This window comes from Nonlabens sp., from assembly GCF_018401815.1.
Lineage (GTDB): Bacteria > Bacteroidota > Bacteroidia > Flavobacteriales > Flavobacteriaceae > Nonlabens.
The window spans coordinates 115,343-230,685 of the sequence record NZ_JAGYKG010000003.1; the positions used below are offsets into that span (position 1 = coordinate 115,343).

A 115,343-nucleotide genomic window follows, 5' to 3' on the forward strand; every position below is an offset into this window, starting at 1 on the left:
ATCCGGGCGTTCCACCAGCAACAGCAACTGCATGGAACCATTAAATTCCTGAGTTACAAGATACATTGGTTTGTGAAGCTGAGTTGCTATAAGAGCAGTTGGCTCTGTGATTGTAAAACTTTAGCGGTACAAGAATTCGCATCAGTAACAGTCACGGTATATGCACCTGCTGACAGTCCTGAAGCTGTAGCGGCAGTTCCACCAGATGGAGCCCAAGAATAAGTATATCCGGGCGTTCCACCAGCAACAGCAACTGTAGCGGAACCATTAGCTCCTGAGTTACAAGATACATTGGTTTGTGAAGCTGGAGTTGCTACAAGAGCAGTTGGCTCTGTGATTGTAAAACTTTGTGTAGCGGTACAAGAATTCGCATCAGTAACAGTCACGGTATATGCACCTGCTGACAGTCCTGAAGCTGTAGCGGCCGTTCCACCAGATGGAGCCCAAGAGTAGGTATATCCAGCCGTTCCACCAGCAACAGCAACTGTAGCGGAACCATTAGCTCCTGAGTTACAAGATACATTAGTTTGTGAAGCTGGAGTTAAGGAAATAGCATTAACAACTCCAGTTAGACTTACTGTTTGATCTGTTGCTCCAATAGATGACATTGTTAAAGATCCTGAAATAGCACCTGATGTTGCCGAATTAGTTACTCTAACATAAACGGTTGTTGCGCTTAAAGTACCGCTAGCTGTTATATTTACAGAACTTGCAAAACCAGAACCTGATGTTAAGCTCACCTCAAAATTGGTTGGGGCGGTTACGATAACATCGGCTGTTAAATCAGTTCCAGAAACAGTAAGTGTTTGTTCTGCTGAGGCTGTGCCTGAACATGCAGTAAAACTTGGAATTTGGGTAGTTACCCAATTACCAGTAGGGCCATTTAAAGAAAATGAAGATAATGTACCAGTATATCCATTTCCACTCATATCTGTCAATATTGTAGCTTGTGAAACAGAGGTATTATCTCCACCAGGAGTGATATAGATATTGTTAAAATCGTAAAAAGCTACAACCCCTGTTTCAGTACCATCAGGGCTATCTCTCATAAAATTGTTGATGTCAACATTAGTAAGAGCACTGTTCCAAATTGAGAGTTCGTCTATTGTTCCATTATTTGAACCTTGTATAGAACCATTTAATAATGCAGCTCCCATTGAAGATGTTGTGGGTGTAATAATTCTCGTTTCAGTTCCTGTATTCTCTGCTACTCCATTTACATAGAGAGTAATAGACCCTGCATTATTTGTAACGGCGATATGAACCCAACCCGAATTTTTAATAATTGTAGTTGATTCTACTACTGCACCACCAGAAGGCACATAATACCTTAATTTTCCGCTAAAATTAGTTTCAATCTTAAAGTAATTATTGGTAATAGGACTTCCCCAAGTAAATATATTTGAAAATGATCCTATAATATTTACCCATCCCATAACAGTATAACTTGATGAGTATGGAATCATTGGGTTTATATCAACCGTCTGACCAGCAGTGGCATCAAAATTTAATGATCTATTTGAAATAATCCTTGGTGTTGCTGCTATAGCAACCGTAAAATCGGTTGCACTTTGAACAGTACCGCAAGCAGTTGTTAGACTTATTTTACCATCTGTAAGAGTAGATGGTGTAATAGCTGTTATGGTGTTGTCATCAACAACAGTGAAAGAAGCAGCATTAACTCCATTAAATTTCACAGCAGTAACCCCTGTAAAAGTAGTGCCTGTAATCGTTACTGTTGAGCCAGAAGTACCAGAAATAGGTAAAAAAGAATCTAAATTAAATATTGAATTAACAACTCCCGATAAATTCACGGTCTGATCTGTTGCTCCAATAGATGACATTGTTAAAGATCCTGAAATAGCACCTGATGTTGCCGAATTAGTTACTCTAACATAAACGGTTGTTGCGCTTAAAGTACCGCTAGCTGTTATATTTACAGAACTTGCAAAACCAGAACCTGATGTTAAGCTCACCTCAAAATTGGTTGGGGCGGTTACCATAACATCGGCTGTTAAATCAGTTCCAGAAACAGTAAGTGTTTGTTCTGCTGAGGCTGTACCTGAACAGGCAGTAAAGCTTGAAATAGATGTTGAATCAACGGTAATTGTTGGTGTAGCAACCACAGTAGAACAAACTGAGGTCATGACACAGTTACCAGAACCAGGAGGTGAAACAGCCACAAACATATTGTTCCCATAGGTAACACTAGTCCAAGCATAACTTGCAGCCGCTGATTGTGCTGTCCAAGTAACACCATCAGGGCTCGTCATAACACGATTTGAACCATCGCTTGCTACTGCTACAAATAAACCATTACCATAGATAACACTCTTCCAAAAATTATCTTCCGTAGACACTTGCGCTGTCCAAGTGATACCATCAGGACTGGTCATGACTCGGTTTCCCGTTCCACTAGACGCAACAGCTACAAACAGGCCATTCCCGTAAGTGACACTCTGCCAATTATTATCCACAGCTTCAGCTCTTGTTGTCCAAGTAATCCCATCAGGGCTCGTCATTACACGGTTACCGGTACCACTGGTTGACACTGCAACAAATAAACCATTACCGTAAGTAACACTAAACCATGATTCATTTGCAGCGGCGGTTTGTGAAGTCCAAGTAATCCCGTCAGGGCTCGTCATCACACGGTTGGAACCATTAAGTGCAACAGCCACAAATTGGCTATTATCATTATCATAGGTAATACTAGTCCAAAAATTAGCCGCAGCTGCAGTTCTTGCTGTCCAGTTAATCCCATCAGGGCTAGTCATCACACGGTGTGTGCCAGTGCTTGATACTGCAACAAACAGTCCATTACCATAAGTAACACCTAGCCAAAAATTATCTTCAGCTGAGGTTTGCGAAGTCCACGTAATCCCATCAGGGCTCGTCATTACACGGTTACCTGCGCCACTAATCGAAACAGCCACAAATAGACCATTACCATAGGTAACACTTTTCCAATTATTATCTGCAGGTGTAGTTTGTGACATCCATGAGATACCTGCATTGCAGGCTGGTGTACATGTAGAATCAACAGTACCTGCTAAATTCACGGTCTGATCTGTTGCTCCAATAGATGACATTGTTAAAGATCCTGAAATAGCACCTGATGTTGCCGAATTAGTTACTCTAACATAAACGGTTGTTGCGCTTAAAGTACCGCTAGCTGTTATATTTACAGAACTTGCAAAACCAGAACCTGATGTTAAGCTCACCTCAAAATTGGTTGGGGCGGTTACGATAACATCGGCTGTTAAATCAGTTCCAGAAACAGTAAGTGTTTGTTCTGCTGAGGCTGTACCTGAACAGCTTGTAAAACTTGTAATTTGAGTAGCATCATAAGTAATGGTTGGGGTAGCAACCACGGTAGAACATATTGAGGTCATAACACGATTACCTGTACCATTGAACGATACAGCTACAAACATATTATTTTCATAGATTACACTAACCCAACCATTGCTTGCAGCCGATGCATGTGCCGTCCATGTAACACCATCAGGGCTCGTCATAACACGATTTGAACCACTGCCAGCTACTGCTACAAATAAACCATTACCATAGGTAACACTAAGCCAAACATTATCTTCCGCAGACAATTGCGCTGTCCAAGTGATACCATCAGGACTGGTCATGACCCTGTTTCCCGTTCCAGTTTGGGCCACTGCTACAAATAGTCCATTGCCATAGGTAATATCGTTCCAACTATTATCAGCCGCAGACATTCGAGATGTCCAATTAATACCATCAGGACTCGTCATTACACGATTGCTGCTTCCAGTATTAGATACCGCTACAAAAAGGCCATTTCCATACACCACGTCATTCCAAACATTAAGTGCAGCTGCATTTTGGGCCGTCCAAGTGATACCATCAGGGCTTGTCATTACGCGGTTCGCGCCAGTACCCGCAACCGCTACAAATAGTCCATTACCATAGGTAACTCTATTCCACACAATATCTGCAGCCGAAGTTCGAGATGTCCAATTAATTCCATCTGGGCTAGTCATAACTCGATTGCCTGAACCAGACCCCGCAACCGCCACAAAAAGGCCATTGCCATAAGTAACATCTCTCCATAGGTTGGCCACTACTGAATTTTGTGTTGTCCAAGTAATTGCATCTGGGCTTGTCATTACTCGGTTGCCCGCACCCGAAGAAGCAACAGCCACATACAAGCCATTACCGTAGGTTACGCCTCTCCACAGATTATCTGCTGCTGAGGTCTGAGAAGTCCATAAGGATCCTGCATTACAAGGTGTTGGTGTTGAAATATTCCCAAAAACAGTAACGCCACCTTCAGATGAGTAAGCCACACCAAGACTTGTATAAGGCGTGCCAGTGGCTAATACACTGCCAGAATTATTAAAGTTGACATCCCAACCAAAAAATAAATCGTCTGCTACCCCTAAAAGATCTGATCCATTTTGTACCCAATCATTCGTACTAGTGTTAAAATCAAAAACACGGATATATCCATTGTTCCCTGAGCCAGACATGCCACCTATAGCTAATTTATTTCCGTCACTAGTTAAACTAACAGATGAGCCATAATAATTTGATGTTGCAAGTCCTGTTAGATTACTTCCCACTTGTACCCAATCATTCGTACTGCTATCAAAATCAAATGTTCTGGTATTTCCAACATACCCATTCGCCCCAGTAGAACCAACTGCAAGCCTAGTTCCATTTGACGAAAGACTAACTGAAGTTCCAAATGAATCACCAGTAGTGACACCTATAATATTGCTACCTGTTTGTACCCAATTTGTTGAATTATAGGAAAAGGTTTGCACTAAACCTTGATATGAATTGTACGCGTAGCCACCAGCCGCTATATGGCTACCATCATAATCCATATCTAATGCATACCCTAATAAAGCTCCTGTTAGTCCTTGAATTGTTGAACCGAGTTGTATCCATGTACTTGTGTTTGCGTCATATTCATAGGCATAAACCAAACCGGACCCGAAACCATTGGGACCGTTGCCATTAACGCCAGGGGCATTATAAGAACTAACCAATAATCGGTTACCGTCTCCACTTAATTTTAAATTCCATCCAAAATAATGTGCATTACCCTCACCATAAAGATTAGTTCCAATTTGTGTCCACGTACCATTTATGTTCTTAAAAACTTGTACTTGTCCAGAAAAATTGCCACTGCTCGTGCTATGAAGCGGGGCTCCTACAGCAACTAACGTTCCGTCTTCACTTATACTTACACGGGACCCAAATTTCATGCTAGCAGTATTCCCCACAAGTGTATTGCCTAATTGTGCCCAATCAGTGCCATTAAACTCAAAAATTCTAACTTGGCCAGCATTTGTTGCACTGGAGTCATTTTCAGGAGCTCCTGACGCTAGTATGGTTCCATCAGCACTTATGCTTACCGAATTTCCAAAATAATCTCCAGGGTTTTCGCCGTTTATACGACTACCCATTGGAGGCCAACTTTGGGCAGAAGCAAAGGAATACGTAAATAAAAGTAACAAAGCCATTGCGAGCTTCAAAATTTTAGAGGTCATAATAATCGTTTTATAAGTATGTGACGAAATTATGACTAGCATTTAGCTAATACTCTATTTTAGACCCCCCGATAAACCCCCGAAGTCGTAAAAAATGCAGATTATCTACTATATTAGGGAGTCAAGTTTACGGAAGTTAAAAGATGATGTTTTTTAATCAAAAAATTGCTAAAAAAAGGAAGCGGTATAAAGCCTGCAAAGAACTGCCTATTATTTAAATGATAAAATAAATGAAGTAAGATTTATATTTTTATCAAGCTTTATTTTTTTTCTAATAATTCCACGAGTGTTTTCTATAGTTTTAATGCTTCGTTGCATTATCTCCGCTATTTCTTTAGTTGTTAAGTTTAAGCGAAGCAATGACACTATTCGAAGTTCAACCGGTGATAAATCTGGATACATCGCTATAACTTTTGAATGAAAGGTGCCATGAATTTCTTTAAAACGGAGATCAAATTCATTCCAAATATTGATGCTTTCTGATGAGGATTTAATTTTTCTAACTAATTGATTGATTTCAATATTAGAAACTTTTGATAATTTTAAAATTTCTTCAACATCTGATGCTATGAGTTTATTGTTTTCCTGAAGATGGCTAATGTTTAAAGTTTTATGGGCTAATTCATTATTTTTTATGGCTAACTCTAATTTCATTTTGTCTGCGATAACTTCGGCTATTTTTTTCTCTTGCAAAGACTGCTTTTTTCTATAAAAAAACCAAAGCGACAATAGTATTAACAAAAGGGATAGACTAAATAAATATCCAATAGTTAATTTTTGACTGATTTGCTTAACATCCATTTCTGAAATGGTTTTTTGTTTTTCAGCCGTGTCATATTTTATTTGTAATTCAACTATTTGTTTATGCTTTTCTATATTTACTAAACTATCATTTATTTGTTTAAACAAAGATTGAAAGTAAAAGGCGTTTTTATAATCGCCCATAGCTTTGTGGACCATAGTTAATGTTTCGTAGACTTTAGATTGTTCTTTTGGAATACCTAATTTTTTTGTGTAATCTAGAGCCTTATTTAAATTTACGATAGCAACTTTATAATTTTTAAGAATAAAATAAGTTTCACCTATACTAGCATAATTAAGCGCTAAGCCATAGGGTATTTTCTCTTTTTTACAAATATCTAAAGATGAATTATAAAAAGCTAAGGCCTTTTTATGATCACCTCTTTTTTCATAAATATTTGCTAAATTGGAATAGTTTTGCGCCATTACGAGATTACTTCCTACCTTTTTCGCAATCTCTAGTGATTTTTCATAATACGCAGCAGCCGTGTTTAGGGAATCCATCTCTTTATATGAAACCCCCATATTAAGAAAGTTTATAGATAAATTTGATAAGTCATTGTAAATTTTATTTATTTCTGCTGACTTTTTGAAGTATTCTATGGATTTATTATATAATTTAAAATTTGCATTTGCATTTCCTAAATTGGTGTAAACAATTGCTAGCAATTGCTTATTATTTAAATCTTGATAAATTTTAGCTGCTTTTATATAATTTTCTATTGCTAATTTATTATCACCTTTTAAGACATATACATTTGCCCGATTATTGAAAATATCAGCATGTTGAATATTTTTTTTAGTGCTATTAATTTGATTTTCAGCTTTTGTATAACTTTCTAAAGCAGAATCGTATAATCCAAGATTATAATTTATTTTACCAAGTATTAGAAGAGCACTGACTTTATCAAAAGAATTATCATTCGGGATTTCAATTAAAGCAGTTTCAATTTGGTTTTTTGCATTTTCATATTTACCTAACACATTTAATCCTTCTGCATTATTAATTAAAGAATTCCAGATTCCCTCCTCATAAGAAATTTCTTTAGAAACATCCAAGGCAATTTTTGAATATTTTACAGCAAGATTCGGATTGCTTTTAATAATTTGCTCTATGTTAATTAACATATTATCAACCCATAGTTTATCTTTTTTTTTAGATTTTGACAATAACTCTAGGGAATTTTCATTAGGTTGAGCAAAAAATAATGTTGGTGAAAATAAAAAAATAAAAAAATAAAAAAGAGTATTCATTTTTAGTGATTGTTAATTAATAACTAAACAAAAATACATCATAATATTTATTTACTTAGCTAGCACAGCTGGCGCGAGCGTCACGCTCGTGATCTAGTCCTGCTGGCGCCAGTGCTAGTTTTTAACTAGCACGGAGTATGAGTAAAAGATAAAAGGAAAGTTAGAAATAGCTTTCCTTTTTTTATGCGATAGATTTAAGCTTCACATTTTTGATATGCCCCCCGCTACCGCAAGAATCCCTTCGTGTGGTTCTGGTAAATAAAAAAAGTTTTTACTACATCTGAGATAAAGCAAAAGCATGAGTAGGAATATAAATTTTATAACCCGGAAGGACTTTATTTTGTGAGTTTTACCGTAGTTAGTTGGCTTGATGTTTTTACCAGAAATGAAAACTAAGTTTTAGTTTTAGAAAGTTTGGAATTTTGTCAAAAAAACAAAGGCAAGGAAATTCATGCATGGTGTATTATGACTAATCATGTTCATTTAATTTTTAGAAGTCTAGACACTCAAAAACCGGAGCTTTTGTTGAGAGATTTACAACGGTTTACTAGTAGAAGCGCAATTAATGCTATTCAAGAAAATCCAAATGAAAGTAGAAAAGAATTTTTATTAGATCATTTCAAAAAAGAAGCAGAAAAAAGCTCAAACAACACTAAGCATCAATTTTGGCGACATAACAACAAGCCTATTGATTTATGGAGTAATGAGGTTATTCAACAAAAGATTGATTATATTGACAACCATCCTGTTGAAGAAGGGATTGTATTTAGACCAGAAGATTATAAATATAGTAGTGCTCTAGATTATGCTGGTGAGAAAGGTTTGTTAGGTAGTGTTTGTGTTTTCCAATATTTTAGGTTGTACAGCCAAACGAAAGGATTTGTGCGGCAGCGGGGATTTATTTATTCTTCTTTTCTGGATCTTGCCAGGTGTTGAATACAGAATATACAATCACTTTATCTTTTGTGGTTTCATAAATGAGCAAGAATGGAAAACGTTTTATAAAAGCTTCTCGATAAGGTTTACGCTTTTGCGGGAAGTGTTTTGGGTTCGAGGCAATCCTGTCAAAATAAGCGTCCAGATGCTCTAAAAATTCTTCGCCCAGCCCAACACGTTTTTCTTCATAATAAAGATAAGCCTCAATGATTTCTAAATTGGCTTCATCCTTAATTTCTAAAATAAATGCCATTTATCAACCAGCTTTTCTTGCGTTTTGTTTGACTTGCTCCCAGGTAAAAGATTTGCTTTCTCCTGTTAAGTGAGCTTTTCTGCGCTTGTCAATCATTTGATATTGTTCTTCGCTTAACCTAAGTTCCTGCTCATCGTTTTGGTAACTTTCGGCCAATGCCTTTATCATTTTTAAAAGTCTTATATCTGCTGTGTTTATGTACTCTTTGACGGTGTTTCTTAAATCTATCGTTGCCATAATAATTTCTTTTTTCTTATTGTAAAGATACCATTTCTCCTCCATAAGTTTTGGTTTTTGGTGGTCGCAAATTGCGACTGCAAGTTTGGATATCACAATTTGTGATGTCAAGTTTAGCTAAACCAACATGTGATGCGAGGAATTTTTAAGTTTCATCATGCTGTGGGGATGATAACCATACAAAATACTTTGAAGAACTATTTATCACAAGAAATAAGTATATTTTACAGACTTAACTGGAAACATGACCAGAGACAATAATAAAAATATCAATTCCATAAGTTACAATCACTTGAACTTACCTACTTCAGTAACATTTGCTGATGATAAAAGTATTAGATACACCTATGATGCCACTGGAGTTAAATTAAAGAAAGAGATTTTTATAAGCTTACCAGAACTATTTAATTCAGTTGCGGACAAAACCACCTATTACGCAGGTAACTATATCTATGAGAAAGATGGTTCAGTAGAATCGTTAAAATTCTTCTCCCATCCAGAAGGATACATGGAGAAGAATGGATCTAACTATGACTATGTTTATCAATACAAAGATCATTCTTGCCTCCGACGAGTGCCACGCAGTGCAGCGAGAGGAAGGCATATACGACTGTCCTATCAAGATATGAACAACAACGGCTCTGTAGGCAGTTCTGAGATCAAAGAAGAGAATAATTATTATCCTTTTGGATTGGAACATAAGGGTTACGGGGCACCAAGATTATCCAACCGTCCCCAGTTGGCGCGAGCGTCACGCTCGTGATCTACACAAAAAGAGTTAAGAAAAAGAGGAAGGTTAGAAATAGCTTTCCTTTTTTTATTGCGCTAGAATTAAAGCGAAGCGACCTATTTATTAAAGAAGTTTTTCAACTTCTTTTTAGAAAGAAAAGAATCCATCATTTTAAAGCTCATAGAGCGCTCTTCCTCGTCCAGCTGTTGCGTGAGTTGAAGTTGTTCCATAGTGGTCTTATCTTCCATCTCTACTTCTTGTGGCAGCTCTCCATCCATATAAACAAGTTCATCAAGAGTAACATTAAAGAACCTAGCGATCTTTTCCAAAGCGTTTAAAGATTCCATCTTGCTATAGAGTATGATAGATGCCTAAAAATTAAGAGACCAGTATTTGGGGGTTATGAGGTTTATTTGGCGAATATCAAAGCGACTATCATTTAATTCAAAATCATTACATTTTATAAAATTACACTACTACAGATGAGTATTCTAAAACTGAAAATTATAGATCACTAAATTTTTGGATTAGTTAAAATAGTTGCAAGTATTTTTGAAGATGCATCACTTCCGAAAGATCTTAATTTATTGATAATCTTCGTTTTAATGACAGATTTTGTTTCATCTACTTTTCTTAGTTCATCTAATTCTTTTAATTGAGAAACGGTCAATTCGTGTTTAACAGCCGATGTTATAATATTGATATGGTCTGTTTGATTTTGATCCTGAGTATGGTTGATATTATTGTCTGATTTTTCTGCGCTATTATTTTTAGGCTCTCCAAATTTGGAAAGGTTGTTAATGCAAGCTTCAATTATAGCCTTAGCTTGTTTTTTACAAAAAGACATATTATTCCAAAAATGTGAAGTATCTCTAATCGACCAAGTAACACTATCAAACTTAATTTTATCAATTGCTTTAATACCTTGATTATTGGCGCCAAATATTTTTTCTAAAATTACATTAGTAGCAGCTTTCCAAGCGTCAAGGTCGAAATCCTTTTTTTCAAGCTTGTAAATTTGCTTACTTAAAAGTTGTATTTGTTTTTCAATCATTGTCGTTTTTTTTTGCTGTTGCACAATAGTCAAGCATAAGTGCAGTAAGGGATTAAAAGCACTTCAATTTCCGTTTATAATTATGTTTTTAATATTCATTTCGTTTAAATTTGGCACCTTAGCCCCTGTAACCCATAACTATTGTTGTAATACCACATTACCAATCATCTTTGTCATCTTCCTTTTTTTCGCTCAATAAATGATTTGATAAATCAGCGTTTAAATCGTTAAATAGCGTCTCAATAGATGAAGGTATTGTTTTAAATATTTTATGGAGTTTCCCTTTTTCGTTATAATAAACAGTACCATCAATAAAATTAATTGGAAACATACCAGCTGACGTATATGAAGTTGTTGGAAGGCTATGCTATACTCCAAGGGGGTAAATTTGTATTTAGTGTCTTTAAATTAAATTCCAATTGTGTAAAGACCAGAATGACAATAGACCATACCACGCGATTGACAGGAACACACAAGGTTATCTTTAAATCCTTTAAATCGCACTTTTTTCATTATCGATACTTTTTTTGATCACCTCATCAGGATTGTTGTAGGTTTCCTTAATCCAATTAATGGTTTTTGTAAGTAATTCATTTTGCTTAAGGCTATTCATTTCAACTACAACATACTTTGGACATAGTCCTTCTTGGTTGTAAATAAATTTGTCTTGTCCAAATGTCAGTGAACCTACCGCAAGAATTAATGATACGGTTAATGTGTTGTTTTTTGTTATTTATTAGGTTGTAAAGTGTTGCCACTCTTTGTAGCTGCTCTTACCCACGCCACTTCGCATGCCTATTCCAGTTAATAGCATTAAAGTAAGTTAATTCTTACATATTATTTTAGGCTAAAGGTAAGTAGTTCTCACTTAGTACACGTATGGAACCCTAGAAAGAAGCTACTTTATAGAGTTTTTTAAAAAACTGGCAGTTCAGTTATCATTTATTTGGAGGAAACTATCAAAAGAGGAAGGCACATTTTAAAATAAAAGGTGTTTAAGGACTCCTTAAACAACCCAGAATTCCAACGGTAGTATCGGAAATACTATCTTATTTTATGTAAAGCGGATCTTTAAGCAGTTTTTTTGATGTGTTACTCAACTCGCTAGGCCCTCACTAACCGATGATATAGGCACCACTGCACGAAACGCCAAATAGGTCGCACATCTGCTCGACATGGGATGGATCTTTAATTTCATGATTTATGTCATAGGTGCTGTTACGTCCAATACCTAGTTTTACCGATGAGTACATCTAAATAAGTAAGGTAAAAAACACATAGGGCATTCTCTCACCAGCTATTGCTACTTCAGCCAGCTGCTGCTTCCTCCCTCTGGAACATCAACTCTTTAAAATGTGGAGCATAAACGATTCAAATGGGATAAATTCACAATTGGTACAGATCTAGAAGTTAGGTGGTAGGACTTCAAATTTAAAAAGGTAACAAATGAAAACACTTAAAACATTAGGCATTTGGATGGACCATGCTAACGCAAAGTTGATGGACCTAGAGTCTGAAAAAAACAATTATTCAATAGTCTCCAATTTTACCATAGAAACAAAAGAAGAGGCCTTGAAAAGAAGTGAAAACTTGATGCATAATAAAAGACAGCAAATGCAAGAAGCCTATTATAAGGAAATTGCTGCAGTTATTTTAAAATATGATCACGTACTTCTATTTGGACCTACCAATGCTAAAAATGAATTGTTTAATCGCTTGCATGGCGATTTACGTTTTAACTCTATCAGTATAGAAACCATAGCAGCTGATAAAATGACGGACAATGAAAAGGTGGCATTTGTAAGAAGTTATTTTGAACATCGATAAGTCTTGTTATTCCTAGTGCATTATTTGGACGTTATTAGGCTTCTAAGAATGTGACAAATAAGACACAGTGGTCCATTTACCTATAACTATATCTCCAGTTTTTTCAATATGCACAAGATGTTGTCACTACTAATGATGTGATTGAGGTCATTAACATGACGATCTGCGCTTGTAAAACAAATTAAAGATAATTACACCACCTTAAGGAATTGCAGGGGTTGCTATAAAAGGCTACTACGCCAAAGCTTATATGTATAAGGTTCTTTACAGACAAGGCAATTGCACTGGTTTTAACCATAACTAGTGCCTGAGTACAATGAGGCAAAGCCGTGTTATGCAAATTGATGGCAACATGTACAGCTTAACAAATTCGCTAACACAAAAAAATACTCCAATGCGTTCATCGGTGGTTTCTTAGAAATATCAAGCATTGTGCCGAACTTGTTGCAGAAAAAGAGAGTCTCTAGGGTTTTTGGATAGCTTTTAAAAATATAAATCGATTTTTTAATGACCGCCTATACTAGTATCAAATAAAATATCAATAATATGAGAAGAACCATTATCATTTATCTAGAAAACTAATGCGACCGACCTTTAAAACGCTATCATTGTTGTATGAATTTGGAACGTTAAGTGTTTCTATTTCGCTTTCGCGAAAGCGGAATCAACAATAATACAGCGGGTTATTCTAAACTTTTATATTCTCATTCTATTTTTAAAATCTTCCACCTATCAGCTTCTTTAACAGCTATCAAATGTGGTGAAATAAAGGTAGAGTGTATCATTGGAAGGTCTTGTTGTAATTTTAATTTATAATACCATAAGTTATGCGGCCCACTTATGTGCAGTGCCATTTTGTTGGTTGTCGTGATAAGTAATTCGTGATAACTATAGCTGACTATATCCTTTCCTAGCATGTTTGTCCCTATGACCTCGGTTTTGTAGGGTTTAATAACTCTCGCATAATCATTTTCAAAGGCGGTAGCCACTATATATTCGGCGGGGATGACCAGGTCACCTTTGGTATTTATATACCCGTAGTACCATATATTTTCTCGTATTTCTTTGATAAGGCAAAGTCCATTACTATATATGGGAGAGTGCCCATGGGGTGCTGCTATATCTGTTCTAAAGTCGACCACTAGTGTTCCATTAACATCTATAAAACCCCAACTATTGTTTTTGTTGATAGCCAAAAGCCCTTCGTTAAAATTGCCTATTTCATCAATATTCTCGAGATGTTGCGCACTACCACTACCAATTAAACAGCAAAGGAATATCAGTGTTAATCTAAGCGCTCTCATAATTTTTTTTTAATGTTGTTATAAAACCATAAACAATTGTGGCGCCCGTTTTTTAGCAAGACCTATATGTCCTGATAAAAAGATGGCGTGAAAACAGGTTTCAAATATATAGTTGATCTCGGCCTTTTTTTCTTTTGCCATTTCGAGGTATTGTTCCGCTGCTCGAAGTGGGTCAATGATGTCAGCTTCGTCAGTCCTCTTCGTATAGTAAGTACTTGGTGCTAAACAATTTATGCGCATCTGTTTACCCTTTAACTTCCTTCTATTTTAATGAGGAACTACAAATGTCTTAAAAACAGGTATAAAAAACACTGACTCTGGTCAGTTTACCAACTTCATTTTTAATAGCAATGCTCTAGTGGCATGCCGATGGCCCCTTCATTAGTTTACCCCATCAAACAAGAGTTGTTTTTAGATAAAATTTTTAAGAGCAATAGGTATTCTTGGCATTGATACCTAGGCTTATGATATAAGTCATTTGATACAGCAAGCCACCTCTCTACATTTACCCTATAAAACTTCCCATAATGAACGATTTCAGAAAAAGACCTAAAGACAATTATATTCAAGAGGCTGACTGGCAAAAGCTATCTGTACTATCAGAGCAATGGAAATCAGATCTTATGTTTTACACTGATGATCTCAGATTTTTACACCATATTATCGATAAGTATTTTCTTTGGATTTCAAAGAAAGAACACATTACTAGGGTTCAAGAAATAGAAGCCAACTTAATTGTTATAGGTGAAAAATGTAATTTATTATTGGAGCGAATCAACCTGCGTCTTGCTCAATTGAAAGAGGATCCATTTAGGTATGATCCACATCAATTTAGAGAGGAACAAGAGACTTTGGAAAACGATCTCGCTCAATTTTTAATAGACTTTAGAAAGAATAGGGAAGAAGTTTTTAAGGTTACAGAGTACCTCATTGAGGGAGAAGAGTTGGTCTTGAAACTCCACAATATCTCACAATAAATGGATGCCCTATTATGGCTTATACTAGAGTGAAAATAATATGTTGACTATGAAAAATCTTCATCATTTACTATTAGAAATCAACCAACTTACAACACACATCAAAACCAATTATCCAGAGCTTTATCGATGGTTAGATGAAAACCCAGATACTCTAGCGACCTCTAGCCACCCAAACGTGGATGATCAGGCCATGCAAGATTATCTTGATAGCCTAAAGCAATTACTTCAACATTTTGTAACTTATAAGAATTGATCATGGGGGAAATAGCAAAATCACACCGTCAAATTACCCTATTCTATAACTCTATGTCTACAAGAGCAAAAAAAACTTTGGCCTATGCTAAAGCAGAAGGATTGCCTATTCAAGAGATTGATATCTTAAAAACAAAACTTACAGGAACCCAAATCGTAGAACTTGCCAGTAGGTTGCATCTAGAAGTAGCCGACCTGGTCAACCAAGAACACCCTTCATACACTTCTGTTTTTGAACATCACGAATTATCTACAGAGGATTGGATTAAAATGATACAGCACCATCCGCAGATTATGAAACAGCCTATAGCACTGCGTGGAGACATTACTATTCTTGTAGAAACTCCTGCAGATATTATTAAAATCTAGATGGGATATTATGACAAACCCACGCGCTAATAAAGCTATTTATATTGCCACTACTTCTTCTCATAGTGGCAAGTCCATCGCATCTTTAGGGCTCCTGCAGTTGCTGTTAAAGAAGGTGCTCCAAGTAGGCTATTTTAGACCAGTCATCGATGATATCCAGATAGGTGAAGTAGATAACCACATCCATACGATCACCTCCTTTTTTAAGTTGGATTTGAAAATTGAGGATGCTTATGCTTTTCAACGTAGCGATCTATTGCGTAAAATAAATGAAAATAAAGAAGATGAAATCATCAGTACCATTATTGATAAATTCAAGATGCTTGAAAAACGTTTTGATTTTATTATTGTAGAAGGCACCAGTTTTTCTGGACAAGGGGCTATGATAGAACTTGATATGAATGTAGTTATTGCAAAAAATTTAGGTATTCCAGTAATTATTTTGGCTAGTGGTGAAGGCAGCACTTTAGAAGGAGTAGTCGGTGATCTTCAATTGGCGTATGACTCTTTTAAAGATAAGGAAGTCGATGTTTTGTCATTGATAGCCAATAAAGTAGCGCTAGAGAGCCAAGAATTGATAGGTGCAGAATTAAAAAAACAATTTCCTTCTAACCTCATTATATGTGTGATACCATTCCTTTCTTTTCTGTCTCAACCTTCGATAGAGGAAATTATTCAAGAGCTCAATGCTCAAGTTCTTTTTGGAGCTGCTCATAGCAATAATCAAGTAGGGGATTTTAGTGTGGCAGCCATGCAAGTACAGCATTACCTACCGCTTTTAAAAGAAAATAGTTTGGTGATTACCTCAGGGGATCGATCAGATATACTATTGGGTGTTTTACAAGCAAATAGATCTGTTGATTACCCCAGTATATCTGGAATCCTTCTTACTAGTGGTCTTTTACCAGAAGAGGCAATAATGAAACTCATCGAGGATCTTGCCAAGACTGTTCCCGTCATTTCAGTAAAAGGGAGTGCTTTTTCTGTTGCTAATCATATCGGTACTATAAAATCACAAATCCAAGCTCAAAACACCCAAAAGATCGAAGCATCCATAAAGGTTTTTGATACTTATATGCCAGAAGAGGCATTGTTAGAGCGTCTCGTTACTTATACAACCAAAGGAATGTCCTCGAGGATGTTTCAATACCATTTGTTAAAACAGGCAAGGTCTAACAAAAAGCACATCGTCCTACCAGAGGGACTAGACGAACGCATCCTGAGAGCTACTAAAAAAATTATTGATGCAGATGCAGCATTCATTACCTTATTGGGAGATAAGAAGCAAATAGAAGATAAATTGGCAGTATTCAATATAGACTTATCTCTGGATCAAATAACTATAGTGAATCCATCAACATCTGTAGATTTGCACGCTTTCGCGAAAGCATTATGCGAACTCAGAAAACACAAAAATGTAAATCTTACCACGGCCAGGGATTTGATGCAAGACGTATCTTATTTTGGAACGATGATGGTTTATAAAGGCAAAGCAGATGGAATGGTCTCAGGAGCTATTCATACCACCCAACAGACCATGAAGCCAGCACTTCAGTTCATAAAAACAAAACCAGAGGCTACTATTGCATCTTCTGTATTTTTTATGTGTCTAGAAGATCGTGTGTCGGTATTTGGAGATTGTGCGATCAATCCCAACCCAACAGCAGAACAGCTGGCAGAAATTGCCATTTCTTCGGCAGCAACAAGCCTGGCATTTGGTATAGAGCCTAAAATTGCTATGTTGTCTTATTCATCTGGAGTTTCTGGAAAAGGCGAAGATGTGGAGCGTGTGCGCAAAGCGACAGAATTAATTAAGCAAAAACGCCCAGATCTTAAAGTAGAAGGTCCTATACAATATGATGCTGCGGTAGATATGAAAATAGGAAAGGCAAAAATGCCTGACTCTGAAGTAGCTGGACAGGCTAGTGTATTTATTTTTCCGGACCTAAATACAGGCAATAATACCTATAAAGCAGTACAACGAGAGACAAAAGCCCTAGCCATTGGACCTATCATTCAGGGATTAAATAAACCCGTGAACGATCTGAGTCGAGGGTGTACGGTAGAAGATGTTTTTAACACTGTTGTGGTTACCGCGATTCAAGCCCAAGGAGTATAATTTTTAAAAAATATGAAGATATTTGTTATCAATGCAGGAAGTTCTTCTATTAAATTTCAAGTATTTGAAATGCCCTCTGAGCAGATGATTTGTAACGGAATTCTAGAACGCATAGGCAGTATTGATGCAGTACTTACCTACAAGACACCTAGTAGTGAGATTACTGAAACAGGAACTATAACAACTCATAAAGACGGATTTCATAAAATTGTAAATCTATTATTGCATGAAGATAAAGGCGTCATAGAACGCATAGAAGATATCAATGCTGTGGGTCATCGTGTGGTACATGGCGGGAAGTTGTTTTCAAATACAACTATAATCACTGCTGAGGTGAAGAGTAAAATCAAAGAGTTTTCCTCTCTAGCCCCTTTACACAACCCAAATAATCTAGAAGGAATTCTTATAGCAGAACAGTTTTTTCCTTCTGCAAAACAAATAGCAGTATTTGACACAGCCTTTTTTCAAGGTCTACCCGAAAAGGCCAAAAAGTATGCGATACCCAATAAATTTTACAAAGAAGATGGCATACAGGTCTACGGTTTTCACGGGACAAGTCACAAATATGTTTCTGAAAAAGCAACAGAATACCTAGGCTTAAAAGAGTCTAAAATCATAAGCATTCATTTAGGTAACGGTTGCAGCATCACTGCACTTATAGACGGGAAAAGTGTGGATCATAGTTTGGGTTTTGCGCCTTCTAATGGTCTTATAATGGGGTCCAGAAGCGGTGACATCGATCACGCTATTATTTTTTACTTCATTCAACATTTGGGATATGATCTCAAAGAAATACAGCGTATTTTAAATGAGGAAAGCGGCATGTATGGGCTCACGGGTTATACCGATTTAAGAGAGGTGCAACTAGCCGCCAACAACGGGAGTAAAGATTGTATACTAGCTCTAGAAATGAATGCCTACCGAATTAAAAAGTACATAGGCGCTTATGCAGCTGCCATGAACGGTCTGGACGCTGTAGTTTTTACTGCTGGAATAGGGGAGAATTCTAGTGTGCTCAGAAAAAAAGTTTGTACCGAAATGGAGTACTTCGGAATGGACCTGGACAACACAAAAAATGAACAGCGTTCTAATGCTGTTAGGGAAATCAACAGGGCGGTGTCCAAAGTAAAGATACTTGTGATACCAACTAATGAGGAGTTGGAAATTGCCAAACAAACCTTTCAGTTATGCCTTATTGAAACGAAGCAATCTTAAGGCATTTAGAACAACGATTAAAGTTGAGCCTTCGTGGAAAACGACGGCTAAACCAATAGTTGTGAGGCTCAATATAGTTGCTGGAACCAATACTACAACTACCCCTAAACTGATCCAAACATTTTGTTTTATAACCCTTTTAGAAGCCCTGCTAAGTCCTATTACAAATGGTAAATTCTCAATTTTGTCCGACATTAAGGCAACATCAGCAGTTTCTAATGCGACATCGCTACCAGCAGCTCCCATGGCAATACTAACTGTACTTAGGGCCATCGCAGGCGCATCGTTGACACCATCTCCTACCATGGCTATTTTGCCGTCACGAAGCAAAAGGGATTTGATGGCTTCTACTTTATCTTCGGGTAATAAGTTGCCTTTAGCTTCGGTCAAACCAATTTGGCGGGCGATCGCATCTCCCACATGTTGATGATCTCCAGTAAGCATGATCATGTGTTTAATACCGATTTCTTTTAAGCGTTTCAGAGTGCTAGCGGCTGTATTTCTTGGCGTATCCATAACGCTTATTATTCCAGCGATTTTGTTTTTAAATGCTACTATCATTACGGTATGACCGTTTTTTAAAAGCTGTTCCATTTTAGAATTTAGGTCTTGATCCAACTCTATAGCAACACTTTCCATCAAGCTCTTAGTTCCAATAAGAACTTTTTCTTGAAGATACGTAGCTTGAATCCCTTTTCCTTGAATAGCAACAACATGTTCAGCTTGATTAGTCACTTCTATAGAATACCAGCTTTTAAGATCTTTTGCTATAGCTCTAGCTAAGGGATGGTTGCTCAGGCTTTCTACTTCCAGTACTAATTGTGCAAAATCTCTTTCTTTTAATTCATTTATAGGTATGACATTAGTAAGCCTTGGTTTTCCTTCTGTTAAGGTTCCTGTTTTATCAAATGCTATACTAGTAATTTCCCCCAATTGCTCCAAAGCTTTCCCACCCTTTATGAGCACTCCTTTTTGAGCAGCTCTTGCAATGCCACTTAAAACGGCACTAGGAGTTGAAATAGCAAGCGCACAAGGACTGGCCGCGACTAAAACGCTAATTGCCCTATACAGGCTAGTATCAAAGTCTTCTTCAATAATTAAAAATGCAAAACACAATAATGCCACCATCAAAATCACTAAAGGGACGTACCATTTTTCAAATTTTTTAGTAAGTCTTTGGGTGGGTGATTTTTGGGTTTCCACTTCACTGACCATTTTTATTAGCCTAGATACAGTAGAATCTTTACTCAATTTAAGCACTAGAACATCCAGGCTATGATCACCATTGATGGTTCCTGTAAAAACGATGTGTTTTTTTTCTATTTGATCAAAGGAGGCGAGGTTGGTGCTGTCTTCTATAAATGTTTTATCAACTGGTATACTTTCTCCTGTAATTGGTGCTTGATTGATACTGCTACTGCCATGAATAATGACTCCATCGGCTGCAATTTTGGAATGGGGCTTTACAACAATAACATCATTAATACGCAAGTCTTTTATAGCGACTTCTTTTAGTGTGCCTTCCTTTTTTAATAGGGCTGTTTTTGGAGTCAATTCACCTAAGGCTTTAATGGATTTTTTAGCTTTATCCATAGCGTAATGTTCGAGAGCGTGACCTAAACTAAAAAGAAATAACAATAATGCACCTTCTGCCCATTTGTCTATATATGCTGCTCCGGCGGCGGCGGCAATCATAAGAAAATCGATATCAAAACCACCTTGTATGATTTTTTTAGTAGCTACTATAGAAATAAAATAGCCTCCAAAAAAGTAGGAGATGATATAGCTGGAGAGGGACGTCCATGAAGTTAAAGTGGTGAATTGTTCCATCAAAAAACCATTCAATAGAAAAACACCACAGAAAAGCGCAAAAAACAGTTCTGTTGTATTATTTGAGATGGAATGAAAACTGCGAGTGTGAACCTCTTCTTGCTGTACTACCATGAAAAATAACTTTCGCCTCAATTTAACACTTTAATTCGTAAGTCTGACCTAAATGAGCAGTTCGTCAAGTTAATGGGGTAAAATCCCTGGTGAAATAAAGTCTCACAAGATGTGATTCAATTACTCCTTCCTCTGGATCTGTTGCTTCTACTGTAGCGAGGACTATTGGGGTAATTTGATCGGTGATAGTTGCGAATTGCATCGTCGCGATAACCACGGACACGAACAAATCGGCTCCTATTAAAATTGATGGATCTGAACCGTTCTGGTAAGACATGGACACGCATCCAAACATTATTTTCTAAGTATAAATAATTTCTTGTAGCAAGATCGTAGTAAATGAAATAGTCAGGAAAATAAACATAACGTACCAACTCCAATCGACCAGGGTAAAACCACGCAGGTGGAGGTTGATGGGGAGTCGGTGATAGAATAATTGGTGCACAACTTCCCAAAGAAAGTAAAACAGCAAACAAAAGAGAAAAGGTAAGAAGCGGGTTGTTTTTCATAATGACGTTATTGTGTGTCAAAGAAACTGAGGAAAAAACACTAGTGAAATGACGAAGGTCATTTTTGAAAATAAGCTTTTAAAATACTTTTGATGCTGTATTTTGGTAACAAGGCTAAAATCTCAACACACAGAGCAATGAAAAATTATATAGAAAAGTATCAAGAGGTCACTTCACAAATGGAGCAACTAAGGGTTAAGATTCCAGACACGATGAATGGTTTTACCGCTCTTCACAAAGCGAGTGTGGCAAATGGCGCACTACTTTCTAAGACGAAAGAACTCATCTCTTTAGGTATTGCTATTGCTGTGCATTGTGATGGTTGTATTGCTTTTCATGTACACGATGCCCTTAAGGCAGGCGCGACAAAAGAAGATATTTTAGAAACTATAGGGGTGGCTATTTGTATGGGAGGTGGGCCAGCATTGGTTTACGGTGGTGAGGCGATGCAAGCTCTTGAACAATTTAAAGCCAGTAAAGAATAGCCTATAAAGACGGAATGCAGTTACTTGAAACAGGCTTTTTAATAGGAAGGGGTCTAATTTGTTGTTGCTTTCGCGAAAGCTGGAAAAACTTAGTTAACAACTGAAAAGCTATGGAAACGTCAAAAGAAATGTTATGCAACTCTAATATGCATTTTGAACACCAGCTATGGATGGGAGAACTTGCTTTTTGGAAAGATGAGTTGAAATTCTTTAAAAATCGCTTAAGTGAAATTGTTCCCCGTTGGACCAACAAAGAGGTGCTGGCGCAATTAGAACATTATCAAAATGAATTTATTCTTCACGGTGGTGTTATTGAAGACTTACAAGAAACCATAGAAGAACACGAGAATCGCATCGCTGCACAGAGTAAAATGAGTAGGGAGCTTATGGACATTCAATTAGCTAAAAGGCATATGGAATTTAGAGATCGTTTGGAAACACAAAGGCATATTTATGCAGAACTCAAAAAGGATTTTTTTAAATTTTTAGAGAACTATAGGTAAGTAGCGTTTTTATTTGACGCGCTTGGATAAGAATTCACTCTGATCTAAAATTGCAATTATTGCCTGATTTAGGTCATTGTTGTTGCTTTCTTCTTATGATATCTTTCAACTATTACTAATTTAAAACTTTTATTATGAGAACAGATTCAAGTATCAAAAAAGACGTGCTAGATGAATTAGAATGGCAGCCTAGCATCGATGAAACCCAAATAGGGGTAGTAGTAAAGGACGGTATTGTAACTCTTTCTGGAACAGTAGACAGTTACTTAAAAAAGCTTGAAGCGGAGAATGCTGCTAAAAGCGTCGTGGGAGTGAAAGCAGTTGCAGAGAACATTGAAGTGGTATACGGCGATAATTACCATAAAACAGATTCAGATATTGCCGCTGCAGTAGTCAATGCTTTAAAGTGGAATGTTTCTATACCCGAAAATAACATAGAGGTAAAAGTGGAAGATGGCTGGGTATACTTAACTGGTGAAGTCATGTGGGAATTTGAAAAAAATGCCGCTAAAAAAGCCATAGAAAACCTAACCGGCGTTCGATACGTTATTAACAATATTACCTTGAAAAATACAGTGGATGCCGCAGATATTAAAAACAAAATCAAAAAGGCATTCGAACGTTCTGCTGAGGTAGATGCTAAAAATATTTCAGTACAAGCCGATGGACATCGAATCAAATTGACCGGCACCGTAACATCTTCAAAAGAAAAAGAGGTAGCTAGAAGAACAGCCTACACTTCTCCTGGTGTGTGGACAGTTGATGACGAATTAGAAGTAAGTAATTAGGCCTTTTTTAAATGATCTAGCGCCAGTTAGACAGGATTCATTTGCACAACAACAGCCTTAATTCTTTTACGGAATTAGGGCTGTACGCTGTTAATCCGCATCACTCGGAATTGTTATTAGCAGCTGCTTCAGCAAGATTTGCTAGTAATAATTACAATTGGAGTCAACTCTTTATAGATCACGGTATCTAGGAATTATAAATCAAGATGATCTGTAGTTACATGTTGGTGTTTTTGCCGATGCTGAAATTGAATGCTATGAATTACCATTAATTTAGTACACTCGTGGTAGAAATGATATATTTACTTTAGCTGGTATTGAAAATCTGAACAAAACTGCTCCTTTCTATTGAATAGGAATGGGAGGTAGGTATCTACGAATAAGGGTAATTTAAAAGGTGGTAGGTTCAAAAACTTTAGGAACATCAAGCTGAAATATATCTAATTATATTTATGGTTAATGGAACCTCATTTACTCCCTGACAAATTATAAAATACCCAGGTTAGTCATTTTGGAATATTGCATGTATCAAATAAGGCGATTGGTTTATATTCTTAAACAATCAGCCCCGTTTGATGTTGGTTTAGTTTTATTAAGGATGTTTGGTTTTTTAAGACGTTGAATCATCGATTTACTTCATCAGAGTAAAGAACAGCTCTAGGAGATTTTTAAAAATACTGCTTCAAGAAGCACCGTATAGTTCAATTTATAAACTAGTGTTTAGAAAGCTTTTGAGAACATTAACTTGAAATTCACCTACTGCATGTAGGGTAGCATCGGCATTCATAAGTACTAAATTATAGGCTAAATGAGAAAGTTTGCAATCTTTTATAACACCTTGTTCCCTACCGCTATAAACCGGCATAAAATGTTTGTGAGCTTCTATACCAGATGAGTTAGCTATTTTAATAGCGACTTCAACAGCATCTGTAATTTGTTCAGGGGACAACCCTTTATCTAATAAATCGCTTGCTAAATAGGTCATGTTTATGGAATAATAAAAATCCATAAAATTATGAACGGCATGTGATACATGATATCTTTCGGTGTAAATTATTAATTTCATAATAAAGTCTTTATAATATTTATCGTTGTAAAGAAGTACGTTATACAAAATCTAAAGGCTTTTCACGTAATTAAAAATAATTTTTTTAAAGATCCTAAAATTTGTAGTAAAGGTTTCTATTTTTGAAAGGAGGTGTAGATGTTGTTCTCTATAATAAGCGTCTGACATTCCGTTGTGACCTTGCTCTATGTCCGATAATAACTTTTCATGTTGCTTTACATCATCCTCCAGATCTTGAAATAGATCTTTATATATGGCGTCTAAATTTTGCAACATTTTATTGTAGTCTGTTTGGTTCTTTCCTGAAGCTTCTTTTTTCTTTAATAAATTTTCAAAGAATCTTATTTCATCTTTCCAGAATGCTATGGTATCCAACCATTCTGCATTTTCGTAGTGTAAAACATCTAATGCGGCACTTAATAAATACTGGGTTTTTGGATTTAGTTTTAAAGTTTCCATAATGGTAATTTTTATTAATTATAGTTGTATTGTTGAAATTTTTAAGCAGAGGTATATCTGTTAAATAGACTGAGCTTTAGAAATTTTCGAGCAGCTTCTAACAGATGTTGAACTTCTTCAAGGGTACAATTCCTTATTTGAGCAATTTCTTGTAATTTTAGATGCTCATTGGTAAACAGTTCAAATACCTGACGCATGTCGGGGGGTAAATGGTAGAGTACAAGCTTGATATGGTGTTCAATTTTTTCATGACTTATACTTTTATCGATTTTATCCATGAGGGCCTTTTCATTATCTTCTTGAAAGAGGTGATGGAAGTTATAATCGTTTTGGTGATATGATATATCATCTAATTCTTCTATCATCAGTAAGTCGCCATCACCATCGGTACTGAAATTCTCTTCCATTTCATCCCATTCAGCTTGAGCAAACTCATCAATATTTTTTAAAAAAAGGTATTCTAATTGTTCCTCTATAATGAGTTCATCTATAAGTTCATTAGTCTTTTTATAGAGCCATAAATAAAACTGTTGTTCATTTTCAACTTTTTCAATGTTGTCATATAGTTCAATAAACAATGGATTAATAATATCAGCGGGTTTATATTTTCCTTTGGAAAAGCCTCCTTTTTTCATAGCTATATGAAGTCTTCTATTGACATAGGACTTTATCTTTGGTATAATTTTCATTATTAATGCATGAAATAAAGCAAGATTGCCTTCATTCTTTAATTGAACCAGTTGTAAATATGCTTGAGTTACAACTGCACGGAACTCCTTTTTGTTTTGGTAAGAAAGGTTGGTGGGAATGGTATTCATAGGTAAATAAGTTAGCCGTAAAGATGTAACCTTGGAAGGATAGATAAAATGATATTGGTCAGTTCTTTACCTTATTAAAATGCTGATCTACATCATTTTATGTACTATATAAGTCAATTACATTTGGATAACTTATTTATAAAAAAAATAGAATATTATGAAATCAGATGCAACTATTAAAGAAGATGTCCTAGCTGAATTAGCTTGGCAACCTAACATTGACGAGACTCAAGTGGGTGTTGTTGTGGATAAAGGTGTTGTTACACTTACAGGAACGGTAGATAATTATGCCAAGAAACGCGCTGCAGAAAGGGCAGTAAAAAGTGTTTCTGGTGTGAGAGCAGTGGCTGAAAATATACAAGTCAAGTACGGAAGTAATTACAAAAAAACAGATCAAGAAATTGCTAAAGCGGCTGCCGACTCCTTAAAATGGGATTCGTCTGTATCGGAAGATGATATTGAAATAAAGGTAGAGAACGGATGGATTTATTTATCAGGAGAGGTGGAATGGAATTATCAAAAAATAGCCGCCAAACGAGCCGTCCAGAATCTTCTTGGTGTGCGCGGAGTCAGTAATACAATTTCTATTAAACAAGAGGTAGAACCATTAGATATCAAGGAGAAGATTACAAAAGCTTTTGAACGCATGGCTCAGGTAGATGCAAAGAATATTTCCGTAGATGTAGAGGGTCACAAGGTAAAGTTACGAGGTAAAGTTCATTCGATATCAGAAAAAAATGAAGCGAGAAAAACAGCTTATTTTGCTCCCGGAGTTTTTGAAGTTGAAAATGAATTAGAAGTGGTGTACTAAAAAAATTAAAGTTTTTATTGTTAAATATAGTATTTATGACCTAGGTCATTTACCACTTTTCAAAACCCTCTTAAATTAGCAGTATAATTAGGGACATGTTCTTATTAAGTATTAAAATTATAGATTCGAGGGGTAGCAATATCATTGAGTCTTGAAGTTGTCACAAAGTATTTAAAGTTGGTTGTATTTTGATGTTTCTAGCAATAGGGATGTTCTTAAATCCAGATAAACTTTATTTACATGAGATATCTTCAAGGAAGTTGTAACATGAAAATGTTTCAGCTTCCTTAAAAATATGACCTTAAAATACTTAAAAAGTAAATTAAGGCATTGTGAAGTAATGAATAATTTCTTTGATATTTTATCTGGATAGCATTCTAGAAATAGGCGCTTTAACAGTTAAAAAAACAATAGAAGTATAGTAATTCCTTCACAGGAAACGGGAAGCTTTTGCTTCCCGTTTCTATTTTATTCATTTTTGACAGTCTGTTTTTTGAAATGAGACATTTTTAACTTTATACGATGAAGCTCTTCGGGAATTCTAAACACTTCTACAATAATTTCCTTTATCCAAAATGAATAATTTCTTCTAGGTCTTCTTTTTTCTGAATGACAATGTTGCGTCGCCCATTAATTGTTACGAGACCTTCGTCTTTAAAATTAGTTAACATTCTAATAGCTGTTTCTGTTGCAGTGCCTAGAAGACCGGCTAAATCCTCTCTAGAAATATGAATTTCTTTTGGAGCATCACTCTTAGTAGTGTGCTTGCCATCTAGCTGTAATAAAACTTTTGCCAACCGTTGTCTGACGGACTCAAAGGCCATGCTCACTAATTGTTCCTGAAGTTCAATCAAATCATTTGAAATCATCGTAATGAACTTACTAGAAATGAGCTGATCGCCGTAAATAAGCGTGGTAAAATCATTCTTTGGGATCTCAATAATTTCTGATTTTTCTAAAACACATGCGGTATCACTATAAGTAGTTTTATTTGCTAGTAGTGATAACTGCCCAATAAATTGGCCTGGTCCAAAGATTCCAGTAACAAAAGACTTGCCCGTATCAGTGGTTTTATAGGTTTTAATAGAACCACTTTGGACCAAGTAAAGTTTATGAGCGGTATCTCCTTCCATAAAAACAAAATCCTTTCTTTTAAATATTTTAATAGAACGGTCCATGGAAAGGCCCTCCATACCTTTTTGGGAAGCTACTCCATCAAAAAATTGATTAATCCCTTTGATGTCTTTTGAAAACTCTTGCTCTAAGAAACTGTATTTTTTTAACCTTGAAACAACGGCTTCTAACAATTCGTTTTCTTGAAAAGGTTTGGTTAGGTAATCATCAGCTCCTAAATTCATCCCTTTTCTTATTTCTGCTTTTTCAGATTTTGCTGTGAGAAAGATAAAGGGAATATGAGCTGTTTTTACATGTTGACTGAGGCTTTCAAAAACAGCATAACCATCTAGTACAGGCATCATAATGTCACATATGATAATATCAGGAAGGTGCTTTAAAGCCTCTTCAATTCCCTTCTTACCATTCTCGGCTGTCGTGACATTATAATTTTCCAGCTCCAGAATTTCAGCCGTATTTTCTCTAACCACTGGATTATCTTCAATTAATAATATTTTTTTCATATTCTTTTTTATTTATTGGAAATTCAACACAAAAGCTGGAGCCTATCTTTTCGCTACTTTTAAACCGAATCGTTCCTCCCATAAGCTTGACCTACTGTTTTACAATATTTAATCCCAATCCAGTTGCTTCTATATTTACGGCATTATGGGTGCGATAAAAGCGTTCAAACATGTGTACTTGGTCTTCGATAGGGATACCTATGCCTTGATCGGTAACTTTTAACAATGATCGCGGGTTAACACTACAAATACTGATGCTATTTTCCTTTGTTTTTTCCGAGTACTTGATTGCATTAGATAGTAAATTAAACAAGATATGTCTCCATAGCTGTACCTCTAGAAAGACCTCTACACTTGATGATTGATGCTTCATAATAATGTTTTGTCCATCTTTCTTGATAATTTCAATTTCTTCAACCACCGATTTTACAAAATCAATAATATTAAATTCGGTTAGTTCAGGAGATACTTTTCCTTCTTGTAATTTGCTTAACGATAAAAAGTCATTGAGGATAACTACAAGATTTTTAACACTGGACCTGATTTTGGAAACATGCCGTAGCCTTTGATCTTCTTTACCTGAGGCATTTAATTTTTCAATTAAAATGGCGGAAGATAAAATAGCCGTCAGAGGCGTTCTAAACTCATGAGAAGCCATAGAAATAAATCGGGATTTTAATTCGCTTAACTCTTGTTCTTTTTTTAGAGCATTTTGGGCCTTAAGGGCAGTTTTTTTTTGAACACTGATATCGTTGTAGACAAATAAAGCACTTGAAATAATGCCGTTTTTATTGAATAACGGTTTGGTGTTTATAGCAAAGTGTTTTTTGCTGTATTCAATTTCTAGTTGGAGGTGCTTGCCTTCAATAGTCTTTAAAATTTGTTCTTTAAGTTTTTCTTTTTGGCGCTCAGGAAATAGGGCGAGTTCATCTACCGACATATCTTCTGAAATAACTTTATCTAACTTTAATTTTCTTATTCCCTGTTCTTCTATCAGAAATATTTTAATTTTAGAGTCAAAGACAATTATAAATCCATTAGGAAAGTTTTTTGCAATTTGCATGGATAGGGTTTTATTTACCAAGGCTCTTTTTTTGGCTTCTTGGGTTTCTACTATCTGTTCCTCTAGTTGTAAGTTAGAGGTAAGCAATTGATCTAGAGCAGTCATTAAAGTTTCGGTACGCTGTTTTACTTTTGCCTCCAGGCTATGGGCATATACTTTTAGTTGTTCTTTAGGGTCTTTTAGACCTTCTTCAAATGGGTTATCTACTTTTAGATCTCTGATAATGCTAAGTAAATTACCTCCATATATTGAGGAAATGCGCGCTCCATAGCAGATTGTTTGGTTAGGCTCATTAATCTTGTATGCTACCCGTTCTGATTGGTTGTTATGGTAAACGCGCAGCTGTGCGTGACAAATCAACTCGCATATAGTTGCGGGAAGAATATCTTTCAGACCCTTCTCTGTAATTATATCCTTAGTAACCAATAGTTTGTGGGGCTCTGATCCATAAAATTCTAGAAAATTGCCATCGCAATCCTCAATAAACATCATATGAGGAAACCTATAAAATAAGGTATCGTTTTGAATTCCAAGTCCCTTTGATGCATAAGGGTTAATAGTTGGTATAGTTACATCAATTCCCTCACTAACTATAAGTTTTAATTTGGTGTCATGATTTTTTAAAACCTCATTCTGCCATTGAATTTGTCTTTTTGTATTGTCAATTAAGACAGCATGTTTATATTCTCTAGGACTCGTGATTTCGCTTTTTATTATTTGATCAAATAAGTTGGATAATCGGTTCCTGTGGCGCTGAGGTATGTAAGATTCAAACCAGTCTTTACCAATGAATTCTCTATATGGGGTTTTAAATAGATCAGAGGCTTTCCTATTGGCAAATTCGATTTTATGTTGTGCATTGATTATTAAAAAAATACATGAAGAATGATATAAGGGAGAGCAGCGCGCCACTTTTTCTTTTTTTAATTCAAATTCGGCTTTCTTCTTTTGGTTGATATTTTTTATTTGCTCAGATATCCCAAGGCATATTTTCTGAAAATCCTGATAGGTAATGTTTTTTAGATATACAGCTGCATGATACAGCAGGGCTGTTTTTTTATTACCACCAGCTCGCGTTTTATGACCAGGTCTAACTTTTTTAATTTTGCTAAGGTTTTTACTTACATCCATAGATGCCGGACCTTTTTTGGTTGGTATTTGGACGACAGCACTTCTTGAAGATTGGTATTCAGTTTTTAATATTACTTTAGATTTGTAGGTGATACCACTATCAATACCGTTATAAAAATCTGAACTATTGAGATGGTCAAGTTCCCTTTTATTGCTATTTAGAGTCCATAAATTCATAGGACTACTTTTACTAGTTGCAGTATGAATAATCCTTTTCGAAAGCTTATTGGTATAAAAATCAGCTAATTGAAGTCCCGATAAAAGAAAACAGTCATCTTTTTTAGGAAACCAAACTGCCTTCTGATCCTTATTGGTTTTTGATAGTTTAGGAATTAGTGCTCTTATTTTTAATCCGATGAGTCTCGCTTTCGCGAAAGCAAAAAAATAACAAGCCGCACGATGTACTTGTTGAATTATTTCTTGGTTATTGGCTACAAGTAGTGCATCAAAGTAAGATTCTAAATTCCTTTGGAATGGATTGGGAAGCTCTTGAGATTTTTTCATAGCGACACTAGTTATAATTCAGCATTAACGCGAAAACACTTATGGAATAACTTATAACCTCAAACGGTTGATTTTCCATGGTAACTGTTTTCAAAAATAGGAGAAAGAGCTAGTTCTTAAAATGATATTTCTCATGTCATTTATCTGTTATTCAGGTGTTTTAAACGAATCAGGCAGGTCGTATTTGTGATTAAAAATTTAATGCTACTGATCCAAATCATTTTTTAGGTTTTTTATAGAAAATAAATTTGAATATCATAAGAGTTCTAAAACTCAAAGGGCAACCGTACACAAGAGGAAAACTTGTAGTTGCATGGCATATAATTGTGGGGGTACTTTATTGCATAGAAAGCACCGAAAATTTGAGTAACAACTGACTGCAGTTGAATGCGTTACAAGTGATGCCGATACTTTATGAGATGTTTCTTGATGGTAAAGAAAAAATAATAACTAATAATAATGAACAAACGGAAATTTATAAAACAAGCTATTTGGGGTATGGTGGGTATTTATATGGCACCTACTGTGCTGTTGTCTGCTTGTAAATCAGCAACTAAAAATGAGCAAATTATGAAAACGACTCTAAGTTCAGTAGCGCCAACATTTAAATTACCTCCACTTCCTTATGCTTATGATGCTTTTCCGGATACCATTGATCCTCTAACCATGGAGTTACATTATACAAAGCATCATCAAGGGTATACAGATCAACTGAATGCTGCTTTAAAAGAGGTTGCTATATCTAGCAACACCATAGAAGGTATTTTAAGTAAGGAAAACTTAACGGATGAGCTGCGTAATCAAGGGGGAGGTTATTATAATCATAACTTATATTGGGATGTTTTAACTCCAGGAGGAAGTAAGATGAGCACAGCTTTTAAAGCTAAAATAAGAGAAGATTTTGCATCTGTAGAGGCTTTTATGAAGGAGTTGGCAGAAGCAGGCCAAAAGCGTTTTGGTTCTGGTTGGGCTTGGGTGGTTCAGGATAAGGATAAAAAACTTCATATTACATCTACCCCCAATCAAGATAACCCTTTGATGCAAATCTCCGTGATTAAGGGAACCCCTATATTGGGAATTGATGTTTGGGAACATGCTTACTACCTCAAGTATCAAAACAGAAGAGCCGAATACCTCAGAAAAATCTTAAATATCATAAATTGGGAGCAAGTAGAAGGTAGAATGGTATAACCTATAAGTCGGTCTATAATTGGAATACATCTTGATAGCTGTTCACCACACCTCACGACACTATTGGAATAGCTTATTTGATTCTATTTTAGCTTAGAGTATCAGTGCTAGAAACTCAGGGCAATCAACTTGCTAGATATAAAAGTAGGAGATCAATTTTGATCTCCTACTTTAAGTCCTAGATTTCTTGGTTTAAGCTATCGCTACTTTCAGAGGCTTTTTGTTTTTAGTTTCTTCTTTTTTGAAGAGGTTAAAACTAAGGATCCCATTTTTATATGCTGCTTTTATGTGGTCTTCTTGAACAGAATCAGGAAGTTGAAGCCTTTTTTCAAAAGAATTATAGTTAAATTCTTTTCGAGTGTAATTGTCTTCCTTTTCTTCTTTTGAACTTGATTTTTCTGCAGTGATCTTTAAACAGCCTTCTTCAATTGTGACATCAAAATCTTTCTTGTCAAATCCAGGAGCCGCTAATTCTACTTCGAAAGAATCATCCGTTTCCTTAATATTCAAAGCTGGCTGATCTAGCTTCTTGTTCCATAACAGGTTCTCAAAAAAACCGTCATTATCAAAAAGGTCAGTGGTCATGAGGTTTCCAATAGGTGTTCTTTTAAATTTTACTAGTGACATAATTTTATAGTATTTAGTTAGACAATATTTATTGGCGAAGTTAGAAGTAAGACAACTAAAGAGAAATGACTTAGGTCAGAAGTACATTCTAATTTTGATGTTTTGTGCAGGTCCCTATGGTTCGTACAAATAAAATACCGCTTTTGATCTAGTTAATCTTTTCAGAATAATAAAGACTTAGCAGATGCTAAGAATACAAAACCCGGCTTCCAAAAATTTAAGTTTGTTTAGTGTTATAAGGGTTCTTATTTGTCTTATTGTATACTGCAGCTTTTCATGATGATGTGATCACACTTTCAAAAGAGAGCAAATCGATTAAATATTATCAAAATGAAAAAAAAAAATTATATTTGTGATATAATGAAACAACGATTCCATAGATCAATAGCAGTTGTTATGGCTTTTGCAGTACTTGTGACTACAATGTCATTCACTATAGATATGCATTATTGTGGGGATACGATGGTGGATTACTCCTTCTTCCACAATGCAGCTTCTTGCAAAATGGAAAAGGCAGTTGTAACTTTAAGTTGTGACCATCAAGAGATGAAAAAACAGTCCTGTTGTTCAGACGAGCAGTTAATAATCACAGGGCAAGATGATTTAAAAGATCATTTCTCAAAACTTAGCTTGGAGCAACAGGTCTTTGTTGCCTTATTCGCCTATTCTTATATCAGTCAATTTGGTGTACAACCACTTACTGATGTTGTTTTTGTAGATTACCCCCCTCCTTTTGTCAAACGCAATGTGCAGGTGCTGCACCAGTCGTTCTTAATTTGATTTTTAAACGCTAGGCTCCGTTCTTTTGCAATTAGAAGGATGGCGCAGAAGTACTTTGATTCTTACATCTAGGGCAAATTGTACCGTGATTGTTTTTCTGTCAACAGAAGTACAACCCTTTTATAACTGTTTAATTATCATAGCATATGCTTAATAAAACGATCAAATTCCTTATAGAGAATAAACTCGTTGCCGTTTTAATGATCACCCTATTGGTAGGTTGGGGTATTGTCAACGCACCCTTTGGTTGGGATACGGGTTTTTTACCTTCCGATCCTGTGGCAGTAGATGCGATTCCTGATATTGGAGAGAATCAGCAAATTGTTTTTACCAAATGGCAAGGTAGATCTCCACAAGATATTGAAGACCAGATTACCTATCCTTTAACCACTTCATTGCAAGGTATTCCTGGAGTCAAAACAATTCGAAGTTCTTCTATGTTTGGTTTTTCCAGTATCTACATCATTTTTGAAGAAGATGTAGAGTTCTATTGGTCCCGCAGTCGGATTTTAGAGAAGTTGAATTCGCTGCCGGCTAATTTATTGCCAGATGATGTCAATCCTACCTTAGGACCCGATGCGACAGGTTTAGGTCAAATATATTGGTACACTTTAGAAGGGCGTGATAAAAAAGGGAATGTAACTGGTGGATGGGATTTACAAGAACTGCGCAGCATTCAGGATTACTATGTAAAGTATGCCCTTTCTGGTGCCAGTGGGGTTTCAGAAGTAGCTTCTATAGGTGGGTATGTTCAGGAATATCAGGTAGATGTTGATCCTGAAAAAATGCGTCAATACAAGATAGGTCTCAACCAAATTGTCAAAGCAGTAAAGGAAAGCAATCAAGATATAGGGGCACAAACCTTAGAAATTAATCAAGCAGAATATGTCGTTCGCGGTCTGGGGTATATCAAGTCAATAGCCGACATAGAGAATGCCGTCGTTACTTCAGAAAACTTCACCTCATTGCGCATTAAAGATGTGGCAAAGGTACATTTAGGACCCCAATCTAGGCGTGGTATCCTTGACAAAGAAGGAGCTGAAGTAGTCGGAGGAGTAGTGGTAGCTCGTTATGGCGCAAACCCTATGGAAGTCATCAATAATGTAAAAGCAAAAATTAAAGAACTCAAAGCTGGACTGCCTTCAAAAGTATTGGCAGACGGGAGCACCTCACAACTCACCGTAGTTCCTTTTTATGACCGTACAGAGCTTATTGAAGAAACCTTGGACACACTAAGTGAGGCACTGACACTAGAAATCCTCATCACCATTTTAGTGATCATCATCATGCTCTTCAACCTAAGAGCTTCTATTTTGATTTCTGGACTATTGCCCGTAGCTGTTTTGATGGTTTTTGTGACCATGAAAATATTCAACGTAGATGCTAATATTGTCGCACTTTCTGGTATCGCCATCGCTATTGGTACTATGGTCGACGTGGGCGTCATTCTAGCCGAAAATATGATTCGGCATATGGATGATGAGAAGTTACGCTTTAGGGAAAGCGGAGAGGAATTCACCACAAATGAAATTATATACAATGCAACAGCTGAGGTTTCAGGAGCTATTTTAACAGCTGTTCTGACAACCATCATCAGTTTTGTACCCGTCTTTACAATGATAGGCGCCGAGGGTAAACTGTTCAGACCCCTAGCATTTACAAAAACCATGGCACTTTCGGCCTCTTTAGTCATTGCCTTGTTTATCATACCGCCATTAGCTGCGTATTTATTTAAGAAGAAGAACATTAAAAACTCCTTCAATTATGTGTGGAATAGTTCACTGATTGCAGTAGGTGTTTTGGCTATCATTTACGGATACTGGTTGGGATTGATTTTAATTGCTTTTGGTAGTACAGCACTGTTAACTTTGAGGAATACGCTTTCGCGAAAGCGTGCCAATCTTATAAACATCATTATCGCATCAGCCGCTATAGTGGTATTACTGGCAACCTATTGGAGACCACTAGGCTTTGATAGAAGCATTCTTATAAATCTAATTTTTGTATCCATCATTTGCTTTGGAATTCTCGGAATATTTTCTGTATTGAGAAGGTATTACGGTCAGATTTTGGAATGGGCATTAGCAAACAAGCTCTTGTTTTTAGTGATTCCTGCAGCAGTACTTGTTTCTGGTGTATGGATCATGAACAACACAGGAAAAGAATTCATGCCGTCACTTAATGAAGGCTCCTTCCTCTTAATGCCAACTTCTTTACCACATGCCGGTGCCGAAGAAAACAAACGCGTACTCCAGCAATTAGATATGGCAGTAGCTAGCATTCCAGAGATAGAAACTGTAGTAGGTAAATCTGGTCGAACAGAGAGTGCGCTGGATCCAGCTCCTCTTTCTATGTACGAAAACATGATTCAGTACAAGTCTGAATACATGCGCAATGAAAATGGAGAACGACAGCGTTATAAAGTAAATGAAAACGGACTTTTTATAACAAAAGACGATCTTCTTGTCATCAATCCTAATACGGATATAGAGGCTGGTATTAAGGAATACGATGCGTCAAAATTAAGAGACCCATTTAATGTTGAAGATAAGCATCTGGTTCATGATGAAGATGGGGAATACTATCGCAACTGGCGACCTGAAATTAAAAGTCCAGATGATATATGGAATGAAATCGTCAGGGTGACCAAGTTGCCAGGGGTGACCTCTGCTCCTAAATTACAACCTATTGAAACCCGACTGGTCATGCTGCAAACAGGAATGCGAGCACCTATGGGAATCAAAGTAAAAGGCCAAGATGTAGCACAAATTGAAGCTTTTGGGTTACGATTAGAAGACCTTATCAAACAAGCCGAAGGTGTAAAAGAACAAGCGGTTTTTGCAGACCGTATTGTAGGCAAGCCCTATTTATTAATCGATATCAAACGCGAGCAATTAGTGCGATACGGTATATCGGTTATGGATGTTCAGCAAATTTTACAAGTGGCTGTTGGTGGGATGCCATTGACACAAACGGTAGAAGGTCGAGAACGTTATGGGGTGCGCGTGCGTTACCCAAGAGAATTAAGGAGCAATCCAGACGATCTTAAAAAGATTTATGTACCAGTAGAGAAAGGCAGCCCTGTTCCTTTGGGAGAACTGGTAGACATACGTTATGAAAAAGGTCCACAAGTGATTAAAAGTGAAGATACTTTTTTGATAGGTTATGTGCTCTTTGATAAGCTCGATGGATTTGCCGAAGTAGATGTGGTGGAAAATGCCCAAGCGTTAATCCAACAAAAAATAGCTGATGGAGACTTGATCGTCCCTAAAGGAATCAGTTACCAATTTACAGGAACTTACGAAAATCAATTGCGTGCAGAGAAGACACTTTCAGTGGTGGTTCCACTTGCACTGATCATTATTTTTCTCATACTTTATTTCCAGTTCAGATCTGTAGGTACTTCGCTTATGGTATTTACAGGAATCACCGTTGCTTTTGCCGGTGGTTTTATAATGATATGGCTCTATGGTCAAGATTGGTTTTTTAATTTCAGTTTTTTTGGCGAGAACATGCGCGACCTATTTAACATGAAAACCATCAATTTAAGTGTGGCAGTTTGGGTTGGTTTTATAGCCTTGTTTGGTATAGCTACTGATGACGGTGTGGTTATGGCCACCTACCTCAAGCAAACCTTTGACCGTGAAAAACCAGCGGATATAAAAGGCATACGTCACGCTGCATTAGAAGCTGCTCAGCAACGTATTCGTCCTTGTTTGATGACTACAGTAACTACCATCCTTGCCTTACTTCCTGTACTGACTTCGACTGGAAAAGGAAGTGACATCATGATCCCTATGGCGATCCCGATTTTAGGAGGAATGGTGATCGATATAACTTCCTATTTCTTGGTGCCTGTTCTTTACAGTTGGAGAGAAGAATTTTTTCTTTCGCGGAAACTCCCTAAAATTGAGGAATCAATAATCAAGACTAAAGAATTAAAGTGAAAAGTTTAAAGTGAAAAACTAAAAGTGAAAAGTGGAAAGTGAGAAGTGAAAAACTAAAAGTGAAAAGTAAGAATAATGGGAGAGAGTATTTTAAAAACAAAAAGTTATGCCTTTGCCATTGAGGTGGTGAAGCTTTCTCAATTTTTAGTTTCTGAAAAGAAAGAATTTGTGCTTAGTAAACAATTGCTTCGCAGCGGTACAGCAATAGGTGCGTTAATTAGAGAGGCAGAATTTGCACAAAGTGCGAAAGACTTCATCAATAAAATGAGCATCGCTTTGAAAGAAGCAAATGAAACATTGTACTGGCTGGATTTATTGAAGGATACAGGCTATCTCGTTTCACCTCAACATCAAGAATTAAAAGGAAAATGTAAAGAATTAGTGGCAATGCTTGTTAGCAGCGTTAAAACAGCTAAATCAAAACTTTAAGATGAAAAAACCTAGATTACATAATTATACCCGATTAATAAGAACGCTAATCGCCGACTTGACTTTCTCTAAACGGTTGAGCAATTTCAATGTGTTTCAAGAAAAGAGCATGAAATCATTGCTACATATCGCCATCATTTTTCACTTTTCACTTTTCGCTTTTCACTCAGCTACAGCGCAAGTCTTAGAACAATACATCAATACAGCTCAACAAAACAATCCAGAAATCCAGGCTTACAACCTCCGCTACAACATCGCTGAAGAAAAAGTAAATGAAGTGGACTGGATTCCCAATACAGAATTAAGCGCAGGCTATTTTGTAAGCGAACCAGAAACCAGAACAGGAGCTCAACGGGCTAGATTTTCAGCAAGACAAATGTTGCCTTGGTTTGGTACTATTACCGCGAGAGAAAATTATGCAAGCTCCATGGCAGATGCAGAATTTGTTGAAGTAGCCATTGCAAAACGCAAATTGGCGCTAGCTGTTTCTCAGTCCTATTACAGCCTATATGAAATCAGAGCAGAACAAAGGGTTCTCGATAAAAATATCCAACTCTTAAAAACCTACCAACGTCTAGCACTTACTTCTATTGAGGTAGGTAAAGCAACAGCAGTAGATGTGTTGCGATTACAGATCAGACAGAACGAGCTGCAACAGCAAAAGGATGTTTTAGAACAAGTCTATTTAGGAGAACAAACCTCCTTTAATAAACTATTGAATCAAGACGGAAACAAAGGGGTAACAGTAGTTGAAGAGTTCTTGTTACCTGAAGAAGATATAGCTTATGCGCAAGATGTATTAAGTCTTCACCCTGAATTACTCAAGTACGATAAGCTCTATGAATCCATTACTCAATCAGAGTTGTTGAATCAAGCAGAACGAAATCCTATGATAGGCATTGGAGTGGATTATGTGCCTGTTTCTGAGCGTGCTGATATGAATTTTAGCGATAACGGTAAGGATATATTTATGCCTATGCTATCGGTTTCCATTCCTATTTTTAGTAAACAATACGATTCCAAAAGCAAACAGAACGAACTACGTCAGTTAGAAATCGCAGCTCAAAAAGACAATCGATTGAATGTGTTAGAATCCGCTTTCGCGAAAGCGATATCACAACGCAATCAAGCCCGAATTAAATTTAATACCCAACATAAAAACTTAAAACAGGCCCAAAATGCCGAAGAAATTCTTATCAAAAATTACGAGACTGGAACCATAGATTTTAATGATCTTCTTGATATACAAGAGTTGCAATTGAAATTCCAGATCAATCAAATAAAAGCAATAAGCATATACTACCGACAGAGTGCAGTAGTTAATTATTTAGTAAATCCATAAATCAAAAAACAATGAAAAATTTAAAATCAATCTTAGGAGCAATGCTCATCATGGCAACTATTTCAATGGTGTCTTGTAAAGAAAACGAGGCAGAGACAAAACCAACAACCGAAGTAGATCAAGGAGATGAATACACTTCTGCTTACGTATGTCCTATGCATTGTAAAGACAGCGGTAGTGATAAAGAGGGTACTTGTGATTCTTGTGGCATGACACTCATAAAAAATGAAGAACATACCGCAAACGGTCATACCCACGAATAAAATAGCCGCCTGTAAACTTAATTTTAATAATAGTGTTCCTCTGGTAAAGTAATTCAACTCCCTTACAAGGATGTCTAGGACTACTTACTGAAACATTGAAATTAGAACAGCATGCCTTTAACCAAATTGGGTTAACATCAACCTTAACTGGGACAAAACATGCTGTTTACACAGCATAATTTAGTATCTTAAGAACAAAAGAATGCTCCAATGAAACACACCTATCACATACACGGAATGACCTGCAATGGTTGCCGTAGTCACGTTGAAAAAACACTTTCTGAAGTGGATGGTGTGAGCAATGCATCTGTCAACTTGGAAAAAGAGGAGGCTATAATAGAAATGGAATCACATATTCCTATAGCGACCTTTCAAGAAGCCTTGAAAAACGATGGTGGCAGCTACAGTATTCATTCGTCTGCTTCTGAATATAAAAAATCTGCTTCTTCTGACATTCAAGCTCCAGCTTCCAAGCGCTCCAAAGGAACAGGAACGTTCTATTGTCCCATGCACTGCGAGGATGACAAAACCTATAACAAGCCAGGCGACTGTCCGGTCTGTGGGATGGATCTTGTAGAAGAACAAAATTTATCGGTCACTACTAGTGAACAATGGACTTGTCCTATGCATCCAGAAGTGCTGAAAGACGAACCAGGAGCTTGTCCTATTTGCGGTATGGACTTAGTCCCAATGCAAGCAGACAGTTCTGCAGAAGAGAAGACCTATCAAAAGTTATTAAAGAAATTCTGGATCGCACTCGCTTTTACGCTACCCATTTTCTTTATCGCTATGAGCGAGATGATTCCTAACAATCCATTGTATGATATAATGGAACAAAAAGGCTGGAACTGGATCCAATTTGGCCTCTCCATTCCTGTTGTGTTTTATGCAACTTGGATGTTCTTGGAACGCGCTTTCAGAAGTATAAAAACCTGGAACCTCAATATGTTTACCCTTATCGGTATAGGTGCTAGTGTGGCGTGGCTGTTCAGTGTTTTTGGGATGTTGTTTCCAGACTTCTTTCCAGCACAATTTAAAACAGACTCCGGAGCAGTGCACGTTTATTTTGAAGCCGCTACCGTGATTCTAACCTTAGTATTGATGGGTCAGGTATTGGAAGCGCGTGCACATAGCAAAACCAACTCGGCAGTCAAGGAATTACTGAAGCTCGCACCCAATAAAGCAATGCGTGTTGTAGATGGAAATGAAGAAGAAGTATCCATTGACCAAATTCAAAAAGGGGATATGCTACGGGTGAAGCCAGGCGATAAAATCCCTGTGGACGGTGTGATTACCGAAGGAAAAACTACGGTGGATGAATCCATGATCTCTGGAGAACCTATTCCTGTGGACAAAGCTAAAGACGACAAAGTTAGTAGTGGTACCATTAACGGCAATCAATCCTTTTTGATGAAAGCCGAAAAAGTAGGAAGTGACACTTTACTTTCTCAAATCGTAAAAATGGTCAACGATGCCAGTCGCAGTCGTGCACCTATTCAAAAATTAGCCGATACTGTTTCTGGATACTTTGTTCCTGTAGTGGTAGTAATTTCACTGATTACTTTTGTTATTTGGGCGATTTGGGGTCCAGAGCCAGCCTATGTATATGCCTTAGTCAACGCTATTGCAGTGTTGATTATCGCCTGTCCTTGTGCGCTAGGACTAGCAACCCCCATGTCCGTTATGGTAGGAGTAGGTAAAGGGGCACAAAATGGAGTGTTGATTAAAAATGCAGAGGCTCTTGAGAAAATGGATAAGGTAGATACCTTGATCATTGATAAAACAGGAACCATTACGGAAGGGAAACCCACAGTGGAAAAAATAGGGGTCTTCGGAGACCGCCCTGATCGCTATAGGGACCAAATAACCCAGCTTATAGCATCCCTCAACAGTTCCAGCGAGCATCCACTTGCTGAAGCTACGGTGAAATATGCTAAGGAGCAGAAAGTCGAACTCTCAATAACCGAAAACTTTAGTGCCGTTACTGGTAAAGGAGTGGAAGGAAGCGTTGAGGGTAAAAAGCTGGCTTTAGGAAACACCAAAATGATGGAATACGCAAAAGCTTCCATAGCATCTGAAATGGAAACTGAAGTACAGTCCTTTCAGAAACAAGGGAAGACCGTTTCTTACTTGGCTATAGATGGTGAAGTGTCTGGATATGTGGTCATAGGTGATCAAATAAAAGCAACCAGCGCTAAGGCCATCAAAGAGCTGCAAGAAAAAGGTATTGCCGTGATCATGCTCACTGGTGACAACCACGACACCGCACAAGCGGTCGCCAGCGAACTCCACCTAGCCGATTTTAAAGCAGGTATGTTACCAGAGGACAAGCTGCAAGAGGTTACCAAATTACAAGAACAAGGTAAAGTGGTTGCCATGGCAGGTGACGGTATCAACGATGCACCGGCACTTGCAAAAAGTGACGTAGGTATTGCGATGGGGACCGGTACTGATGTTGCCATCGAAAGCGCTATGATTACCTTAGTAAAAGGCGATTTACAAGGAATTCTTAAAGCAAAAAAATTAAGCCATGCAGTGATGAAGAATATCAAGCAAAACCTATTTTTCGCACTGATTTATAACACCTTAGGAGTGCCTGTTGCCGCTGGAGTATTATTTCCTTTTTTCGGAATATTATTATCGCCTATGATTGCAGCGGTAGCGATGAGTTTTAGCTCTGTTTCAGTTATTGCAAATGCCTTAAGACTCAAATCAATATCAATCAATTAATCTATACGTATAATGAAATACACTATTATTTTTCTAGGCCTCGTACTAATGAGTGCTTGCAAAGAAACCTCACAGGAGGTTGATGTTGTACCAGATAACCAAATAACGCAGCAAGAAACACCCCAAGCAGAGCCTGTCAAGAAAAAACCATTGAGTCCGCATACCAGCGCGATGGCTATGATAGGTGATGCACACATCCATTTTGACTATTCATCACCTGGAGTTCGCGATCGTATTGTTTTTGGAGGCTTACTTCCTTATAATGTGGTATGGCAGGCAGGCGCGCATCAGGCAACTTGGATGGAAACCAATAAGGATCTAAGCATAGCCGGCAAGAAACTGAAAGCAGGGAAATACGGATTTTTTGTAATTCCTAATGAGAAAGAATGGACGGTTATTTTCAATAGCAACTGGGACCAACACGGCAAGGATGAATACGATAAAAAAGATGATGTAGTGCGATTGAAGATCACTCCTCAAACCAATGAAGATATTCAGGAACATTTAGAATACAAAGTGATAAAGACCAGCGATAGCTCAGGTAGAATAACGTTGAGTTGGGAAAAGATCCTTATCGAATTTCCCTTTGAAGTAAACTAAAATGGTAAAGAGAAAAACAGCGCTTAAGATTAGAAAAGCACATCGGTATTTAGGTATCTTTTTAGGAATTCAGTTTTTAATGTGGACCATTAGTGGTATGTATTTTAGCTGGACAGATATTGATGAGATACATGGCGACCAATTCAAAAAGGAAGTGCCAAATCAAACTGCATTCTCGAATTTGTTGGGAAGCTCTGAGTTGAAGATCCAAGAGCCTATTCGATCTTTGGAATTGCTAGATATCGCAAATTCACCTTATTACTGGATTAATGAAGCAGTACTTTATAATGCCCGTACAGGGGCAAAGAAAAATGAACTAACCGCAGATGAGGCCATCAAAGTAGCAGCGCGCTACATGCTCTCAGACTTAGAGTTGGATCACATACAACGTATTGAAAGCGTAGATGATCATCATGAATACCGTGGCAGGCCTTTGCCAGCTTATGAGATCTCCTATAAGACCGATCAAAACCTCAAAGCTTACGTAGCTATAGAGAACGGAGCTTTTCAAACTGTTCGTCATCGGGATTGGCGTTGGTTTGATTTTTTATGGATGACACATACCATGGACTATCAAGGACGTGATGATTTTAACACTCTTGTCCTTAGAATATTTTCTCTATTGGGATTGATTACCGTGTTAAGTGGCTTTTTACTTTGGTTCACCAGTTCGCCAACGATTATAAAATTAAAAAAGTAGGGTGGTAGTAATTAAAGAAATGAATAAAGGACCTGATCATGATAAACAATAGTATTATGGCGCCCGAGCGCGCTTTCGGCTCTATCTTTTTAATGGCTAAAAAGCCACAAAAAAGGATGCCGCCTCAATCCCTGGCGCAGGTTTGTGCTGACCAATGAAAATTAAAAATTATGAAAAAGAATATTTTATATATAGGAATTGCAGTAGTCACAGGCTTGTTGGCCGGGTGGCTCTTATTTGGAAACCATAATGCTGAGAGTAATTCCAGTACAGCGGGTTCTGACACTCACGATCATTCTAGTGAAACAGCTGAACAAATGTGGACCTGCTCCATGCATCCACAAATTATGACTTCAGCGCCTGGGGATTGTCCTATTTGCGGTATGGAGCTTATTCCAGTACAATCAAGTGCCGAAGGTCTTGCGGCAAATGAAATCAAAATGACCAAAAATGCCATGGCACTCGCTAATATTCAAACCATTAAGGTAGGTAGCAGTGTGGCTTCTGATGATGAGGGAATGATGTCGCTATCTGGGAAGATTGCTGCTAACGAAGAAAATAATGCTGTTCAGTCCAGTTATTTTGATGGTCGTTTGGAACAACTGAATATAAGTTACGAAGGCCAGCAAGTAAGTCGGGGACAATTATTAGCCACGATATATGCACCTCAACTGGTAGCAGCTCAACAAGAATTAATTACAGCAGCTTCTTTAAAAGAATCTCAACCAGGATTGTATCAAGCGGTAAAAACCAAATTAAAGAATTGGAAACTATCGGAAAGTCAAATTAACGCTGTAGAGTCTTCAGGGAAGGTAAGGGATAACTTCCCAGTTTACGCAACGGTTTCAGGAACAGTAGTGCAAGTCATGGCAGCCGAAGGTGATTATTTAAAGCAAGGACAACCTATTTTAAAACTAAATAACCTGAATTCGGTTTGGGCAGAATTTGACGCTTATGAAAGTCAACTAGCTAGTCTTAAAGTAGGGCAACAACTAAAAGTAACCACTAACGCATATGCTAATAAGGAATTTGATGCCAGCGTATCTTTTATAGATCCTGTGCTTAACAATGCTACTCGCACGATTAGCCTAAGAGCAACACTTCAAAATACAGAGGGTATTTTTAAGCCAGGAATGTTTGTTACTGGTAAATTGAAAGGGGAAATAAATAAAAACGAAGAATCACTTAGAGTTCCTGCAAGTGCTGTGATGTGGACGGGAGAACGCTCGGTAGTTTACATTAAAACAAATCCTAACGAACCTGTTTTTGAAATGCGTGAAGTGAGCATTGGTAATCGTAGTGGTGAAAATTATACCATTACTGCTGGTCTTCAAAAGGGTGATGAGATTGTTACCAACGGTACGTTCACAGTGGACGCAGCTGCTCAATTACAAGGTAAAAACTCCATGATGAACCAAGGGAAGCAAGAGGTTTCTGAGATGCCCTTGTCTGAAATGAAAATGAAATTCTCTGAGAGCTTTCAGAAGGATTTTAACGAGGTTTTACAATCTTATTTGCAAATGAAAGATGCTTTTGTAAAAAGTGATTCTGAGCAGGTTTCCGCTTTCGCGAAAGCGACATCCAAATATTTAAAGACTATACCTAGAGGAAGTTTAGGACAAATGGAGCAATCTCATATTAAGAAAAGTATAGAAATCCTCGACGCCATTGCTCAAAATGATAAGTTGGAAAATCAACGCGATCATTACGTGACACTTAATGAAAATATGGTTCCTATAGCGATGAATGTAGAAGGAGCAACACCTATTTATGTGCAGAAATGCCCTATGGCCAACAACAACAAAGGTGCTGTGTGGTTGAGTACCGAAAAAGATATAAAAAATCCGTATTACGGAGATGCGATGTTGACCTGTGGCAGTGTGATTGAAAAAATCAATTAGCCACATAGCAAAAGCTTAGAACCCTATAAAAGGAATCCAATAAAAGAAACCACGCTATAAAAACAGCGTGGTTTTTTGCTTATTTACCTTTAGTGCCTATTCCTTAGAAGATGGAACAGCACAGCTAGCCGCTTCTTTTTTCACACCCAATTTCATCAAGATGGTTTCTAATAAGCACCACTTGGTAAAAGCAGATTGTATCAAATTTACTCCTATAAAAACCGTAAACCACATCCAATTTGGGTTGACATAAACCGTTAGTACAACGCTCAATAAAACCATAGTACCTACGATCACTCTAAAATATTTGTTTAACATAATTTTTGTTTTATTATTTATATAAATCTTTCTATGGGAACCACCACTGCCTTAACGGGATTGTTCGTTTCTAATGTGGAATTAAATTCTTCTACCAACCGAAACAAAATATCAATATGCTCATCATCTGTAAAAGAGAAAAACATACAGGACTTTGTTCCAGAATCTAAACCAGAAAACCAATTAGAGGCACTTAATAAATTCGCTTTATTTTTATAACCTCCAATAGGAGAAGTGCTCAGGTTTTCTATTTGTGCATTTTTAAAGAGTTTCAATACATCACTTTTAAACTCCTCTGCTGTTGTGACTATGATTAATTTCATCGTTTTATCTGATTTGATAGTTCCAGCCCAGCTGAAAAACTCGAGGTTGCCAATTGTTATTTATAATTTTTCTTTTCTATCATGTAATACACCAGTGGCACTACCAATAAGGTGAGCACTGTAGAAACAATAGTTCCACCCATTAAGGAGATGGCCAGTCCTTGGAAAATAGGGTCAAATAATATGACAAAAGCCCCAATAACCACGGTTCCAGCTGTTAATAAAATAGGTGTTGTACGCACCGCTCCAGCTTCAATAGCGGCTTGTTTTAAAGGCACGCCTTCGTCAGTTCGTAAATTGATAAAGTCGATCAGCAATACCGAGTTCCTGACCATAATTCCTGCCAAAGCAATCATTCCAATAAATGAGGTAGCGGTAAAGAAAGCTCCCATTAACCAGTGGCCTAAAATAATACCGATTAAGGATAAAGGTATGGCTACCATCATCACTATAGGCGCTTTGAAATTTTGAAACCATCCTACAATTAAAATATAGATCAAAATGATAGCACCCAAGAAGGCGATACCTAAATCTCTAAATACTTCTAATGTAATTTGCCATTCACCATCCCACTTCACGGTGTAATCATCTTCAAAGTCCGGTTGTCCCAAGTACATTTCATTAATTGCATAGCCTTCTGGCATAGGAATGGCTTTTAACTTTTCTTCCATTCCTAATATAGCATAGGCAGGACTTTCTAGTTCGCCAGCCATATCGGCCATGACGTAGACTACTCGTTTTTGATTCTTACGATAGATGCTTTTAGCACTTATGGTTTTTGAAATATCTACCAAATCGGCAATAGGTATCATATCCCCTTGATTTGATGTGACGCGTAATTGTGAAATATCTTGCACGGTGGACTTTTCTTTTTCTTCCAGAGCCAAGACAATTCCTATTTGTTGCACCGCATCTTCATCGTAGAGCGATGTGATAGGGCGGTTAGACAAAGCTAAATTCATGGTTTGAGCAATTTGTTGAGGAGCTACTCCATATAACATTGCTTTTTCTTTGTTAATAGTGAATTGATATTCTGTTTGGTCGTCTTCAACCATCCAGTCTATATCCACCACATCATCTGTGTTTTTCAAGATATTTTTAACCTCATTAGCTACTGCTATTTGCCCCTCGTAATTTGGTCCATAGACCTCAGCAACAATAGTAGATAAAACAGGCGGTCCTGGTGGAACTTCTACTAGTTTGACATTGGCATTGTATTTTGCTGCAATTTTTTTAATGTCAGGTCTTAATAGGCTTGCTATGTCATGACTTTGTGCATCACGTTCCCCTTTATCAATAAGGTTGACTTGAATGTCTGCCATATTACTACCGCCACGTAAATCATAGTGACGTACCAATCCATTAAAAGTAATAGGTGCAGAGGTACCTATATAGTTTTGGTAGTTCACTACTTCAGGTCTTGAGGACAAGTATTGAGCAATTTCTTGAGTAACCACAGCAGTGCGCTCCAAAGTAGTTCCTTCGGGCATATCAATGATTACTTGAAATTCGTTTTTGTTATCAAATGGAAGCATTTTTACAGCGACAGAATTGGTAAAAAACAAGCCCATAGTAGCTAGTAGAATCACGAAGGTACCCCCTAAGAACAACCAGCGTTTGGAGCGACTTTCCATCAAGGGACGTTGAAACTTATCATACCATCTGTAAATCAAAGTTTCTTCTAGTGGTTTTTCTGCTTTTTTAACAGCTCCTTTTTTCTCTTTTTCTCTTAAGAAAATATATCCTAAGTACGGGGTAATGGTCAGGGCTACAAAGAGCGATAATATCATAGCAATAGAAGCTCCTATAGGCATTGGAGCCATATATGGTCCCATCAGTCCAGAAACAAATGCCATAGGTAATACCGATGCGATCACCGTAAATGTCGCAAGTATGGTAGGGTTTCCAACTTCGTTAATGGCGTATAGTGCGGCATCCTTAAAGGGTAGACGTTTCATTTTAAAATGCCGGTGCATGTTCTCTGCAATAATAATGGAGTCGTCCACCACGATACCTGTCACAAAAACTAATGCAAAAAGCGTGATTCTGTTCAAAGTATAGTCCAGCGCATAATAGCTTAATAGGGTCAATGCAAAGGTGACAGGTACTGATAAAAATACTACCAATCCACCGCGCCAGCCCATAGCCAGCATGACTACAAATGTAACGGCAAAGATAGACCCGATGAGGTGCAGGAGCAGTTCAGATACTTTTTGAGAAGCTGTTTCACCATAATTCCTTGTGATTTCTACATGAACATCGTCAGGTATCAAAGTCTTGCGTAAATGCGCTACTCGATCTATAATAATATCTGCAATTTTCATAGCATCGGCACCTTTGCGTTTTGCAACAGATAAAGTCACCGCAGGATATTCAGATAGGTACTCTGTTTTTTTGTCACTTCCTTGACCAAAACCTAAACTCACATAACTCTGAGGTACTTGTGGGCCATCTATGATTTGAGCTACTTGCTTTAAATAAATCGGTTGATTTTGTTGTACACCGACCACCAGGTTTTCCACATCGGTTGCACTCGTCAGGAATTTTCCTGTGTTGACAGTAAATTCGGTATCATTTCGATCAAAAGTACCGGAGTTCAACTGGGCATTATTTGCCTTGATCATTTTAGAGACCGACATAAAATCCAGACCGCTGGCAGCTAGTTTATTCTTGTCCAGTACTACGCGCAACTGACGTTCACTGCCGCCTATTTTATGGGTAATGGCAACATCGTTTACTTTTTCAATTTCAGCTTTTAGTTCTTGCGCCATTTGTCCCAATTGAAAACCGTTATAGTTTTCACTCCACAGGCTTAGTCCTAACATGGGAACATCATCTATGGCACGTGTTTTTACCAGTGGCATAGTGACACCTTCTGGCATTTGATCCATATGTTTGTTGATTTCGTTGTAGAGCTTTACAAAACTACGTTCAATATCTTCTCCTACATAAAATTGAACAATCACCATTCCTTGTTCTTTCATAGAAGTAGAATAGACATATTCCACTCCTTTGATGTTGGAAATGAGTTGTTCCAAAGGTTTGATTACGCGAGATTCTACCTCTGTAGGGTTGGCGCCAGGGTATCCGACAAAAATATCGGCCATTGGGACGTCTATTTGTGGTTCTTCTTCTCGGGGTATTAAAAACGAACTGTACACACCTACGACCATAAATACGATCATTAAAAGCACTGTCAGCTTGGAATTCATAAAGACTTTGGCAACTTTGCCGGCTAATCCTTCTTTCATTAGGTATATTTTTTGAGCGTTTTAAAAGGCATTCCGATTTCTATCGAGAGCTGTCTATCTTTTTTTGGCACTTTTCGCGAAAGCGGAACATTACTAAAAAAGAGGTTGACGGCTATGCTTCACGCAGTATTAAGTTATTGTATGGACACTTTCGCCCCGTTGAAAAGTTTGCCGTTTGCAGTGAGAATAAAGCTCTCATTCACATTAAGGCCAGATAGCACCTCTACCTGATCACCTACATTTCTACCCAATCGCAACCATCTTAACAGGGCTGTATTGCTCTCGCTTACCGTGTAAACTCCAGAGAGCTGCCCATTGGTAACCAGTGCCGATCTAGGGATGAACATGCTGTTGTTGGTAGCCTTTCTCTCTAAAGGGAAATTTACTGTAGCAAACATTCCTGATAGTACGGGTACCTCTGTTTTATCTAAGGCAATTTTCACTAAGTACTGACCGCCGGTTTGCTGGGCAGAAGTGCTCACCTCTTTTACGCTTCCAGTAAGTGTTGCATCTATAGAGCTGATCATGACGTTTACTTGAGTACCTGATTTGATTTGGGATATTTCGCTCTCTGGAACTAGGGCCATGACTTCAAAATCACCCGGAGCTTCTATGGAAATAAGCGGTTGCCCTGGACTTGCCATATCGCCTTTTTTTACATTTTTACTGGTAATCACACCGCTAAAAGGTGCGGTTATATTGGTATAAGCAAGTTGTGCATTGATTTCATTTTTCAGTTGCTTGGCACTTTCTAATCGTGCTTTTGCCATATTAAACTGGGCTGTCATGTCATCCAATTCTTTTTGTGATGCGCTATTTTCAGCAAACAAGTTTTTAAAGCGATTGTAGTCTTTTTGAGCATTGTTAAAGGCGGCGGTAGCTTCTGAAATACCTGCATTAATTTGGGCTTTTTTGGCTTGTAGATCGGTGTTGTTGATGGACATTAATAATTGACCTTCATTCACTTGATCACCAACATTTGCAGCAACGCTATTGACATAACCCATCATACGTGTGCTTAATTGGGCGCTGTTTTCAGCTTGTACTTTACCGCTTACAGCTAGAAAATAACTGTTGGTATTATCTGTAACAGCTTGCACTGTGACAGGAATTGCTTCTGCAGAGTTTTCTATGGTTGAAGCTTTTTTGTCATCACAGCTTGTGGCGAGTAAAGCAATAAGTAGGCTGCTTATGATATATATGTTTTTCATTTTTTTTTGTTTTATAGTGAGGCAGTATCTAGAGGTCATATAGGCTTGTTGATGGTCATCAGGTTGTTTTAGTTAAAAAGGCGAGGTAGGCTTGCGCATAATTGAATTCAAAAATGGTTTGATAGTATTCCATCTGTTTTTGGGCAAATTGTGTTTCGGCACCCAATAAGTCTGAAGTTTTCTCAAGACCTTCTTTAAATCTATTGGTGCGTATGCGCAATGATTCCTGAGACTGTTCTAAAGCGAGTTCAGATAGTTTTAATCTGTTACCTGCATCGGTAAGCATGCGCAGTGCTTTTTGGAGCTCGAGTTTGCTTTGTGATATATACTGCTCATATTCAAGCTTTGATTTCTCTAGCGTGGCTTTACTTTTTTGGGTTTGACCTATGCGTTGAGATCCTTTAAAAAGATCCCAACTCAATTGTGCTCCAACTATATAACCATTGGCACTAGCTTGAAAAAGGTTGTCATCATATAATTCGTAAGATCCAAAGGCATTCAATCGAGGTAGAAAAGCCATTTGATCTGCTTTGTTTGCAGCTTCGTAAGCAGTTGTAGCCAGATGCATCGCTCTGATATCTGATCTGTTTTCTGAAAAGTCATGTTCTTTAACCGTGATGGTTTGCACAGCAAGACGATCACTAGGTTGATATACCACATAACCTTCATCATTCATTAAAAAGGACAGGTAGTTAGAGGTGTTTTGAACATTGCTTTGTGCGTTTTGTAGCTGATTTTGAACTTCTGTAACTCGCACCTCAATATTAAGTACATCAGCACGTTGTAAATAACCCTGTTTAAATCTGTCTTGAGCTAGTTTTAAAGTTGCTCTGGATGCTTTTTCTGCTTTTTCTAATACAGCTACTCCTTTGTAAGCCAATTGCAATTGCATGTATGCTTTCTCTACTTCAAATGAGAAGTATTCTTCGGTGCGTTGCCTTTTTAGTGACATGGCTTCCATAGATGCTCGAGCTGCTTTGCGTTGATACAATCCGTCAAGGTTGATCAATGGTTGCTGTACCTCTACTACCGTAGCAAAGTTTTGAACACGGTCTGGATTGTTTAACAAGTCTGGATTAAAATCATTTTGGGTTAAAATTCCTTGATTCAGTTTAGATCCAAATGCCATCAGTGGATTGGTCGTGATAATACCTGTATGACTCGCAGTTATATTGGGTAAAAACACCGCCTTGGTCTGATTGAAATTAGCTTTTGCCTCCATAAATTCCTGTTGAGAAATTTTAATAGAGTTGTTGTTTTCAATAACCTTTAGAGCAACTTCTTCTTTAGAAATAAGTATTGTTTCTTGCGCTAATACTTGCAGTAAAGTTGCAAAACTGAGTATTATGAAAATTATATTTTTCTTCATTCTTATAAATTGATAGACAAAAGTAGCCTGCCTAATTAAAGTTTTATGTGACCTTTGTCACACAAGATGAATAAAATAGTCAGCTGCTAATCTTGTAACATGTATTAAAAGTGTAACACTCCTATTTACAGGTTTTATGAGCCGATTAACTTCAGTAGCATCAGGAGTAGCAGTTGGCGAGAAGATCTTGTAAAAAGTTGAGCCCAAGAGATGCTTTATCAATCAATGCTTAACCCATAATAGAATAGAGATGTCACTACTGTAACTTTTACAGAGGTAAGAGCAGCTATTTTCTGGCTTTGAAAGCTTACTCTTCTAAGGTGTTTTTCAATGCTTTTGCGTCTATACTATCCTTGGTTAATTTTTCAAAAAGTACATAGGCAACATGTTTTTGATTTGAAAGCTTTTGAAATAAGGTAAAATTTTAATGACTAAAGGGTCAAAATCGATTTCAGAAAGGCTTAGTTTAAAATTTGGAAGCAACAACTATTTTACCCTAACTGTGCCTTTTTTGCAGCATTAAACAGGTTGCTTTAAAAGACTTCTTTTAAGTGTGTTAGCTATTAGGTGTAGTAATTTTATAAATGAGGTATCTCAACAATAGTTAAGTCTGATAGCTACAAATGCGCATCATAATTTGTCGTTATTTTCACTGTTGTCAAGGAAATGAGATTATTTATCCGTTTCAAGTTTCGATGGACAGATGTAATTAGTTACCTGGATGTGAGTTTCTTTAATAGCAGAAAAACCTCCTTTCACATTGATCAAATTATGAATACCTCGACTCTTTAAGATAGAGGCTGCTATCATACTTCTATATCCACCAGCGCAATGCACAAAAAAGCTTTCCTCAGGAAAAGAAGTTAAATAGTCATTGAGAAACTCAAGAGGGGTGTTTTTTGCATTTACCACATGTTCCGAAAAGTATTCACTCTCATTACGTACGTCAAATACTGGCAAATGCCTTTCTTTTTCTTCTTTCTCAAATTGGCTAGCTGTTATAGAAGCTACCGTATCGTATTGCATCGCAGCATTTTTCCAGGACTCAAAACCACCATCCAAATAGCCTATACTTTGATCAAAGCCTACTCGAGAAAGTCGTGTAAGGGTTTCCTTCTCACGACCTGGAGCAGTAACTAGGAGTAAGGGTTGTTTTACATCGGCAATAAGAGTTCCTACCCAAGGGGCAAAACTGCCGTCAAGGCCAATAAAAATAGATCTAGGAATATGTCCTTGTGCAAACTCATCTTGAGAGCGTACGTCTAAAACAATAGCGCCAGTTTCGTTAGCGGCTGCTTCAAAAGCTTTGGGTGAAAGAGCTTGTGTTCCTCTTTTGAGTATTTGATCTACGTCTTCATAACCCTCCTTATTCATTTGGACGTTGAGAGGGAAATATTGTGGAGGAGCTACCAATCCATGTGTGACTTCTTCAATGAATTCTTCTTTGGTCATGTCTGCTCTTAAGGCATAATTCATTTGTTTTTGATTGCCCAAGGTGTCTACAGTTTCCTTCATCATGTTTTTACCACAAGCCGATCCAGCACCGTGTGCAGGATATACAATAACATCATCTGAAAGAGGCATTATTTTATTGCGCAAGCTGTCATAAAGAAATCCTGCCAAGTCTTCTTTAGTTACCACACCCATTTTCTGAGCTAAATCTGGTCGGCCCACATCTCCTAAAAACAAGGTATCACCACTAAAGATAGCACGGTCGTTACCTTGCTCATCTCTCAATAAATAAGTGGTGCTTTCCATAGTATGTCCTGGCGTATGAAGCGCTATGATCGTCACATTGCCTAGTGAGAACTCTTGTTCATCCTTTGCAATAATCGCTTTAAAAGTTGGGTTTGCATTTGGGCCAAAAACTATAGGAGCACCAGTCTTTTGGGAGAGGGTCACGTGACCACTAACGAAATCGGCATGGAAATGGGTTTCGAAAATGTATTTGATTTTTGCTGCATCCTTTTTTGCTCTTTCGAGATACGGAGTGACCTCTCTAAGTGGGTCAATAATTGCCACTTCTCCATTACTTTCAATATAATAAGCACCTTGTGACAAGCAACCTGTATAAATTTGTTCTATTTTCATTTTTCTTTATTTTAATCAATCTCAATCTCAAGCTGGAGTGTTTTTTCACTTTCGCGAAAGCGAAACACAACACAAAAAGCAAATTTAATGATAGAAAGGTAGTGCATATTAGCCTATTTATCGGTAACTAATGTTACGTAATGAGCTCTTTATAAATAATATAGAAGCTCATGATAAGGACAAACCACCCAAAAGCCTGCTTAAGCTTTTTACCGTCAATAAATTTATTGAGCCATATCCCTGCAAAGATTCCAACAATAGAAACTGAAGTGAATGAAAGTAAAAAGGTCCAGTCTATTTCTAAGTTCTTTATGTCACCCAAAAAGCCTATTAGGGATTTAATAGCGATGATAAATAGGGAGGTGGCTACTGCTTTTTTCATTGGTAATTTAGCGAGTAATACTAGGGCAGGAATGATTAAAAAACCTCCGCCAGCACCTACAATTCCTGTAATGACTCCTACTACAAGACCTTCTATAATGATGAGTGGATAATTGTAGGTAATACTGCTTTCTTCTTCAGGCTCCTCGCGTTTGTTGCGTATCATCGATATAGATGCCAGCAGCATGATAAATGCAAAAAAGAGCATTATAGCAATGTTTTTGGTTACCAGAAAGTCGCCCAGCTCAAAAAGTTCTTTAGGAATCGAAGGAATTAAATAAGCTCTGGTGAGGTATACCGCTATAAATGCAGGAATGGCAAAAATAATAGCTGTTTTAAAGTCTATCATTCCTCTCATCATATTTTTAATAGTGCCCACTAATGATGTCACTCCCACTACAAAAAGAGAGTAAGCGGTTGCTAGAACAGGATTAAAAGCCAGAGCATACACTAAAATAGGAACCGTAAGTATGGAGCCTCCACCACCTATCAGTCCTAGAACAAGTCCTATGAAAAGGGCTCCTATATATCCTAGTATTTCTATACTTTCCATCAAAGAAGTTTATAGGTTTAAAGGTAATCTCTAAAAAAGGAATGCTTCGTAACAAAAGTTACAAGACCTCAATAAAACTGCGATGCAATGCTATTTTACCTATATGTTCCATTTTTTTAAGTAATCTTGAAATTACAACACGGCTTGTGTGTAAGTCGGCAGCGATATCTTTATGAGTGGTATATATATGCTTGCTGTTTAATATTTTTATTTTGTCCTTAAGGTAGTTTTCCAAGCGCTCATCCATATTATTGAAGGCTATATTATCCAAACTCTCCAGGAGTTCCATCATGCGCGTATGGTAGCTAGCAAAAACAAAGTTGCGCCAGGTTTTATACTTACTCGACCATTCTTCCATTTTAGCTACAGGAATCATAAGTAGTTTTACAGGAGTCTCTGTTACTGCGTGTATTTCACTTTTAGTATTTCCTACACAACAGGTCATGGTCATGGCGCAAGTATTGCCTCGTTCTAGATGATAAAGTAATAGTTCATTGCCTTCCTTATCGGGTCGCATAATCTTTATACTTCCCGAAAGTAATAAAGGCATGGATTTGATATATTGACCTGGCTTCATTAAGTCTTGCCCGGCAGGAACTTCCATAAAGGTAGCGACCTTATTAATTTCTTCTATAAGGGGTAGTTCAAACTGTGAACCGTAATATTCTTTAAGCTCTTGTATCATTAGTTTTTTTTTAGCTTTCTGCTTGTTCTATTTAACATGAGATGTTTGCATAGGGATTTGAATACAGTTCTCATGATTAGGGAAAGTAACTTCAAGTACAACTACTATCGCTATAAAGATAGTCAAAGAAGGATTTTTCTGCCCTAAAAGATGCAACATAATCAAAAGCAGTCACTGTAAATGCAATGCTTCAATTCTAAGAAACATTTACGGCTTCAGTATAGTGTTTAAATTCTAAAGGCAATTGAGGGTATACTTAAGGTAGCGTTCTTCTAGCACATACCTCTTTGAGTTTTCATAGGGGTGGGTATTTAGAAAGGTCTCTGTTTGGTGTTGCTGCATTTTCACAATAAATGACGGTTTCCTTTTTTCATTCTTTTAAGGTTCCTTTAGATTAGACCAATTTAAAGGAGAAATAAGGACTTAAAGTGACAAGCCATCCATATAAAAATATTTTAAATACCCTATATTTGATTGGTGATAAAGCTATTTTCTTTATTTAGTTCTTTAATTATCCTGTTGCAAAGCTTCGGGATTCAGGTTAATGATATATCTCGGATGGATAAATTTATAGAACACGCACAATTTCATAGCGACCGATATGGTGATGGTATAGTAGTTTTTATTGCAAAGCATTATGGAGAGTTAAAGTCAGACCATGCGATAGACCATCAAGAAGAAAAAGAAGACCACGATCAATTGCCGTTCCAGCATCATTCCCACCTTTCTTCCAGTTCCAGTTTTATTTTAAATTCTTTTAAAGAAGAGATTAAAAGTATAGAATTACGGGTACTCAACAAACATTATTTTCATTACCAAGAGCCTTCCTCATCCCTGCACTTAGAAGGGTTGTTGCAGCCTCCGAGGCGTTCATAAACAAATTTGGATGACTATTAAGAACCCTAACACTTTCCTGTTATGGTAAAATGTACACCTATTATTTAATGACAAAATGCTTTCAACTATTATTCATTACAGTTTAAGGAACAAGTTTATTGTTCTTTTATTTACTGCCTTTATTGTAGGATTTGGGCTGTATTCCTTATTACAAATTCCTATAGGTGCCGTGCCAGACGTTACCAATAATCAGGTACAGGTCATCACCACATCTCGCAATCTTTCTACTCAGGATATGGAGCAATTCATTACTTATCCTGTAGAACTGGAGATGGCAAATTTACCTGGAGTAAAGGAAATACGTTCGGTTTCTAAGTTTGGTTTATCAGTGGTTACCATTGTCTTTGAAGACGATATGGGAACCTATTTACCAAGACAACTTATAGCCGAAAAAATCAAATCGGCTTCTGATAAAATACCTGAAGGGTTTGGAACTCCAGAAATGGGGCCCATCACCACAGGCTTGGGCGAGATCTATCAATATATTCTTGATGTAGAACCAGAATTTAAAGATCAATATACCGCCGAAGACCTGAGGACGATTCAGGATTGGATCGTAAAACGCCAACTCTCTGGGATACCAGGGGTGGTTGAGGTCAACACTTGGGGCGGACTTTTAAAACAGTACGAAGTTGCTATAGATACTGAAAAGTTAAATGCCATGGAGATCTCAGCACGAGATGTTTTTACGGCTTTGGAGATGAACAATAGCATTTCTGGTGGGGGGTATATTGAAAAGGTAAATCAAGCTTTTTTTATTAGAGGTGAAGGACTTGTTTCTTCCTTAGAAGACATAAGGAACATCGTTGTGATCAATAAAAACGGCATACCTATCTATATTAAAGATGTGGCCACTGTAGGCTTTGGAAATGCCATACGTTTTGGGGCGATTACCGGAAATGGCGAAGGTGAGAAAGTCCTAGGTCAAGTGATGATGCTTAAGGACGCCAACTCTAAGAAGGTGATCGACGCTGTAAAAGAACGCGTGGCCTCTATTTCAAAATCTTTACCAGAAGGTGTTTATATCAATCCCTTTCTTGATCGAAGCGAACTTATCGCAAAGACCACTTTTACGGTAAGTGAAAACCTGATCTTAGGTTGTCTGATAGTGATTTTTGTGGTGGTATTGCTCTTAGGTAATTTCCGTTCGGGACTGGTGGTAGCTTCAGTTATTCCTTTGTGTTTGCTTTTTGCCTTGTCCTTAATGTATATTTTTGGGGTAGATGCTAACTTGATGAGTCTCGGGGCTATTGACTTTGGGATCATTATAGATGGTGCGGTGATTATTGTTGAGTTTATAGCTTTTGAAATCACTAGAAAGAAGTCTGAGATTAACGCTTTCGCGAAAGCGGGACGACAAGAATTAAAAGATAACATCATATTTAATGGAGCCTCCAAAATGATGAACTCTGCCATTTTTGGACAGCTGATCATTCTGATTGTATTCATTCCTATCTTATCCTTAGATGGCGTAGAAGGAAAAATGTTCAAGCCTATGGCCTTGACCTTTAGTTTTGCATTGATAGGGGCGATGATTCTTTGTTTTACTTATGTGCCAGTGGTAGCATCTATATTTTTAAAACCATCTACAGCAACGGATAAAAATATATCGGTTAGACTCATGAAGTGGCTCAATAAAGTATATGAGCCTTTGATTCATTGGGCGTTACAGAGCAAAAAAATAGTCTTGGGTATTGCGGTAGGTTTATTAACTACCTCCATCGTTCTCTATTCGACTATGGGGGGCGAGTTTGTACCCACATTAGATGAAGGTGATTTTGTGATTCAGCCCATATTGAAAACAGGAACATCATTGAGCAAAACCATAGAAATAACTACAGAAATAGAACAGATACTCATCAAACAATTTCCTGAAGTCAAGCAAGTAGTCACCCGTATAGGTGCTGCTGAGGTTCCCACAGACCCTATGTCTATGGAAGAAAGTGATGTGATTATTGTATTAAAACCTAAATCAGAATGGACTTCTGCTTCCTCAAAAGATGAGCTGGCCGATAAGTTTAAAGAGGCCCTTGCAGTGATTCCAGGAATGGAAGTAGAATTCACACAACCTATAGAGATGCGCTTCAATGAATTGATTACAGGAGTGCGAGCAGATATTGCTATAAAGATTTTTGGTGAAGATCTAGAAATTCTTGCAAAAAAAGGAAGTGAAATAGGTGCTTTAATTGAAAACGTGCCAGGTGCAGCCGATATTTATGTAGAAAAAGTTGCTGGGTTGCCAGAAATGAGCGTACAATATGATCGTGCTAAAATTGCTAGATATGGACTTCATATCCAAGAGCTGAATGATATGATTTCAATGGGTTTTGCAGGGAAAATAGCAGGAAGTGTGTTTGAAGGTGAAAAGCGATTTGATCTTGTAGTACGATTGGATAAAAACAAACGTCAAGATATAGACAATCTTAAAAACTTATATATAGATGTTCCTACTGGAGGTAAAATACCCCTAAGTGAGCTGGCAGATATCAGTTACCAAAAAGGAGCGGCTAAAATATCTAGAGATAATACCAGACGTAGAATAGTAGTAGGGATCAATGTGCGTAATCGCGACCTGCAGTCTGTCGTTGATGACATACAAAAGCTCATTAATGAAAATGTAAAGTTGCCGGTTGGGTATTCTATAACTTACGGAGGTCAATTTGAAAACCTTCAAAGTGCTAAATCGCGATTGATGGTTGCAGTACCTATAGCACTGATCTTGATCTTTGTGCTTTTATATTTGGCGTTCAAATCAGTGAAGGAGGCGTTGATGATCTTTTCGGCAATACCGCTAGCAGCTGTAGGAGGTATTTTATTATTATGGATAAGAGACTTGCCCTTTAGTATCTCGGCTGGAGTTGGTTTTATTGCTTTATTTGGTATTGCAGTATTAAATGGGATTGTACTGATAGAGCATTTTAAAGAATTACAAAAAGAAGGATTTGAGAGTATGGAAGCCTTGATAAAACAAGGAACTAAAGATAGGTTAAGAGCAGTATTATTAACTGCTTCGGCGGCTGCATTGGGTTTTTTACCAATGGCCATTTCTACTAATGCTGGTGCTGAGGTACAACGTCCGCTAGCAACCGTGGTTATAGGCGGTTTAATATCAGCTACATTACTCACTTTAGTTGTATTGCCTGTATTGTACGCCTATCTCTATACACCACCTAAAGAAAAGAAGAAAGGCTCTTCTCAAAAGGCTATAGCTGGCGCTAGTGTTTTGGTTTTACTGTTTTCAATTAATGTACAAGCACAGCAACAACCTAAAACCTTAGAAGAGTTGATACCGCTTGCGATTCAAAATAATGAAGGTTTAAAAGCGAGTGCCTTGCAAGTAGAACAATCGGATGCCTTCATCAATACTGCATTTAGTTTTGATAAAACAGAGGTTTATTATCATTTTGATGAGAATAACGTAGCTTTTAACACTCAGCCTTTACGAGTTTTTGGAATTCAACAAAATTTTAGTTTCCCCACGGTTTATTTTTCTGAAAAGAAACGGAATGAAGCCAATGTTACCATTGCATCAAATGCATACGCCATTAAGGAAAAAGGAATCAAACGTCAGGTGACAACGGCTTATTATAATTATCAAATTTCTAAAGAAAAGGAAGATACCTATAAGCAATTAGATAGTTTATACACTAGTTTTTCTAATATAGCGACCAGGCGATTTGAACTGGGGGAGACCAATTATCTTGAAAAAATTACTGCGACCTCTAAACAAAAGCAAGTCCATCTTGCTTACACCCAAGTTCAAAAAGAGGTCAGTCTTGCCTACCGCAGTTTACTAAAAGTAATACAAGTAGATGAAGCTATTACTATAGCTAGAGCGCCCATTCTCAAGGTAAGTATGCGTACTCTAGAAATAGAGGTGAGCCCAGAAATCAGTTTTTATAAGAGTAGAATAGCCCTGTTAGAAGCAGAAAGTCGTTTTGAAAAGCAAAAATTACTACCTGATATCAGCCTGAATTACTTTCAAGGTTCCAATTCTCAATTGAATGACAATCTCTACGGGTATCAATTTGGTTTGAAAATTCCTATACTTTTTGGTGGACAATCTTCTCGAATTCAAGCAGCAAAAATAGCAGAAGATATCGCTACAGCAGAATCTAGCGAATATAAAATTCTATTAAAGGCAAAGCTGGACGCATTACAGGTGAATCTCTCCCAGCTTCAAGAAGCTTTAGATTATTATGAGAAGGAGGGCAACATGCTTTCTGAAGAAATTTTAAAAACAGCCGAGAGTAGTTTTAGAAATGGTGAAATTGATTTTTACCAATACATTCAAAGTGTAGAAAGCGCTTATGATATCCAACTAGGCCATCTGGATCAACTCAAGGAATACAATCAAACCATTATTGCCATCAATTACCTAACCTTATAAACAACACGTTATGAAACGTCATATATACATCATAGTCACTTTTAGTCTAACAGTTGCCCTAAACAGTTGTGGCGAGCAACCTAATACCGCTGACCAAGTAGCAATCCAAAGCGCTGCTTCCATGGATCAACGCATTCAGATCACCCAAGCACAATTTGAACAAAGCAACATGATCTTAGGAACCCTAGAAGAAAAATCATTTCCTAACTTGATATTTGTCAACGGGATGATAGATGTACCCCCAGAAAATCGAGCTGTAGTCAACGCTACTATGGGAGGTTACATTACAACAACCTCTTTATTAGTGGGGGATGTAGTGCGCAAAGGTCAAGTACTCGTAACCATAGAAAATCCAGAATTTATAAAGTTACAGCAAGAGTACCTGGAAGTCAGTGAACAACTTTCCTATCTGAAATCCGAGTACGATAGACAAGTACGTATGAATGCTGAAAATATTACTTCTCAAAAAAGCTATTTAAAAGCAGAAAGTGAGTACAAAACTGCTGTAGCAAAGCATACAGGACTAGACAAACAATTGAGAATGATCAACATATCACCATCCAGTGTACGCTCAGGAAATATCAGTTCGGCGGTAAGTATTTATGCGCCTATTTCAGGAAGTATTACTAAGGTGAACATTTCAAAAGGGAGTTACCTTTCACCAGCCACTGAAATTTTAGAAATCATCGATACTGACCATATTCACTTAGAGCTTTCTGTCTTTGAGAAGGATATTTTAAAGATCAAAAAAGGACAAGAAATCGACTTTAAAATTCCTGAAGCCTCATCAGACACCTATAAAGCTGAAGTGCATTTAGTGGGCACCTCCATTGAAGAAAACAGAACCATTAAAGTACACGGTCATATAAATAATGAAGAGCAAACCGATTTTTTAACTGGGATGTTTATAGATGCACATATTATTACAAGTACCGCTTTCGCGAAAGCGGTACCTAATCAAGCAGTAGTGGAAGTTGATGGGCTGTTTTATGTATTAGTCTTGGATCAAAAAGAAGGCGATACCTATTATTTCAATCAAGAAGAAGTAGTAGTAAAAAGAAGTTATAATGGTTTTACGGAACTAGAAAATAAGAGTAGCTTTGATTCAGAGACAACCTTTTTGATCCAAGGCGCTTTTAATTTATTAGGGGATTAATTAGGGCATAAAAAAAGGTCTTAGAAAACTAAGACCTTTTGAGGGTGAAGGACGGGACTCGAACCCGCGACTTCCGGCACCACAAACCAGCGCTCTAACCAACTGAGCTACAATCACCATATCAATGTGAGTTTTATTTAAGTGGGTCTCTAGAATTCAACCACTCGCCTTTAGCGGATGCAAATTTAATATAATTCTTAAAACTGGGTGTAAAATTATAGTTTTTTTTCAATTTATTTAAATCAAATCAAAAATACTATTTACTGCGGGATGTCGCTCGCTCGTAAAGCCCTCAGCATGTTCAGTTCCTATAAGCCTGCCTAAGTTAGCACTGCGGTATGTAATAGATTCCAAAAAGTTTTTGGAATTGATAGGCGTTTGAGGACCTGTATCTCCAGGTTGATAGAATTGAGTTTGATAAGCCTGTACAGCAGCTATTTTATCATCTATGTAACCAGTAATATCCACTACAAAATCGGGCACTATATCTTGCCATTGTACATAGTGGTATACGTGTTTAGGTCTCCAAGGTTCTTGAAGCTCCCCATCTATACTTGTATTTATACGTTGGAGGCCAGATAAAAAGCAGCTCACACTGGTCAACTCAGAAGCCTTTGCATGATCAGGGTGTCGATCTTTAACAGCGTTGCAAAGAACTATTTCTGGGCGGTATTTTCTAATAACTTTGATGATTTCTAATTGGTGTGCTTCATCATTTAAAAGAAAGCCATCTCTAAAAGCGAGATTTTCTCTTATAGAAAGTCGAAGGATTTTTGCAGCAGCAGCGGCTTCTTGATCTCTTATTTCGGCACTACCTCGTGAGCCCAATTCGCCTCTAGTTAAGTCTAGAACTCCAGTTTTTTTACCAAGTGATCTCTCTTTAAGCAATACTCCTGCACAGCTCAACTCTATATCGTCTGGATGTGCTCCTACTGCTAGTATGTCTAATTTCATATTAATTTTTTTTGCGACTTTTTCCGATTGCAGTTTCTAAATCGGCAATGAGCACTTCTGGTTCTTCAATACCTACAGAAAACCTTAAAAGGCCATCAGAAATTCCTTGTTCTTTTCTTTCTTCTGCAGTGAGCAGGCTATGTGAAGTGGTGCTAGGTGCGAGAATAGTACTTTCTACACCAGCAAGACTTAAAGCAGGCATAATCACTTCTAATTCTTCTAAAAATTTGGTTCGATTGATGTATTGTTTTAGTTCAAAAGACATCATACCACCATAGGCATTCATTTGCTTTTTAGCGAGCTCGTGTTGTGGATGTGATTTTAGTCCTGGATAATTAACTTTTTTAATATCTGGATGTTGATCTAGAAATACTGCGAGTTTTTTAGCATTTTTAGATTGTCTTTTTACTCTTAAAGCTAGCGTTTTAATACTTCTTTCTAATAGCCATACCGTTTGATCACTTAAACTACCTCCATAATTTTTGGCCGTTTTCCAGAGCCTATCCATATGTTCCTGGCTACAACTAACGGTACCCGCGCAAATATCGCTGTGACCACCTAAATATTTTGTAGCACTGTGTATCACAATATCGATCCCAAAGTCGGCAGGAGTCTGGTTGATGGGTGATGCAAATGTATTGTCTATGGCGCTTGTTAAGGAGTTCGCTTTCGCGAAAGCGGAAACCAATTCCATATCTGTAACCTCTAACAAAGGGTTGCTAGGGGTTTCCATGTACACCATTTTAGTATTGGGTTTCAAACTTGCTTGCAGACTTTCTTGATCTACCTGTTCAATCAACGTGTATTGAATACCAACATTTTCAAACTCTGCTGCTGCAAAATGAGCAGTACCGCCGTAAATAGCACGTTGCATGATCACGTGATCACCAGTTTTAAGAAACGCCATAAATACGGCACTAATGGCAGCCATACCACTACCGAATATCATTCCAGCTTCTGTATGTTCCAAGGCAGCCATTTTTTTACCAAGAGCCACTTGGTTAGGAGTATTAAAATATCGGGGATATAAATTGGTACCTTCGCCTCTGTAATCATACGCAGTAGAGGTGTAAATAGGAGCTGTCGCGCCCCCATAAACCTCATCTTTTAACTGTCCTGAATGTACACAAAGGTAGTTGGGATGTCTATTTTCTTTCATACGGTCGAAATTAATAAGATTGTAAGGATTAAAAGTAAATTAAATGTAAAAAAAACACTTCTAGCACATGCACAAATGCTGGTCTCAATTTCCTTTTTTTAATAAGGAGTTAATTATCTTCACCTCATGAGCAAGCTTTTTATAAATATCAAGGAATTAGTTCAAGTTAGGGAACACACCAATACACCATTACGAGGCAAGGAAATGGATGAATTACCATCGATTAAGAATGCCTTTTTGTGGCTAGAAGATGGTTTTATTAAAGATTATGGACGTATGGATAATTACCACTCTCATCCCGCCCAGGAGGTTTATGATTGTTCAGACCAAATCATTACACCAGGTTATATAGACAGTCATACTCATTTAGTTTTTGCAGCTACTCGAGAGAAGGAGTTTGAAGATAGGATTCACGGTCTTTCTTATGAAGAAATAGCCTCTAGAGGTGGTGGTATTTTAAATAGTGCTGCAGCGTTGGAAAAAATGACCGAAGAGGAACTGTTTGAACAGGCGCGCTCGCGACTGGATCAAGTAGTTGCCCAAGGGACTGTAGCTATAGAAATAAAAAGTGGCTATGGATTAAGTGTAGCAAGCGAATTAAAAATACTTCGAGTAGTGTCTCGCTTGCGCGAAAGTGGTACAACGAGCCACCATAAAATTCCAATAAAGTCTACTTTTCTGGGAGCACATGCCTTTCCATTAAAATACAAAAAGGATCGGAAAGCCTATATTAATCTCATTATTGATGAGATGTTACCTAAAATTGCAGAAGAACATCTTGCAGATTATATAGATGTTTTTTGTGAGCAAAATTATTTTACCGTAAAGGAGATGTTGCGTATTCTAGAAGCAGGAAGTGCTTATGGTCTTAAAGCAAAAGTACATGTGAATCAGTTCAATGCTCTAGGGGCTATAGAAGCGGCAGTTCAAGCAGGAGCGGTTAGTGTAGATCATCTAGAAGTTATGCAGGCTTCTGACTTTACTGCCTTAGCTGGTTCAAGGACCATTGCAACTGCCTTACCTAGTTGTTCTTTCTTTTTGGGATTGGAATATGCGCCAGTGAATGAAATGATAGAGCAGGATATAGCGGTGTCTTTAGCGAGTGATTATAATCCAGGCAGCACGCCTTCTGGTAATTTAAATTTTGTCTATTCTTTAGCTTGTATAAAAATGAACATGTCACCACAACGTGCTTTTAATGCACTTACTATAAATGCTGCTCATGCACTAGAACTTCAAGAGGAACTAGGAAGCATTACTATAGGTAAAAAGGCAAATCTGATGATATTTAAAAATATAGAAAGTATGGCTTCTATCCCATATAACTTTGGGCAAGTGGTTATCGATCAAGTTGTTGTTAATGGTCAATTTATTTAAAATGATATGAGGGAGCATTTTGAACTATTCACCAAGGAAAAACGAGCACATTATGTTTCTATTCGTTTTGACTTAAATAATGAAAGCCATACGAAACCTGAAGATACAGCTGTTTCCTTTGCACAGTCTATGGAAGTTTGTGAAGACCTAAAGGAACTCTCTAAGTTAAGGGCAAAATATCTTATTATAGGTATTCCTGAAGATATAGGCGTAAGGGCGAATATGGGTAGAGCAGGAGCAAGTGACGCTTGGGAATCCTTTTTAGAATCCTTTTTAAGTTTACAGCAGTCTTCTTTAAACGATGTCAGCCGATTCTGTGTTTTGGGAAGTGTCAACACTAAAGATTTAATGTTACAAGCTCAAAACTTAATTGCATCTTCTCCTAAAGATCGTACGCAGTTGAGTGATCTGGTAAAATTATTGGATCAACGAGTAAGTGAAATAGCCTCTTTAATTATAGCATCAGGCAAAATACCTATAGTCATAGGAGGCGGGCATAATAACAGTTATCCGCTATTGAGAGCTTGTGGATATACTCTTCCAGTAGATTGTATCAATATAGATGCGCATACTGATTTGAGGCCTGCTAGTGGAAGGCACAGTGGTAATGGTTTTAGCCACGCGATTCAAGAAGGGTATTTAAGGTCTTATTATATGATAGGAATTCAAGAGCACTATTTGAGCCAGCCAATGATTGATCTAATAGGACAAAGTGATGCGATAGATTACAGTTCCTATAATTTTGAAAATTTTAAAATTCAACAAGAAGTTCTAAAAGCCATAAGCCATGTGGATACCACCAATTTTGTACTCGAAATTGATATGGATGTGGTGGCTGATTTTCCTTCGAGCGCACAAACACCAGCAGGTTATTCTTTTCAAGAACTTAGAATTGTAATAAAGGAAATCATTAGGAAAGCACGTCAATCCCCAAAGTATATTCATATTTGTGAGGCAGCTCCTTGTTATGGGTATAAACATCAAGTAGGCAAAGCCTTGGCAAGTTTAATCAATGACCTTCCTTAGGGTAGGGGTTAGCAGCTTGCATTTTCCCTCGTTTTTCGATTTGTGTTTTGGGTGCTGTTGGCATTTGAAAACTCATCCTTTTTTAGAAAGGGGATCAAAAAAACGGACAGGAAAGAGGGTCCTCAGAATTAGATCAACTCTTTATCACCACCAAATAAAAGTCATTCTTAAAAACATACTAGGAAAAGGAAATCTTGTCGTTTTGGAAAATGGGAAGGTATAAAAGGACAAAAAAATCCCAATATCAAAAGGGATATTGGGATTTTAAATACCTGATAACAGATTAATTACCCTATAATTTCATTAAAAGTTTTACTTGGTCTCATGGCGGCTTCTGCCTTAGCAGGGTCTGGTAAATAGTACCCACCTATATCAATAGGCTTGCCTTGTACAGCAATAAGTTCACTAGTGATTTGCGCTTCGTTTTCTACGAGCTTGTTAGCTAGTGGGGCGAATTGTGCTGCAAGTTCTTCATCAATATCTTGATTTGCTATCTCCTGTGCCCAATAGGAAGCAAGATAGTATTGAGAACCTCTGTTGTCTAGTTCATTTACTTTACGTGAAGGAGATTTTCTATTGGTCAAAAATTTCTCTGTTGCTCTTTCCAGTGCATCAGCGATGATTTGTGCCTTTTCGTTTTTATAAGAAATAGCAAGATGTTCTAATGAAACGGCAAGTGCTAAAAACTCTCCAAGAGAATCCCAACGCAAATGATTTTCTTTCTGAAATTGTTGAACGTGCTTTGGAGCACTTCCACCAGCACCAGTTTCAAATAATCCACCACCATTCATTAATGGAACGATGGAGAGCATTTTTGCACTGGTTCCAACTTCAAGAATAGGAAACAAGTCGGTATTGTAATCTCTTAATACATTTCCTGTAACAGAAATGGTGTCTTTTCCATCCTTCAGTCTTCTGAGCGTGCGTTCCGTGGCTAATATAGGAGAAGCAATCGTTATATCAAGTCCTTGAGTATCGTGATCTTTAAGATAATGAGTTACTTTTTTAATAACTTGAGCATCATGTGCTCTGTTGTTATCCAACCAGAAAATAGCAGGATCATTGGTTGCTCTGGCTCTTGATACAGCAAGCTTTACCCAATCCTGAATAGGGGCATCTTTAGTTTGACAAGCTCTCCAAATATCTCCAGCTTCTACGGTATGTTCTAAATACACTTTTTGGTCAGTGGTATCCACTACTTGTACTTTTCCGCCCAAAGCAATTTCAAAGGTTTTATCGTGAGAACCGTATTCCTCAGCCTTTTGAGCCATAAGGCCTACATTAGGAACAGTACCCATAGTTGTAGGGTCAAAGGCGCCGTTCTTCTTACAGAACTCAATAGTAGCGTCGTAAACTCCAGCATAAGAGCTGTCTGGAATAACTGCTTTAGTGTCTTGGGACTTCCCCTCTTTATTCCACATTTGTCCAGAGTTTCTGATCATCGCAGGCATCGAGGCATCAATAATAATGTCACTAGGTACGTGGAGGTTAGTAATACCATGGTCGCTATTTACCATAGCCAGTTGAGGTCTGTATGTATACACATCTCGCAGCTCATTTTGAATTTTTTCTCTTTCTAATTCAGGAAGTTCGTGAAGCTTGCTCAATAGGTCACCTAGTCCATTATTGACGTCTACACCAATTTTATTGAATACACTGCTGTATTTGTCAAATAAAGGTTTAAAAAATATTTTTACGGCGTGGCCAAAAATGATAGGGTCGGAAACCTTCATCATCGTAGCTTTCATATGTAAAGAAAATAGCACATCTTTTTCTAAAGCATCGTTGATTTGCTCTTCTAAGAATTCTAATAAGGCTGTTTTACTCATGTACGTCCCATCAAGAATTTCTCCTTTTAATAAAGGAAGTCCTTTTTTTAAAACATGAATTCTACCAGCTTTATCAATCAATTGGATATCGACAGTAGTTTCTTTTTTTGTAGTAAAGCTTTTTTCGTTATGTGCAAAATCACCAGCGGTCATTGTGGACACATGAGATTTAGAGTCTTTACTCCACGCGCCCATGGAGTGAGGGTTGTTTCTTGCGTATTGCTTGACAGGTTTAGGAGCACGTCGGTCAGAATTACCTTCACGTAAAACGGGATTGACCGCACTGCCTTTTATTTTATTATAACGCGCTTTTGCCTCTTTTGCCTCATCTGTTGTTGGTTCTTCCACATAGTCAGGAATGTCATATCCTTTTGCTTGCAACTCTTTAATAGCTTCTACCAGCTGTGGTAAAGATGCTGATATATTAGGTAATTTGATAATATTAGCATCAGGGTGTTTTACAAGTTGGCCTAATTCGGCAAGGGCATCTTCTTGTTTTTGACCTTCCTTTAATCTTTCTGGAAAAACAGCAAGTATTCTACTTGCTAGAGAAATATCCCTACTTTCAATATCAATTCCAGCGGGAGCGATAAACTTTTTTATAATAGGTAAGAAAGAAGATGTTGCTAAGGCGGGGGCCTCATCTGTTTTAGTATATAGGATCCTAGGTTGATCTGACATGTTGAATTGGATTTTAATTTCTAATAAAACGATGGGATACGACATCGTTTACAATCTATTTGATCGGCTTGCAAATATAAAGCAAGGTTGCTGGTTTTGAAAGATTTTCACTTAGGCTTAGCACTTAAAGTGTCAAATTTTGAAAGAAAAACCTGTTATCGATATAAAACCTTAGCGCATAAAAAAAGCTGCCCGGTAAGGACAGCTTTTTATATAATTAAAAGGATTACTTTCTGCGCGCTTCTTTGATACGTGCTTTCTTTCCAGTAAGCTCTCTGAAGTAGAAAATACGTTTTCTACGAACAGCTCCTTGTTTGTTGATTTCAATTTTTTGAATCGCCGGAAGATTGATAGGGAAAATACGTTCCACACCTATACCTCCAGACATTTTTCTAATTGTAAATGTTTTTGTTAATCCAGTACCTCTTAATTGAAGTACAACTCCACGGAAGAACTGTGTACGGCTTTTTTCACCTTCTTTGATCTCGTAAAATACAGTGATCGTATCTCCAGCCGAGAATTTAGGAAAATCTTTTTTTTCAATGAATTCGTCTTGTACGAATTTTACTAATTGTTCCATATTACTAGGAATTAAAATATTTAAGTAAGGACTAACATTCACGATTATCGTCAGAGGTTAATTTTTACGAGTTGCAAAAATACAACCTTGTCATCAACTGACAAATAAAATAAGAAGTTTTTAAAGGGGGTTACCTAATAATCAATTTTTTTACAAAATTGGAAGAGGTAGTACTCACTCTAAGAAAGTACATTCCAGTACTTAATTTAGAAACATCAAAAGTTTGTACATCACTATTAATGCTCCTTTTTGCATTATACACTTGCTTGCCTAAGGAGTTGATAATAGTTAGATCAAGATCATTGCTCGTAGAACTAGAAAAAGTAATTCTTAAAAAGCCATCTTTGACTGGATTGGTTAGGATGGTAAGTTGTTCCTTTTCTTTTTGAATAGGGTCTACAACAACTATATCCTTACCAAAATCTGGTATGGACGCAGCACTGAACGAGAACGCAAAAACGCTTATAAATAAAAAGAGTACTGTTTTTCTCATAATAAAATTCTCTAGCAAATTTAAAACTTTTTAACCAATTATTGGGGTTAATCTTCGCTTAAAAGATCGGGCCTTCTTTCTTGTGTTCTTTCCAAAGCCTTCTCTTCCCTCCATAACTCTATGGCTCCAAGGTTACCACTTAATAGTATTTCAGGAACTTTATGACCCTTATAGTCTGCAGGACGTGTATAAACGGGAGGGGCCAGCAGTCCGTCTTGAAAACTATCGGTCAAAGCACTAGTTTCATCACTAATCACGCCAGGAATTAATCGGATTAACGCATCACATAAAACAGCAGCTCCTAACTCGCCACCAGATAGAACATAATCTCCTATAGAGATTTCTTTGGTAATGTATAGATCGCGCACCCGTTGGTCGATTCCTTTATAATGGCCACATACAATCATGATGTTTTCTTTAAGTGAAAGGTGGTTAGCCATTCTTTGATTTAAGGTTTCACCGTCTGGAGTCATATAAATCACTTCGTCGTATTCTCGCTCTGACTTTAGTCCGTTAATCATCTTATCTAGTGGCTCAATCATCATCACCATTCCTGCTCCACCGCCATACTGATAATCGTCTACCTGATTGTATGTATTAAGTCCGTACTTTCTTAAATTATGCATATACACTTCTACGAGGCCTTTCTCGATGCTTCGTTTTAAAATGGAAGCTTCAAATGGACTTTGTATTAATTCAGGTAATAAGGTGATGATGTCTATACGCACGATGCTGTTTTAGGGCAAAGTTAAAGGAATTGTTCGAGGTTAACAGAAAAAGGAGCAGTTGTTAACTTTAAATAACTCCTATAACACTATGTTTTCAATCAACTCCAGTCATTCTCTTCTAGTTCAAATATATCGAATACGGTTACTTTAAAAACGCTAGCCATTTTTAACGCTAGTAGGGTAGAGGGTACATATTTTCCTTTTTCTATCGTATTAATGGTTTGACGGCTTACTTGTATTTGATCTGCTAGATCTTGTTGTGTAAAATCATGCATGGCTCGCAATACTTTTAATTTATTCTTCATCACTCGCCTTTTGAAGTTGGTGTTTTTTCCATTCCAACCTAATAATGAAAAATAACAATAAGGTAAATACATTAAAAACAGTCATCACGATCATATCCAAATCGGTAAGAAAAAATAAGGACAAGATCAAAATGGAATAATTAAAGTAAATGGCCCATATCAAAGAGCTTTTTCTAATATCGCTGATCAACTCATCTTCAATTCGTTCTTTAGAGAATCCAAATAGAAGCCCACCTATAATTATAGATAAAATGATCAAGTGTATGCTAATGTTCGTTTCTACCATCTGAAAATACTCTCGCTCAGAAAATAGAGGGTTGGTCATAATTACAGGCATTCTGATGTCTAGAAAAGACAATTCTACATCAACATTAAAAAGCATGCCCATAATAAAGAGGCTAAAACCAATTGTAAATAGTAGCAACCCCACTTTTTTATACTTGTAAGGAAATAAATAATTTTTCATAAAAAGTTTATTTTTAAAGCAAATGTAATATAAATTATACTAAAAGTAAAATAGACTGTACAAAAAGTAATATAAAATTTACAATTAAAGGTGGTTGATAGCACTTGTAAACTATGCTAGCAGTTCAATAACTATTTAAGTAGTTGGATAACTAAATTATTAGTTATACATTTGAGTGACCTAATAATCACACCAACATTAATCCTATAGTTATGGAAAAATTAACGCAAAAAGAAGAAGAGGTAATGCAAGCACTTTGGAGTCTCAAGAACGCTTTTGTCAAAGAAATCGTTCCTGAACTCCAGGGAGCTAACCATTATAATACAGTTTCTACTATTGTTCGCAAGCTGGAAGAAAAGGCATATGTAGCTCATGAAGCCTTTGGTAAGACGCATCGTTATTTCCCTATTGTTGAAAAAGAAGCCTACCGCAACAAGTTTGTAACTCATGCGATGACCAGTTATTTTAATGATTCTTATAAGAATATGGTTTCCTTTTTTGCAAAAGATGAGAAAATAAGCGCTACAGAATTGAGAGAGATTTTGGAAATGATAGAATCTAAAGAGAAATAAGATGGAAGCTGTACTAGAATACCTATTAAAAAGCGCAGGAGTACTCAGTATATTTGTACTCGTGTATCATTTTTTATTGCGCCGCCTTACTTTTTTCAATACCAACCGGTGGTTTTTATTAGCTGGTATTGCTGCTAGCATCCTCGTTCCCTTAATAGAAATTACTCAAATCGTTTATATAGAGCAGACAGAGCAACTGAACTATACCCCTCAACAATTTTATACTCCCATGGCTGTGATTCATGAGCAACTGCTGGTGGAAGCAACCACTTTTGATTATGGAATGCTCGCCAGTTACCTATACCTGGCTATGGCCCTGTTTTTCCTTAGTAAAATGCTGGTAGAACTAAGCTCTTTGCGCAGTTTGATTCGTTCTGGATCTCAAAAACGAGTTGGGAAGTTTGTTTTTGTTACGCTTTCGCGAAAGCTAACCCCCTTCAGTTTCTTTAACTATATATGTTACTCTCGAGAAGATGAAGGCACAGCAGCACTAAATGTAATCTTAGAGCACGAAAAAGTTCATGCAAAGCAATGGCACTCTATTGACCTACTAATATCCCATATTTTTAGAGCTCTTTTTTGGTTCAATCCGCTAGTCTGGTTATTAAAAAGACAGATAGGGGAGAACCTCGAGTTTATTGCCGACTCCAAGGCCAAAACACAAAACACCACAGGAATAAGCTACGAACGTACCTTGCTCAGCACGGTGGCCTGTCATATGCAGCCTGCACTAGCCAATAATTTCTTTACCCCATTTATTAAAAAACGAATTCTTATGTTACAAAAAGAAGCCTCAGCTCAGTGGAACGCGTATAAATATGCTTTGATATTGCCCGTAATAGCACTTTTCCTTTACAGCTTTAATGTGGTGGAAGAAGTGGAGTATGTGGATAACGAGAAACCCCAAATTTCAAATTCTGAAACCTCAGTTGATAGTTACAAAGAATTGGTTTTTGATATTACTAGTGCCACCACAGATGCCCAACTAGAAGCTTATCGAATCCAAATTGAAGATCAAGGGACTTACCAATTGAGATTTGATGATATCGTTAGAGAGGTAAACGGGCTTTTAAAATCCGTGAGTATTTCGGCAAAGTTCCCCGGTAAAGATTGGGAAAAAGGTGTTACAGTGGCGTACCTCACAACTGATGATTTAATGTTATTAATCGCATACCCTGAGAAGGTTTCGTTACATATTCCCAAAGATAAAACCACACTTTCTATAGATCAAAATGGAAGTCAAGTGCTTGTTCCAGATGCAATTATTTATGGAGATACAACTGAGGTTACAGAAGATTCCACAGATCCCATCCTAGATTTTGATCACAACATCACTTTTAAAATAGATGCCACATCTACAAAAGAATACCTCGATGAAAAGAAGGAATATTTAAAAAAGGAATACAACGTAGATGTGGACTACAGCAGATTGAAAATAAAAAATGAAAAGATCATTAGGATTAAAATCACACTAGACGATAATGACGGGTATACCAGTTCTCAATCCTATGCTAATGATGACGGCATCCCTGAACTATGCGTCACAGGAGTTATTAAAGAAGATGCTAAGTCCTGGAGTATGGGTCCTTGCAAGGCTAACACTCTTCGGGAGTCTTATTCCTTACCTAGTGTAAGTTATACGGTATCCAGAAACGCCTCATCCATTGATATGGATAGTTTGATGAATCAGGTACAGGAGCAAATTAAGAGCATCAATTTAGCAGAACTACATCTAGAAATGAAACATATCACTATGGATAGTCTTCTTAGAGAGGCATCTATCCAAATGAAAAACCTAGACATAGATTCTTTGCAACATGAATTGCAAATTCAATTCAAGAAGATGAACATGGATTCCTTGACAAATACGATAGAGGTGATTCGGTTCCAACAGCCGAAAACAATGTATACGTTTGAAAACGGTACCTCTACTAGACCCACTACAGCGGCTCAAATAAAACGAGGTTTAGGAAAAAACCCACCTCTTACTATTGTTGATGGGAAAGAAATGTATGAGGAAGAATGGAAATTAATATCACCAGACCATATTGAAAGTGTAACTGTTTATAAAGACAGTGCAGCACGTATAAAATATGGAGAGAAAGGTAAAAATGGTGTACTGATTATAACTACAATACCATTAAAAAATCAAGAAAATAGACATGAGTTAAAAGGAAAAGCAGAAGAAAAACGACAAGAAACAGTTCATAAACGTCAAGAATTGAGATCAGAAAGTCAACAGCGTAGGGACTCTTTAATTCAACAAAGAATCATTCTGACAGAAGGAAAGCGTGCTCAAATGAAAGAGAAACGAGCACAGGTTAAATCTGATAAAGAAGAGGCAATGGCTCAAAGAGTCGAAAATGTCACCAGTTTTTTAATGGAGCATAAAGGTCAAGGCCGTCTTTTTATAGATGACAAGGAATTTTTTTACATCACCAACCCATCTAAAGAGGGCTTTGAAAAGTTTCAAAAAGACTTGGAGAACGCAGGTCATACTTTTAAACTAATTACGAATCATATGAAGAGTGATCGATTGGTAAAATTGAAATACGAAATCAACGGTTTTCAACACACTTATGAAAATGAAAAAGGAGTCAAGCAACTTCAAATCACCTTTATAAAAAACAACAAAAATCCGATCATAACCACGGTTCCCTTTTAGAAAAAAAAAACACGGATTTAAATCAAGATGACCCACAAAACCCATTCTAAATTCTAGGATGGGTTTTGCGTTTTATTAATACAAATCGGGCTGTCAAAACCTTACCTTTGATTTATGAAGAAAGGAGTATTCAAAATATTGTCTAAAATCAATAAAGCAGTTTTGCCCAGCTTTACCAAAAGGAGGTTAGACCTTGCAAAAGCTAGTAAATTTCAAATGGCAGTTTTTGGATACAAATTATGGGTAACTAAAAATTCACTAGACTAATGTTTTGTAATATTCCAGATCAATTAGGTAGAATGATCTCGCTTGATCAACTGCCAGAACGCATCATATCTTTAGTACCCTCTCAAACAGAATTATTAATAGATTTAGGTCTAGAAGACAGGCTTGTGGGAGTCACCCGTTATTGCGTACACCCAGCTGGATTAATCGATAAAAAAGAGGTGGTAGGAGGTACTAAAAAAATAGTAGAATCTCGTATTTTAGAGCTACAACCAGATCTTATTATTTGTAATCGAGAAGAAAACACACCAGCTATCGTTTCCTTTTGCGATCATATCGCACCTACTTATGTCTCTGATGTAGATAATCTAGAACAAGCTCTAGAAATGATAGCTGATCTAGGTGAGCTTACAGGAGCCAGGTTTAAGGCAAAATCAGTAATAAGAGCTATTTCTAGTTCTTTCAAAACCTTGAAAAAACCAGAGGTAGCACATAAAGCACTGTATCTTATTTGGAAAAAACCTTATATGAGTGTTGGAAAAGGTACTTTTATTAATGACATGCTCGAAAAAGCTGGATTTATAAATGCTGCTCAAGGATTTATCAGATACCCAGAACTAGACGTAGATGCCATAATCAAGCTCCAGCCAGAGGTGGTGTTTTTATCTTCAGAGCCTTATCCATTTACTACCGAAGATATTGCCGAGTTGAAACTAGCATTTCTTACAGCACCATCACAAGACCCAATTAAGCCAAATGTTATTCCTGAATTTAAAGTAGTAGACGGCGAGCTATTCTCATGGTATGGATCCAGATTATTAAAAACACCAGCCTATTTACAAAGGTTACAGCCCAAGAAAAGGGATGTGAATTTTTAACAAAACACTTTTTTATATTTCTTGTAACTTTGAGTGAATAACAGACACCAATCAATTAAATAATTATAACATGAGAAAAATAAGCGGATTAGGTATAGCAGGAATAATACTAGGCCTTTTTGTTCTTTATGGCATCTATTGGTACAACAGTACTATAAGCACCAATGAAGGTGTAGCCAGCTCTTGGGCAAATGTAGAAACCACCTATCAAAGGCGTAATGATTTGATTCCCAATATTGTGGCAACAGCTAAGAAGTATGCTGAGTTTGAACAAGAAACCTTAATTGGTGTTATTGAGGCAAGAGCTAATGCTACTTCTATTAAAGTAGATGCCTCTGAACTCACAGAAGAAAATATAGCGGCCTACTCTAAAGCACAAAGTGCGGTAAGCACAGGACTGGGAAGGCTTCTAGCGACTTATGAAAATTACCCGAACCTCAAAGCAAACGAAAACTTTAAGGAGTTAATCAATGAGCTAAGTAGGTCAGAAAATAGAATTAGTGTGGCCAGAACACGTTATAATGATGCTGTAAAAGTTTATAATGTAAAGATCAAACGTTTTCCAGGAAATGTCATGGCGGGTATTTATGGCTTTGAGGAAGCTGCATTTTACAAAGCAGATGAAGGCGCAGAAAAAGCACCAGATGTGGGTAACTTACTTGGAACTAATTAAGGATGTCAGTTCAAGTAGAGGACTTTCTCACCGCTTCACAAGAGCAAGCCATTATAGAAGCCATTCGTCAAGCAGAAATGCGCACGAGTGGAGAAATACGGGTACATCTGGAGTCCCAATGTCAAGAGCCTATAAAGCGTGCTCAAGAATTATTTCATTTGCTTAAAATGGATAATACTAAAGAAGAAAACGGAATTCTCTTTTACGTTTCTGTTGATGATAAAAAGTTTGCTTTGATAGGGGATCGTGGTATTCACGCCCGAGTAGGAGATGATTTTTGGAGCGCTGTAAGAGATGAAGTTTTGTCTCGCTTTCGCGAAAGCGAATTTCAAAATGGCCTTATTGCAGGGATAGAACTAGTAGGCGAAAAGCTTGCGGCTTATTTCCCGTGGGATACGGATAATACCAATGAACTCTCAAACGAAATCTCTGTAAGCTGATGAAGTATTTTTTATACCTAATCCTAGCGTTTTTAAGCTGTTCTCAACTTGCTCAAGCACAGTTTGATATTCCTAATCGCCCTTCAAATGGGCAGCAAATTTTTGTTTACGATTATGCAGACCTATTACCCAAAGCACAAAAAGAAACGCTCAACCTTAAGTTAAAACGCTACGCAGACACCACTTCTACGCAAATCGTATTTGCTATCATTAGTACTGCTAATGGAGAAGAACTGGATGAGCTAGGAGCGAAGTGGGGACAAGAATGGGGTATAGGACAAAAGGGAAAGGATAATGGGATACTGCTTATTCTGGCTGTTAATGATCGTAAAGTAGACATCAATACAGGCTTCGGCATCGAGTCTATATTATCTGATGCAGATGCAGAACGCATTGTTAATCGTGTATTAGTCCCCAATTTTAGAAATAAAAATTATTACCAAGGCCTTGATCAAGGTGCTGATGCTATTTTTCAGGGACTTCAAGGAGAGTTTAAAGGTTCTGGTGCTACTAGTGATCGCATTCCTTGGTCTTTGTTATTGATTATAGGGGTATTTCTTTTGATCCTTATTCTTAATCTGCGGAATAAAAATAAAGGTAATGGTACTAGAGGTGGTAGAAATGCGGGTCCCTCTTTACTAGACATTATCGTTTTAAGCAGTTTGGGGAGAGGCGGTTTTGGTGGCGGGGGTAGCGGCTCTGGCGGCGGTTTTGGCGGTGGCTTCGGCGGTGGTGGTTTTGGTGGTGGTGGTGCGGGTGGTAGCTGGTAGTAGCAAGTACCACATCACGGCTATTAACAAGCTCTTAATTAACAGCACCTGCAAATTATCTAGATGACGGTAATTTATAGCTACTTAGTTCCATAAATGTTGAGTTGCTTTTAGAGCAAGTTTAAAAATGATGTGGAAGAATAACGAGTATCTGAAAAACAGATGTTTTTTTAGTTCAATAAATTAGATTTTAAGCGCTGATCTGTTATTACACTATTAAAATAGTCTTTCAAATACCACAGCGCATGCTTTTAATCCAAAAAACAAGGCAGAGTATGGATATTAGTAAGCCGTCTAAAAGTCGATAAACATAGTTGAACTATGTATATTTGCAAATTAATTTTGAGTCTATGGCATTAAATAAAAATGGAGTATTAGGATGGGCAACGTTGATCATGATCATAATAGGAATTGGTTTGATCGCATTGGGAGCTTATAGATATACCGATGTCGGATTTGGTTTTGCTGCGGTAGGTGCGGGTTTCTTTGCTATTGCTTGGGTTTTTAATGCGCTTAAAGGAAGAGTATAGGTGAAAGAAGTGATCCAATTTAAAGACATGAATACACCGCGCTACAAGATGGTACTTGTGCTGGCAATTCTTATGTTACTAATGGCATCATGTTTCTTTTTCATCAACTTAAAAATTTACAGTTCGATCGCTGCCCTCGCGGCAGTAACATTATTTTATTTTAATAGTTATGAAGGGTTTTCAACGCGTAACTCTGCTTCTTACAGTCGCAATTCAATAACTGTTAAATTAGTAGGTAGAAAAACTTTTGGTTTCCGTTTTAAAGAATTAGAAAAACTTGACCTTTCAGGTAAAGGTCTTTACATAAAATCCAAGGGAATGGAGGCGATTACACTTTCGCGAAAGCGCTATGAAGACAATTCCTTAACCCAATTACATTATATTTTACAAGAAAAAAGCACATCCAATGAGCGACGATAAGCAAGTTATTTTTTCCATGTCAGGTCTTTCAAAGACGTATCAAAGTACAGGAAAACAAGTATTAAAAAATATTCATCTTAGTTTTTTCTACGGTGCAAAAATTGGTATTCTAGGTCTTAACGGTTCTGGTAAATCTACTTTGATGAAAATCATTGCAGGGACTGAAAAGAACTATCAAGGAGATATCAACTTTTTACCTGGTTACCATGTAGGTTATCTGGAGCAAGAGCCAGAGCTGGATGAGACAAAGACTGTTATGGAAATTGTACGCGAAGGTGTAGCAGAAACCGTAGCCGTTCTTGATGAATACAATAAAATCAACGACGATTTTGGTCTAGAAGAAGTATACTCAGATGCCGATAGGATGGAGAAGTTGATGAATCGTCAAGCGGTTCTTCAAGATAAAATCGATGCTTTAAATGCTTGGGAGCTGGATACCAAACTAGAAATAGCAATGGACGCCTTACGCACGCCGCCTGGGGAAGCTGAGATCAAGAACCTCTCTGGTGGAGAACGTCGTCGTGTAGCGCTTTGTAGACTGTTATTACAGCAGCCAGAAATACTGTTGTTAGATGAACCAACCAACCACCTGGATGCAGAGTCTGTATTATGGCTAGAACAACATCTTGCTCAATATAAAGGAACAGTCATCGCTGTAACTCACGATAGGTACTTTTTAGATAATGTTGCAGGATGGATCTTAGAATTGGATCGAGGTGAAGGAATTCCATGGAAAGGGAATTATTCCAGTTGGTTAGAGCAAAAAGGAAACCGTCTAGCAAAAGAAGAAAAAACAGAATCTAAAAGACAGAAAACTCTTCAACGAGAGCTGGATTGGGTACGTCAGGGAGCAAAAGGTAGACAGACCAAACAGAAAGCGCGTTTAAATAATTACGACAAGCTTTTAAATGAAGATCAAAAAGCTAAAGAAGAAAAGCTGGAAATCTATATTCCTAACGGTCCACGTCTGGGAACTAATGTGATTGAAGCTAATGGAGTGAGCAAGGCATTTGGAGATAAGCTGCTTTATGAAAATTTAAATTTTGTATTGCCTCAAAACGGAATTGTTGGGATTATAGGTCCTAACGGTGCTGGTAAAACCACCATCTTTAAAATGATCATGGATCAAGAAAAGCCGGATAAAGGTTCTTTTACGGTAGGAGAAACGGTACAGCTGGCTTATGTAGACCAAGATCATTCTAATATAGATCCAGAGAAGTCCATCTGGGAGAACTTTGCAGACAGTCAGGACATGATTATGATGGGAGGGAAAATGGTAAATTCAAGGGCCTATCTAAGTCGTTTTAATTTTTCAGGTAGTGAACAAAATAAAAAGGTATCGGCACTTTCTGGTGGAGAGCGCAACCGTTTGCACCTTGCTATGACACTTAAAGAAGAAGGAAACGTATTACTATTAGATGAGCCAACTAATGATCTTGACGTCAATACTCTACGGGCATTAGAAGAAGGGCTGGATAATTTTGCAGGTTGTGCCGTGATTATCTCGCACGACAGGTGGTTTTTAGATAGAGTTTGTACGCATATTATCGCTTTTGAAGGGGATTCTCAAATCTATTCTTTTGAAGGTAGTTTTACAGAATATGAAGAAAACAAAAGAAAACGACTAGGTGATCATGCTCCTAAGAGAATACGTTATAAGAAATTGACGAGAGACTAGAAAACAACTTTTTCTACTCATACAATCCCAAAGGTTTCAAAATCTTTGGGATTTTTTAATGCCGTTATCTCAGAAAAGAATCTCAGGGATAGGCTAGTGGTATCGAGATATTTATTTAAAAAGGAACTTTTGAGTTTTAAAAACAAAACCTACTTTATGATCCATTCTTCCTTGTAAAGCAATGCCTTAGTAAAATGACCATAAATTAACGGGAATGCTGTTTTAAACTCCACATTTGATTCAAAATAGTATTCTGAAAGCACCGCCATAAATTCGTATTGGTTGGTAAAGGCGTAATTTCTAAAGAATTGTGTTTGATCTAGCTTGTTGCGCACTTCTGGTTTCATTAATTCCCTTAGAATTTTATTGGTGTATTTTTTGAATCTTACCGCATCAATATCATTACTGCGGTCACTTTCAAAATGCATCACATGGGTAAATTCATGAAGGCCCAGGTGAATATTATCATTTGTTATATCCATTCCTTCTCTAAAATCATTCCAAGAGATGGCCAATACTTTAGCGAGTGGGTTAAATTCGCCTTTATGCAAAGCTTCATTTGTAGGGCTCATAAAAGCCTCTGGGAATAATAAAATCGTATGCAGCATAGGGTACAAATAGTTGCGGCGTCCAAAACTCAATTGGCAACCAACACAAGATATCAATACCATTTGATCGTCAGTAACACCACCTTGATACCTGTTTTTAAAGTCTTTATCGGCAATAAAGGCAGCTACTCGATGTTCAAACTGCTTTTTATTTTTAACAGTAAGGTGCTGGTAAAAGGGGTACGTTTCAAGAACTTGTTTTCGCGGAAGCGATAACCTGCGATAACTTAAGGCTTGTCGGTACCATAAAAAATCACGTTTTCTTTGAAGACCGCGCAATATGAGGTGGGTAAAAATAGATAAAAACCCAAACCCTACTGCGCCAAAGGCATAAGGTGCCATCCATTGGGCTTTGTTCTCCAGCAATATGAAAGTGAGCGTATTAATCGCGAGACATGAATATGCTTAAAACATACCAGAATAAAAGCATTAAAGAGGAAAATAAACCTAGAGCAGCTCCTACATATTGATCGGTATGGTAGTGATGTACTAAGTTTGAAGTTTGATATAAAATAGCTCCTGCTGCTAGAACGACCATAACACCACTAAATAAAAGTCCCAAGTCAAAACCGAAAATCATTCCTGCGATGATAACTCCTATTGCAATTATAAAGCCTACCGCAAGGATGCTTTTGAGAAAAGAAAAATCTTTTTTAGTGATTAAAACTACTGCGCTTAAGGCGGTAAATAATGATAAGGTGACCGTAGCGGCTTGACTTAATAAACTACTTTCTTCACCAGCCATTACTTGATATTGTAAGGCTATAGCAATAAGGGGAAGGAAGATCACAGCTTCAGCGACTACAAAAAGGAGTAATCCCATATACTGCTGGTTGCGATCATGAGATTTGTGAGCCATTTTTTCGGCATAAGAAGTGGCCATCATAAAAGCTCCAAGAACTAACAACCAGGTCCAGCCTTGGGTCAAACTAAACATAAAGGTGACTAATGATTCTACCTGCAGTAAAAGTGTTTCTACTACTATAAATAAAAGTACCGCTAGAGCAACATGTAAGTAAGTCTTTTTATAAAAAACAGCCCTCGTCTCATCGTCTACTATAGAAAGTGCCTGAAAAGGGCTATCGTGTCTTAAGAAATCAGTTTGTTTCATAATTTAAAAATTAAAGAGTAAATATAATTATTATGTACCTTTCTTAACGTTAAGGAAAGATTTAAATTATTTTAAAAAGGATGAAACTTTTCTGTTTTTTTTCAGTCTTATAAAAGCATGAGTACAACACCAGATAAAGAACTTATTTCTTTAATCCTTAATAAGGCTACGACCAACCAGGGTTTCAGATCACTGGTAGGGCAATACCAAGAACAACTTTACTGGCAAATTAGAAAAATGGTTATCGTTCATGATGATGCCGATGATGTATTGCAAAACGTTTTTATCAAAATATTTAAAGGAGTGAAAAACTTTAAAGGTGATAGTAAATTGTCTACATGGATGTTTAGAATTGCCTATAATGAGAGTATTACCTTTCTTAACAAAAAAGGAAAAAGGCTACAACTATCCTCGCAAGAATTACACAATCATTTAATTGAGAGTTTAGAAGCTGATGTGTATTTTACCAGTGATGAGATACAGTTAGCTCTGAAAAAAGCTTTAGCCCAATTACCAGAAAGACAGCGAGAGGTTTTTAACCTCAGATATTACGACAATCTTCCATTTAAGATCATTGCAGAATTATTAGATTTGAGTCAAGGAGCTATAAAAAGCACCTATCACATAGCAGCAAAAAAGGTAGAACGTTTTATTAAGGAAGAATCAACTAAGTGATGGTATAAGAGTCATAACAATATGAAAAAGAATAGCATACATAACCAAGCAGGTTTTAAAGTTCCCGATGATTATTTTGAGCAACTGACTGATCGTGTATTGAAAAACACTCCTGAGCAACATTCAGAAAATCACGCGGGCTTCCTAATACCAGAAGATTACCTAATGTCTCTAGAGCACCAAATAATGAAGAGCATAGAGCAGTCAACAGAAGTGATCCCTTTGCAAGTTTCTAAGACCAAACAATGGCGGTATACAGTCCTAGCAATGGCAGCTTTATTCATAGGTTTTATAACTATTAATGGATTAGTTACCCAAGACAAGCTTACTTTTGCAGATTTAGAAGACCAAGAAATTACAGACTTTTTAGTAAATGCTGATTTTATGCATGATGAGGAGTCTGTAGCATTACTTTTTGCAGATAATACTATTTTGAGTGAAATAGAAATGGAAGAGCATATAACCGATAAGGAGCTTTTTGAATTCCTCATGGAAGACGCTTCTTTGAATCAAATAATCATAGAATGAACAATATCTATATCATCTTACTTACCATATGCTGCTCCCTAGGCATGAATGCGCAAAATTCAGATCATTTAGATCATCAGGATCGTAAAAAAGAGATGAGAGATCGAATCAAAGCTCTTTCCATTGCTCATATAACTAAAGAGTTAGATCTTACTACCAAAGAAGCAGAGAAATTTTGGCCTCTATACAATCAGGTGAAAGACGAGCGGAATAGACTAGAGAGCAATAAGAAAAGTCTAATTAACAAGCTGGAAACAGAATTTGAGACGATGAGTGAGAGTCGGGCCCTCTCTTATGTGGATCAAATGGTCGCACTAGATCAAAAAATTGTAGCTACCAATCTAGATTATAATCACGAAGAAATAATTAAAGTAATAGGTGCAAAGCGATTTCTTAAATTAAAAAAAGCCGAATTAGACTTTAGGCGTAACATGATTAATGAGTACAGAGACCGCAACCGGAGAAATTAGCTAGGTTGGAAAAAAATATGCCTTTTACCTTTTTGTTATTTCAGATTTTTTTTATTTTTTTTCTATTCCGACTTTGTTTAAAAACTACAAGTACCTATTTTTATACCATAAAATTAATATCATGAAAAGAATTTTGTTTGTCTTTTGTATCGTGCTTTTTGCGAGTTGTAAACCCACTACTTCCGAAACTACAGAAACTTCTGGAGATCCTATAACCAGTAGTGATATGTATAAAAAGTATGTGATCGCATACAATGATTATGCATCATGCAAAATGGAGCGGCCACAGTTGACTACAGATTTTATGGATCAAAAAATTACTTCAGAAGAATTTGCTGCTGCCTTAGAGCGCAATAATAAAACCTGTAATATCAAAAAGGAAATTTTTAATAAGTACTATCAATTATTAGAAGCCGAATTTGATAAAGCTGCAGTTGCTCATAAAATTATGGAAGAATAGGGAAAACAACCTACCAATTTCCATTTTTTACAAGAGCCTTTCTGGTGTATTAGTGCCAGTCCTTTCAAATGCTGTTTTCCGATATTTTTCCATTTAGCGCATTTTTTGTAAGCGTTAGGGTATTACGTTGCTGAATATCGCTCGTTGTTTTCAAAATATTAGAGGAGTCTGTATGGATTTGGTAAAAAAAAGTATTGGAATACTAAGCGTTTTTGGTTTCCGAATGTGTTGTAAGTATTGTTGTACAGGAGGTGATTTTAAATCAGAATCCTTTGGTAGCGCCCAGGTAGTTAGTTACATCCCTCAGTAATGAAAGATCTTAACCAATATAACTAGGAGCGCTTACAACCTATTTAAAATGTTTTTATTTAAAGGTTAATTAGAGGGTATTGAGTACGTATCTGTTCTCTCATTTTCGCTAAGTGTTGTTCGTGTAATTCGAGATCGGTTGATTTATGATGCGACAGTTTTCTATACTTTTCTACCGCTTGTTGTTGAGGTAAGGTGTTGGTATTAATGGCGCTTTCGCGAAAGCGAATCCAAATAAAATCAATACCTAAATCATTGAGATGTACCATATCACGAGCGTAGAATCTATAATCCCTCAATTCATCCATTGCGATTTCATAAGCAGGGAAATAATGGGCATTAGTGCGCTCTACATGTAATTGAATAGCTTCATGTAACCTGGCTTTACTGCGTTGATTTTCAACAAATCCATCTTTTATATGACGTACCGGTGATAGGGTATAGGTGATGTTGATTTCTTTATTCCAGTTGGTGACTAATTCATAGATGCGTTTTAAATCATCATGCATGCCATCGATAGGAAGCAATTCTTTTCTGAATAATTCCTGAGGTTGTTTGTGACAGTTGGCAACGATCATATCTTTCTCTACATACCTATAAACCCAAGAAGTTCCTAAGGTGATGAATAAATGAGTAGCTTCTTTTAAGGATTCTCTTAAGTGCTGTAAAGCAGTATTGAGGTTACTTATTAACTTTTTAGGATCAGAAGAATTTAAATCAGAATGTACCAGATAGGAAAAATGATCGGTACCATCTGCTGCAGTAAAAGCTTGATTATTAATGGCGCGTTCCACAAGAATTCTCAGACTAGTAGAATTAAATACAATCCCAAATGGGTTTACCGTGACATCAAAGCCAAAGTAAGCCAATTTAGAACCTATGTTTTCTGTAAAACAGCTTCCTAGTAAAACCACTTTCGAATGTTGATCTATAAGAACAGGCAAATTAGAACTGGGTACTGTTGTGGTAAGTTTCATCTCAGGTACTAATGTTTGGTTACAAAGGTACGACCTTGCTGTTATACATAAAAAAGCACAAGCTATACAAAACAGTACTCCAATTAGAATGCTACCAAATGTGTACAGGCGCTATCTAATTTATAGCTTTTAGCTATTTTAAATACGGCTACCATATAAAATTAAGATCCACTATAAATCGTTTAACTGCTTATTACGGTTGGTAGAACGCATATTTTTCGGCATCTGTTATTGTTTGGTAAACAGCTGAACTAAAGAGGCCTATATAAAAATTATTATCGCATTAACTTTACGATCATTTATTTTTAATTTGGCAAGTGTGGAGGTGTTTTAAAACAGCTATATTCTCCATCAAACCATCCTCTTAGCTGCAATTAAGGCTTCCTCTATTCCAGCAGGATTCTTACCTCCGGCAGTAGCAAAATGACCTTGACCACCTCCGCCGCCTTGAATGTGCTTTCCTAATTCGCGCACTATTTTGCCTGCATCCAGACCCTTGTCTTCTACGATGTTTTTACTTAAAATAACAGTAAGGGTTGCTTTATCCCCATTAGCTGCTCCTATGATTAAGAATAGATTTTTCTGGTCTCTTTCTATATCAAAAGCCAGTTCTTTAACAGATTTTGCGTCCAAATCTGTTTTTGCGGCTATAAAGTTAACTCCATTAATGAATTGTGCACTAGCTATTAAATCACTTTTTAGAGTTCCAGCTTTAGCTTTTACTAATTGTTCAATTTCCTTTTTCAAAGAAGTATTTTCTTCTTGAAGTGCTGCTATAGATTCGGCTGGATTTTTTGTTGGAGTCTTTAAGATGCTTTTGATTTCTTCAAAGCTCTTTGATTGCTCTGCAAAGAATTCTTTTACCGAGTCGCTAGAAATCGCTTCGATACGTCTTATTCCAGAAGCAACAGCACTTTCACTGGTGATTTTAAAGTGCCAGATGTCTGCGGTGTTTTTTACGTGAGTACCGCCACAAAGTTCCTGACTTGCGCCAAATTTAATCGTACGCACCACATCGCCATATTTCTCGCCAAACAATCCGATCGCACCTTCTTCCATAGCTTGGTCATAGGTATTGTTGCGGTTTTCTTCTAAGGGTAATTGTTCTCTAATACGAGCGTTTACAAAATTTTCTATTTCGATCAATTCTTCTGCACTTACTTTAGAAAAATGGGAAAAATCAAAACGCAAACTAGCACTGCGTACCATGGAGCCCTTTTGCTCGACGTGAGTTCCTAAAACCTTGCGCAATGCCTGATGAAGAAGGTGAGTAGCCGTGTGATTGGAGGAAGTTCGTGCGCGCTGATTCGGATCCACAGTAACTTTAAATGGGCCGCTTATTTCCTTAGGTAAGTTCTTAGTCAAGTGAACCGTTTGGCCGTTTTCTTTTTTGGTATCGATGATGTAAACAGTATCTCCGCTAGTGTTTTCTAAGTATCCCTTATCCCCGGTCTGTCCTCCACTTTCTCCATAAAAAGGAGTCATATTAAATACTAATTGGTATAACTCACCATCTTTTTTACTGACGACTTTGCGGTATTTGGAAATACGTACCTCTGCAGTAAGTCGGTCATATCCTATAAATTCTTGAGTAGCATCTTCTCTTAAAACGGTCCAGTCGCTTGTTTCTGTAACGCTAGCTTCGCGAGAACTGTCTTGCTGTTTTTTAAGTGCACTAGCAAAGCCTTTTTCATCCATTTCAAGACCTTGCTCACTTAAAATTAATCGAGTCAGTTCCTTGGGAAAGCCATACGTATCATTAAGTTCAAAAGCTTTTTTACCCTCTAAGGTTTTAGAACCTTCATTTTTCATACTTTCAACCATCGCATCTAGCAGTGCCAGACCATTTTCTAAAGTTCGTAAGAAAGAAGCCTCTTCTTCTTTGATCACATTATGAATCAGATTCTTTTGTGCTTTTAGCTCTGGAAACGCATCTCCCATTTGTTTAGTAAGTGTGTTGACCAGCTGATAAATGAACGGTTCTTTTTTATTTAGATACGTAAATCCATAACGTATCGCTCTACGCAAGATCATACGGATCACATAACCAGCGCCATTATTAGAAGGCAACTGACCATCGGTAATGGAGAAAGAGACTGCTCTTACGTGATCTGCAATAACTCTTATTGCGATGTCTTCTTGGACGGTATTACCGTAGGCATGTCCTGTTATGGTTTCTATTTCTCTAATTAGAGGTGTAAAAACATCTGTATCGTAGTTGGATTGTACGTTTTGTAAAACCATAGCAAGGCGTTCAAAGCCCATTCCTGTATCTACGTGTTGTTGGGGCAAGTTTTTTAAAGAACCATTTGCCATACGGTTGTACTGTATAAAGACCAAATTCCAAATTTCTACTACTTGTGGATGATCTCTATTGACTAGAGAGGCACCAGCTACTTTTGCCTTTTCTTCATTACTTCTTATATCTACATGAATTTCAGAGCAAGGTCCACAAGGTCCTTGTGCGCCCATTTCCCAGAAATTATCTGCTTTATTACCATTGAGGATGCGGTCCTCGGCAATGAGTTCTTTCCACAAGTCGTAGGCCTCTGAATCTCGATCTAGGTGTTCACTTTTGTCTCCTTCAAAAATAGTTACATAAAGACAGTCCTTATCAATATTATAAACTTCGGTAAGTAGTTCCCAAGCCCATGAAATAGCTTCTTTCTTGAAATAATCACCAAAACTCCAGTTCCCCAGCATTTCAAACATAGTATGATGATAGGTATCTACACCTACTTCTTCCAGATCGTTGTGTTTACCGCTTACACGCAAACATTTTTGAGAATCGGTAACACGATTATTTTTAGGTTCTGAATTCCCTAAAAAATATTCCTTAAACTGGTTCATGCCTGCGTTAGTAAACATTAAGGTGGGATCATTTTTGATCACCATAGGGGCACTAGGAACAATTTGGTGTTTTTTATTTTCAAAAAACTCAAGGAAGGTTTGGCGTATTTGTTTTGACTTCATTCTTGCTGTAATAGCGGTTAATTCAATTTTATTATTTTTGCACTAGATAAGTAAAACGTTTAGAAATTTACTTTCGCGAAAGCGAATTAACATTAACTTTATTCTACTTATTTTTAACTCCTAACAATCTACAAAAATAGCATAATAAAACGTATGTCAAAGGTCAAGTATTACTACGATTCTGAAACTCTTTCTTACCGAAAAGTAGAGACCAAAAAAAAGAAGCTCTTTTTTAGAAGCTTATTGTTTTTGTCATTGAGTTTTTGTTTTGGATTAGTGTGTTTCTTCTTTGCAGACCTGTTTCTCGTATCTCCACAATTAAAGAAATCTCGCAATAAAGTGGAGTATTTAGAATTACAACTCGATCAAATGCAAGAAGATATCACTCAATTATCTTCTGTAATTGAAAACATTGAAGATCGAGACAACAACATTTATCGCATATATTTTGATGCCAATCCTATCCCAACAGAGCAACGTCAAGCAGGTTTTGGAGGGGTAAATCGTTATAAAGAGTACGAAGGAGGTTATAGCGCCAAAAAGATAATAGACCTTAAAATTGCGATCGATAAATTAAAAAAAAGAACGGCTATACAATCTACATCTCTTGACGAAATAGCCAGCCTTGCCGAAGACAAAGAGAAACTGCTTACTTCTATACCTGCCATACAGCCAGTGCGTAATCAGGATCTAACACGTATGGCAAGCGGTTATGGGTACCGAACAGATCCTTTTAACAAAACCAGAAAATTTCATTACGGTATGGATTTTACTGCACCTCGTGGCACACCGGTTTTTGCAACAGGTGATGGCATTATTGTCAGAGCCGATGCTAATAGCTCCGGTTACGGAAACCACATTAGAATAGATCACGGTTTTGGTTACTTATCGCTTTATGCGCATTTAAGATCAAATAAACCTTTTAATGTGCGTCAAGGACAAAGGGTAAAGCGTGGAGATATCATTGGTTATGTCGGTAGTACAGGAAGGTCTCAAGCACCACATTTACACTATGAAGTGTTTAAAGATAATGATCGCATCAACCCTATTAATTTCTATTATGGTAATTTAACACCTCAAGAGTTTAATGAGCTATTAAAGAAATCCCAACAAGAAAATATTTCTTTAGATTAATTTTTAAGCAACTAGTAACTCACTTTGTCAATTATGCATATAGAACTTCCAGAAAAACTATACTACTCCATGGGAGAAGTAACCAAAGCATTTCAAGTAAATGCCTCTTTGGTTCGTTTTTGGGAAAAAGAATTTGAGGTCCTGCAGCCGAAGAAGAATTCACGTGGTAACCGCAAGTTTTCTAAAGATGATATAGCAAATCTTAAAACCATTTATCATTTGGTGAAAGAAAAAGGATTTACCTTAGACGGTGCACAGGAGTATATGAAAAATCACAAAAGCGAGCTCCATACTTTTGATATCATTAGTAAGTTAGAACATGTAAAGGCAGAGTTGCTTAAAATTAAAGCGCAATTATAATTTTTCCTTACTCCAAATTACCGCTAATAGCTTATTTATTAAAGTGTTAGATTTGCTTTTATAAAAATGACCTATTAAATTCTTTACCCATAAATGATCAAGTTTGAAAAACTGCCTTATTCTATACTAATTGCTGGACATATTGTGATCACTATTATTATGATCGCACTTCCATTATTAGTTAAGGTATTTTTTTATGCGGCTGTTATATATTTTATCCTAAGACTTTTTATTAGCGCTGACAAAAATCAAGAAGTGATTTTAGCTTGTGCTTATATTACGTGTTTGGAGGTGTTTTTAAAAATGAATGGCGGATTGTTATTTTACGAGATGATTAAGTATATGGTGATTGCCTTCATGCTTGCTGGTATTATTTTAAGAGGCTTTTCTCTCAAGTCGATACCTTTTGTATTTTATTTACTTTTATTAGTCCCAAGTATCGTTATAGCTTCTCAGAACATTCCTATTTCCGAATCACTAAGGAAGGCGGTAGCCTTTAATTTAAGCGGTCCTGTGACATTAGGAGTGGTAGCCATTTATTGTTTTCAGCGCAAGATCACTATCACACGACTGGATGAAATTTTAAAATTATGTGTAGGCCCTATCGTCATGCTTGCATTTTATCTATTTGTAGTTACACCAGATATTAGAGATGTGGTGACAAATACGGCCTCTAACTTTGCAGCTTCTGGTGGATATGGACCTAATCAAGTAGCAACCGCTTTAGGAATAGGCATGTTTATTTGTTTTATTCGTTTTTTGCGCATTAAAAATTTATGGACCAATGTACTGGACATTATCTTGTTTTTAGGAATGACCTACAGGGGATGGATCACTTTTTCTCGTGGAGGGGTAGTGACGGCTTTTTTGATGATAGCAGCTGTTATAGTTACGTTGTTTTTCTTAAAAAGGTCTGAGTTCAGGTTTTCTTTTTTACCTAAATTAGGAATTATTGCTTTAGGGTTAATGTTGGCTTGGGGATATACCTCTCTTGTAACTAGTGGTTTAATCGATAAAAGATATGCCAACGAGGATGCTGCTGGTCGTGCAAAAGAAGATCTTTCTACAGGTCGAGCTGAACTTATTTCTATCGAATTAGAAGCTTTTCTTGAAAACCCTATAGGAGGAATAGGTGCAGGTCAAGTAAAACATTATCGCGCAAAAAAAGACGGTATAGTCGCTGCTTCTCATAATGAGACAAGTAGATTGCTTTCTGAACATGGAAGTATTGGAATTCTTTCATTACTCGTACTTCTATTTACACCACTTATTTTCAGGCTTACTCACAAAGGCAACGTGTATTTCTATGCTTTTTTAATTTTCTGGATCGCTACTATAAATCACAGCGCCATGCGCATAGCAGCACCTGCCTTCTTTTACGGATTAGCATTGCTTTATGTGGTCAAGCCCAAGGTAAAGACGAAAGGTGTTCCAATTGAAAAAATACCAGATGTTATTGTTGCTTCATGAAGAAGATACTTTACATAGGTAATCAACTGGCTCAAAAAGGGAAGACGGCAAGCAGCATAGATACGCTAGGACCTTTATTGGAAAAAGAAGGCTATCAATTGCGTTATGCTTCTTCTATTTCAAACGTCAGTGTGCGTATGTTAGCTATGATGCACTCGACTTTTAGGAGCAGAAAATGGGCAGAGGTTGTTTTGATAGACACTTATAGCACTAAAAACTTTTGGTTTGCCATTGTAATTTCTCAGCTCTGTAAATTTCTTAATTTGAAGTACATTCCTATTCTGCACGGAGGAAATTTACCGGCTCGATTAGATCAAAACCCAAAGGTTATGGGCATTTTTCTCCATAACGCCCATGCTGTTGTAAGTCCTAGTGATTATTTAGGTACCGCTTTCGCGAAAGCGGGCTACCACAATATCACTATAATCAATAACTTTATTGAGATAGAAAACTATCCCTTTCAACAACGATCGATCTTAGAACCGAAACTTCTTTGGGTGCGATCATTTGCCGAGATTTACCATCCGCAAATGGCGGTTCGTGTTCTTCACTTACTTAAGGAGGAATATCCTAAAGCCAGTCTGACCATGGTGGGTCCAGAAAAAGATGGGGCATTACAGAGCAGTAAGTTATTGGCTCAAAAATTACAAGTAGAAGTGCATTTTACCGGGTTGCTTTCTAAAAAGCAGTGGATAGAAATAAGTAAAGATCATTCTATTTTTATCAATACTACCCACTTTGATAACCTTCCTGTAAGTTTAATCGAAGCAATGGCATTGGGTTTGCCTGTGGTGTCTACGGACGTCGGGGGTATCTCCTACTTAATACAACATAAGGTTCATGGCAAGTTGGTTCCAGACGGCGATGTAAGAGCTATGGTAGAAAATATTCAAGATTTAATGCGACATCCTAAAGATGTTTTTACTATTATTACACACGCGAGAGAAAGATCCCTAAACTATTCTTGGAAAGAAGTAAGCCAGCAATGGAACGCCTTACTTGCTTTGTAGCTTATTGTTTATATCTTTTAAAGCCTAATTATAGTGATAGCTCCTATACCTTTTGAAATGTCTGAGCGCAAAATTTTACTGCGTATTATTGATGTAGTTGTGGTTATTGTTGCGTTACATCTGCTAGGTGTACTATTTCAATTTAATTATTTTATTATCAAAGAGGAACAATGGATTTGGTCTGTTGTACTCGCTGTTTATTTATTGTTTTTTGCAACTGTTTTTGAAATGTACAATTTGCAAAGAGCAAGTCACCTTATAGGGACTATGAGAAGTGTGGTGACTGTGGCTTCTATCACTTCATTCATTTATTTATTGACGCCATTTTTCACCCCAGAATTACCAGAAAATCGAATTCAGATTTTATACTTTTATATGGCGGTGACCATCCCGTTATTAGTTTGGAGATCTGTTTACATCAATTTTTTTGTAAGTTCTAAATTTAATAAAAACATTATACTCATTGCAGATGCTACTGACGCGGCTATAATTGCACAATCGTTGCAAGATGTTGATCCTAATTATAAAATAAGAGGTTTTATAAATACAAGTCCAGAATTTGTATCAGGTCATTTTGTGGGGTTAACAGTCATAGGGATCAAAGCGGCACATGATTTAATAGAAAACAAATCAGTTACGGAAGTTGTAGTAGCTAGTGGTGAAATTGAAGGCATTACTTCTAATTTATACCGATGGCTTCTTGAGCTGGTAGAAAATGGATATTCAGTAAGGGAGTATAGTCAAGTGTACGAAGAAATGACCGACCGTGTTCCAGAGCAATATTTAGGCAAGGATTTCTATAAGTACTTTCCTTTTGCTAGAAATAATCAGAACAGACTTTATTTAGTGTACCATAGGGTATTTGATATTATAGCTTCTTTAGGCGGTTTAATCATATTGGGATTGATTATCCCTTTTGTTGTCATAGGAAACTTATTTGGTAATCGGGGTCCCTTATTTTATGTTCAAGAGCGATTAGGTATCAATAGAAAAGCATTCAACATAGTTAAATTTAGAACTATGGAACGAGATGCGGAGAAATCTGGAGCTCAATTTGCCATTCAGGATGATGTTAGAATAACAAAATTTGGTAAGTTGTTAAGAGCAACTCGGATAGATGAAATTCCCCAATTTTGGAACATTTTAAAAGGAGAAATGAGCATGATCGGTCCAAGGCCAGAACGTCAGGTTTTTGTAGATCAGCTTTCTGAAAAGATTTCATTTTATGAAGCACGTCATTTGGTAAAGCCTGGTTTAACCGGTTGGGCACAAGTAAAAACAAAATATGGTGTTACCGATGCAGATCATATGAGAAAACTTCAGTACGATTTATATTATATCAAAAAGCGCAGCATCTTTTTAGATATCAGAATCATTGTAAAAACCTTGAGTACGATTCTCTTTTTTAAAGGGCAGTAAAGTCAGTATTAGGTTAACAGTCCCAGTTTTCAGAAAATAGAGGAAAGATAGTATTTAGCTTTGCTAAATACTGCCAACTGCGACTGCCAACTACCTTCTTATTTCCGTTTCAATTTGCCCCGCCTAAAAACACTGAAAAGAAGTACCAATAAGCACATAAGGCTTGCTACCCTTGCTATATAATCCCCATGTGTGGAGTAAAAAGTGACTTGAGTCTTTGGGTATACAGTTCCTTTTATGACCCCTTCTGTATTGTATTCTAAGGAATCTAAGATGTTCCCTTGGTCATCGATAATTGCGCTTATTCCAGTATTGGCACTACGAGCAATCCACCTTCTATTTTCAATAGCTCTAAGTTTGGCAATGCTTAAATGTTGTTGATGACCTTGGGTATTTCCCCACCAGGCGTCATTAGTAATGATTGCTAGAAATTGTGCTCCGTTTTTTACATAATCTGTGACATACGCTCCATAAACGGACTCATAGCAAATAATAGGAGCCACTTTAACTTGATTTTTAATTTGAAAAACGGAACGTTCTTTTTGAGTCGTTTTAGTAGCTACTGTTCCACCTAAATCAAGCATTGCATCCCCTAAAATAGGCTGAAGAATATTTTTATATGGAAAATTCTCAACGCCTACAACTAATTTAGATTTGTGATACACTTGTAAGGAATCAGTAGCAGTAAAAAAAATAGCGCTGTTATAATCATTGTAAAGTGTCCTACCGTCTCGAGCAACATTAGTTTGGGAGGTAATTCTAGTGGTATCTGTAAAAATTTCTGCAATAGAAATACCACCTAAATAATACAGGTCAGGATAATCATAAAGTGCTGCTCTCATCTGATTTACAGAACGATCATATTCTAATTGTTCAAGTTGAGATAGCCTTACATTATCGGCAAAAACTGTTTCTGGGGTGATAATAAGATCTGTAAAGCGATCCATTTTGGGTTGTACCAATCTCATAATGAGCTTTACGATGCTGTCATTTGTGGTATCATATTTCTGATGATAAGGATCGATGTTGGGCTGCACAATAATTACTTCAGTGCCACCACCTTTTGGCAAGGATGGTAGTTCAAAAACTACTATTTGTGAAATACTAATAGGGATAATGATCAAACTAAGAAGTACCGCAACTCTTTTAATGATGAACTTGCGTTTAGAAATAGGTGCGCTTTCGCGAAAGCCTAACACACTTAAAAAAACAAAAATATTGACTAGCCAGATCCATAAAGAACCACCAAAGGCACCTGTATACTCATACCATTGGATCCAAGAAGTCGACTCGCTAAATCCATTGCCTAAATTGAGCCATGGCCATGAAAAATCCCATTTCAAATGCATGTATTCAAAACTGATCCACAAACAAGCTAAAAAAGTTAAAGCAGCTCCTTGCGTAGCTCTGCGAGCCAATAAATGATATCCCAAAAATACCAAACTCATTAAGGCAGCATTTACTAATACGGCAAACCACATACCAAAAGGGGTTGAAAAATACAACCAGTAAGTGGTGGCGATATTCCATATAAAAAAGGTCAGATAGGAGTGAAGGAATACGTGTCCTGCTTTACGTTTGGCAGAAGAACTTCTAATGCGTTTTTCAGAGAGAAGTAAGGGGACAAAAGCGATGAGTAATAGACCAGCAAAGCCATAAGTAGGCCAGCCCAACCACAATAGCGTTCCTGATAATAAGGCGAGTAAAATACTGATGAATTTCATGTAGAAGTAATGAGGTGCTAATTTAAGATCTTTGTGGTCAATTATAAATTTAGGGTTCTGAAATGATGTTATCTATTAAAAACAGAAAGATCAATATGTATAGAAAATACGTTAGAATATAAAGCTGCACTAGAATCTCCAATATCGGTAAGCGCATAATCTACTGCAATGCCTTTATATTTAAAGCCTACACCTATGTTGGGTTGAAACGTGGTGCTGTCCCTGCCATCGAGTTGCTGAATGTTTTGAAAATTCCCTACTCCACCGCGAACAAATACCAGATTGGTATACGCATATTCCAATCCTAAAGAAGGAGAAGCGCTTATGGTACTGCTAGATATAATGTCATTGGTCTGTATAAAACGCATGTTGAGATTTGCTTCGGCGATCAATTGGTGATCGTAATGGAAAGTAAAAGTTCTCGCAAGTCCCAATTGAAGTTTTGGTAAGGTAATCTCTGTTGTTTCGGGCAATTCTTGATTTTGATTTTCAACGGCACCGCTTATTTCTGCAAACTTTTCTTCGTTGATCGTCCAGGTGTTATAAGTAGTGGTGATATCACGAGCCATCACGCCAATTTCCCAGTCGCCTCTCTTAAATTGTAAGCCTATATCAAATCCGAAACCCCAAGAAGTAGCAAACTCACCTATGACCCTGCGTATGACTTTTGCATTGGCACCATAGGACAATCCGTCTAGTTTTGATTCACGAGCATAGGAAAAGGTAAAAGCCCAGTCTGCAGTTGAAAAAGTAGAAATACGATCGTAATTGATATTTCCTTGATCATCTATTAATTGAGTGGTATTTAAAATATCATCCACAGAAAAACGGATGACGGAGAAACCGAAAGCACTGAGGTCATCTATAGGCATGGCAAAGGCAGCATAATTGTACTGTGCAATATTTGCAAAGTAACTGGAATGCATCAAAGAAACTTCTTGCTCTTTCATCCTCATCAATCCAGCGGGATTCCAATACACCGAGTTGACATTATCACTGCTTGCCACTACGGCGTTGCTTCTACCCAAAGCCGCTGCATCTACGCCTATGTTTAGGAATTCATTAGAATAGGCTCTAGAGGTTTGCGCTTGGGAGAAAACACAAAAACATAGCGTCAGTAAATAAAAGCAGTTTTTCAAACAAGAATTTTAATAAGTCACAAATATCTGAGTTTCTGAGTTAATAACTACCAAAATCTGTTGATATTGCCTAATAAGATAGCAAAACACCTCATTAAAAAACTGCATATTTGTAATATGAAGAATTGGGTACCTAATATCATTACTTTACTGAACCTGCTTTGTGGGTGTATTGCAGCACTTTATGCGTTTAACGACCAGCTTGTTCTTGCAGGTATTTTTGTTGCCGCCGGTATATTTTTTGACTTTTTTGACGGTCTTGCGGCACGGCTTTTAAAAGTCTCTAGTGATTTAGGAGCGCAATTGGATTCCCTTGCAGACATGGTCACCAGCGGTCTAGTGCCAGGAATTGTGATGTATCAATTATTGAGTGATGCGATAGGTTTTAATTTGATAGATCAGGAACAAAGCTTTACTTCTGGACCTCCAGATTATTGGATCAGTCATTCGCATCTACCTATTTTAGGGTTCCTTATTACCCTAGGAAGTTGTTACCGCCTGGCAAAATTTAATGTAGACACCAGACAGACGGACTCCTTTATAGGAGTGCCAACTCCTGCCAATGCTATTTTGATCATTTCTTTAGGAATCATTGCTCAAGATACCTATTGGGGTTGGCTGTATTACGCACTGACTAATCCTTATATCCTTATCGCAGTTACCCTATGTAGCGTTTACATTCTCAACGCAGAGATGCCTTTGTTTGCTTTAAAGTTTAAAAGCTTTGGGTGGAAAGGAAATGAGATTCGCTGGATTTTTATAGGGATTTGTATCGCACTAATACTCGCCTTACAAATTTATGCAGTGCCTTGTATCATCATTATTTATATGTTGATGAGTGTGGTGAACAATATTCGGAAGGGAAGAACCTAATTTTCGCCGTATGGCTTAGTCAAAAATCTTCTTTTTTCTCAATTCAAAATTCTGACCTAAATATACCCTTCGTACTACTTCGTCTTCAGAGAGTTCTTCTGGTGAACCGTGCCTTAAGATGTTACCTTCAAACATGAGATAGGTACGATCAGTAATGGCAAGTGTTTCTTGTACGTTATGATCGGTAATCAGAATACCGATGTTTTTCTTCGTTAGTTGTGCCACAATTCGTTGAATATCTTCCACAGCAACAGGATCTACACCCGCAAAAGGCTCATCCAATAATATAAAAGTTGGGTCTGTTGCCAATGCACGTGCGATTTCTGTGCGGCGGCGTTCTCCACCACTTAATAAATCGCCATTTCTATGGCGGCGGTCTTGTAAACTGAATTCTTCCAACAACTTCTCACAACGTTCTTTTTGTTCTTTTTTAGGTAAATTGGTCAATTGCAAGACCCCTAATATATTTTCTTCTACAGTTAATTTCCTGAAAATAGAAGCCTCCTGTGCGAGATAACCTATTCCTATTTGAGCACGCTTGTACATCGGATACTGAGTGATTTTTGTATCGTCCAACCACACCTCACCCCCTGTAGGTTTTACAAGCCCTACGGTCATATAAAAAGAAGTGGTTTTACCGGCACCGTTAGGTCCTAGTAGACCAACGATCTCTCCTTGGTTCACTTCGTATGAAACTCCTTTTACAACCGGCCGACCTTTATAGGATTTCTGTAAATTATCAGCTCTTAATTTTTTTCGCATGAAGCAAATTTAATGGTTTTGAATTCAATTTTACACTTGTAATAACATCTTGCAGACACAATCCTAATGAACATGTAAATTTAACAGAATAAAATGTTTCTTTCTTGTTTCCAATTTGGTGATCTCACTCCACGAATTTTAGTACAAAAAGAGGCCTCTCTTAAGAGAGAAGAGATTTTTATAGTTCCCATAAACAAAAACCTCATTTTCTTTTTAATAAATTAAAACTACAATTGGTATAATGATTAACTTGCAGGGTAGTATAGAAATTCAATTACTTAATTTATGGAACTTCCTAGATTTCTTATGGGCGATAACGTTCATTATCCTGAAGATATTTTTGTCATTCATTTAGAATATCCCCGTTTTATTATCAATTTAAAAGATGATGAAGTGGAGTTCCTAGAAGAAGTTACCAAAGCAGATGTGGAGGAACTGGAAGAAGAGACTAAAAACTTGATTGAAGAAGCTAGTCGTTTTTACGATGAGCAAATGGAATTATACGAACAATAATGAAAGGTATTAAAGAGTTAGATTGGGAAGCAAGCTTATTTCTTAACGATTGGGGGAGTGATGCGATAGATCTATTCTTTAACATCATCACGCATAAATTTTATGCAATCCCCTTGTATTTACTTGTCCTTATTATTCTTTATAGAAAACTGGGTATTCGAAATTTAGCAATCACCTTGGTCGTTATCGCTTTATTAATTACTTGCAGCGATCAACTGGCCAATCTTTTTAAAAATGGTTTTGAAAGGTTGCGGCCTTTTCGAGAGCCAGCCTTAGAAGGATTGATCTCCAAGGTTGGTAAAAGCGGTGGTACTTATGGTTTTTATAGTGGTCATGCGAGTAGTGCTGTTGCGCTGGCTACTTTCTTGTGGTTTATTTTGAGAAAAGAGCATAAGTTAATAGGGGGGATGATGATTGTTTGGGCTGTTCTGGTTGCTTACAGTCGGGTATATTTAGGCGTTCACTACCTAGGTGATGTGCTTATGGGAGCATTTATGGGGACGTTACTAGGTTTGTTTTTTGCTGGGGTGTACGCTTTCGCGAAAGCGAGATACGGAGTCTCTACCACCATAAATTACAACTAGATGAATAAGCAATTTCGTTTTGAAGTCACTACGCAATGGAAAAAGGGAGACTATAAAAATTCTAAAACACACCTTTCTAAAATTGCTGGAAAACCAGATGTAACTATTTCTGCGGCTAGAGCGTTCAAAGGTCAGGAAGATCAACACAATCCTGAAGATTTATTATTAAGTGCGCTGTCATCTTGCCATATGATGTCTTATTTTTATGTATGCCAGCAACAGGGAATCGAGGTAGTAGATTACAAAGATAAGGCAGTAGGAACGCTAGAACTGCGCCCTGACTTTAGTGGTGGTTTTACTAAAGTACACTTGAATCCTCTGGTTACTATTTCAAATGCATCTCAAGAAATACTTGCTATAGACTTGCATAAAAAGGCACACGAGCTTTGTTTTATAGCCAATTCTGTGAATTTTGAAGTGATTATCGATCCTGTTATTGAATCGCAAGAAAGATAATTGCCATTATATAACTTCTATTGTCGATTATGATGATGGCATCTGATCAGTTTTGGGAGTATAATAATCCCTATAGGTCATCCTTTTTTAATTAAAAACGTCAAAGGATAATTTAAGTCCTTGAATAATCATGTTGGTTCCTATAATCGCAATGATCAATCCCATTAACTTTCCGATTACTGAAATCACATTATCTCCAATCTTTTTAGCAATGATGTCACTCAAGGAAAAGGCGATGTAGTTGAGTAAACACATCAGTCCAAAAACGAGGATAATCAACGCTATATTGATGTAAGAGGTGGTATTAGCAACAAAGTTAGTTGCCGTTACTATAGTTCCTGGACCAGCTAAAATTGGAATCGCCAGTGGAGAAATCGCAATATTTTCATCAATATTGACGGTGTTGAGATGCTTAATGTTTGATTTTTTAGACTGTAACATTTCAAACCCAACAAAGAAGATTAAAATCCCACCAGTAATCTTAAAGGCAGGTATGGTAATACCAAATAAGTCAAAGATATAATTACCCAGCAACACAAATACGGTTACTATTATAAAAGCTATAATTACAGCTTTTAGATTTATTCTTTGTTTGGTTTCTTTGTCAGCTCCTTCTGTTAATGTTAAAAATATAGGCATGTTAGAAATCGGATTCATAATAGCAAAAAAGCCAGTGAATACGGTTATTGCAAAAGTTGCTAATTCATTCATTTAATGAGGCTGTAATTGAAAAGTATTAGAGATGATTGTGTGCGTTTTCCTAATTTCAATAAGCAAAAGTAGTCAAAAGGAACCTTCTACAATTCAAAGATGCTTGAAATTAAGATTTGTAGTCGTATCAACTAACTCCCAATAACTCATCAATAGTATTTGCAGTAACCGAATGGTAATTAGGTCGTGCTGTTTTATAGATGGCTATAGCTTCATCCGTGCGTCCTGCTCTTTTAAATGCCTTATACAACGTTGTTACATACCAGCGTCTTCCAACGCTATTTAAGAATTCAGCAATTTTATTGTCGACATTGTTTCCGTGATAGCCATGCCGGATGGATTGCTCATACCAAACCATATTGATGTAAGAGTTGGTAGAAACTGTAAAATTAAAGCTGTTGTCTAATTCTTGCAGCTGTTCTATCGTCATATCCTCAGGGAAATTACGGATAAAATGAACCCATTCTTGTGGGGTCCATTGACTGGTAGCAGCCACATCAATCTTGTCAGTGTCTATAAAGCTTTGTAACGTCTTTTCTACATTAGAAAATGCATCGGACTCGATAACAGCAGCATTATCAGGAATACCTGGCTCGTAAATCCATTCTTCGGTATTGAAAGTGATGTTGTTCTTTTCTAACAAATTGGCGTTGAGATAGGTGACAAAATCTTCTGTATTGGTTGTAGAAAAAGCATTTTTCTTAAAATAGGACTTTAAAAAAGCATCCATTTGCTCCCGACCTACTTTTTCTTCTAATGTTCTTAAAAACAAATAGCCTTTATCGTATGCGATGCTGTTCATTCCATCATCTGGATTTCTACCTTTTAAGTCGAGTTTTAATTTAGTGTCATTAGGGCGGTCCTTTAAGGATTCTAATTCGTCCTCTAAATCCTGACGCCCTATCAATGCTAACATATTAGCACGTTCTTTGCCATAGAGCGCTTCCATGATTCGAGTTTCAAAATAAACGGTAAACCCTTCATTCAGCCAGAAGTCGTTCCAAGTAGCGTTAGTCACTAAATTACCAGACCAAGAATGCGCCAATTCATGTGCTACCAGCGAGGTCAAACTTTTATCTCCTGCAATAACCGTAGGAGTAGCAAAGGTCAATCGAGGGTTCTCCATTCCGCCAAAAGGGAAACTAGGTGGCAATACAATCACATCAAACTGTTCCCAGTCGTAAGCACCGTATAAATTCTCTGCAGCGACGACCATTTTTTCCATATCTGAAAATTCTTCATGCGCTTTTTCCAACATCGAATTCTCTGCATAAACTCCAGTTCTATCGCTTATGGTTTTGTATTCTATGTCTCCTACCGCAAGCGCAATTAAATAGGCAGGAATAGGCTGTTCCATTTTAAAATGGTACTTACCGTTAGTAGTTTTCTCCTTTGGATTCTCAGCACTCATTACTGCCATAAGGTTTGATGGTACTTTTACCGTCGCGTTATAAGTAAAGCGTATTTGCGGGCTGTCCTGAATAGGAATCCAAGTACGTGTTAAAATTGCCTGACCTTGTGTGAAAAGAAACGGATTTGTTTTATCGGCTGTTTGTTGCGCAGTTAACCATTGTAAGGCTTCTGTTTGAGATGTGGTGTTATAAGTTACCGCTATTTTTTGAGTGTCTTTTTGAATAGCTATAGTCAATGACTGTCCTAAAATCTCATCCATTTTACCCAATTCAAAAGTTGTCGCTTCTCCATCTGCAGTCACTTCGTTGATGTTTAGAAACTTACTGTCTAGAATGATTTGTGAGGCTGCATTATTGACAATATCATACGTGGCTGTGCCACTAATGACTTGTGCGTCAAAGTCCACATCAATATCTAAATCCAAGTGTGTTATTACTGCCTCGTTAGGTTGTGCAAAGGAATGTGACTCTTCTGTATAGGTGTTTTTAGTCATTTTCTCTTTAGCTTGGTTGCAACTGCTTAGAATAGATAGGCAAGTTATGGCTAGGAAGAATCCCTTTTTCATTTGGTTATTTTTTGTGGTACTAAGGTAAGAAAGCATAAGGAATCATTTTAAGAAACTAGGAGCTATTTAAAAACAGGAAATTCAACATTCTATAGCTCCTTGACTGAGAACTATTGTTCGATAGGTTTTATTAGTGGAGGAAATGTAAAAGGGTAGCTTTTGTAGCCTAATACAAAACAAGGGTGGTTGAAATCTGGTTGAAATTGTAAGATCAATTTTAAGTAGATCTAATTTTAAGCATCACAAAACAGTGTAGAATCAACTGCTTCTATTTCTTAAAGGACCACAGTCCTAATAATTCACTAGCCGCATCAAAAGGGCTTTTCTTTTTACTCAACACCTCTTTTTCTAAAACAGCGAGTTTTGAAATCACTTCTTGTCGGTTGTAAAAATTACTTGTAATCGCATCCTCTACTGTTTGATGGAACCAGTAGAGTTCTTGGATGTGGCGTTTTTTGATAAAGCTTTTGTTGGCTTTGGAGTGTGCCGTATAGTTTTCTATTTCTTCAATGACCTCTTTAATTCCTACGTTGTTAAGACCGCTACAGGTGAGTACTTGTGTAGGCCATCCGTGGTCTTTATCGGGCATGAGATGAACGGCGTTTTTGAATTCGCGACAAGCGTGTTTTGCGGCGATTTGGTTATTCCCATCGGCTTTATTGATGATGATGGCGTCGGCCATTTCCATGATGCCTCGTTTGATACCTTGTAGGTCGTCTCCAGCTCCAGCTAATTTTAAGAGTAAGAAAAAGTCGGTCATGCTGTGTACGGCAGTTTCGCTTTGTCCTACGCCCACGGTTTCTACAATGATGAAGTCGTATCCTGCCGCTTCACAGAGTATGATGGCCTCGCGTGTTTTACGTGCCACGCCTCCAAGTGTAGTTCCAGCAGGACTAGGTCTTATAAAGGCTTGGTCGCTTTTAACCAGTTCTTCCATTCTGGTTTTATCTCCCAAAATACTGCCTCGTGATATGTTGCTTGACGGATCAATAGCGAGTACGGCCACTTTTTTGCCGCGTGCTATAAGTTGTCTTCCTAGGGATTCTATAAAAGTGGATTTCCCCACGCCTGGCACTCCAGTGATTCCTAGTCTAAAGGATGTTCCTGAATAAGGCAGGGCTTGTTGTAATACCGCTTTCGCGAAAGCGGAATCTCCACTAGCCTTGCTCTCCACTAAAGTAATCGCGCGACTCAAGGCACTTACCTGTCCAGATTGCAGTTCGTTAAAAAGCTGCTCCACATTAAGAGCTTCTTTCTTGCGCTTTATGTTGGGATTGATATGTGAGTTGGTAGCCAATTATAATTTTTTAGAGTAGTTTATCGCTATTTTACCTCCAATAAATGCCATGGGAATATATGCCAGCAAAAGATCAAGAGCCTCAAACCAAATAGGTCCAGGCAGCATTAAATTAACTGAGATTCCTCCTAAAAGGAATAAACCACCTATGGAAAAAGCCATGTTCTTTTTATGAGTTGCCGCAATTAATGCTGCTATAAAAGCTCCAGACAAAGTTCCCAATGCATGTGCTAAAAATGGAAAGATAAAATTTTTGTAAGTGAATGTAGGCATGATTCTTTTCAGGTCTTCCATAGTGCTGACATCTCCTCCTTCTACTGGGACCAGGACGTTTCCTACTTCTACTATTCCTATGTTAATGACACTGCCGATCAGCATACCTGTTAAAACAGCAATTATATTTCTTATAACGGGATTCATAAAGATCTCAATTAGAATTTAAAAATACAGTTTTTCTTTTCAAATGTGCCGTTTTAAAAAACGAACCTCATAAGGATTCTTCGCGCTAAGATGAGCCTTTTATGTTGTAAAATAAAAAATGCCTTACGAGGAAGTAAGGCATTTTTATGTTCTTAATTTATAAGCAAATCAACATCTTGATGATTAAGCTTTCTTTTCTAAAACCCATTCTCCTTTATGGATTAAAGGAAGTGCAGATTTAAACTTTGTTTCTTTCGTTTCTCCAGTCATTACATTTTTAATCACCACTTTATCGTTGCGACCTATCTTTGGTTGATCACGTGTGATGGTTTCTGTAACTTGAGCACGCTGTTGTTGCTGACTGGCACCTACACCTACAGCTCTTGCTTGAGCAGCTTGCTCATCGCTGTTCAATACCTCTTCTTTTTGAGTGCTTGTTTTTTCTGTTTTGCGTTGTCTGGCCTCACTTATTGCTGTAACATCTCTAGTAGGAAGATCTCCTTTAAACATAAAACCAATAACGTCTTTATTTACTTTATCGATCATCACTTTGAATAATTCAAAGGCTTCAAATTTGTAAATGAGTAATGGGTCTTTTTGCTCATGAACGGCAAGTTGTACACTTTGCTTTAACTCGTCCATTTTGCGCAGGTGTGTTTTCCATGCTTCGTCAATAATGGCTAGGGTAATATTTTTCTCAAAGTCTGTAACTAAAGAACGCCCTTCACTATCATAAGCTTCTTGCAGGTTGGTCGCTACATTTAAGGTTTTGATACCGTCTGTAAATGGAACTGCGATGCGCTCGTAATTGCGCTGGTCGTTTTCCATCACATTTTTTATTACAGGAAATACTTCTGCAGCGGTGCGTTGCATTTTTTCCCTATAATGATCATAGGCTGTTCTATAGATAATGTCAGTGATGCTTTTTTCATCTTTAGCCGAAAACTCTTCCTCAGAAACAGGACTGCTCATAGAGAAGTATCGAATCAACTCAAATTCAAAGTTTTTGAAATCTTGTGCCAATTTATTTCCTTCTGTAATGTTTTCTGAGATATCATAGATCATATTGGCTATATCTACGGCAAGTCGATCTCCAAATAAAGCGTTGTGACGTCGCTTGTAAATCACTTCACGTTGCGCGTTCATCACATCATCATATTCTAGTAACCTTTTACGAACACCAAAAGCGTTTTCTTCTACTTTAGTCTGTGCCCGTTCAATAGATTTAGAAATCATAGAATGCTGGATCACTTCACCTTCTTTCATTCCTAATCGGTCCATAGTTTTTGCCATACGTTCAGAACCAAAAAGTCTCATCAGGTTGTCTTCTAATGAGACATAAAATTGAGAGCTTCCCGGGTCTCCTTGACGACCTGCACGACCACGCAACTGTCTGTCTACACGACGAGAATCATGTCGTTCTGTACCTATAATGGCTAGACCACCTGCGGCTTTTACTTGGTCAGATAATTTGATATCAGTTCCACGACCAGCCATGTTAGTAGCAATAGTGATCTGTCCCGGATTACCAGCTTCAGCAACGATGTCTGCTTCACGTTTGTGTTGTTTTGCATTTAGTACGTTGTGTTCTATTCCTGCGCGTTGTAATGTTCTACTGAGAAGTTCAGAAATATCTACAGAAGTAGTACCTATAAGCACTGGGCGACCAGCTTCTTTAAGTTTTGTTACTTCTTCTATTACGGCACCGTATTTTTCACGTTTTGTTTTATAAACAAGATCTTGTCTATCATCCCTAGCTATAGGTCTGTTAGTAGGAATTTCTACTACATCTAGCTTGTAGATTTCCCAGAATTCTCCAGCTTCAGTTACAGCAGTTCCTGTCATACCTGAAAGCTTCTTGTACATACGGAAGTAATTCTGCAAGGTAATCGTAGCAAAAGTTTGTGTCGCATCTTGAATTTTCAAATTCTCCTTAGCTTCAATAGCTTGGTGTAATCCGTCACTATAACGTCGCCCATCCATTGCACGGCCAGTTTGTTCATCTACGATCTTAACAATCATTTCAGTTTCTATTCTAAAACCGCCATTCCCGTTAGGAACTTTCTTTTCTTGAGCATCTACAATGTATTCGGTATCTTTCTCAAATAAAGTATAGGCTTTAAGTAACTGATTTAAAGTATGAATACGTTCGGATTTTACAGAAAACTCTCTGAATAATTCTTCTTTTTTCTCGGCTTCTTCTTCTTTAGAAAGTCCAGCGTTTTCGATACGGCTTATTTCCATACCCACTTCTGGCATAACAAAAAAGTCAGGTTCATCTTCACCAGAAAGGAATTCAATACCCTTGTCGCTTAATTCTACTTGATTGTTTTTTTCATCAATAACAAAGTAAAGCCCCTCATCTATTTTAGGCATTTCACGGTTGTTATCTTGCATATAAAAATTCTCTGTTTTTTGAAGTAAGCTTTTCATACCTTCTTCGCTTAAGAATTTTATAAGTGCTTTGTTTTTTGGAAGACCACGGAAAACCCTTAATAATTGTTTTCCTCCTTCTTTAGTGTCACCTTCAGCAATTAATTTTTTAGCTTGAGCAAGGGTTTGTACCAGTTCTTTTCTTTGAACCTCTACAATAGTTGCAACAGGAGCTTTTAATACATCAAACTCTTGACGGTCTCCCTGTGGGACTGGCCCAGATATAATTAGAGGGGTACGAGCATCATCGATTAGAACAGAATCGGTCTCATCAATAATGGCATAATTGTGTTTGCGTTGCACTAGATCTTTAGGATCATGAGCCATATTATCTCGCAAGTAATCAAAACCAAATTCATTGTTGGTACCGTAGGTGATATCTGCTAGATATGCTTGGCGTCTTTCTTCAGAATTAGGCTTGTGATAATCGATACAATCTATAGTCAGTCCATGAAATTCAAATAAAGGCCCGATCCAAGCACCATCGCGTTTTGCTAAATAATCATTAACGGTTACCACATGAACGCCGTTACCTGAAAGAGCATTGAGATAAACTGGTAGTGTAGCTACCAGTGTTTTTCCCTCTCCAGTTTGCATTTCTGCAATTTTACCACTGTGTAATGTTGCTCCACCTATCAATTGTACATCATAATGAATCATGTCCCAAGTAATTGGTTTACCAGCTGCATCCCAGGAGTTCCTCCATATTGCTTGATCACCGTCTAAGTCAATATAGTCTTTTGTTCCAGATAATTCACGGTCTCGAGCTGTAGCTGCAACACGTATTTCTTTGTTATGGAAAAAACGCTTGGCCGTCTCTTTTACAACAGCAAAAGCTTCTGGCATAATTTCATTGAGAATTTCTTCACCTTGTAAATAAGCGACTTCTTGTAATTGATCAATTTCATTATAGATTTCCTCGCGTTTATCGATGTCTTGTTCCTTTTCAGCAATTTGCATTAAACTTGCAATATGAGACAATGTATCTGCCTTTGCAGCAGCAATCTTTTCCTTAAACTCTATTGTTTTATGGCGAAGTTGATCAAAATTAAGCTGTTCTAATTCAGGCTCAAATTGGAGTATTTTGTCAACTATGGGTTGAATTTCTTTTATATCTTTCTTTGACTTATCGCCAACGAATACTTTTAAAACGGAATCTAATAGTCCCATAATGTGTTATTTATTTATATGTAGCAATTTATAATATACCTAGTACTAATACCCAAAATTAAAACAAAAAAAAAGTCTCTTTACGAGACTTTTATCCGATTAAGGATTGTTAATACTCATCCTCATTCCAGAGGTAGTCGTCGTCTGTAGGATAATCTGGCCATATTTCTTGAATAGACTCATATAAGTCTCCTTCATCTTCAATGGCTTGTAAATTTTCCACTACTTCTAACGGTGCTCCTGTGCGAATTGCGTAATCGATCAATTCATCCTTCTCAGCAGGCCAAGGCGCATCACTTAAATAAGATGCCAGTTCTAGTGTCCAATACATATTGTTGCTCGTTAAGTTTTTTGCAAAAATAAACTTCTCGTCGATTTATGCAAGTTATTTTTACTTTGTTTTCAAGATTTGCAAGAGCGTATAAGCTTTTGAAAATCAAAATGTTCGCTGAAAATGTTCATCAGTTGCCCCACATTTTATTTATTTTTGATCAGAAATTGCTGTGATGGTGCGTATTATGCACTGTTACAGATTTTCAATCAAAATAAATTAGTACTTTTTTGGGATCCATTTTATCTCTTCTGCTTGCAACTCTTTTGACAATTTGCGTGCCAATACAAACAGGTAGTCAGATAGTCGGTTGAGATATTTTAAAACTTCAGGATCTACTGGAGCATGCTCGTTTAACTCTGTCGCTAGACGTTCTGCACGGCGGCAGACGGTTCGTGTAATATGACAATATGACACAGAAGGATGCCCGCCAGGAAGTATAAAATGTGTCATTTCAGGCAGTTCTTCATTCATAAGGTCTATTTCCCTTTCTAAAAGACTGACTTCTTTCTCACTGATTTTAGAAATATTGAGTCGGTCTTTACCACTTTTTAATAATTGTTTTTCTGGGGGGGTCGCTAAAATCGCTCCAATGGTAAAAAGATGGTGCTGTATGGAGTTGATAATTTGGTTGGTATTTTTATCGATCTTTTGATCACGTATCAATCCCATCCATGAATTAAGCTCGTCTACAGTTCCATAACTATCAATTCTTAAGTTGTGTTTGGGAACTCGCGAGCCTCCAAATAACGCTGTAGTACCGGAATCACCTGTTTTTGTATATATTTTCATTTTTTCGATCTCGTTTTTAGTTCTCTTAATATGTGTTATAGCAGTGGTCAACACCCGTCTTCCCATTCTGTAGAGGTCACTTAGTTCTAATTAGGAAATTGCTCTGGTAAAGGTTGTTAACAGTATTTGTATTCGACAAAAAGATTAAATATTTTCTAATTTTTCTATTAAAATAAGAAGTGATTGCTCATCTAATTGGGAAGTAAGTTCACTTTCTGCAGCATCTACCTTTTGATCTAAAACAATTAGTAAATTTAACCCGTCCGCCGTAATAGTAAGTTCTATTTGTCTTCTGTCTTTTGGACATTGTACGCGATCCACCAATTTTTTATCCACTAGTTTATCAATCACTCGGGTCGTATTTGAATTGGCATGAATCATTTCTTTACTCACATCTTGAAGGCTTGCTGCCTTTCCCTTGCGGCCTCTCAAAATACGAAGCACATTAAATTGCTGTATGGTAATTCCATGCTCTTTTAAGGTATGACTTATTACCTCGGTTGCTTCCGTACCCTTTTTAATAAGGGTAGTTACTAGCTTTCGCGAAAGCGGAATAGAAATCAGTTCCTTACTCATAAATTTAATTTACACCTACATTTATTGTTGCTACAAATTTATTTGAACCCTTTTCTGTAGAACAAAATTTAATGTTAAATTTCAGGTTCCATCAGCATCCTTTTCTCTTGACCTCAATAAAATGAAATTTTTCAATATTTGTAATATTTTTACGTTAATCATAAAAAGGGAATCAATGAAAAAATATATAGTAGTGAGCTGTTTACTGATTTGTATGACTGCAATGGCACAAAATGAAAGTGGTCTTGGAATTACTGCAGGTCTTAATTACGGTTCTACAGGCAATTTAAGAGAGAGTGGGCAAACTATTATGGATAATCCTGATAAGAAATTGGGGTATCATTTAGGAATCTATTGGAAAATAGATCTTGCCTTGTTGTACCTAAGACCAGAATTAAAATATACCCAATTAAATAATGAGTACCGGGGCAGTCTGTTTGATATTCAAAAAATCGACCTACCTCTTCTAGTAGGTACTTCTATAATAGGCCCTTTACATGTTTTTGCCGGACCTTCATTTCAGTATATAGTTGATACCAAATTGGAAGACACATCCCTAGGTGATGTTCAAAAGGAATGGAGCCTGGGTGCTCAATTTGGTGTAGGAGTGAACTTGGGGAAGTGGGGAATAGACGTCCGTTATGAACGTGGTTTTACTGAAAACGAAGTAACTTTTATAAGAAACAATATAGCTGCTCAGGGAACGCTAGATACCAGACCAGAGCAAATCATTCTCGCAATGAGCTTAAAACTGTAAGGGAATCACAAGGATTGGATTCCTTCATTAATACTGATTTTTAAGTGTTGTTCACCAAATGAGCAACGGTTCCTTTACAAAAACTCCCAACGCTTCCCGGTATAGGAAGTATCGGGAGTTTTTGTTATTTAGAATAGTAAAGGAGTTGTTCTTTACAGGTATTATTTATTCCAATTCAATTTTATCTATTAACAGTTCAAATGAGAGTTCTTTATTACCTATAAAAAGGGAGAGTTCGTCAATAAAAGTATGTTCAAAATTATCCATATTTAATTGCCTTCCTTTAAACGAGGGTACCATTTGGGCTAATTCTAATTCTACAGTTTCCCATTCGCCACTTGTAGGAAAAGCTATGATGTAGGAGTGGCCATCAGATGCTGATTCTTTAAAACGCAGCTGGTACTCATTGCCATCACCTTTAATTTTTAATAACGCCTTGGTTGCATCACCTAATTTAGTGTCTGGGCAATGGTATCTAACAGAGGCAAAACCGCCATTTTTTTCTAAAGAAACCTTACCCTTAAAATTTGCATGCCCATCTTTAGTTAGCTCTATCGAGCTAGAAGAAACGCCACCCATAACAGTGTCGTTGATAATGGTCCAGTCTTCTAATTCTGTCTCAGAATTAAAATTGATTAATGTAGTGTTGATCATCATAAATCGGAAAGATAAAGTATAGTATACATTTCGTTTACATGTAAGTCCACTTTTCTACGATAACTTTTATGGGATTCTCAAAAAACAGCCACATTTTGCGAATTCTTATCTATCAGCCAAACTTCCGTGCTCGCTAGAGAAGGCGCTTTCATTCACCTATTTTCACTCCTTAAATAAGTTACGCTCTTTTTTATCTTGTTACATTTGATGTGGTGTTTTGAATTATCAAATTTTATGTTTAAGGTCCTCTTTATCGCTATGATTGCTATCAAGTAACGTGAAATTAACAATTGCTAAAATCATCTTTTTAACAACCGGCTTCCTTTTTTAAACTTTAGAAAGTTAGTGCAGCAGATTTATGTAGGGAACTAAAGATAAAAAAAGAAGGTGTTATTTCTTTTGGACCCGCGTTAAATCTAGCATATTCACAGCATTACTTTCTAGATGAAGCACATCTTTAGATATAAAACGTACCCTTTGGTCATAGTACAATGGGACAATAGGTGCTTCTGCTATGATAATACTATCCATTTTGATGTACAGATTTTTTCTAGTTTCCGGATCAATAGCGGTAAGAGCATTTTCATAAAAGGAGTCATAGGCTGCGTTTTTAAAGTGAGTATAATTCGGACCATTAGGAGCAAAGTTTTTAGAGTAAAACAAAGAAAGATAGTTTTCAGCATCAGGATAGTCTGCAATCCAACTGCTTCTAAATATATCTAACTGTCCATTTTTACGGGCCTGTCTTAATGTTGACGGAGTCATGACATCAATTTGTACTTGAACACCTATTTTCTGAAGTTCTTTCTGTAGGAATTCGCATAGATCCAAGTAATTTGCCCCTGTACTGATGGTAATACTTGGATGATCATCACCGGTTTCTTTACTATACGCAGTGATCAGGGATCTTGCACGACTGGGGTCGTAGGTAAAGCCTTTTACTATACCTCCAGCAGGAATACCTGCGGGTATAAAACCGTTATGTGCTGGCATACCTATATTATTGCGTAAGTATTTGATCATTTTATCTCTGTCAAAACCTAAATTAATAGCCTGGCGCAATTTTTTGCTTTGTAATTCTGGTGATTTGCTGTCTACTTTTAGTCCTAGGTATTCGGTATTTAGGAAAGGAGCCTTTTCAAGAGTAACGGTTGGTATATAAGCCTCCTTTAACGCGCCAGATGTGGTCAATAACTCATCTTTATAACTGGGATCGATGGCATTTATAAAATCTAAATTTCCTTGGGCAAATTCTAAAAATTCACTTTGCTTATCTGTTTTAAAGCTAATAGCTACAGCTTCTAGGTATGGTAAGGAGTTTCCTTTTTCATCTTTTTCAAAGTACAACTTATTTTTGCGCAATACCATTTTTACATTTTCTTGCCATCTTTTTAAATAAAATGGTCCAGTACCTATGGGTTGTTCTCTTAAGTTACTGCTTCCCTCAGGTACGACGCTACAATATTTCATCGATAGCAATCCTAGAAATGCTGGTAAAGCTTGTTTTAAAGTAATCTGAAGTTCTAGCGGTGCGATGACCTTGATGTCTGTTACATTTTTCATAACCCATTCTCCAGGTGAGGCGACTTCAGGGTCTGATAAACGCTCTAAGGAATATTTAAAATCTTTTGCTGTTATGGTTCTCGCTTTCGCGAAAGCATCATTAAAATAAATACCTTCTCTAATGTAAAAGGTATAAACAGTAGCCGTCGCATCTATTTCCCAGTGCGAAGCCAGATCAGGCACCACCTCTAAATTTTTATCCAACTTAACCAGTCCGTTGTACAGAAGATTACACACCCAAATATTGCGTTGATCCTTTGCAAAAGCAGGATCCAAACTGGTCACATTTGCATGTTCATTATACCTAAAAACGGTCTTTAGATCAATTTTTTGTTCTTGATACTGACAGGAAGTTAGTAAGATAAAAGACAATAAAACAAAGAGGTAGTTGTGCATGAAGTAAAGGTATTAGGAAGCAGGTCTGGTAGCGCAATTAGAAGTTGATTTTTATTAAGAATTAATTAATAGGTGCATTTTTAGTAGTAGGTGCCTTATAGGTACTAAGGAAAAAAGTTGTATTGCCTCATTTTACGGTTCTTTCTAATGGAATCTTCCGATCGTTTTATAGGAAGTCAAAGCCTCTTTTTAGTAAGTTACGTTAATTTGAGAACGAATAAGGTCTAGAGTTTTTATCAATTCATAGCTATGCGGATGGCTCATTTGATGACTTTGTAATTGACCTGAAAGAATGCAGTTTCTTACTTCTTCAATTTCATGAACATAACCATTGTTTATATACGGAATCCTCATCGTATAGGGCTTTTTATCAAGGATTTCTACAGTTATTTTCTCTGTATGGTGAAAAGGTGCGTGCATGATAATTTTTCCTTTACTTCCGAAGATGATAGCAGTGTTAGAAGTTTCTGATAGAAAGGATGATTCTAAAGTGGCGGTAGCTCCATTTTTAAATTTCATAAGCATCGCACAATGTTGGTCAATTCCGGTTGTAGTTAATTGCGCAATGCATTTTGTTTCTATTGGTGTTCCTAACAATAACATACTTATAAATATAGGGTAAATCCCTATATCGAGTAAGGAACCACCCCCTAATTCCTTTGCCATAAGGCGACTGCTAGGATCTGTTGTAGCAAGGTAACCGAAGTTTGCTTGAATAGAATGGACTTCCCCTATAGTATTTTGATCCATAAGTTCCATCACTTGAAGCGTGCTTGGAATAAAACGTGTCCATAAAGCCTCCATTAAAAAGAGTTGTTTTTCTCTAGCAGTGTTGATCATGATTTCAACCTCTTTTAGGTTCATCGCAAACGGCTTTTCACAAATAACAGCTTTACCCGCTTGAAGACATAACATGGTATGGTTAAAATGGAGAGCATGAGGTGTTGCTATATAGACAATATCCACCGTGGGGTCGGCTACGAGTTCTTCATAGCTGGAATAATAGTGCGTTGCTTTATAAGATGTTGCAAAGTCTTTTGCTTTAGTAAGTTCCCTTGAGCCTACCGCCTGTAAAATACAACCATCTACCGTTATAAGATCCTGTGCAAATTTATGGGCTATTTTTCCAAGACCTATTATACCAAATTTTATCATATTTCCATTTCTATTGTGCGAATATAAAAAACAGGTGCAGATTACAAGTTTTCGCAGTGTCATAACGCTTTTTTTAAAATCATTATTTTATCTTTAAAGACATTTAGTACTGAAATACTAGAGTTGGTTAGTAGTGTTTTTTCTCAACTGGAAGTATACAGCACATTTGTATGGTATAATCATTAAATCAATAAGCATGAAAACTTTATTTATAACATTTATTGCATTACTAGTTTCATTAATTAGCAATGCTCAAGAAACATTTACATTAAAAGTGACTGTTAATAATGCCACGGGAGACCAAGGGAAGATGGTTTATAGTTTAACTACGGAAAGCCAATTTTTAAAAGCAGCTTTACAAACAGCTAGTATTGAAATTAAAGAAGGTGTGGCTACTGCCATTTTTGAAAAGGTACCTTATGGTGATTATGCAGTAATTGTTCTTCATGATAAAAACGCTAATGAAAAAATGGATTTCAGCAGTACTGGAATGCCAGAAGAAGCGTACGGAATGAGTAATAATCCTATGAGTTATGGACCGCCAAGATGGTCCGACGCTAAGTTTACTTTAGCCAGTGATATGGAAATATTTGTGCGCCTATAGAAGAAAGAACGCGCTTGTAGTAGGTATAAAAAACCTGTAAAGTGCTGAGGGAGTTGATAGATTTCTTGTTAATTTACTCCAAAGAAGACAGGATTCTATTGCTTTGAGAATTAAATTCGTAACATGGTTGTACTTATCACAGGAGCTACGGGTTTAGTAGGTTCAAAAATTTCAGAAGATTTGCTTTCCCTTGGACATACGGTTCACTATTTAACGACAAGAAAAAGCGCCATTAAAAACGAATCCCATTACAAAGGTTTTTTATGGGATGTTGAGAAAGCTGTTATAGATATTTCTTGTATTAAAGAGGTAGATGCTATAGTTCATCTAGCTGGAGAAACTGTTTTTCAAAAATGGACAGATCAAGCAAAAAAGCGTATTCTCAACAGCCGTATACATAGCACAGAATTGCTGTTGCGTTTGCTGAAAGAAAACGATCATCAAGTAAAACAGGTAGTGACCGCGAGCGCTATAGGTATTTACCCAGACGACCAAAACGGAAAAGCGCTAAGAGAAAATGAAATTCCTCCTACAGCAACCAACTTTTTGGCAGAGGTATGTATCGCTTGGGAGAAGGCAGGAGCAAAGTTTCAAGATCTAGGATTAAAACATGCTGTTGTGCGTATAGGTATCGTCCTTTCTGATAAAGGCGGGGCGTTAGGTCAAATGGCAACACCTGTAAAGTTTTTTGCAGGAACTGGTTTTGGTAATGGTAAGATGTGGCAAAGTTGGATCGCCATTGACGACCTTTCTGGAATCGTTGTTCATATTCTAAAAA

Annotated in this window: 102 protein-coding genes and 1 tRNA gene (1 of these 103 cut by a window edge); 53 read left to right on the forward strand and 50 right to left on the reverse strand. The window is 37.1% G+C overall.

Translation table 11 applies throughout. From position 1 onward, the window contains the following. Positions 1 to 86: 86 nt before the first annotated feature. Positions 87 to 5,537 carry a LamG-like jellyroll fold domain-containing protein gene (locus tag KG732_RS07175; RefSeq protein ID WP_213521931.1) on the reverse strand — a complete coding sequence of 1,817 codons (5,451 nt, stop codon included), beginning with the start codon at positions 5,535 to 5,537 and terminating at the stop codon, positions 87 to 89. A 210-nt stretch (positions 5,538 to 5,747) separates the two neighbouring features. Next, on the reverse strand, positions 5,748 to 7,592 hold the full coding sequence (locus KG732_RS07180; RefSeq protein ID WP_213521933.1) for a tetratricopeptide repeat protein: 1,845 nt from the start codon (positions 7,590 to 7,592) through the stop codon (positions 5,748 to 5,750). A gap of 414 nt (positions 7,593 to 8,006) precedes the next feature. Here KG732_RS07180 and KG732_RS07185 point away from each other — a divergent pair, with 414 nt between their 5' ends. After that, positions 8,007 to 8,528, forward strand: a complete 522-nt coding sequence (locus KG732_RS07185; RefSeq protein ID WP_367271488.1) for a transposase — start codon at positions 8,007 to 8,009, stop codon at positions 8,526 to 8,528. Here KG732_RS07185 and KG732_RS07190 read toward each other — a convergent pair. Beyond that, positions 8,491 to 8,781 (reverse strand): type II toxin-antitoxin system RelE/ParE family toxin, encoded by a 291-nt coding sequence (locus KG732_RS07190; RefSeq protein ID WP_213521935.1) that lies wholly within the window; start codon positions 8,779 to 8,781, stop codon positions 8,491 to 8,493. The genes KG732_RS07185 and KG732_RS07190 overlap by 38 nt on opposite strands. Positions 8,782 to 8,784: 3 nt before the next feature. Further along, the gene (locus tag KG732_RS07195; RefSeq protein ID WP_213521937.1) at positions 8,785 to 9,063 is read right to left on the reverse strand and encodes an addiction module protein; all 279 of its coding nucleotides are present in this window, start codon (positions 9,061 to 9,063) and stop codon (positions 8,785 to 8,787) included. Positions 9,064 to 9,262: 199 nt separating this feature from the next. On the opposite strand from KG732_RS07195, the gene KG732_RS07200 reads away from it, so the two are divergent. Further along, positions 9,263 to 9,781, forward strand: coding sequence for a hypothetical protein (locus KG732_RS07200; protein ID WP_213521939.1), 519 nt, complete (start codon positions 9,263 to 9,265; stop codon positions 9,779 to 9,781). Between the two features lie 83 nt (positions 9,782 to 9,864). Here the strand turns inward: KG732_RS07200 and KG732_RS07205 are convergent, their stop codons facing one another. Further along, positions 9,865 to 10,095 carry an XRE family transcriptional regulator gene (locus KG732_RS07205; RefSeq protein WP_213522522.1) on the reverse strand — a complete coding sequence of 77 codons (231 nt, stop codon included), beginning with the start codon at positions 10,093 to 10,095 and terminating at the stop codon, positions 9,865 to 9,867. 167 nt (positions 10,096 to 10,262) lie between these two features. Then, positions 10,263 to 10,802, reverse strand: a complete 540-nt coding sequence (locus KG732_RS07210; protein WP_213521941.1) for a hypothetical protein — start codon at positions 10,800 to 10,802, stop codon at positions 10,263 to 10,265. Positions 10,803 to 12,248: 1,446 nt separating this feature from the next. Between KG732_RS07210 and KG732_RS07215 the strand changes: the two genes are divergently transcribed. Then, a complete protein-coding gene (locus KG732_RS07215; protein WP_213521943.1) occupies positions 12,249 to 12,629 on the forward strand; it encodes a hypothetical protein in 381 nt (126 codons plus the stop codon). A gap of 704 nt (positions 12,630 to 13,333) precedes the next feature. On the opposite strand, the gene KG732_RS07220 is transcribed toward KG732_RS07215, so the two are convergent. Continuing rightward, on the reverse strand, positions 13,334 to 13,933 hold the full coding sequence (locus KG732_RS07220) for a WG repeat-containing protein (RefSeq protein ID WP_213521945.1): 600 nt from the start codon (positions 13,931 to 13,933) through the stop codon (positions 13,334 to 13,336). An 18-nt stretch (positions 13,934 to 13,951) separates the two neighbouring features. After that, complete coding sequence (locus tag KG732_RS07225) at positions 13,952 to 14,173, reverse strand: hypothetical protein (protein WP_213521947.1); 222 nt, start codon at positions 14,171 to 14,173, stop codon at positions 13,952 to 13,954. A 287-nt stretch (positions 14,174 to 14,460) separates the two neighbouring features. On the opposite strand from KG732_RS07225, the gene KG732_RS07230 reads away from it, so the two are divergent. From KG732_RS07230 to KG732_RS07250, 5 genes are read left to right on the forward strand one after another with little or no spacing between them, the layout of a single operon-like run. Further along, complete coding sequence (locus KG732_RS07230; protein WP_213521949.1) at positions 14,461 to 14,910, forward strand: hypothetical protein; 450 nt, start codon at positions 14,461 to 14,463, stop codon at positions 14,908 to 14,910. Positions 14,911 to 14,959: 49 nt separating this feature from the next. Continuing rightward, positions 14,960 to 15,166: a hypothetical protein gene (locus tag KG732_RS07235; RefSeq protein WP_213521951.1), complete on the forward strand. Its 207-nt coding sequence runs from the start codon at positions 14,960 to 14,962 to the stop codon at positions 15,164 to 15,166. 2 nt (positions 15,167 to 15,168) lie between these two features. Then, positions 15,169 to 15,534: an arsenate reductase family protein gene (locus KG732_RS07240; RefSeq protein ID WP_213521952.1), complete on the forward strand. Its 366-nt coding sequence runs from the start codon at positions 15,169 to 15,171 to the stop codon at positions 15,532 to 15,534. A 10-nt stretch (positions 15,535 to 15,544) separates the two neighbouring features. Beyond that, positions 15,545 to 17,653 carry a phosphate acetyltransferase gene (pta, locus tag KG732_RS07245; RefSeq protein WP_213521954.1) on the forward strand — a complete coding sequence of 703 codons (2,109 nt, stop codon included), beginning with the start codon at positions 15,545 to 15,547 and terminating at the stop codon, positions 17,651 to 17,653. A gap of 12 nt (positions 17,654 to 17,665) precedes the next feature. After that, positions 17,666 to 18,868, forward strand: coding sequence for an acetate/propionate family kinase (locus KG732_RS07250; RefSeq protein ID WP_213521956.1), 1,203 nt, complete (start codon positions 17,666 to 17,668; stop codon positions 18,866 to 18,868). On the opposite strand, the gene KG732_RS07255 is transcribed toward KG732_RS07250, so the two are convergent. Further along, positions 18,839 to 20,812, reverse strand: a complete 1,974-nt coding sequence (locus tag KG732_RS07255; protein ID WP_213521958.1) for a heavy metal translocating P-type ATPase — start codon at positions 20,810 to 20,812, stop codon at positions 18,839 to 18,841. The genes KG732_RS07250 and KG732_RS07255 overlap by 30 nt on opposite strands. 646 nt (positions 20,813 to 21,458) lie before the next feature. Between KG732_RS07255 and KG732_RS07260 the strand changes: the two genes are divergently transcribed. From KG732_RS07260 to KG732_RS07270, 3 genes are all read left to right on the forward strand, one after another. Further along, positions 21,459 to 21,806 (forward strand): carboxymuconolactone decarboxylase family protein, encoded by a 348-nt coding sequence (locus tag KG732_RS07260; protein WP_213521960.1) that lies wholly within the window; start codon positions 21,459 to 21,461, stop codon positions 21,804 to 21,806. Between the two features lie 110 nt (positions 21,807 to 21,916). Beyond that, on the forward strand, positions 21,917 to 22,309 hold the full coding sequence (locus tag KG732_RS07265; RefSeq protein ID WP_213521962.1) for a hypothetical protein: 393 nt from the start codon (positions 21,917 to 21,919) through the stop codon (positions 22,307 to 22,309). 134 nt (positions 22,310 to 22,443) lie between these two features. Further along, on the forward strand, positions 22,444 to 23,097 hold the full coding sequence (locus KG732_RS07270) for a BON domain-containing protein (RefSeq protein ID WP_213521964.1): 654 nt from the start codon (positions 22,444 to 22,446) through the stop codon (positions 23,095 to 23,097). Positions 23,098 to 23,803: 706 nt separating this feature from the next. On the opposite strand, the gene KG732_RS07275 is transcribed toward KG732_RS07270, so the two are convergent. From KG732_RS07275 to KG732_RS07285, 3 genes are read right to left on the reverse strand one after another with little or no spacing between them, the layout of a single operon-like run. Then, entirely contained in the window at positions 23,804 to 24,163 is a 360-nt protein-coding gene (locus KG732_RS07275) for a hypothetical protein (RefSeq protein ID WP_213521966.1), read from the reverse strand. Positions 24,164 to 24,214: 51 nt separating this feature from the next. Further along, the gene (locus tag KG732_RS07280; protein WP_213521968.1) at positions 24,215 to 24,622 is read right to left on the reverse strand and encodes a hypothetical protein; all 408 of its coding nucleotides are present in this window, start codon (positions 24,620 to 24,622) and stop codon (positions 24,215 to 24,217) included. A 41-nt stretch (positions 24,623 to 24,663) separates the two neighbouring features. Next, positions 24,664 to 25,440 carry a sigma-70 family RNA polymerase sigma factor gene (locus KG732_RS07285; protein ID WP_213521970.1) on the reverse strand — a complete coding sequence of 259 codons (777 nt, stop codon included), beginning with the start codon at positions 25,438 to 25,440 and terminating at the stop codon, positions 24,664 to 24,666. Positions 25,441 to 25,597: 157 nt separating this feature from the next. Here KG732_RS07285 and KG732_RS07290 point away from each other — a divergent pair, with 157 nt between their 5' ends. Further along, the gene (locus KG732_RS07290) at positions 25,598 to 26,251 is read left to right on the forward strand and encodes a BON domain-containing protein (RefSeq protein WP_213521972.1); all 654 of its coding nucleotides are present in this window, start codon (positions 25,598 to 25,600) and stop codon (positions 26,249 to 26,251) included. 566 nt (positions 26,252 to 26,817) lie between these two features. On the opposite strand, the gene KG732_RS07295 is transcribed toward KG732_RS07290, so the two are convergent. Beyond that, positions 26,818 to 27,888: a response regulator gene (locus KG732_RS07295; RefSeq protein ID WP_213521974.1), complete on the reverse strand. Its 1,071-nt coding sequence runs from the start codon at positions 27,886 to 27,888 to the stop codon at positions 26,818 to 26,820. Positions 27,889 to 27,979: 91 nt separating this feature from the next. Further along, the gene (locus KG732_RS07300; RefSeq protein ID WP_213521976.1) at positions 27,980 to 30,586 is read right to left on the reverse strand and encodes a PAS domain-containing sensor histidine kinase; all 2,607 of its coding nucleotides are present in this window, start codon (positions 30,584 to 30,586) and stop codon (positions 27,980 to 27,982) included. 459 nt (positions 30,587 to 31,045) lie between these two features. On the opposite strand from KG732_RS07300, the gene KG732_RS07305 reads away from it, so the two are divergent. After that, positions 31,046 to 31,777, forward strand: a complete 732-nt coding sequence (locus KG732_RS07305; protein WP_300980382.1) for a superoxide dismutase — start codon at positions 31,046 to 31,048, stop codon at positions 31,775 to 31,777. A gap of 192 nt (positions 31,778 to 31,969) precedes the next feature. Here the strand turns inward: KG732_RS07305 and KG732_RS07310 are convergent, their stop codons facing one another. Continuing rightward, complete coding sequence (locus KG732_RS07310; protein WP_213521978.1) at positions 31,970 to 32,404, reverse strand: Hsp20/alpha crystallin family protein; 435 nt, start codon at positions 32,402 to 32,404, stop codon at positions 31,970 to 31,972. A 330-nt stretch (positions 32,405 to 32,734) separates the two neighbouring features. Between KG732_RS07310 and KG732_RS07315 the strand changes: the two genes are divergently transcribed. The 9 genes from KG732_RS07315 (at position 32,735) to KG732_RS07355 (ending at position 45,096) form a co-directional block, all read left to right on the forward strand. Further along, the gene (locus KG732_RS07315) at positions 32,735 to 33,184 is read left to right on the forward strand and encodes a hypothetical protein (RefSeq protein WP_300980384.1); all 450 of its coding nucleotides are present in this window, start codon (positions 32,735 to 32,737) and stop codon (positions 33,182 to 33,184) included. Positions 33,185 to 33,330: 146 nt separating this feature from the next. Then, the gene (locus tag KG732_RS07320; protein WP_213521986.1) at positions 33,331 to 37,131 is read left to right on the forward strand and encodes an efflux RND transporter permease subunit; all 3,801 of its coding nucleotides are present in this window, start codon (positions 33,331 to 33,333) and stop codon (positions 37,129 to 37,131) included. Positions 37,132 to 37,206: 75 nt separating this feature from the next. After that, entirely contained in the window at positions 37,207 to 37,560 is a 354-nt protein-coding gene (locus KG732_RS07325) for a four helix bundle protein (RefSeq protein ID WP_213521988.1), read from the forward strand. 109 nt (positions 37,561 to 37,669) lie between these two features. Continuing rightward, entirely contained in the window at positions 37,670 to 38,902 is a 1,233-nt protein-coding gene (locus KG732_RS07330; RefSeq protein ID WP_213522487.1) for a TolC family protein, read from the forward strand. 11 nt (positions 38,903 to 38,913) lie between these two features. Continuing rightward, on the forward strand, positions 38,914 to 39,165 hold the full coding sequence (locus tag KG732_RS07335; protein ID WP_213521990.1) for a heavy metal-binding domain-containing protein: 252 nt from the start codon (positions 38,914 to 38,916) through the stop codon (positions 39,163 to 39,165). Positions 39,166 to 39,375: 210 nt separating this feature from the next. After that, positions 39,376 to 41,895: a heavy metal translocating P-type ATPase gene (locus tag KG732_RS07340; RefSeq protein ID WP_213521992.1), complete on the forward strand. Its 2,520-nt coding sequence runs from the start codon at positions 39,376 to 39,378 to the stop codon at positions 41,893 to 41,895. A gap of 12 nt (positions 41,896 to 41,907) precedes the next feature. Next, positions 41,908 to 42,495 (forward strand): DUF2911 domain-containing protein, encoded by a 588-nt coding sequence (locus tag KG732_RS07345; RefSeq protein WP_213521994.1) that lies wholly within the window; start codon positions 41,908 to 41,910, stop codon positions 42,493 to 42,495. A gap of 1 nt (position 42,496) precedes the next feature. Next, positions 42,497 to 43,195, forward strand: a complete 699-nt coding sequence (locus tag KG732_RS07350; protein ID WP_213521996.1) for a PepSY domain-containing protein — start codon at positions 42,497 to 42,499, stop codon at positions 43,193 to 43,195. A 170-nt stretch (positions 43,196 to 43,365) separates the two neighbouring features. Then, positions 43,366 to 45,096 carry an efflux RND transporter periplasmic adaptor subunit gene (locus KG732_RS07355; RefSeq protein WP_213521998.1) on the forward strand — a complete coding sequence of 577 codons (1,731 nt, stop codon included), beginning with the start codon at positions 43,366 to 43,368 and terminating at the stop codon, positions 45,094 to 45,096. Positions 45,097 to 45,192: 96 nt separating this feature from the next. On the opposite strand, the gene KG732_RS07360 is transcribed toward KG732_RS07355, so the two are convergent. The 8 genes from KG732_RS07360 to KG732_RS07395 form a co-directional block, all read right to left on the reverse strand. Further along, positions 45,193 to 45,414 carry a DUF2892 domain-containing protein gene (locus tag KG732_RS07360; protein ID WP_213522000.1) on the reverse strand — a complete coding sequence of 74 codons (222 nt, stop codon included), beginning with the start codon at positions 45,412 to 45,414 and terminating at the stop codon, positions 45,193 to 45,195. 17 nt (positions 45,415 to 45,431) lie between these two features. Next, the gene (locus tag KG732_RS07365) at positions 45,432 to 45,737 is read right to left on the reverse strand and encodes a hypothetical protein (protein ID WP_213522002.1); all 306 of its coding nucleotides are present in this window, start codon (positions 45,735 to 45,737) and stop codon (positions 45,432 to 45,434) included. 56 nt (positions 45,738 to 45,793) lie between these two features. After that, positions 45,794 to 48,988, reverse strand: a complete 3,195-nt coding sequence (locus KG732_RS07370; RefSeq protein WP_213522004.1) for an efflux RND transporter permease subunit — start codon at positions 48,986 to 48,988, stop codon at positions 45,794 to 45,796. Positions 48,989 to 49,122: 134 nt separating this feature from the next. Next, positions 49,123 to 50,199, reverse strand: a complete 1,077-nt coding sequence (locus KG732_RS07375; RefSeq protein ID WP_213522006.1) for an efflux RND transporter periplasmic adaptor subunit — start codon at positions 50,197 to 50,199, stop codon at positions 49,123 to 49,125. A 58-nt stretch (positions 50,200 to 50,257) separates the two neighbouring features. Beyond that, a complete protein-coding gene (locus tag KG732_RS07380) occupies positions 50,258 to 51,568 on the reverse strand; it encodes a TolC family protein (RefSeq protein ID WP_213522008.1) in 1,311 nt (436 codons plus the stop codon). Positions 51,569 to 52,240: 672 nt separating this feature from the next. Next, a complete protein-coding gene (locus tag KG732_RS07385; protein ID WP_213522010.1) occupies positions 52,241 to 53,659 on the reverse strand; it encodes a rhodanese-like domain-containing protein in 1,419 nt (472 codons plus the stop codon). Between the two features lie 133 nt (positions 53,660 to 53,792). Then, entirely contained in the window at positions 53,793 to 54,593 is an 801-nt protein-coding gene (locus tag KG732_RS07390) for a sulfite exporter TauE/SafE family protein (RefSeq protein WP_213522012.1), read from the reverse strand. A 58-nt stretch (positions 54,594 to 54,651) separates the two neighbouring features. Then, positions 54,652 to 55,278: a Crp/Fnr family transcriptional regulator gene (locus KG732_RS07395; RefSeq protein WP_213522014.1), complete on the reverse strand. Its 627-nt coding sequence runs from the start codon at positions 55,276 to 55,278 to the stop codon at positions 54,652 to 54,654. Between the two features lie 558 nt (positions 55,279 to 55,836). On the opposite strand from KG732_RS07395, the gene KG732_RS07400 reads away from it, so the two are divergent. The 3 genes from KG732_RS07400 to KG732_RS07410 all read left to right on the forward strand — a co-directional run bounded on the left by KG732_RS07400 (position 55,837) and on the right by KG732_RS07410 (position 61,721). Then, positions 55,837 to 56,154 (forward strand): hypothetical protein, encoded by a 318-nt coding sequence (locus tag KG732_RS07400; protein ID WP_292889128.1) that lies wholly within the window; start codon positions 55,837 to 55,839, stop codon positions 56,152 to 56,154. A 76-nt stretch (positions 56,155 to 56,230) separates the two neighbouring features. Continuing rightward, on the forward strand, positions 56,231 to 60,565 hold the full coding sequence (locus KG732_RS07405; RefSeq protein ID WP_213522018.1) for a CusA/CzcA family heavy metal efflux RND transporter: 4,335 nt from the start codon (positions 56,231 to 56,233) through the stop codon (positions 60,563 to 60,565). A 10-nt stretch (positions 60,566 to 60,575) separates the two neighbouring features. Continuing rightward, positions 60,576 to 61,721, forward strand: coding sequence for an efflux RND transporter periplasmic adaptor subunit (locus KG732_RS07410; RefSeq protein ID WP_213522020.1), 1,146 nt, complete (start codon positions 60,576 to 60,578; stop codon positions 61,719 to 61,721). Between the two features lie 42 nt (positions 61,722 to 61,763). Here KG732_RS07410 and KG732_RS07415 read toward each other — a convergent pair. The 3 genes from KG732_RS07415 to KG732_RS07425 all read right to left on the reverse strand — a co-directional run bounded on the left by KG732_RS07415 (position 61,764) and on the right by KG732_RS07425 (position 63,834). After that, positions 61,764 to 61,839: transfer RNA gene (locus KG732_RS07415), tRNA-His, on the reverse strand. A gap of 119 nt (positions 61,840 to 61,958) precedes the next feature. After that, a complete protein-coding gene (bshB1, locus tag KG732_RS07420; protein ID WP_213522022.1) occupies positions 61,959 to 62,675 on the reverse strand; it encodes a bacillithiol biosynthesis deacetylase BshB1 in 717 nt (238 codons plus the stop codon). 1 nt (position 62,676) lies between these two features. Beyond that, positions 62,677 to 63,834, reverse strand: coding sequence for a PLP-dependent aspartate aminotransferase family protein (locus tag KG732_RS07425; RefSeq protein ID WP_213522024.1), 1,158 nt, complete (start codon positions 63,832 to 63,834; stop codon positions 62,677 to 62,679). Between the two features lie 126 nt (positions 63,835 to 63,960). Here KG732_RS07425 and hutI point away from each other — a divergent pair, with 126 nt between their 5' ends. Beyond that, entirely contained in the window at positions 63,961 to 65,211 is a 1,251-nt protein-coding gene (gene hutI, locus KG732_RS07430; RefSeq protein ID WP_213522026.1) for an imidazolonepropionase, read from the forward strand. A gap of 6 nt (positions 65,212 to 65,217) precedes the next feature. Then, positions 65,218 to 66,237 carry a formimidoylglutamase gene (locus tag KG732_RS07435; RefSeq protein ID WP_213522028.1) on the forward strand — a complete coding sequence of 340 codons (1,020 nt, stop codon included), beginning with the start codon at positions 65,218 to 65,220 and terminating at the stop codon, positions 66,235 to 66,237. 287 nt (positions 66,238 to 66,524) lie between these two features. Here the strand turns inward: KG732_RS07435 and KG732_RS07440 are convergent, their stop codons facing one another. The 6 genes from KG732_RS07440 to KG732_RS07465 all read right to left on the reverse strand — a co-directional run bounded on the left by KG732_RS07440 (position 66,525) and on the right by KG732_RS07465 (position 71,319). Next, entirely contained in the window at positions 66,525 to 68,747 is a 2,223-nt protein-coding gene (locus KG732_RS07440; protein ID WP_213522489.1) for an NADP-dependent isocitrate dehydrogenase, read from the reverse strand. Between the two features lie 226 nt (positions 68,748 to 68,973). Continuing rightward, complete coding sequence (gene rplS, locus KG732_RS07445; protein WP_213522031.1) at positions 68,974 to 69,327, reverse strand: 50S ribosomal protein L19; 354 nt, start codon at positions 69,325 to 69,327, stop codon at positions 68,974 to 68,976. A 130-nt stretch (positions 69,328 to 69,457) separates the two neighbouring features. Continuing rightward, positions 69,458 to 69,820 carry a T9SS type A sorting domain-containing protein gene (locus tag KG732_RS07450; protein WP_213522033.1) on the reverse strand — a complete coding sequence of 121 codons (363 nt, stop codon included), beginning with the start codon at positions 69,818 to 69,820 and terminating at the stop codon, positions 69,458 to 69,460. Between the two features lie 47 nt (positions 69,821 to 69,867). Beyond that, positions 69,868 to 70,548: a tRNA (guanosine(37)-N1)-methyltransferase TrmD gene (gene trmD / locus KG732_RS07455; RefSeq protein ID WP_213522035.1), complete on the reverse strand. Its 681-nt coding sequence runs from the start codon at positions 70,546 to 70,548 to the stop codon at positions 69,868 to 69,870. A gap of 98 nt (positions 70,549 to 70,646) precedes the next feature. Beyond that, complete coding sequence (locus tag KG732_RS07460) at positions 70,647 to 70,853, reverse strand: helix-turn-helix transcriptional regulator (RefSeq protein ID WP_300980386.1); 207 nt, start codon at positions 70,851 to 70,853, stop codon at positions 70,647 to 70,649. Continuing rightward, the gene (locus KG732_RS07465; RefSeq protein WP_213522039.1) at positions 70,843 to 71,319 is read right to left on the reverse strand and encodes a hypothetical protein; all 477 of its coding nucleotides are present in this window, start codon (positions 71,317 to 71,319) and stop codon (positions 70,843 to 70,845) included. The genes KG732_RS07460 and KG732_RS07465 overlap by 11 nt, the downstream gene beginning before the upstream one ends. A 212-nt stretch (positions 71,320 to 71,531) precedes the next feature. Between KG732_RS07465 and KG732_RS07470 the strand changes: the two genes are divergently transcribed. The 10 genes from KG732_RS07470 to ettA all read left to right on the forward strand — a co-directional run bounded on the left by KG732_RS07470 (position 71,532) and on the right by ettA (position 80,170). After that, on the forward strand, positions 71,532 to 71,891 hold the full coding sequence (locus tag KG732_RS07470) for a BlaI/MecI/CopY family transcriptional regulator (protein WP_213522041.1): 360 nt from the start codon (positions 71,532 to 71,534) through the stop codon (positions 71,889 to 71,891). Between the two features lies 1 nt (position 71,892). Then, complete coding sequence (locus KG732_RS07475; RefSeq protein WP_213522043.1) at positions 71,893 to 74,556, forward strand: M56 family metallopeptidase; 2,664 nt, start codon at positions 71,893 to 71,895, stop codon at positions 74,554 to 74,556. A gap of 114 nt (positions 74,557 to 74,670) precedes the next feature. Beyond that, the gene (locus KG732_RS13065; RefSeq protein ID WP_292889813.1) at positions 74,671 to 74,823 is read left to right on the forward strand and encodes an SsrA-binding protein; all 153 of its coding nucleotides are present in this window, start codon (positions 74,671 to 74,673) and stop codon (positions 74,821 to 74,823) included. Further along, positions 74,823 to 75,659: an ABC transporter substrate-binding protein gene (locus KG732_RS07480; RefSeq protein WP_213522046.1), complete on the forward strand. Its 837-nt coding sequence runs from the start codon at positions 74,823 to 74,825 to the stop codon at positions 75,657 to 75,659. Before KG732_RS13065 ends, KG732_RS07480 begins: the two co-directional genes overlap by 1 nt. A 70-nt stretch (positions 75,660 to 75,729) precedes the next feature. Then, positions 75,730 to 76,332 (forward strand): LemA family protein, encoded by a 603-nt coding sequence (locus KG732_RS07485; protein WP_213522048.1) that lies wholly within the window; start codon positions 75,730 to 75,732, stop codon positions 76,330 to 76,332. Positions 76,333 to 76,334: 2 nt separating this feature from the next. Then, the gene (locus tag KG732_RS07490) at positions 76,335 to 76,772 is read left to right on the forward strand and encodes a TPM domain-containing protein (RefSeq protein WP_213522050.1); all 438 of its coding nucleotides are present in this window, start codon (positions 76,335 to 76,337) and stop codon (positions 76,770 to 76,772) included. Then, positions 76,772 to 77,542 carry a YgcG family protein gene (locus KG732_RS07495; protein WP_213522053.1) on the forward strand — a complete coding sequence of 257 codons (771 nt, stop codon included), beginning with the start codon at positions 76,772 to 76,774 and terminating at the stop codon, positions 77,540 to 77,542. Before KG732_RS07490 ends, KG732_RS07495 begins: the two co-directional genes overlap by 1 nt. 350 nt (positions 77,543 to 77,892) lie before the next feature. Beyond that, entirely contained in the window at positions 77,893 to 78,072 is a 180-nt protein-coding gene (locus tag KG732_RS07500) for a CAL67264 family membrane protein (RefSeq protein WP_213522055.1), read from the forward strand. A 27-nt stretch (positions 78,073 to 78,099) separates the two neighbouring features. Next, positions 78,100 to 78,492, forward strand: a complete 393-nt coding sequence (locus KG732_RS07505; protein WP_213522057.1) for a hypothetical protein — start codon at positions 78,100 to 78,102, stop codon at positions 78,490 to 78,492. After that, positions 78,479 to 80,170 carry an energy-dependent translational throttle protein EttA gene (gene ettA / locus KG732_RS07510; protein ID WP_213522059.1) on the forward strand — a complete coding sequence of 564 codons (1,692 nt, stop codon included), beginning with the start codon at positions 78,479 to 78,481 and terminating at the stop codon, positions 80,168 to 80,170. The genes KG732_RS07505 and ettA overlap by 14 nt, the downstream gene beginning before the upstream one ends. A 149-nt stretch (positions 80,171 to 80,319) precedes the next feature. On the opposite strand, the gene KG732_RS07515 is transcribed toward ettA, so the two are convergent. Together KG732_RS07515 and KG732_RS07520 are read right to left on the reverse strand one after the other, a co-directional pair. Then, the gene (locus KG732_RS07515; RefSeq protein ID WP_213522061.1) at positions 80,320 to 81,120 is read right to left on the reverse strand and encodes a zinc-dependent peptidase; all 801 of its coding nucleotides are present in this window, start codon (positions 81,118 to 81,120) and stop codon (positions 80,320 to 80,322) included. 40 nt (positions 81,121 to 81,160) lie between these two features. Further along, entirely contained in the window at positions 81,161 to 81,889 is a 729-nt protein-coding gene (locus KG732_RS07520) for a Bax inhibitor-1 family protein (RefSeq protein WP_213522063.1), read from the reverse strand. 117 nt (positions 81,890 to 82,006) lie between these two features. Between KG732_RS07520 and KG732_RS07525 the strand changes: the two genes are divergently transcribed. From KG732_RS07525 to KG732_RS07540, 4 genes are all read left to right on the forward strand, one after another. After that, positions 82,007 to 82,564: an RNA polymerase sigma factor gene (locus KG732_RS07525; protein WP_213522065.1), complete on the forward strand. Its 558-nt coding sequence runs from the start codon at positions 82,007 to 82,009 to the stop codon at positions 82,562 to 82,564. 21 nt (positions 82,565 to 82,585) lie between these two features. Further along, positions 82,586 to 83,092 carry a hypothetical protein gene (locus KG732_RS07530; RefSeq protein WP_213522067.1) on the forward strand — a complete coding sequence of 169 codons (507 nt, stop codon included), beginning with the start codon at positions 82,586 to 82,588 and terminating at the stop codon, positions 83,090 to 83,092. Further along, positions 83,089 to 83,562 carry a sensor of ECF-type sigma factor gene (locus KG732_RS07535; RefSeq protein WP_213522069.1) on the forward strand — a complete coding sequence of 158 codons (474 nt, stop codon included), beginning with the start codon at positions 83,089 to 83,091 and terminating at the stop codon, positions 83,560 to 83,562. Before KG732_RS07530 ends, KG732_RS07535 begins: the two co-directional genes overlap by 4 nt. 121 nt (positions 83,563 to 83,683) lie before the next feature. Then, positions 83,684 to 84,022 (forward strand): hypothetical protein, encoded by a 339-nt coding sequence (locus tag KG732_RS07540; RefSeq protein WP_213522071.1) that lies wholly within the window; start codon positions 83,684 to 83,686, stop codon positions 84,020 to 84,022. 368 nt (positions 84,023 to 84,390) lie between these two features. Here KG732_RS07540 and KG732_RS07545 read toward each other — a convergent pair whose 3' ends face one another. Both KG732_RS07545 and alaS read right to left on the reverse strand, forming a co-directional pair. Then, the gene (locus KG732_RS07545) at positions 84,391 to 85,308 is read right to left on the reverse strand and encodes a GSCFA domain-containing protein (protein ID WP_213522073.1); all 918 of its coding nucleotides are present in this window, start codon (positions 85,306 to 85,308) and stop codon (positions 84,391 to 84,393) included. Between the two features lie 351 nt (positions 85,309 to 85,659). Next, positions 85,660 to 88,281, reverse strand: coding sequence for an alanine--tRNA ligase (gene alaS, locus KG732_RS07550; protein ID WP_213522074.1), 2,622 nt, complete (start codon positions 88,279 to 88,281; stop codon positions 85,660 to 85,662). 153 nt (positions 88,282 to 88,434) lie between these two features. Here alaS and KG732_RS07555 point away from each other — a divergent pair, with 153 nt between their 5' ends. The 5 genes from KG732_RS07555 to KG732_RS07575 all read left to right on the forward strand — a co-directional run bounded on the left by KG732_RS07555 (position 88,435) and on the right by KG732_RS07575 (position 93,674). After that, positions 88,435 to 89,415 carry a M23 family metallopeptidase gene (locus KG732_RS07555; protein ID WP_213522076.1) on the forward strand — a complete coding sequence of 327 codons (981 nt, stop codon included), beginning with the start codon at positions 88,435 to 88,437 and terminating at the stop codon, positions 89,413 to 89,415. Positions 89,416 to 89,448: 33 nt separating this feature from the next. Beyond that, positions 89,449 to 89,775 (forward strand): MerR family transcriptional regulator, encoded by a 327-nt coding sequence (locus KG732_RS07560; protein ID WP_213522078.1) that lies wholly within the window; start codon positions 89,449 to 89,451, stop codon positions 89,773 to 89,775. Positions 89,776 to 89,868: 93 nt separating this feature from the next. Next, positions 89,869 to 91,245 carry an O-antigen ligase gene (locus KG732_RS07565; RefSeq protein ID WP_213522080.1) on the forward strand — a complete coding sequence of 459 codons (1,377 nt, stop codon included), beginning with the start codon at positions 89,869 to 89,871 and terminating at the stop codon, positions 91,243 to 91,245. Further along, a complete protein-coding gene (locus KG732_RS07570) occupies positions 91,242 to 92,255 on the forward strand; it encodes a glycosyltransferase family 4 protein (protein ID WP_213522082.1) in 1,014 nt (337 codons plus the stop codon). Before KG732_RS07565 ends, KG732_RS07570 begins: the two co-directional genes overlap by 4 nt. A 57-nt stretch (positions 92,256 to 92,312) precedes the next feature. Continuing rightward, positions 92,313 to 93,674 carry an exopolysaccharide biosynthesis polyprenyl glycosylphosphotransferase gene (locus KG732_RS07575; RefSeq protein WP_213522091.1) on the forward strand — a complete coding sequence of 454 codons (1,362 nt, stop codon included), beginning with the start codon at positions 92,313 to 92,315 and terminating at the stop codon, positions 93,672 to 93,674. Positions 93,675 to 93,772: 98 nt separating this feature from the next. Here the strand turns inward: KG732_RS07575 and lnt are convergent, their stop codons facing one another. After that, positions 93,773 to 95,398: an apolipoprotein N-acyltransferase gene (gene lnt, locus KG732_RS07580; RefSeq protein WP_213522093.1), complete on the reverse strand. Its 1,626-nt coding sequence runs from the start codon at positions 95,396 to 95,398 to the stop codon at positions 93,773 to 93,775. A gap of 68 nt (positions 95,399 to 95,466) precedes the next feature. After that, a complete protein-coding gene (locus KG732_RS07585) occupies positions 95,467 to 96,537 on the reverse strand; it encodes a PorV/PorQ family protein (RefSeq protein WP_213522095.1) in 1,071 nt (356 codons plus the stop codon). 117 nt (positions 96,538 to 96,654) lie between these two features. Between KG732_RS07585 and KG732_RS07590 the strand changes: the two genes are divergently transcribed. Further along, positions 96,655 to 97,410 (forward strand): CDP-alcohol phosphatidyltransferase family protein, encoded by a 756-nt coding sequence (locus KG732_RS07590; RefSeq protein WP_213522097.1) that lies wholly within the window; start codon positions 96,655 to 96,657, stop codon positions 97,408 to 97,410. A 15-nt stretch (positions 97,411 to 97,425) separates the two neighbouring features. Here the strand turns inward: KG732_RS07590 and lptB are convergent, their stop codons facing one another. Then, positions 97,426 to 98,172, reverse strand: a complete 747-nt coding sequence (gene lptB, locus KG732_RS07595; RefSeq protein WP_213522099.1) for an LPS export ABC transporter ATP-binding protein — start codon at positions 98,170 to 98,172, stop codon at positions 97,426 to 97,428. Between the two features lie 285 nt (positions 98,173 to 98,457). Here lptB and KG732_RS07600 point away from each other — a divergent pair, with 285 nt between their 5' ends. Genes KG732_RS07600 through KG732_RS07610 form a run of 3 tightly spaced genes read left to right on the forward strand, consistent with a single transcriptional unit; the run spans position 98,458 to position 99,725 of the window. Further along, positions 98,458 to 98,685: a hypothetical protein gene (locus KG732_RS07600; protein ID WP_213522101.1), complete on the forward strand. Its 228-nt coding sequence runs from the start codon at positions 98,458 to 98,460 to the stop codon at positions 98,683 to 98,685. Continuing rightward, the gene (locus KG732_RS07605; RefSeq protein WP_213522103.1) at positions 98,685 to 99,269 is read left to right on the forward strand and encodes a phosphatase PAP2 family protein; all 585 of its coding nucleotides are present in this window, start codon (positions 98,685 to 98,687) and stop codon (positions 99,267 to 99,269) included. Before KG732_RS07600 ends, KG732_RS07605 begins: the two co-directional genes overlap by 1 nt. After that, the gene (locus KG732_RS07610; protein ID WP_213522105.1) at positions 99,270 to 99,725 is read left to right on the forward strand and encodes an OsmC family protein; all 456 of its coding nucleotides are present in this window, start codon (positions 99,270 to 99,272) and stop codon (positions 99,723 to 99,725) included. An 87-nt stretch (positions 99,726 to 99,812) separates the two neighbouring features. Here KG732_RS07610 and KG732_RS07615 read toward each other — a convergent pair whose 3' ends face one another. The 8 genes from KG732_RS07615 to KG732_RS07650 all read right to left on the reverse strand — a co-directional run bounded on the left by KG732_RS07615 (position 99,813) and on the right by KG732_RS07650 (position 109,433). Then, positions 99,813 to 100,436 (reverse strand): MarC family protein, encoded by a 624-nt coding sequence (locus tag KG732_RS07615; protein WP_213522107.1) that lies wholly within the window; start codon positions 100,434 to 100,436, stop codon positions 99,813 to 99,815. Between the two features lie 127 nt (positions 100,437 to 100,563). Further along, entirely contained in the window at positions 100,564 to 102,414 is a 1,851-nt protein-coding gene (locus KG732_RS07620; protein WP_213522108.1) for a M1 family metallopeptidase, read from the reverse strand. 268 nt (positions 102,415 to 102,682) lie between these two features. Further along, on the reverse strand, positions 102,683 to 103,711 hold the full coding sequence (gene meaB, locus KG732_RS07625; RefSeq protein ID WP_213522110.1) for a methylmalonyl Co-A mutase-associated GTPase MeaB: 1,029 nt from the start codon (positions 103,709 to 103,711) through the stop codon (positions 102,683 to 102,685). Further along, complete coding sequence (locus tag KG732_RS07630; RefSeq protein WP_213522112.1) at positions 103,712 to 104,131, reverse strand: hypothetical protein; 420 nt, start codon at positions 104,129 to 104,131, stop codon at positions 103,712 to 103,714. Between the two features lie 183 nt (positions 104,132 to 104,314). After that, entirely contained in the window at positions 104,315 to 107,734 is a 3,420-nt protein-coding gene (gene secA / locus KG732_RS07635; protein WP_213522114.1) for a preprotein translocase subunit SecA, read from the reverse strand. Between the two features lie 109 nt (positions 107,735 to 107,843). Then, positions 107,844 to 108,065, reverse strand: coding sequence for a DUF2795 domain-containing protein (locus KG732_RS07640; RefSeq protein WP_015360681.1), 222 nt, complete (start codon positions 108,063 to 108,065; stop codon positions 107,844 to 107,846). A gap of 219 nt (positions 108,066 to 108,284) precedes the next feature. Beyond that, positions 108,285 to 108,857: a cob(I)yrinic acid a,c-diamide adenosyltransferase gene (locus KG732_RS07645; RefSeq protein WP_213522116.1), complete on the reverse strand. Its 573-nt coding sequence runs from the start codon at positions 108,855 to 108,857 to the stop codon at positions 108,285 to 108,287. A gap of 144 nt (positions 108,858 to 109,001) precedes the next feature. Beyond that, positions 109,002 to 109,433, reverse strand: a complete 432-nt coding sequence (locus KG732_RS07650; RefSeq protein ID WP_213522118.1) for a MarR family transcriptional regulator — start codon at positions 109,431 to 109,433, stop codon at positions 109,002 to 109,004. Positions 109,434 to 109,608: 175 nt separating this feature from the next. Here KG732_RS07650 and KG732_RS07655 point away from each other — a divergent pair, with 175 nt between their 5' ends. Further along, complete coding sequence (locus KG732_RS07655) at positions 109,609 to 110,190, forward strand: outer membrane beta-barrel protein (RefSeq protein WP_213522120.1); 582 nt, start codon at positions 109,609 to 109,611, stop codon at positions 110,188 to 110,190. Between the two features lie 165 nt (positions 110,191 to 110,355). Here the strand turns inward: KG732_RS07655 and KG732_RS07660 are convergent, their stop codons facing one another. The 3 genes from KG732_RS07660 to KG732_RS07670 form a co-directional block, all read right to left on the reverse strand. Further along, positions 110,356 to 110,847, reverse strand: coding sequence for a CIA30 family protein (locus KG732_RS07660; protein WP_213522122.1), 492 nt, complete (start codon positions 110,845 to 110,847; stop codon positions 110,356 to 110,358). 390 nt (positions 110,848 to 111,237) lie between these two features. After that, positions 111,238 to 112,806 (reverse strand): ABC transporter substrate-binding protein, encoded by a 1,569-nt coding sequence (locus tag KG732_RS07665; RefSeq protein WP_213522124.1) that lies wholly within the window; start codon positions 112,804 to 112,806, stop codon positions 111,238 to 111,240. 189 nt (positions 112,807 to 112,995) lie between these two features. Then, positions 112,996 to 113,961 (reverse strand): Gfo/Idh/MocA family protein, encoded by a 966-nt coding sequence (locus KG732_RS07670; protein ID WP_213522126.1) that lies wholly within the window; start codon positions 113,959 to 113,961, stop codon positions 112,996 to 112,998. A gap of 196 nt (positions 113,962 to 114,157) precedes the next feature. Here KG732_RS07670 and KG732_RS07675 point away from each other — a divergent pair, with 196 nt between their 5' ends. Next, positions 114,158 to 114,565 (forward strand): DUF2141 domain-containing protein, encoded by a 408-nt coding sequence (locus KG732_RS07675; RefSeq protein WP_213522133.1) that lies wholly within the window; start codon positions 114,158 to 114,160, stop codon positions 114,563 to 114,565. Positions 114,566 to 114,688: 123 nt separating this feature from the next. Beyond that, a protein-coding gene (locus tag KG732_RS07680; protein ID WP_213522135.1) for a TIGR01777 family oxidoreductase crosses the window boundary here: on the forward strand, positions 114,689 to 115,343 show its 5' portion. Its footprint extends 257 nt past the window's final position; only the first 655 of its 912 coding nucleotides appear in the window; its start codon is at positions 114,689 to 114,691; the stop codon falls past the right edge of the window.

Excerpts from the sequence above, each read along its gene's own strand:
- KG732_RS07190 (WP_213521935.1), bottom strand. The coding sequence starts at position 8,781 with ATGGCATTTATTTTAGAAATTAAGGATGAAGCCAATTTAGAAATCATT.
- KG732_RS07590 (WP_213522097.1), top strand. The coding sequence starts at position 96,655 with ATGAAGAATTGGGTACCTAATATCATTACTTTACTGAACCTGCTTTGT.
- KG732_RS07535 (WP_213522069.1), top strand. The coding sequence starts at position 83,089 with ATGAACAATATCTATATCATCTTACTTACCATATGCTGCTCCCTAGGC.
- KG732_RS07485 (WP_213522048.1), top strand. The coding sequence starts at position 75,730 with ATGAGAAAAATAAGCGGATTAGGTATAGCAGGAATAATACTAGGCCTT.
- KG732_RS07195 (WP_213521937.1), bottom strand. The coding sequence starts at position 9,063 with ATGGAGGAGAAATGGTATCTTTACAATAAGAAAAAAGAAATTATTATG.
- secA (WP_213522114.1), bottom strand. The coding sequence starts at position 107,734 with ATGGGACTATTAGATTCCGTTTTAAAAGTATTCGTTGGCGATAAGTCA.
- KG732_RS07650 (WP_213522118.1), bottom strand. The coding sequence starts at position 109,433 with ATGAGTAAGGAACTGATTTCTATTCCGCTTTCGCGAAAGCTAGTAACT.
- KG732_RS07660 (WP_213522122.1), bottom strand. The coding sequence starts at position 110,847 with ATGATGATCAACACTACATTAATCAATTTTAATTCTGAGACAGAATTA.
- KG732_RS07670 (WP_213522126.1), bottom strand. The coding sequence starts at position 113,961 with ATGATAAAATTTGGTATAATAGGTCTTGGAAAAATAGCCCATAAATTT.
- KG732_RS07515 (WP_213522061.1), bottom strand. The coding sequence starts at position 81,120 with ATGGCACCTTATGCCTTTGGCGCAGTAGGGTTTGGGTTTTTATCTATT.
- KG732_RS07615 (WP_213522107.1), bottom strand. The coding sequence starts at position 100,436 with ATGAATGAATTAGCAACTTTTGCAATAACCGTATTCACTGGCTTTTTT.
- KG732_RS07450 (WP_213522033.1), bottom strand. The coding sequence starts at position 69,820 with ATGAGAAAAACAGTACTCTTTTTATTTATAAGCGTTTTTGCGTTCTCG.
- KG732_RS07180 (WP_213521933.1), bottom strand. The coding sequence starts at position 7,592 with ATGAATACTCTTTTTTATTTTTTTATTTTTTTATTTTCACCAACATTA.
- KG732_RS07465 (WP_213522039.1), bottom strand. The coding sequence starts at position 71,319 with ATGAAAAATTATTTATTTCCTTACAAGTATAAAAAAGTGGGGTTGCTA.
- KG732_RS07395 (WP_213522014.1), bottom strand. The coding sequence starts at position 55,278 with ATGATACAAGAGCTTAAAGAATATTACGGTTCACAGTTTGAACTACCC.
- KG732_RS07265 (WP_213521962.1), top strand. The coding sequence starts at position 21,917 with ATGGAAACGTCAAAAGAAATGTTATGCAACTCTAATATGCATTTTGAA.
- KG732_RS07255 (WP_213521958.1), bottom strand. The coding sequence starts at position 20,812 with ATGGTAGTACAGCAAGAAGAGGTTCACACTCGCAGTTTTCATTCCATC.
- KG732_RS07210 (WP_213521941.1), bottom strand. The coding sequence starts at position 10,802 with ATGATTGAAAAACAAATACAACTTTTAAGTAAGCAAATTTACAAGCTT.
- KG732_RS07390 (WP_213522012.1), bottom strand. The coding sequence starts at position 54,593 with ATGGAAAGTATAGAAATACTAGGATATATAGGAGCCCTTTTCATAGGA.
- alaS (WP_213522074.1), bottom strand. The coding sequence starts at position 88,281 with ATGAAGTCAAAACAAATACGCCAAACCTTCCTTGAGTTTTTTGAAAAT.
- ettA (WP_213522059.1), top strand. The coding sequence starts at position 78,479 with ATGAGCGACGATAAGCAAGTTATTTTTTCCATGTCAGGTCTTTCAAAG.
- rplS (WP_213522031.1), bottom strand. The coding sequence starts at position 69,327 with ATGGAACAATTAGTAAAATTCGTACAAGACGAATTCATTGAAAAAAAA.
- bshB1 (WP_213522022.1), bottom strand. The coding sequence starts at position 62,675 with ATGAAATTAGACATACTAGCAGTAGGAGCACATCCAGACGATATAGAG.
- KG732_RS07655 (WP_213522120.1), top strand. The coding sequence starts at position 109,609 with ATGAAAAAATATATAGTAGTGAGCTGTTTACTGATTTGTATGACTGCA.
- KG732_RS07575 (WP_213522091.1), top strand. The coding sequence starts at position 92,313 with ATGTCTGAGCGCAAAATTTTACTGCGTATTATTGATGTAGTTGTGGTT.
- KG732_RS07675 (WP_213522133.1), top strand. The coding sequence starts at position 114,158 with ATGAAAACTTTATTTATAACATTTATTGCATTACTAGTTTCATTAATT.
- KG732_RS07520 (WP_213522063.1), bottom strand. The coding sequence starts at position 81,889 with ATGAAACAAACTGATTTCTTAAGACACGATAGCCCTTTTCAGGCACTT.
- KG732_RS07380 (WP_213522008.1), bottom strand. The coding sequence starts at position 51,568 with ATGAAGAAAAATATAATTTTCATAATACTCAGTTTTGCAACTTTACTG.
- KG732_RS07475 (WP_213522043.1), top strand. The coding sequence starts at position 71,893 with ATGGAAGCTGTACTAGAATACCTATTAAAAAGCGCAGGAGTACTCAGT.
- KG732_RS07230 (WP_213521949.1), top strand. The coding sequence starts at position 14,461 with ATGAACGATTTCAGAAAAAGACCTAAAGACAATTATATTCAAGAGGCT.
- KG732_RS07600 (WP_213522101.1), top strand. The coding sequence starts at position 98,458 with ATGGAACTTCCTAGATTTCTTATGGGCGATAACGTTCATTATCCTGAA.
- pta (WP_213521954.1), top strand. The coding sequence starts at position 15,545 with ATGACAAACCCACGCGCTAATAAAGCTATTTATATTGCCACTACTTCT.
- KG732_RS07440 (WP_213522489.1), bottom strand. The coding sequence starts at position 68,747 with ATGTCAGATCAACCTAGGATCCTATATACTAAAACAGATGAGGCCCCC.
- KG732_RS07315 (WP_300980384.1), top strand. The coding sequence starts at position 32,735 with ATGAAAAAAAAAAATTATATTTGTGATATAATGAAACAACGATTCCAT.
- KG732_RS07320 (WP_213521986.1), top strand. The coding sequence starts at position 33,331 with ATGCTTAATAAAACGATCAAATTCCTTATAGAGAATAAACTCGTTGCC.
- KG732_RS07335 (WP_213521990.1), top strand. The coding sequence starts at position 38,914 with ATGAAAAATTTAAAATCAATCTTAGGAGCAATGCTCATCATGGCAACT.
- KG732_RS07280 (WP_213521968.1), bottom strand. The coding sequence starts at position 24,622 with ATGGAAACTTTAAAACTAAATCCAAAAACCCAGTATTTATTAAGTGCC.
- KG732_RS07300 (WP_213521976.1), bottom strand. The coding sequence starts at position 30,586 with ATGAAAAAATCTCAAGAGCTTCCCAATCCATTCCAAAGGAATTTAGAA.
- KG732_RS07530 (WP_213522067.1), top strand. The coding sequence starts at position 82,586 with ATGAAAAAGAATAGCATACATAACCAAGCAGGTTTTAAAGTTCCCGAT.
- KG732_RS07410 (WP_213522020.1), top strand. The coding sequence starts at position 60,576 with ATGAAACGTCATATATACATCATAGTCACTTTTAGTCTAACAGTTGCC.
- KG732_RS07365 (WP_213522002.1), bottom strand. The coding sequence starts at position 45,737 with ATGAAATTAATCATAGTCACAACAGCAGAGGAGTTTAAAAGTGATGTA.
- KG732_RS07640 (WP_015360681.1), bottom strand. The coding sequence starts at position 108,065 with ATGTATTGGACACTAGAACTGGCATCTTATTTAAGTGATGCGCCTTGG.
- KG732_RS07405 (WP_213522018.1), top strand. The coding sequence starts at position 56,231 with ATGCTTTCAACTATTATTCATTACAGTTTAAGGAACAAGTTTATTGTT.
- KG732_RS07545 (WP_213522073.1), bottom strand. The coding sequence starts at position 85,308 with ATGAAACTTACCACAACAGTACCCAGTTCTAATTTGCCTGTTCTTATA.
- KG732_RS07505 (WP_213522057.1), top strand. The coding sequence starts at position 78,100 with ATGAATACACCGCGCTACAAGATGGTACTTGTGCTGGCAATTCTTATG.
- KG732_RS07540 (WP_213522071.1), top strand. The coding sequence starts at position 83,684 with ATGAAAAGAATTTTGTTTGTCTTTTGTATCGTGCTTTTTGCGAGTTGT.
- KG732_RS07350 (WP_213521996.1), top strand. The coding sequence starts at position 42,497 with ATGGTAAAGAGAAAAACAGCGCTTAAGATTAGAAAAGCACATCGGTAT.
- KG732_RS07500 (WP_213522055.1), top strand. The coding sequence starts at position 77,893 with ATGGCATTAAATAAAAATGGAGTATTAGGATGGGCAACGTTGATCATG.
- lptB (WP_213522099.1), bottom strand. The coding sequence starts at position 98,172 with ATGCGAAAAAAATTAAGAGCTGATAATTTACAGAAATCCTATAAAGGT.
- KG732_RS07495 (WP_213522053.1), top strand. The coding sequence starts at position 76,772 with ATGAAGTATTTTTTATACCTAATCCTAGCGTTTTTAAGCTGTTCTCAA.
- KG732_RS07645 (WP_213522116.1), bottom strand. The coding sequence starts at position 108,857 with ATGAAAATATATACAAAAACAGGTGATTCCGGTACTACAGCGTTATTT.
- KG732_RS07425 (WP_213522024.1), bottom strand. The coding sequence starts at position 63,834 with ATGAAAGAAAATAGACATCCCAACTACCTTTGTGTACATTCAGGACAG.
- KG732_RS07295 (WP_213521974.1), bottom strand. The coding sequence starts at position 27,888 with ATGAAAAAAATATTATTAATTGAAGATAATCCAGTGGTTAGAGAAAAT.
- KG732_RS07240 (WP_213521952.1), top strand. The coding sequence starts at position 15,169 with ATGGGGGAAATAGCAAAATCACACCGTCAAATTACCCTATTCTATAAC.
- KG732_RS13065 (WP_292889813.1), top strand. The coding sequence starts at position 74,671 with ATGAAGAAAGGAGTATTCAAAATATTGTCTAAAATCAATAAAGCAGTT.
- KG732_RS07360 (WP_213522000.1), bottom strand. The coding sequence starts at position 45,414 with ATGTTAAACAAATATTTTAGAGTGATCGTAGGTACTATGGTTTTATTG.
- KG732_RS07275 (WP_213521966.1), bottom strand. The coding sequence starts at position 24,163 with ATGAAATTAATAATTTACACCGAAAGATATCATGTATCACATGCCGTT.
- KG732_RS07570 (WP_213522082.1), top strand. The coding sequence starts at position 91,242 with ATGAAGAAGATACTTTACATAGGTAATCAACTGGCTCAAAAAGGGAAG.
- KG732_RS07370 (WP_213522004.1), bottom strand. The coding sequence starts at position 48,988 with ATGAAAGAAGGATTAGCCGGCAAAGTTGCCAAAGTCTTTATGAATTCC.
- KG732_RS07200 (WP_213521939.1), top strand. The coding sequence starts at position 9,263 with ATGACCAGAGACAATAATAAAAATATCAATTCCATAAGTTACAATCAC.
- KG732_RS07215 (WP_213521943.1), top strand. The coding sequence starts at position 12,249 with ATGAAAACACTTAAAACATTAGGCATTTGGATGGACCATGCTAACGCA.
- KG732_RS07560 (WP_213522078.1), top strand. The coding sequence starts at position 89,449 with ATGCATATAGAACTTCCAGAAAAACTATACTACTCCATGGGAGAAGTA.
- KG732_RS07220 (WP_213521945.1), bottom strand. The coding sequence starts at position 13,933 with ATGAGAGCGCTTAGATTAACACTGATATTCCTTTGCTGTTTAATTGGT.
- KG732_RS07555 (WP_213522076.1), top strand. The coding sequence starts at position 88,435 with ATGTCAAAGGTCAAGTATTACTACGATTCTGAAACTCTTTCTTACCGA.
- KG732_RS07460 (WP_300980386.1), bottom strand. The coding sequence starts at position 70,853 with ATGAAGAATAAATTAAAAGTATTGCGAGCCATGCATGATTTTACACAA.
- KG732_RS07400 (WP_292889128.1), top strand. The coding sequence starts at position 55,837 with ATGGATAAATTTATAGAACACGCACAATTTCATAGCGACCGATATGGT.
- KG732_RS07260 (WP_213521960.1), top strand. The coding sequence starts at position 21,459 with ATGAAAAATTATATAGAAAAGTATCAAGAGGTCACTTCACAAATGGAG.
- KG732_RS07290 (WP_213521972.1), top strand. The coding sequence starts at position 25,598 with ATGAAATCAGATGCAACTATTAAAGAAGATGTCCTAGCTGAATTAGCT.
- KG732_RS07480 (WP_213522046.1), top strand. The coding sequence starts at position 74,823 with ATGTTTTGTAATATTCCAGATCAATTAGGTAGAATGATCTCGCTTGAT.
- KG732_RS07605 (WP_213522103.1), top strand. The coding sequence starts at position 98,685 with ATGAAAGGTATTAAAGAGTTAGATTGGGAAGCAAGCTTATTTCTTAAC.
- KG732_RS07270 (WP_213521964.1), top strand. The coding sequence starts at position 22,444 with ATGAGAACAGATTCAAGTATCAAAAAAGACGTGCTAGATGAATTAGAA.
- KG732_RS07345 (WP_213521994.1), top strand. The coding sequence starts at position 41,908 with ATGAAATACACTATTATTTTTCTAGGCCTCGTACTAATGAGTGCTTGC.
- KG732_RS07375 (WP_213522006.1), bottom strand. The coding sequence starts at position 50,199 with ATGAAAAACATATATATCATAAGCAGCCTACTTATTGCTTTACTCGCC.
- KG732_RS07175 (WP_213521931.1), bottom strand. The coding sequence starts at position 5,537 with ATGACCTCTAAAATTTTGAAGCTCGCAATGGCTTTGTTACTTTTATTT.
- hutI (WP_213522026.1), top strand. The coding sequence starts at position 63,961 with ATGAGCAAGCTTTTTATAAATATCAAGGAATTAGTTCAAGTTAGGGAA.
- KG732_RS07665 (WP_213522124.1), bottom strand. The coding sequence starts at position 112,806 with ATGCACAACTACCTCTTTGTTTTATTGTCTTTTATCTTACTAACTTCC.
- KG732_RS07620 (WP_213522108.1), bottom strand. The coding sequence starts at position 102,414 with ATGAAAAAGGGATTCTTCCTAGCCATAACTTGCCTATCTATTCTAAGC.
- lnt (WP_213522093.1), bottom strand. The coding sequence starts at position 95,398 with ATGAAATTCATCAGTATTTTACTCGCCTTATTATCAGGAACGCTATTG.
- KG732_RS07325 (WP_213521988.1), top strand. The coding sequence starts at position 37,207 with ATGGGAGAGAGTATTTTAAAAACAAAAAGTTATGCCTTTGCCATTGAG.
- KG732_RS07205 (WP_213522522.1), bottom strand. The coding sequence starts at position 10,095 with ATGGAATCTTTAAACGCTTTGGAAAAGATCGCTAGGTTCTTTAATGTT.
- KG732_RS07435 (WP_213522028.1), top strand. The coding sequence starts at position 65,218 with ATGAGGGAGCATTTTGAACTATTCACCAAGGAAAAACGAGCACATTAT.
- KG732_RS07610 (WP_213522105.1), top strand. The coding sequence starts at position 99,270 with ATGAATAAGCAATTTCGTTTTGAAGTCACTACGCAATGGAAAAAGGGA.
- KG732_RS07470 (WP_213522041.1), top strand. The coding sequence starts at position 71,532 with ATGGAAAAATTAACGCAAAAAGAAGAAGAGGTAATGCAAGCACTTTGG.
- KG732_RS07285 (WP_213521970.1), bottom strand. The coding sequence starts at position 25,440 with ATGAATACCATTCCCACCAACCTTTCTTACCAAAACAAAAAGGAGTTC.
- KG732_RS07235 (WP_213521951.1), top strand. The coding sequence starts at position 14,960 with ATGAAAAATCTTCATCATTTACTATTAGAAATCAACCAACTTACAACA.
- KG732_RS07330 (WP_213522487.1), top strand. The coding sequence starts at position 37,670 with ATGAAATCATTGCTACATATCGCCATCATTTTTCACTTTTCACTTTTC.
- KG732_RS07225 (WP_213521947.1), bottom strand. The coding sequence starts at position 14,173 with ATGCGCATAAATTGTTTAGCACCAAGTACTTACTATACGAAGAGGACT.
- KG732_RS07340 (WP_213521992.1), top strand. The coding sequence starts at position 39,376 with ATGAAACACACCTATCACATACACGGAATGACCTGCAATGGTTGCCGT.
- KG732_RS07310 (WP_213521978.1), bottom strand. The coding sequence starts at position 32,404 with ATGTCACTAGTAAAATTTAAAAGAACACCTATTGGAAACCTCATGACC.
- KG732_RS07630 (WP_213522112.1), bottom strand. The coding sequence starts at position 104,131 with ATGAATCCCGTTATAAGAAATATAATTGCTGTTTTAACAGGTATGCTG.
- KG732_RS07250 (WP_213521956.1), top strand. The coding sequence starts at position 17,666 with ATGAAGATATTTGTTATCAATGCAGGAAGTTCTTCTATTAAATTTCAA.
- KG732_RS07305 (WP_300980382.1), top strand. The coding sequence starts at position 31,046 with ATGAACAAACGGAAATTTATAAAACAAGCTATTTGGGGTATGGTGGGT.
- KG732_RS07355 (WP_213521998.1), top strand. The coding sequence starts at position 43,366 with ATGAAAAAGAATATTTTATATATAGGAATTGCAGTAGTCACAGGCTTG.
- KG732_RS07565 (WP_213522080.1), top strand. The coding sequence starts at position 89,869 with ATGATCAAGTTTGAAAAACTGCCTTATTCTATACTAATTGCTGGACAT.
- KG732_RS07525 (WP_213522065.1), top strand. The coding sequence starts at position 82,007 with ATGAGTACAACACCAGATAAAGAACTTATTTCTTTAATCCTTAATAAG.
- KG732_RS07385 (WP_213522010.1), bottom strand. The coding sequence starts at position 53,659 with ATGAAAATAGAACAAATTTATACAGGTTGCTTGTCACAAGGTGCTTAT.
- KG732_RS07490 (WP_213522050.1), top strand. The coding sequence starts at position 76,335 with ATGTCAGTTCAAGTAGAGGACTTTCTCACCGCTTCACAAGAGCAAGCC.